Annotated in this window: 118 protein-coding genes, 2 tRNA genes, 1 pseudogene and 1 riboswitch (1 of these 122 only partly in view); of the genes and pseudogenes, 51 read left to right on the top strand and 70 right to left on the bottom strand. The window is 63.1% G+C overall.

All coding sequences use genetic code 11. The features are described 5' to 3' along the window. Window positions 1–134: the 5' portion of a LysR family transcriptional regulator gene (locus NKH50_RS19880; protein WP_352649318.1), read on the bottom strand. It extends 724 nt beyond the left edge of the window; 134 of the gene's 858 nt are visible here — the first part of the coding sequence; the start codon lies at window positions 132–134; its stop codon lies off the left edge, out of view. 223 nt (window positions 135–357) lie between these two features. Between NKH50_RS19880 and NKH50_RS19885 the strand changes: the two genes are divergently transcribed. Beyond that, a complete protein-coding gene (locus NKH50_RS19885) occupies window positions 358–1,308 on the top strand; it encodes a DMT family transporter (protein WP_352737919.1) in 951 nt (316 codons plus the stop codon). 19 nt (window positions 1,309–1,327) lie between these two features. Here NKH50_RS19885 and NKH50_RS19890 read toward each other — a convergent pair whose 3' ends face one another. From NKH50_RS19890 to NKH50_RS19900, 3 genes are all read right to left on the bottom strand, one after another. Then, entirely contained in the window at window positions 1,328–1,699 is a 372-nt protein-coding gene (locus NKH50_RS19890; protein ID WP_352505095.1) for a response regulator, read from the bottom strand. 197 nt (window positions 1,700–1,896) lie between these two features. Then, complete coding sequence (gene hpt, locus NKH50_RS19895; protein ID WP_254816654.1) at window positions 1,897–2,439, bottom strand: hypoxanthine phosphoribosyltransferase; 543 nt, start codon at window positions 2,437–2,439, stop codon at window positions 1,897–1,899. Between the two features lie 184 nt (window positions 2,440–2,623). Then, window positions 2,624–2,956, bottom strand: coding sequence for a hypothetical protein (locus NKH50_RS19900; protein WP_352880605.1), 333 nt, complete (start codon window positions 2,954–2,956; stop codon window positions 2,624–2,626). Window positions 2,957–3,150: 194 nt separating this feature from the next. Between NKH50_RS19900 and ftsE the strand changes: the two genes are divergently transcribed. The 3 genes from ftsE to NKH50_RS19915 all read left to right on the top strand — a co-directional run bounded on the left by ftsE (window position 3,151) and on the right by NKH50_RS19915 (window position 5,636). Next, window positions 3,151–3,810: a cell division ATP-binding protein FtsE gene (gene ftsE, locus NKH50_RS19905; RefSeq protein WP_023677923.1), complete on the top strand. Its 660-nt coding sequence runs from the start codon at window positions 3,151–3,153 to the stop codon at window positions 3,808–3,810. Then, window positions 3,803–4,786 carry a cell division protein FtsX gene (locus tag NKH50_RS19910; protein WP_352505094.1) on the top strand — a complete coding sequence of 328 codons (984 nt, stop codon included), beginning with the start codon at window positions 3,803–3,805 and terminating at the stop codon, window positions 4,784–4,786. Before ftsE ends, NKH50_RS19910 begins: the two co-directional genes overlap by 8 nt. 88 nt (window positions 4,787–4,874) lie before the next feature. Continuing rightward, window positions 4,875–5,636: a YdcF family protein gene (locus NKH50_RS19915; protein ID WP_352704391.1), complete on the top strand. Its 762-nt coding sequence runs from the start codon at window positions 4,875–4,877 to the stop codon at window positions 5,634–5,636. Between the two features lie 30 nt (window positions 5,637–5,666). Here NKH50_RS19915 and NKH50_RS19920 read toward each other — a convergent pair whose 3' ends face one another. Beyond that, a complete protein-coding gene (locus tag NKH50_RS19920) occupies window positions 5,667–6,287 on the bottom strand; it encodes a pyridoxamine 5'-phosphate oxidase family protein (protein ID WP_352880607.1) in 621 nt (206 codons plus the stop codon). A 132-nt stretch (window positions 6,288–6,419) separates the two neighbouring features. Between NKH50_RS19920 and NKH50_RS19925 the strand changes: the two genes are divergently transcribed. Beyond that, the gene (locus tag NKH50_RS19925) at window positions 6,420–7,322 is read left to right on the top strand and encodes a LysR family transcriptional regulator (RefSeq protein ID WP_352880609.1); all 903 of its coding nucleotides are present in this window, start codon (window positions 6,420–6,422) and stop codon (window positions 7,320–7,322) included. Between the two features lie 108 nt (window positions 7,323–7,430). Then, window positions 7,431–8,231 carry a lysophospholipid acyltransferase family protein gene (locus tag NKH50_RS19930; protein WP_352880611.1) on the top strand — a complete coding sequence of 267 codons (801 nt, stop codon included), beginning with the start codon at window positions 7,431–7,433 and terminating at the stop codon, window positions 8,229–8,231. 28 nt (window positions 8,232–8,259) lie between these two features. Here the strand turns inward: NKH50_RS19930 and NKH50_RS19935 are convergent, their stop codons facing one another. Continuing rightward, the gene (locus NKH50_RS19935; RefSeq protein WP_352880613.1) at window positions 8,260–8,880 is read right to left on the bottom strand and encodes a LysE family translocator; all 621 of its coding nucleotides are present in this window, start codon (window positions 8,878–8,880) and stop codon (window positions 8,260–8,262) included. 78 nt (window positions 8,881–8,958) lie between these two features. After that, window positions 8,959–9,906: an aldo/keto reductase gene (locus NKH50_RS19940; protein ID WP_352649312.1), complete on the bottom strand. Its 948-nt coding sequence runs from the start codon at window positions 9,904–9,906 to the stop codon at window positions 8,959–8,961. Window positions 9,907–10,237: 331 nt separating this feature from the next. On the opposite strand from NKH50_RS19940, the gene NKH50_RS19945 reads away from it, so the two are divergent. Next, window positions 10,238–11,218: a zinc-binding dehydrogenase gene (locus NKH50_RS19945; RefSeq protein ID WP_352880616.1), complete on the top strand. Its 981-nt coding sequence runs from the start codon at window positions 10,238–10,240 to the stop codon at window positions 11,216–11,218. Between the two features lie 44 nt (window positions 11,219–11,262). Here NKH50_RS19945 and NKH50_RS19950 read toward each other — a convergent pair whose 3' ends face one another. Then, window positions 11,263–11,796 carry a gamma-glutamylcyclotransferase gene (locus NKH50_RS19950; RefSeq protein WP_352880767.1) on the bottom strand — a complete coding sequence of 178 codons (534 nt, stop codon included), beginning with the start codon at window positions 11,794–11,796 and terminating at the stop codon, window positions 11,263–11,265. A gap of 114 nt (window positions 11,797–11,910) precedes the next feature. Between NKH50_RS19950 and NKH50_RS19955 the strand changes: the two genes are divergently transcribed. Further along, on the top strand, window positions 11,911–12,912 hold the full coding sequence (locus tag NKH50_RS19955; protein WP_352880618.1) for a DUF2125 domain-containing protein: 1,002 nt from the start codon (window positions 11,911–11,913) through the stop codon (window positions 12,910–12,912). A 31-nt stretch (window positions 12,913–12,943) separates the two neighbouring features. Here the strand turns inward: NKH50_RS19955 and NKH50_RS19960 are convergent, their stop codons facing one another. Together NKH50_RS19960 and hisC are read right to left on the bottom strand one after the other, a co-directional pair. After that, entirely contained in the window at window positions 12,944–13,879 is a 936-nt protein-coding gene (locus NKH50_RS19960; RefSeq protein WP_352687385.1) for a prephenate/arogenate dehydrogenase family protein, read from the bottom strand. 6 nt (window positions 13,880–13,885) lie between these two features. Further along, window positions 13,886–14,995 (bottom strand): histidinol-phosphate transaminase, encoded by a 1,110-nt coding sequence (gene hisC, locus NKH50_RS19965; RefSeq protein ID WP_352880620.1) that lies wholly within the window; start codon window positions 14,993–14,995, stop codon window positions 13,886–13,888. A 138-nt stretch (window positions 14,996–15,133) separates the two neighbouring features. Beyond that, a riboswitch (SAM riboswitch) is annotated at window positions 15,134–15,211 on the top strand. Between the two features lie 95 nt (window positions 15,212–15,306). Here hisC and metX point away from each other — a divergent pair. Together metX and metW are read left to right on the top strand one after the other, a co-directional pair. After that, window positions 15,307–16,476: a homoserine O-acetyltransferase MetX gene (gene metX, locus NKH50_RS19970; protein ID WP_254816640.1), complete on the top strand. Its 1,170-nt coding sequence runs from the start codon at window positions 15,307–15,309 to the stop codon at window positions 16,474–16,476. A 58-nt stretch (window positions 16,477–16,534) separates the two neighbouring features. Then, window positions 16,535–17,149, top strand: coding sequence for a methionine biosynthesis protein MetW (gene metW / locus NKH50_RS19975; protein ID WP_352687412.1), 615 nt, complete (start codon window positions 16,535–16,537; stop codon window positions 17,147–17,149). 25 nt (window positions 17,150–17,174) lie between these two features. On the opposite strand, the gene NKH50_RS19980 is transcribed toward metW, so the two are convergent. Beyond that, entirely contained in the window at window positions 17,175–17,495 is a 321-nt protein-coding gene (locus NKH50_RS19980) for a DUF1330 domain-containing protein (RefSeq protein WP_352687381.1), read from the bottom strand. Window positions 17,496–17,767: 272 nt separating this feature from the next. Between NKH50_RS19980 and NKH50_RS19985 the strand changes: the two genes are divergently transcribed. Next, window positions 17,768–18,514, top strand: coding sequence for an SDR family NAD(P)-dependent oxidoreductase (locus tag NKH50_RS19985; RefSeq protein ID WP_352880623.1), 747 nt, complete (start codon window positions 17,768–17,770; stop codon window positions 18,512–18,514). A gap of 42 nt (window positions 18,515–18,556) precedes the next feature. Continuing rightward, window positions 18,557–19,582: an RNA polymerase subunit sigma-70 gene (locus NKH50_RS19990; protein ID WP_352880625.1), complete on the top strand. Its 1,026-nt coding sequence runs from the start codon at window positions 18,557–18,559 to the stop codon at window positions 19,580–19,582. An 18-nt stretch (window positions 19,583–19,600) separates the two neighbouring features. Here the strand turns inward: NKH50_RS19990 and NKH50_RS19995 are convergent, their stop codons facing one another. The 3 genes from NKH50_RS19995 to NKH50_RS20005 form a co-directional block, all read right to left on the bottom strand. After that, entirely contained in the window at window positions 19,601–20,407 is an 807-nt protein-coding gene (locus NKH50_RS19995) for a DUF1194 domain-containing protein (protein ID WP_352880769.1), read from the bottom strand. Between the two features lie 76 nt (window positions 20,408–20,483). Beyond that, window positions 20,484–22,316 (bottom strand): ABC transporter ATP-binding protein/permease, encoded by a 1,833-nt coding sequence (locus NKH50_RS20000; RefSeq protein WP_352687374.1) that lies wholly within the window; start codon window positions 22,314–22,316, stop codon window positions 20,484–20,486. Between the two features lie 135 nt (window positions 22,317–22,451). Continuing rightward, window positions 22,452–23,234, bottom strand: a complete 783-nt coding sequence (locus NKH50_RS20005; protein WP_352687372.1) for a class I SAM-dependent methyltransferase — start codon at window positions 23,232–23,234, stop codon at window positions 22,452–22,454. A gap of 98 nt (window positions 23,235–23,332) precedes the next feature. Here NKH50_RS20005 and gloB point away from each other — a divergent pair, with 98 nt between their 5' ends. Together gloB and NKH50_RS20015 are read left to right on the top strand one after the other, a co-directional pair. Further along, window positions 23,333–24,100: a hydroxyacylglutathione hydrolase gene (gloB, locus tag NKH50_RS20010; protein ID WP_352880628.1), complete on the top strand. Its 768-nt coding sequence runs from the start codon at window positions 23,333–23,335 to the stop codon at window positions 24,098–24,100. A 21-nt stretch (window positions 24,101–24,121) separates the two neighbouring features. Then, window positions 24,122–24,550: a cupin domain-containing protein gene (locus tag NKH50_RS20015; RefSeq protein WP_352880630.1), complete on the top strand. Its 429-nt coding sequence runs from the start codon at window positions 24,122–24,124 to the stop codon at window positions 24,548–24,550. Window positions 24,551–24,554: 4 nt separating this feature from the next. Here the strand turns inward: NKH50_RS20015 and NKH50_RS20020 are convergent, their stop codons facing one another. The 3 genes from NKH50_RS20020 to NKH50_RS20030 are packed head-to-tail and all read right to left on the bottom strand — an operon-like array spanning window position 24,555 to window position 26,962. After that, entirely contained in the window at window positions 24,555–25,223 is a 669-nt protein-coding gene (locus tag NKH50_RS20020; RefSeq protein WP_352880632.1) for a lysoplasmalogenase family protein, read from the bottom strand. Beyond that, window positions 25,223–26,128: an aromatic amino acid exporter YddG gene (gene yddG, locus NKH50_RS20025; RefSeq protein ID WP_352880634.1), complete on the bottom strand. Its 906-nt coding sequence runs from the start codon at window positions 26,126–26,128 to the stop codon at window positions 25,223–25,225. Before yddG ends, NKH50_RS20020 begins: the two co-directional genes overlap by 1 nt. 42 nt (window positions 26,129–26,170) lie before the next feature. Then, window positions 26,171–26,962, bottom strand: a complete 792-nt coding sequence (locus tag NKH50_RS20030; RefSeq protein ID WP_352649297.1) for a DUF3108 domain-containing protein — start codon at window positions 26,960–26,962, stop codon at window positions 26,171–26,173. 610 nt (window positions 26,963–27,572) lie between these two features. Between NKH50_RS20030 and rpmB the strand changes: the two genes are divergently transcribed. The 3 genes from rpmB (at window position 27,573) to NKH50_RS20045 (ending at window position 29,393) form a co-directional block, all read left to right on the top strand. Beyond that, the gene (gene rpmB, locus NKH50_RS20035; RefSeq protein WP_006328411.1) at window positions 27,573–27,869 is read left to right on the top strand and encodes a 50S ribosomal protein L28; all 297 of its coding nucleotides are present in this window, start codon (window positions 27,573–27,575) and stop codon (window positions 27,867–27,869) included. An 82-nt stretch (window positions 27,870–27,951) separates the two neighbouring features. Further along, entirely contained in the window at window positions 27,952–28,632 is a 681-nt protein-coding gene (locus tag NKH50_RS20040; protein ID WP_254816630.1) for a queuosine precursor transporter, read from the top strand. Window positions 28,633–28,718: 86 nt separating this feature from the next. Continuing rightward, window positions 28,719–29,393 carry a spermidine synthase gene (locus NKH50_RS20045; protein WP_352880637.1) on the top strand — a complete coding sequence of 225 codons (675 nt, stop codon included), beginning with the start codon at window positions 28,719–28,721 and terminating at the stop codon, window positions 29,391–29,393. A gap of 56 nt (window positions 29,394–29,449) precedes the next feature. Here NKH50_RS20045 and NKH50_RS20050 read toward each other — a convergent pair whose 3' ends face one another. The 6 genes from NKH50_RS20050 to NKH50_RS20075 form a co-directional block, all read right to left on the bottom strand. Beyond that, window positions 29,450–29,935 carry an SRPBCC family protein gene (locus NKH50_RS20050; RefSeq protein WP_352687358.1) on the bottom strand — a complete coding sequence of 162 codons (486 nt, stop codon included), beginning with the start codon at window positions 29,933–29,935 and terminating at the stop codon, window positions 29,450–29,452. Next, complete coding sequence (locus tag NKH50_RS20055) at window positions 29,932–30,300, bottom strand: ArsR/SmtB family transcription factor (RefSeq protein WP_352687410.1); 369 nt, start codon at window positions 30,298–30,300, stop codon at window positions 29,932–29,934. The genes NKH50_RS20050 and NKH50_RS20055 overlap by 4 nt, the downstream gene beginning before the upstream one ends. 201 nt (window positions 30,301–30,501) lie before the next feature. Then, window positions 30,502–31,527 carry an esterase-like activity of phytase family protein gene (locus NKH50_RS20060; protein WP_352880639.1) on the bottom strand — a complete coding sequence of 342 codons (1,026 nt, stop codon included), beginning with the start codon at window positions 31,525–31,527 and terminating at the stop codon, window positions 30,502–30,504. Further along, a complete protein-coding gene (cobT, locus tag NKH50_RS20065; protein WP_352880641.1) occupies window positions 31,524–33,422 on the bottom strand; it encodes a cobaltochelatase subunit CobT in 1,899 nt (632 codons plus the stop codon). Before cobT ends, NKH50_RS20060 begins: the two co-directional genes overlap by 4 nt. Window positions 33,423–33,433: 11 nt before the next feature. Next, entirely contained in the window at window positions 33,434–34,420 is a 987-nt protein-coding gene (cobS, locus tag NKH50_RS20070; RefSeq protein ID WP_352505069.1) for a cobaltochelatase subunit CobS, read from the bottom strand. 122 nt (window positions 34,421–34,542) lie between these two features. Beyond that, complete coding sequence (locus tag NKH50_RS20075) at window positions 34,543–35,172, bottom strand: J domain-containing protein (protein WP_254816626.1); 630 nt, start codon at window positions 35,170–35,172, stop codon at window positions 34,543–34,545. 133 nt (window positions 35,173–35,305) lie between these two features. Between NKH50_RS20075 and NKH50_RS20080 the strand changes: the two genes are divergently transcribed. Next, window positions 35,306–35,608 carry a BolA family protein gene (locus tag NKH50_RS20080; protein ID WP_352880644.1) on the top strand — a complete coding sequence of 101 codons (303 nt, stop codon included), beginning with the start codon at window positions 35,306–35,308 and terminating at the stop codon, window positions 35,606–35,608. Between the two features lie 3 nt (window positions 35,609–35,611). On the opposite strand, the gene NKH50_RS20085 is transcribed toward NKH50_RS20080, so the two are convergent. The 4 genes from NKH50_RS20085 to NKH50_RS20100 are packed head-to-tail and all read right to left on the bottom strand — an operon-like array spanning window position 35,612 to window position 39,093. Next, window positions 35,612–36,418: an alpha/beta hydrolase gene (locus tag NKH50_RS20085; RefSeq protein WP_352880646.1), complete on the bottom strand. Its 807-nt coding sequence runs from the start codon at window positions 36,416–36,418 to the stop codon at window positions 35,612–35,614. 40 nt (window positions 36,419–36,458) lie between these two features. Next, window positions 36,459–37,355, bottom strand: coding sequence for an HlyC/CorC family transporter (locus NKH50_RS20090; protein WP_352880648.1), 897 nt, complete (start codon window positions 37,353–37,355; stop codon window positions 36,459–36,461). Then, on the bottom strand, window positions 37,352–38,494 hold the full coding sequence (aroB, locus tag NKH50_RS20095) for a 3-dehydroquinate synthase (protein ID WP_352880650.1): 1,143 nt from the start codon (window positions 38,492–38,494) through the stop codon (window positions 37,352–37,354). The genes NKH50_RS20090 and aroB overlap by 4 nt, the downstream gene beginning before the upstream one ends. Next, complete coding sequence (locus NKH50_RS20100) at window positions 38,491–39,093, bottom strand: shikimate kinase (protein ID WP_352880652.1); 603 nt, start codon at window positions 39,091–39,093, stop codon at window positions 38,491–38,493. The genes aroB and NKH50_RS20100 overlap by 4 nt, the downstream gene beginning before the upstream one ends. A gap of 161 nt (window positions 39,094–39,254) precedes the next feature. On the opposite strand from NKH50_RS20100, the gene NKH50_RS20105 reads away from it, so the two are divergent. The 5 genes from NKH50_RS20105 (at window position 39,255) to NKH50_RS20125 (ending at window position 43,182) form a co-directional block, all read left to right on the top strand. Next, window positions 39,255–39,404 (top strand): histidine kinase, encoded by a 150-nt coding sequence (locus NKH50_RS20105; protein WP_352880654.1) that lies wholly within the window; start codon window positions 39,255–39,257, stop codon window positions 39,402–39,404. Beyond that, on the top strand, window positions 39,401–40,318 hold the full coding sequence (locus NKH50_RS20110) for a site-specific tyrosine recombinase XerD (protein WP_352880656.1): 918 nt from the start codon (window positions 39,401–39,403) through the stop codon (window positions 40,316–40,318). The genes NKH50_RS20105 and NKH50_RS20110 overlap by 4 nt, the downstream gene beginning before the upstream one ends. Before the next feature lie 99 nt (window positions 40,319–40,417). Then, the gene (locus tag NKH50_RS20115; RefSeq protein WP_352880658.1) at window positions 40,418–41,368 is read left to right on the top strand and encodes an acetyl-CoA carboxylase carboxyltransferase subunit alpha; all 951 of its coding nucleotides are present in this window, start codon (window positions 40,418–40,420) and stop codon (window positions 41,366–41,368) included. Window positions 41,369–41,578: 210 nt separating this feature from the next. After that, window positions 41,579–42,907: a L,D-transpeptidase family protein gene (locus NKH50_RS20120; RefSeq protein ID WP_352880771.1), complete on the top strand. Its 1,329-nt coding sequence runs from the start codon at window positions 41,579–41,581 to the stop codon at window positions 42,905–42,907. A 5-nt stretch (window positions 42,908–42,912) separates the two neighbouring features. Beyond that, complete coding sequence (locus tag NKH50_RS20125) at window positions 42,913–43,182, top strand: sulfurtransferase TusA family protein (protein WP_352737949.1); 270 nt, start codon at window positions 42,913–42,915, stop codon at window positions 43,180–43,182. A 37-nt stretch (window positions 43,183–43,219) separates the two neighbouring features. Here NKH50_RS20125 and NKH50_RS20130 read toward each other — a convergent pair whose 3' ends face one another. Beyond that, window positions 43,220–44,374, bottom strand: a complete 1,155-nt coding sequence (locus NKH50_RS20130) for a CobW family GTP-binding protein (protein ID WP_352880660.1) — start codon at window positions 44,372–44,374, stop codon at window positions 43,220–43,222. Window positions 44,375–44,378: 4 nt separating this feature from the next. Then, entirely contained in the window at window positions 44,379–45,557 is a 1,179-nt protein-coding gene (locus tag NKH50_RS20135; RefSeq protein ID WP_352880773.1) for a D-alanyl-D-alanine carboxypeptidase family protein, read from the bottom strand. A 270-nt stretch (window positions 45,558–45,827) separates the two neighbouring features. Between NKH50_RS20135 and NKH50_RS20140 the strand changes: the two genes are divergently transcribed. Further along, window positions 45,828–46,991, top strand: coding sequence for a M20 aminoacylase family protein (locus NKH50_RS20140; protein ID WP_352880662.1), 1,164 nt, complete (start codon window positions 45,828–45,830; stop codon window positions 46,989–46,991). Window positions 46,992–47,006: 15 nt separating this feature from the next. Here the strand turns inward: NKH50_RS20140 and NKH50_RS20145 are convergent, their stop codons facing one another. The 3 genes from NKH50_RS20145 to NKH50_RS20155 all read right to left on the bottom strand — a co-directional run bounded on the left by NKH50_RS20145 (window position 47,007) and on the right by NKH50_RS20155 (window position 48,408). Further along, a complete protein-coding gene (locus tag NKH50_RS20145) occupies window positions 47,007–47,297 on the bottom strand; it encodes a hypothetical protein (protein WP_352468681.1) in 291 nt (96 codons plus the stop codon). 135 nt (window positions 47,298–47,432) lie between these two features. Next, window positions 47,433–47,954, bottom strand: a complete 522-nt coding sequence (locus NKH50_RS20150) for a hypothetical protein (protein WP_352880665.1) — start codon at window positions 47,952–47,954, stop codon at window positions 47,433–47,435. A 127-nt stretch (window positions 47,955–48,081) separates the two neighbouring features. Then, window positions 48,082–48,408: a DUF1330 domain-containing protein gene (locus NKH50_RS20155; RefSeq protein ID WP_023677873.1), complete on the bottom strand. Its 327-nt coding sequence runs from the start codon at window positions 48,406–48,408 to the stop codon at window positions 48,082–48,084. Between the two features lie 173 nt (window positions 48,409–48,581). On the opposite strand from NKH50_RS20155, the gene NKH50_RS20160 reads away from it, so the two are divergent. Then, window positions 48,582–49,274, top strand: a complete 693-nt coding sequence (locus tag NKH50_RS20160; protein ID WP_254816613.1) for a winged helix-turn-helix transcriptional regulator — start codon at window positions 48,582–48,584, stop codon at window positions 49,272–49,274. A 47-nt stretch (window positions 49,275–49,321) separates the two neighbouring features. Next, window positions 49,322–49,398 (top strand) — tRNA-Arg (locus tag NKH50_RS20165). Window positions 49,399–49,714: 316 nt separating this feature from the next. Here NKH50_RS20165 and NKH50_RS20170 read toward each other — a convergent pair. Next, window positions 49,715–50,137 (bottom strand): RidA family protein, encoded by a 423-nt coding sequence (locus NKH50_RS20170; RefSeq protein WP_254816612.1) that lies wholly within the window; start codon window positions 50,135–50,137, stop codon window positions 49,715–49,717. Between the two features lie 119 nt (window positions 50,138–50,256). Then, entirely contained in the window at window positions 50,257–51,105 is an 849-nt protein-coding gene (locus tag NKH50_RS20175; RefSeq protein WP_352880667.1) for an SDR family oxidoreductase, read from the bottom strand. Between the two features lie 97 nt (window positions 51,106–51,202). On the opposite strand from NKH50_RS20175, the gene NKH50_RS20180 reads away from it, so the two are divergent. After that, the gene (locus tag NKH50_RS20180; protein WP_352880669.1) at window positions 51,203–52,105 is read left to right on the top strand and encodes a LysR family transcriptional regulator; all 903 of its coding nucleotides are present in this window, start codon (window positions 51,203–51,205) and stop codon (window positions 52,103–52,105) included. Window positions 52,106–52,298: 193 nt separating this feature from the next. On the opposite strand, the gene NKH50_RS20185 is transcribed toward NKH50_RS20180, so the two are convergent. Then, window positions 52,299–52,682 (bottom strand): VOC family protein, encoded by a 384-nt coding sequence (locus tag NKH50_RS20185; RefSeq protein WP_352880671.1) that lies wholly within the window; start codon window positions 52,680–52,682, stop codon window positions 52,299–52,301. A gap of 221 nt (window positions 52,683–52,903) precedes the next feature. Between NKH50_RS20185 and NKH50_RS20190 the strand changes: the two genes are divergently transcribed. The 3 genes from NKH50_RS20190 to NKH50_RS20200 all read left to right on the top strand — a co-directional run bounded on the left by NKH50_RS20190 (window position 52,904) and on the right by NKH50_RS20200 (window position 58,372). After that, complete coding sequence (locus tag NKH50_RS20190) at window positions 52,904–55,180, top strand: hybrid sensor histidine kinase/response regulator (protein ID WP_352687345.1); 2,277 nt, start codon at window positions 52,904–52,906, stop codon at window positions 55,178–55,180. Window positions 55,181–55,586: 406 nt separating this feature from the next. Beyond that, entirely contained in the window at window positions 55,587–57,332 is a 1,746-nt protein-coding gene (locus NKH50_RS20195; RefSeq protein ID WP_352880673.1) for an adenylate/guanylate cyclase domain-containing protein, read from the top strand. Between the two features lie 458 nt (window positions 57,333–57,790). Continuing rightward, the gene (locus tag NKH50_RS20200; protein WP_352751182.1) at window positions 57,791–58,372 is read left to right on the top strand and encodes a dienelactone hydrolase family protein; all 582 of its coding nucleotides are present in this window, start codon (window positions 57,791–57,793) and stop codon (window positions 58,370–58,372) included. 325 nt (window positions 58,373–58,697) lie between these two features. On the opposite strand, the gene NKH50_RS20205 is transcribed toward NKH50_RS20200, so the two are convergent. Beyond that, a complete protein-coding gene (locus NKH50_RS20205) occupies window positions 58,698–59,633 on the bottom strand; it encodes an alpha/beta fold hydrolase (RefSeq protein ID WP_352704354.1) in 936 nt (311 codons plus the stop codon). 205 nt (window positions 59,634–59,838) lie between these two features. Between NKH50_RS20205 and NKH50_RS20210 the strand changes: the two genes are divergently transcribed. Further along, the gene (locus NKH50_RS20210; RefSeq protein ID WP_352751183.1) at window positions 59,839–60,822 is read left to right on the top strand and encodes a hypothetical protein; all 984 of its coding nucleotides are present in this window, start codon (window positions 59,839–59,841) and stop codon (window positions 60,820–60,822) included. A 1-nt stretch (window position 60,823) separates the two neighbouring features. After that, window positions 60,824–62,299, top strand: a complete 1,476-nt coding sequence (locus NKH50_RS20215) for an FAD-dependent oxidoreductase (protein WP_352704350.1) — start codon at window positions 60,824–60,826, stop codon at window positions 62,297–62,299. Window positions 62,300–62,323: 24 nt separating this feature from the next. On the opposite strand, the gene NKH50_RS20220 is transcribed toward NKH50_RS20215, so the two are convergent. Next, the gene (locus NKH50_RS20220) at window positions 62,324–62,794 is read right to left on the bottom strand and encodes a YbhB/YbcL family Raf kinase inhibitor-like protein (RefSeq protein WP_352505044.1); all 471 of its coding nucleotides are present in this window, start codon (window positions 62,792–62,794) and stop codon (window positions 62,324–62,326) included. Window positions 62,795–62,843: 49 nt separating this feature from the next. After that, a complete protein-coding gene (locus NKH50_RS20225; protein ID WP_352704348.1) occupies window positions 62,844–63,281 on the bottom strand; it encodes a DUF2267 domain-containing protein in 438 nt (145 codons plus the stop codon). Between the two features lie 240 nt (window positions 63,282–63,521). On the opposite strand from NKH50_RS20225, the gene NKH50_RS20230 reads away from it, so the two are divergent. From NKH50_RS20230 to NKH50_RS20240, 3 genes are all read left to right on the top strand, one after another. Then, window positions 63,522–64,130, top strand: coding sequence for a phosphoribosyltransferase (locus tag NKH50_RS20230; RefSeq protein WP_352880677.1), 609 nt, complete (start codon window positions 63,522–63,524; stop codon window positions 64,128–64,130). A 137-nt stretch (window positions 64,131–64,267) separates the two neighbouring features. Then, window positions 64,268–64,945, top strand: coding sequence for a dienelactone hydrolase family protein (locus NKH50_RS20235; RefSeq protein WP_352737978.1), 678 nt, complete (start codon window positions 64,268–64,270; stop codon window positions 64,943–64,945). 122 nt (window positions 64,946–65,067) lie between these two features. Further along, window positions 65,068–65,568: a DUF6496 domain-containing protein gene (locus NKH50_RS20240; protein WP_352737980.1), complete on the top strand. Its 501-nt coding sequence runs from the start codon at window positions 65,068–65,070 to the stop codon at window positions 65,566–65,568. A 73-nt stretch (window positions 65,569–65,641) separates the two neighbouring features. Here the strand turns inward: NKH50_RS20240 and NKH50_RS20245 are convergent. The 3 genes and pseudogenes from NKH50_RS20245 to betI form a co-directional block, all read right to left on the bottom strand. Further along, a pseudogene (locus NKH50_RS20245) lies at window positions 65,642–65,817 on the bottom strand (aspartate aminotransferase family protein); the annotation flags it as partial. 27 nt (window positions 65,818–65,844) lie between these two features. Then, window positions 65,845–67,146 (bottom strand): flavin monoamine oxidase family protein, encoded by a 1,302-nt coding sequence (locus NKH50_RS20250; protein ID WP_352737982.1) that lies wholly within the window; start codon window positions 67,144–67,146, stop codon window positions 65,845–65,847. 77 nt (window positions 67,147–67,223) lie between these two features. Beyond that, window positions 67,224–67,919: a transcriptional regulator BetI gene (gene betI / locus NKH50_RS20255; RefSeq protein WP_352737995.1), complete on the bottom strand. Its 696-nt coding sequence runs from the start codon at window positions 67,917–67,919 to the stop codon at window positions 67,224–67,226. A gap of 352 nt (window positions 67,920–68,271) precedes the next feature. Here betI and NKH50_RS20260 point away from each other — a divergent pair, with 352 nt between their 5' ends. Further along, window positions 68,272–68,532 carry a hypothetical protein gene (locus tag NKH50_RS20260; protein WP_352737984.1) on the top strand — a complete coding sequence of 87 codons (261 nt, stop codon included), beginning with the start codon at window positions 68,272–68,274 and terminating at the stop codon, window positions 68,530–68,532. 42 nt (window positions 68,533–68,574) lie between these two features. On the opposite strand, the gene NKH50_RS20265 is transcribed toward NKH50_RS20260, so the two are convergent. The 4 genes from NKH50_RS20265 to NKH50_RS20280 form a co-directional block, all read right to left on the bottom strand. Beyond that, window positions 68,575–69,633 (bottom strand): dipeptidase, encoded by a 1,059-nt coding sequence (locus NKH50_RS20265; protein ID WP_352737986.1) that lies wholly within the window; start codon window positions 69,631–69,633, stop codon window positions 68,575–68,577. A gap of 185 nt (window positions 69,634–69,818) precedes the next feature. After that, window positions 69,819–70,118 carry a GNAT family N-acetyltransferase gene (locus tag NKH50_RS20270; protein ID WP_352476216.1) on the bottom strand — a complete coding sequence of 100 codons (300 nt, stop codon included), beginning with the start codon at window positions 70,116–70,118 and terminating at the stop codon, window positions 69,819–69,821. Further along, the gene (locus NKH50_RS20275; RefSeq protein WP_352777830.1) at window positions 70,111–70,746 is read right to left on the bottom strand and encodes an alpha/beta hydrolase; all 636 of its coding nucleotides are present in this window, start codon (window positions 70,744–70,746) and stop codon (window positions 70,111–70,113) included. The genes NKH50_RS20270 and NKH50_RS20275 overlap by 8 nt, the downstream gene beginning before the upstream one ends. Before the next feature lie 10 nt (window positions 70,747–70,756). After that, on the bottom strand, window positions 70,757–71,689 hold the full coding sequence (locus NKH50_RS20280; protein ID WP_352880681.1) for a VOC family protein: 933 nt from the start codon (window positions 71,687–71,689) through the stop codon (window positions 70,757–70,759). Between the two features lie 209 nt (window positions 71,690–71,898). On the opposite strand from NKH50_RS20280, the gene NKH50_RS20285 reads away from it, so the two are divergent. Next, complete coding sequence (locus tag NKH50_RS20285; RefSeq protein ID WP_352880683.1) at window positions 71,899–73,476, top strand: alkaline phosphatase family protein; 1,578 nt, start codon at window positions 71,899–71,901, stop codon at window positions 73,474–73,476. Between the two features lie 51 nt (window positions 73,477–73,527). Here the strand turns inward: NKH50_RS20285 and NKH50_RS20290 are convergent, their stop codons facing one another. After that, window positions 73,528–74,886 carry a PRC-barrel domain-containing protein gene (locus NKH50_RS20290; RefSeq protein ID WP_352880685.1) on the bottom strand — a complete coding sequence of 453 codons (1,359 nt, stop codon included), beginning with the start codon at window positions 74,884–74,886 and terminating at the stop codon, window positions 73,528–73,530. A 254-nt stretch (window positions 74,887–75,140) separates the two neighbouring features. On the opposite strand from NKH50_RS20290, the gene NKH50_RS20295 reads away from it, so the two are divergent. Next, a complete protein-coding gene (locus NKH50_RS20295; protein ID WP_352880687.1) occupies window positions 75,141–76,061 on the top strand; it encodes a diacylglycerol/lipid kinase family protein in 921 nt (306 codons plus the stop codon). Window positions 76,062–76,120: 59 nt separating this feature from the next. On the opposite strand, the gene NKH50_RS20300 is transcribed toward NKH50_RS20295, so the two are convergent. Then, a complete protein-coding gene (locus NKH50_RS20300) occupies window positions 76,121–76,294 on the bottom strand; it encodes a hypothetical protein (RefSeq protein WP_352880689.1) in 174 nt (57 codons plus the stop codon). Between the two features lie 143 nt (window positions 76,295–76,437). Between NKH50_RS20300 and NKH50_RS20305 the strand changes: the two genes are divergently transcribed. Next, a complete protein-coding gene (locus tag NKH50_RS20305; protein WP_352505032.1) occupies window positions 76,438–77,964 on the top strand; it encodes a sensor histidine kinase in 1,527 nt (508 codons plus the stop codon). 56 nt (window positions 77,965–78,020) lie between these two features. Here the strand turns inward: NKH50_RS20305 and NKH50_RS20310 are convergent, their stop codons facing one another. Both NKH50_RS20310 and NKH50_RS20315 read right to left on the bottom strand, forming a co-directional pair. Continuing rightward, the gene (locus NKH50_RS20310) at window positions 78,021–78,500 is read right to left on the bottom strand and encodes a hypothetical protein (protein WP_352880691.1); all 480 of its coding nucleotides are present in this window, start codon (window positions 78,498–78,500) and stop codon (window positions 78,021–78,023) included. Between the two features lie 10 nt (window positions 78,501–78,510). Beyond that, window positions 78,511–78,837 carry an ElaB/YgaM/YqjD family protein gene (locus NKH50_RS20315; RefSeq protein WP_352880693.1) on the bottom strand — a complete coding sequence of 109 codons (327 nt, stop codon included), beginning with the start codon at window positions 78,835–78,837 and terminating at the stop codon, window positions 78,511–78,513. A gap of 283 nt (window positions 78,838–79,120) precedes the next feature. Here NKH50_RS20315 and NKH50_RS20320 point away from each other — a divergent pair, with 283 nt between their 5' ends. After that, the gene (locus NKH50_RS20320; protein WP_502896068.1) at window positions 79,121–79,441 is read left to right on the top strand and encodes a response regulator; all 321 of its coding nucleotides are present in this window, start codon (window positions 79,121–79,123) and stop codon (window positions 79,439–79,441) included. Between the two features lie 29 nt (window positions 79,442–79,470). On the opposite strand, the gene NKH50_RS20325 is transcribed toward NKH50_RS20320, so the two are convergent. After that, the gene (locus NKH50_RS20325; protein WP_023678544.1) at window positions 79,471–80,022 is read right to left on the bottom strand and encodes a sigma-70 family RNA polymerase sigma factor; all 552 of its coding nucleotides are present in this window, start codon (window positions 80,020–80,022) and stop codon (window positions 79,471–79,473) included. A gap of 3 nt (window positions 80,023–80,025) precedes the next feature. Next, complete coding sequence (locus NKH50_RS20330; protein WP_023678543.1) at window positions 80,026–80,229, bottom strand: NepR family anti-sigma factor; 204 nt, start codon at window positions 80,227–80,229, stop codon at window positions 80,026–80,028. A gap of 214 nt (window positions 80,230–80,443) precedes the next feature. On the opposite strand from NKH50_RS20330, the gene NKH50_RS20335 reads away from it, so the two are divergent. Continuing rightward, a complete protein-coding gene (locus tag NKH50_RS20335; RefSeq protein WP_352476204.1) occupies window positions 80,444–81,238 on the top strand; it encodes a response regulator in 795 nt (264 codons plus the stop codon). A 238-nt stretch (window positions 81,239–81,476) separates the two neighbouring features. After that, entirely contained in the window at window positions 81,477–81,641 is a 165-nt protein-coding gene (locus NKH50_RS20340; protein ID WP_023678541.1) for a DUF1328 domain-containing protein, read from the top strand. Here NKH50_RS20340 and NKH50_RS20345 read toward each other — a convergent pair. Next, window positions 81,628–81,927, bottom strand: a complete 300-nt coding sequence (locus NKH50_RS20345; RefSeq protein ID WP_352880778.1) for a hypothetical protein — start codon at window positions 81,925–81,927, stop codon at window positions 81,628–81,630. The two genes, NKH50_RS20340 and NKH50_RS20345, sit on opposite strands and share 14 nt — an antisense overlap. On the opposite strand from NKH50_RS20345, the gene NKH50_RS20350 reads away from it, so the two are divergent. From NKH50_RS20350 to NKH50_RS20360, 3 genes are all read left to right on the top strand, one after another. Then, window positions 81,832–82,857 carry a sensor histidine kinase gene (locus NKH50_RS20350; protein ID WP_352880696.1) on the top strand — a complete coding sequence of 342 codons (1,026 nt, stop codon included), beginning with the start codon at window positions 81,832–81,834 and terminating at the stop codon, window positions 82,855–82,857. The two genes, NKH50_RS20345 and NKH50_RS20350, sit on opposite strands and share 96 nt — an antisense overlap. Window positions 82,858–82,987: 130 nt before the next feature. Next, window positions 82,988–83,158, top strand: a complete 171-nt coding sequence (locus NKH50_RS20355) for a hypothetical protein (protein WP_352476202.1) — start codon at window positions 82,988–82,990, stop codon at window positions 83,156–83,158. Window positions 83,159–83,504: 346 nt separating this feature from the next. Next, window positions 83,505–83,750 carry a YMGG-like glycine zipper-containing protein gene (locus tag NKH50_RS20360; protein WP_006328050.1) on the top strand — a complete coding sequence of 82 codons (246 nt, stop codon included), beginning with the start codon at window positions 83,505–83,507 and terminating at the stop codon, window positions 83,748–83,750. Between the two features lie 99 nt (window positions 83,751–83,849). Here NKH50_RS20360 and NKH50_RS20365 read toward each other — a convergent pair whose 3' ends face one another. The 4 genes from NKH50_RS20365 to xylF all read right to left on the bottom strand — a co-directional run bounded on the left by NKH50_RS20365 (window position 83,850) and on the right by xylF (window position 88,967). After that, a complete protein-coding gene (locus tag NKH50_RS20365; RefSeq protein WP_352880698.1) occupies window positions 83,850–85,472 on the bottom strand; it encodes a CHASE domain-containing protein in 1,623 nt (540 codons plus the stop codon). Between the two features lie 129 nt (window positions 85,473–85,601). Next, entirely contained in the window at window positions 85,602–86,402 is an 801-nt protein-coding gene (locus NKH50_RS20370) for an ATP-binding cassette domain-containing protein (RefSeq protein WP_254816576.1), read from the bottom strand. Between the two features lie 15 nt (window positions 86,403–86,417). Further along, window positions 86,418–87,782, bottom strand: a complete 1,365-nt coding sequence (locus NKH50_RS20375) for a sugar ABC transporter permease (RefSeq protein WP_352476199.1) — start codon at window positions 87,780–87,782, stop codon at window positions 86,418–86,420. 144 nt (window positions 87,783–87,926) lie between these two features. Then, window positions 87,927–88,967 carry a D-xylose ABC transporter substrate-binding protein gene (gene xylF / locus NKH50_RS20380; RefSeq protein WP_352880700.1) on the bottom strand — a complete coding sequence of 347 codons (1,041 nt, stop codon included), beginning with the start codon at window positions 88,965–88,967 and terminating at the stop codon, window positions 87,927–87,929. Between the two features lie 284 nt (window positions 88,968–89,251). Here xylF and NKH50_RS20385 point away from each other — a divergent pair, with 284 nt between their 5' ends. Next, entirely contained in the window at window positions 89,252–90,496 is a 1,245-nt protein-coding gene (locus NKH50_RS20385; protein ID WP_352704329.1) for an ROK family protein, read from the top strand. Window positions 90,497–90,505: 9 nt separating this feature from the next. On the opposite strand, the gene phoB is transcribed toward NKH50_RS20385, so the two are convergent. From phoB to pstS, 6 genes are read right to left on the bottom strand one after another with little or no spacing between them, the layout of a single operon-like run. Beyond that, entirely contained in the window at window positions 90,506–91,195 is a 690-nt protein-coding gene (phoB, locus tag NKH50_RS20390; protein WP_031212149.1) for a phosphate regulon transcriptional regulator PhoB, read from the bottom strand. Window positions 91,196–91,211: 16 nt separating this feature from the next. Then, window positions 91,212–91,919, bottom strand: a complete 708-nt coding sequence (phoU, locus tag NKH50_RS20395) for a phosphate signaling complex protein PhoU (protein ID WP_254816572.1) — start codon at window positions 91,917–91,919, stop codon at window positions 91,212–91,214. Between the two features lie 32 nt (window positions 91,920–91,951). Then, on the bottom strand, window positions 91,952–92,755 hold the full coding sequence (gene pstB / locus NKH50_RS20400) for a phosphate ABC transporter ATP-binding protein PstB (protein ID WP_254816571.1): 804 nt from the start codon (window positions 92,753–92,755) through the stop codon (window positions 91,952–91,954). Next, window positions 92,752–93,603 carry a phosphate ABC transporter permease PstA gene (pstA, locus tag NKH50_RS20405; RefSeq protein WP_023720929.1) on the bottom strand — a complete coding sequence of 284 codons (852 nt, stop codon included), beginning with the start codon at window positions 93,601–93,603 and terminating at the stop codon, window positions 92,752–92,754. The genes pstB and pstA overlap by 4 nt, the downstream gene beginning before the upstream one ends. Window positions 93,604–93,606: 3 nt before the next feature. Continuing rightward, entirely contained in the window at window positions 93,607–94,596 is a 990-nt protein-coding gene (gene pstC, locus NKH50_RS20410) for a phosphate ABC transporter permease subunit PstC (protein ID WP_254816570.1), read from the bottom strand. A 59-nt stretch (window positions 94,597–94,655) separates the two neighbouring features. Continuing rightward, window positions 94,656–95,714, bottom strand: coding sequence for a phosphate ABC transporter substrate-binding protein PstS (pstS, locus tag NKH50_RS20415; protein WP_352505022.1), 1,059 nt, complete (start codon window positions 95,712–95,714; stop codon window positions 94,656–94,658). A 653-nt stretch (window positions 95,715–96,367) separates the two neighbouring features. Here pstS and NKH50_RS20420 point away from each other — a divergent pair. Continuing rightward, window positions 96,368–96,721, top strand: a complete 354-nt coding sequence (locus tag NKH50_RS20420; protein ID WP_254816568.1) for a hypothetical protein — start codon at window positions 96,368–96,370, stop codon at window positions 96,719–96,721. Between the two features lie 84 nt (window positions 96,722–96,805). Here the strand turns inward: NKH50_RS20420 and NKH50_RS20425 are convergent, their stop codons facing one another. Continuing rightward, entirely contained in the window at window positions 96,806–97,777 is a 972-nt protein-coding gene (locus NKH50_RS20425; protein WP_352880704.1) for a DUF2865 domain-containing protein, read from the bottom strand. Window positions 97,778–98,103: 326 nt separating this feature from the next. On the opposite strand from NKH50_RS20425, the gene NKH50_RS20430 reads away from it, so the two are divergent. Further along, on the top strand, window positions 98,104–98,319 hold the full coding sequence (locus tag NKH50_RS20430; protein WP_254816566.1) for a hypothetical protein: 216 nt from the start codon (window positions 98,104–98,106) through the stop codon (window positions 98,317–98,319). Window positions 98,320–98,353: 34 nt separating this feature from the next. Here the strand turns inward: NKH50_RS20430 and tolA are convergent, their stop codons facing one another. The 4 genes from tolA to NKH50_RS20450 form a co-directional block, all read right to left on the bottom strand. Further along, window positions 98,354–98,740, bottom strand: a complete 387-nt coding sequence (gene tolA, locus NKH50_RS20435; RefSeq protein WP_352704433.1) for a cell envelope integrity protein TolA — start codon at window positions 98,738–98,740, stop codon at window positions 98,354–98,356. 377 nt (window positions 98,741–99,117) lie between these two features. Continuing rightward, entirely contained in the window at window positions 99,118–99,981 is an 864-nt protein-coding gene (locus NKH50_RS20440; RefSeq protein ID WP_352687310.1) for a glutathione S-transferase family protein, read from the bottom strand. Between the two features lie 27 nt (window positions 99,982–100,008). Further along, a complete protein-coding gene (locus NKH50_RS20445) occupies window positions 100,009–100,590 on the bottom strand; it encodes a VOC family protein (protein ID WP_352687308.1) in 582 nt (193 codons plus the stop codon). 417 nt (window positions 100,591–101,007) lie between these two features. Beyond that, window positions 101,008–101,448, bottom strand: a complete 441-nt coding sequence (locus tag NKH50_RS20450) for an SRPBCC family protein (RefSeq protein ID WP_352687306.1) — start codon at window positions 101,446–101,448, stop codon at window positions 101,008–101,010. Between the two features lie 114 nt (window positions 101,449–101,562). Here NKH50_RS20450 and NKH50_RS20455 point away from each other — a divergent pair, with 114 nt between their 5' ends. Beyond that, window positions 101,563–102,630 (top strand): adenylate/guanylate cyclase domain-containing protein, encoded by a 1,068-nt coding sequence (locus tag NKH50_RS20455; protein ID WP_352704325.1) that lies wholly within the window; start codon window positions 101,563–101,565, stop codon window positions 102,628–102,630. Between the two features lie 512 nt (window positions 102,631–103,142). On the opposite strand, the gene NKH50_RS20460 is transcribed toward NKH50_RS20455, so the two are convergent. From NKH50_RS20460 to NKH50_RS20470, 3 genes are all read right to left on the bottom strand, one after another. Continuing rightward, a tRNA-Glu gene (locus NKH50_RS20460) sits at window positions 103,143–103,217 on the bottom strand. A gap of 90 nt (window positions 103,218–103,307) precedes the next feature. Continuing rightward, on the bottom strand, window positions 103,308–103,715 hold the full coding sequence (locus NKH50_RS20465; RefSeq protein WP_352704323.1) for a VOC family protein: 408 nt from the start codon (window positions 103,713–103,715) through the stop codon (window positions 103,308–103,310). Next, window positions 103,712–104,095, bottom strand: a complete 384-nt coding sequence (locus tag NKH50_RS20470; protein WP_352634139.1) for a fimbrial protein — start codon at window positions 104,093–104,095, stop codon at window positions 103,712–103,714. Before NKH50_RS20470 ends, NKH50_RS20465 begins: the two co-directional genes overlap by 4 nt. Before the next feature lie 26 nt (window positions 104,096–104,121). Between NKH50_RS20470 and NKH50_RS20475 the strand changes: the two genes are divergently transcribed. After that, window positions 104,122–105,162 carry an RluA family pseudouridine synthase gene (locus tag NKH50_RS20475; RefSeq protein WP_352634141.1) on the top strand — a complete coding sequence of 347 codons (1,041 nt, stop codon included), beginning with the start codon at window positions 104,122–104,124 and terminating at the stop codon, window positions 105,160–105,162. Window positions 105,163–105,349: 187 nt separating this feature from the next. Beyond that, a complete protein-coding gene (rpoH, locus tag NKH50_RS20480) occupies window positions 105,350–106,261 on the top strand; it encodes an RNA polymerase sigma factor RpoH (protein ID WP_023678514.1) in 912 nt (303 codons plus the stop codon). Window positions 106,262–106,658: the final 397 nt, after the last annotated feature.

Raw genomic sequence — 106,658 nt, forward strand, 5'->3', positions numbered from 1 at the left:
CCTTCAAGCTTCTTCATCTGCATCGAGACCGCCGACTGGGTGCGCCCGGCCCGCTCCGCCGCCTTGGTGAAATTACCACTGTCGGCGACCGCCACGAAGGTTCGCAACAGGTCGCTGTCGAGATTGGGTCGCATGTGCCCGCCATAAGAAAATCTGATTGCTGGCATCATTCCAATTCGTTTGCAACATGTCAAACGGCGGACAATAGTTCGCCTTACCCATTGGATATGCGGCCGCGAAATCGGCCGCGGACCAATCAAAAGTCCTCACTCGTACCCGCTGCCCGAAATGGCGGCGGGTTCTTTTTACCCGGATGCAGGCCTGTGTTCGGCCGCGCACGCGGGGACAGGAGCGCCTATGCAGAATCGGCTTGTGCTCGGCATCCTCAGCCTCTGTCTCGGCGTACTGGTCTTTTCGCTGCAGGACCCGCTGGTCAAGGCGGTGTCGAGCCACTATCCGGTCACCGAGGTGATGGCGATCCGCTCGATCGTCGCCCTGCCGATCCTGGTTTTCCTCGTCCACGCCGATGTCGGATTGCAGGCAATCCTGTCGAAGCGGTTCGGCATGCTGACGATGCGCGCCTTCATCCAGTTCACCTCCTACACGGCCTACTATCTGGCAATCGCCGCCCTGCCGCTGGCTGACGCGGTGGCGCTCTATTTCATGGCGCCGCTGTTCATCATGGCGCTGGCCGGCCCCTATCTCGGCGAACGCGTGTCCTGGCAGGCGCTCGCCACCGTCCTGGTCGGCATGCTCGGCGTGCTGGTGATGGTGCGCCCAGGCGCCGGCTTGTTCGACTGGGCGGCGCTGCTGTCGCTAGGTTCGGCTCTGCTCTACGGTTTCTCGCAGCTGATGGCGCGCAAGATCGGCGACACCGAATCCTCGACCGTCATGGCGTTCTATCAGAACGGCGCCTATCTGGTCGGCGCGGCCTTGGTAGCGGCATTGTTTTGGCTGGCAGGCATTGACCACGCCGTGCATCCGAGCCTCGAGTTCCTCGTCCGGCCATGGGCCTGGCCGGCGACGCCGGATCTCCTCAAGATGGGGGCATGCGGCTTCGTTGCCTCGGCCGGAATGATCCTGTTGTCGCAGGCCTACCGGCTGGCGCCCGCCAACAGCGTCGCCACCTTCGAATACACCGGTATCATCTGGTCGCCGCTATGGGGTTTTCTGTTCTTTGCCGAAATGCCGCGACCAGCGACGGCGGCCGGCGCAGCCCTCATCATCGGCGCCGGGCTTTTTGCGCTCAATGCCGGCCGGCGCCGGAGCGGCGAGCCAGCCATTGCGGCGACCTGCGACCCTGCCTGAAGGCGGTCGACCTTGGGCTTTAGGCGAAGCAGGCGAGCGCCTGTTCGACGCGGGCGCGGATTTCAGCCAGCGCGAACGGTTTTTGCACGACGTCGAGAATAATGCCGTCCAATTCCTCGGCGCGCTCGCGTTGGTCGGCATAGCCGGTCATCAGAACGATCTTCACCGCCGGGAACAGCGCCGCTGCCGCCTTGGCCATCTCGATGCCGTCCATCTCCGGCATGCGGATGTCGGACAGCACAAGGTCGTAGCCCCCCTGCGCCGCCCCGATCAGAGAAAGACCGTGCGCGCCATCGGCGGCAACAGTGACATTATGCCCGGCGCGTTCGAGCGCACGGGCGGCGAGGCTGCGGACGGATTCATCGTCCTCGACGATCAGGAGCTTTGCCATGGGCAGGATATTTGGCGAGGAAAAGTTGATGTTTCCTGAAGGCGCTGAGGGTCGATGAGGCCTTTTCAGAATTCGCTCTGGCGAGTCAGATGGCGTGGTTTTCGAGAACCGGAGCGGAGCGGACTGTCGACTCCGAGAGCACCGGAAGCGCTCAAAACTGCGTCAGGTGGCCGCCGGAGTAGAATTATCAAAAGACCTCAAGCGTCGCCCTTGACGATGCCGACGAACGGCAATTCGCGAAACGCGTGGGCGACGTCCATGCCATAACCGACGACGAAATAATCGGGGCAGTCGAAGCCGACATAGTCGGCGTTGAGCGTGGTCTGGCGGCGCATGCGCTTGTCGAGCAGCACGGCGATGGCACAGCTCCTCGCGCCGCGCGACAGCATGAGGTCGCGGGTGAAACTCAGCGTTTTGCCGGATTCCAGAATGTCGTCGATGAGAAGCACGTCGCGGCCGGCGACCTCGTTGTCGATGTCGCGCAGCACCCTCACCTCACCGCTGGTCGTGCCGGCGCCATAGCTGGAGATGAAGATGAACTCGACCTCCGGCGACAGGCCGACATCGTGCATGGCACGGATAAGATCGGCGGCGAAGATGAATGATCCTTTCAGCACCGAGATTACCAGAAGGTCGTGGTAGTCGTGCCCGGCGATCTCCTTGGCAAGTTCCAGGTTCCGCCGCGCAATGGCGGACGCTGAAAACAGGACTTCGATGTCCTTGCCGCGCACGACTGGCATTGGCTGCCCTTCCAGAAATGATCGCCTTGTAGGCGAAGCCGACCGAAACGGTCTTCAACCCCGTTTCTAGGCATGTCGAGCCGGCTGGCAAGGCCAATCTTTCGCAGGACGCCCGCGAACGGTCGGATGCCCCAGCGCGTCGCGAATCGTTTACTTGGTGACCCGTTGATTTTCCGGCGCCGTTCTAACGAATCAGCGCATGGCCGCCCGACATCCAGAAGGCGGCAAAGGCGGCACCGACGCCGACAATCCAGAAGATCGGCCCACCGTGCACCCACAACGGCCGTTCGACGGCGGTTTCGGGCTTGCGCAACATGTCCATGCCTTCGATGGAAGGCGTGGAAATCATGCGGGCAGGCGGCGGCGCAAAGTCTGGACGTGTAAAATGGCGGGGCAGCACCTCATAGTCGGCATCGATGACGTCGGCGGTCACGTCATGCATGATGCGTTCCGGCCCGGCGGCCGGATCGGTCATGATTTCGCCGGAAACCGGGCGCGCGGTTCGATCCTCAGCCATCATGGCCTGACACTACAGCACCTGTTCGCTGTTCGTTTCTTTTGGGTAAACGGAAATGGTTAACGCTTCCCCACCGGAACCCCTGGGACTCGCTCGAAAAGCCGCCAAATTAACCGTCGGTTAACCATGCCGGCCGATGGTCTTACCACAGAAAGGGCTGGCATCTTGCCGCCAAGAATTTCAGGTCGTCGAAAGTGATCCGCTTCGAAAATGTCGGCCTCCGCTATGGCATGGGTCCGGAGATTCTCCGCGACATCTCCTTGCACATTCCGGAGCGCTCCTTTCAGTTCCTGAGCGGACCTTCAGGCGCCGGCAAGACGACGTTGCTGCGGCTTTTGTTCATGTCGCTGAAGCCGACGCGCGGCCTGATCACCATTTTCGGCAAGGACCGTTCGCGCATCTCGCGCACCGAATTGCCGCATCTGAGACGGCGCATCGGCGTGGTGTTCCAGGATTTTCGTCTGCTCGACCATATGACCACCTATGAGAACGTGGCCTTGCCGCTACGCGTACGCGGCCGCGAGGAAGCGACCTACCGCACCGACGTCACCGAGCTGCTGAAATGGGTCGGCCTCGGCGAGCGCATGCATGTGCTGCCGCCGGTGCTGTCTGGCGGCGAGAAGCAGCGCGCCGCCATCGCCCGCGCGTTGATCGAGCAGCCCGAGATCCTGCTCGCCGACGAGCCGACCGGCAATGTCGACCCGCCGCTGGCGCGACGCTTGCTGCGATTGTTCATCGAGCTCAACCGGCTGGGGACCGCCGTGGTGATCGCCACACACGACCTCGGCCTGATGGAACAGGTCGACGCACGGCGAATGATCCTGGCCGGCGGAAGGCTGGACATCTATGACTGAGCTCTCCGTCGAACATTTCGAGGGTCAGGACGCCGCGGCGGCAAAGCCCCGCGTCCAGCGCAAGATGGCGCCGATCGTGCCGGCGCAGAACATCGCCGGCCGGGCGCTGGTGCTGGTCATCGCCATCATGACGTTTCTGTCCTGCCTGACGTTTGGCGCAGTCACGCTGGTGCGTGACACCGCCTCCGTCTGGGAGAACCAGATCTCGCGCGAAGCGACCATCCAGATCAAGCCGGTCGATGGCCTCGACATGGAGGCCGCACTTGCGCTTGCCTCGCAGATCGCCGGCGAGTTCCCTGGCGTGAAAAGCGCCAGGATCGTCGATCGCGAAGCAACGGCCCGACTGCTCGAGCCTTGGCTGGGCTCGGGCCTGAACATCGATGAGCTGCCGGTGCCGCGCCTGATCATCATCACCATTGACGAGAACAGTCCGCCCGATTTCGCCGCACTGCGTGCGGCAATCACGCCGAAGCTGCCGAGCGCCTCGCTCGACGATCATCGCACCTGGGTGGACCGGCTGGTTGCTATGGCCCGCACCACGGTAACGATCGGTATCGCAGTGCTGGCGCTGATGCTGTCTGCGACGGTGCTGACCGTTGTATTCGCGACGCGCGGCGCCATGGCCGGCAACGGCCACATCATCGAGGTGCTGCATTTCGTCGGCGCCGAGGCGCGCTTCATCGCGCGCGAATTCCGCCGGCATTTTCTGGTCACCGGCATGAAGGGCGCCGCGGCAGGCGGCGCCGCGGCGATCCTCGTCTTCATCGTCTTCTCCTGGTGGTCGTCACGCAATATGGCGACACCGCAGGCCGACCAGGCGACCGCCCTGTTCGGCAATTTCGCCATCGGCTCGGCGGGTTATCTCGGGGTCGCTGTCATGGTGCTGGTGATCGGCGCGCTGACGGCGGCAACCTCCCATTTCACCGTGGTTACCTATCTCAGCGACATCGATATTCGCCAGCCGGACGCCGGCTAAAGGAAAGATCGATCACGGATGAAAACGCCTCGTCACGAAAATTGCATTTTTTTCCTACCAAAGGCCGTATTTCGGGATTAACCATTTCATGATGGACGTTCGGGACTCGACCGATACCGCTGGGTGCATGCCAGTGCTGGTTGCGCGTCCGCATGAATTCGCCGGGCCTGATGAATTTGCCAAGCCGGATCAATCCGCCAAACATGGGCGGCTGCTGGCAGCCCGCTCCTTGCGCCTCTCGGCTCTCCTTCTGCTCGCCCTTGTGGCGTTGTTTGTCGCCGGCTTCGGCTGGTTCGCCAATACCGTCAGCCGTCTGACGACGCCCGCCAATCCGGCAAGGGCCGACGCTATCATCGTGCTGACCGGCGGCCAGTCGCGACTCGACGCTGCTATGGGCCTGCTTGCGTCAGGCAAGGGCGAGCGGCTGCTGATCAGCGGCGTCCATCCTTCCGCCAGCCGCCGCCAGCTTCAAGCCGCGACCGGTGGCGACAAGAGGCTGTTTTCATGCTGCGTCGACATCGACCGCGCTGCGCTCGACACGATCGGCAATGCCGAGGAAAGCGCCAAATGGGTCGAGGACCATGCCTACGGCACCGTCATTCTCGTCACCAACAATTATCACATGCCGCGCAGCCTGCTGGAAATGGGCCGGCTGCTGCACGGCGCAAGGCTCGAGCCCTATCCGGTGGTCAACACCAACCTCGAGAATGGCGGCTGGCTGACCAAGCCGGAAGCGCTGCGTGTGCTGTTCACCGAATATAACAAATACCTGCTGGCGCTGGCGCGCGGCATCATGCCGGTGAAGCAAACCGAGAGCGTCGCGCTGGCCGACGCCGCAGGCGGAAGCTGAACGGCACCGGCACTTTTTATTCCCTAGCTCTTATTCCCTGGCTGCTGCATCCGATCGCAAGCGTGCGATCTCCTGTTCGAGCCGTTCGATGCGCTTGTCGCGTTCGCCCAGCGCCGCCGCCACGTCGGCCGCTTCGAAACGCTGCGGGATGTGCTGCGAGCAATTTGAATCCCAAGCCGAAACCGTAAACAGGATGACCTGCTCGGGTCGCGCCTTATAGTCTTGCGGCATCAGCTTTGCCGTCAGCTCGGCATCGCCCTCGACGACTTGCGCTTTGCCCCAGATCTTGATGCGCTGCCGGTGCGCATAATCGATCAGAAACAGGAAAGCCTGTGGGTTCTCGCTGAGGTTGCCCTGGGTGATGAACTGCCTGTTGCCGGAAAAATCGGCAAAGCCGATCGTCCGTTCGTCGAGCACCTTGAGGAAACCGGCAGGCCCGCCGCGATGCTGGATGTAAGGCTGCCCGTCCGCATTGGCGGTCGACAGAAAGACGCTGGTCTGCGCCTCGATGAAGGCGGCGAGATCGGGCGTGATTGCCGCCTGCCAGCCGCCACGCTCCTCGATACGGGCATAGGCCTGGCGCGAGCCCTTGCGGGCCTGGATCGCCTTCACCGTCAGGGTGAATGCGACATCGCTGGTGTGAGCGTTCATGAATATCTCCTTAGGCGCCGAGTGCGCTGCATTGTTCGCTTACGAGAATAGGGCCTTCCGTCTTCGAGATGCAGATGCCATATCTGCAACCTATCCTTCCGTTTTTCGGAAGGGCAAATTTTCGGTAGAGCTATGGATCGCCTCCAGTCCATGTCGCTTTTCGTTGCCGCGGCGGAGACAGGCAGCCTCTCGGCTGCCGGGCGTCGCTTCGGCATTCCGCTGACGACGGTCAGCCGCAAGGTTTCGGACCTGGAAAAGCACCTGAAGACACGGCTGTTGAACCGCTCGGCGCGGCAGCTGTCGCTGACCGATGCAGGCCACACCTATCTCGCCGCCTGTCGTCGCATTCTCGATGAGATCGGCGAGGCCGAGCGAATGGCCGCCGGCGAATACAGCGCCCCGACCGGCGAACTGATCGTCACTGCGCCGATCGTCTTCGGCCGCCTGCATGTGCTGCCGGTCGTCACCGGCTTCCTCTCCGTCTATCCCGAGGTAAGTGTGCGGCTGACACTCGCCGACCGGATAACCCAGCTGATCGAAGAGCACATCGACCTCGCCATCCGCATCGGCGAGCTTGCCGATTCGAGCCTGATCGCCACCCGCCTGGGTTCAATCCGTCGCGTCGTTTGCGCGAGCCCGGCCTATCTCGCCGAGCACGGCACACCGAAAACGCCGCAAGAACTTGCAGGACACAGTGCAATCACCTTCGAAGGGCTCACCGCCGCCAGTTGGAGCTTCGCCACCGGCAAGGCTGAATTCAGCGTGCCGGTCCGCTCCAGGTTACGGGTCAACACGGCTGAGGCAGCAATCGATGCGGCGATTGCCGGCGTCGGCGTGACGAGGCTGCTTTCCTACCAGATCGCCCCCGCCGTCCGGTCGGGTACGCTGCGCCCGGTGTTGCAGGAGTTTGAGCCGGACCCATGGCCGGTGAGCCTCGTCCATGCCGGCCAGGGGCTTCTGCCGGTGAAGCTGCGTGCATTCCTCGACTTCGCCGCCCCGCGCTTGAAGGAGCGGCTGGCACAGTCGACGTGGTAAATTCAGAGCAAAGGAGCGGACACCGGCTCATTGCCGGCCACTGCACCGTTTCCTTTTTGCCGGCGCTTGGTGTAACCAACGCACACCTCCTCACCGGGCACTTGCTGTATGCTCTATTTCCGCTCGCTGGCGTTCAATCTCGCCTTCTACCTCAACTTGATCGTCCAGATGATCCTCTGGACTCCGTATTATTTCCTGTCGCCGCGCCATCGCGCCTGGTTTGTGCCTAAATTCTGGTCGCGCACCAGCATGTGGCTCTACGATAAGGTCGCCGGCACCAGAAGTGAGATCACCGGCCTGGAAAACCTGCCTGAAGGCTCCTTCATCCTGGCGCCGAAGCACCAGTCCTTCTGGGACACGATCGCTTTCCTGCCGTATCTCGACGATCCCGTTTACATATTGAAGCGGGAGCTGACCTGGATCCCGTTCTTCGGTTGGTACATCTTGAAGATGCGGATGATTCCGGTCGATCGCGGCAGCCGCTCGAAGGCATTGAAGATGGTTATCGCCGCGACCAAACAGGAATTGGCGCGCAATCCGCGCCAGCTCATCATCTATCCCGAGGGCACGCGCCGTGCGCCGGGCGACGAACCGGTCTACAAATACGGCATCGTCGAACTTTATGCGCAACTTGGCATTCCAGTGGTGCCCGTCGCTCACGTCGCCGGCCTCTATTGGCCGCGCCGCAAATTCCTGCGCTATCCCGGTACGATCAAGGCGCGCTTCCTGCCGCCGATCCCGCCGGGCCTCGGCAAGGAAGAATTTATGCACCGGCTGATCGCCGAGACGGAAGCAGCCTGCGACCAGCTCCTCGTCGAGGCGTCGCAGACGCCGAACCCGCCGCCGATGCCGCCGACGGCGGTGAAAAGGCTTGGTGAGCTGGACGCGAAACGTGAATTGAAAGGCTGAGACACCCCGCCGCGAACGCCAGAAGGGCTCACGGCAAGGCAGCCAGGCCGGCTGTTGCAATCAGCGTCACGGCAAACACCAGATTGATGATCCGCGACGCCAGCGGTTTGCGAAGCAAACGTGCAAAAGCCGCGCCGGCGAGAAGCCACAAGAGATGAATGGCAACGATCATCAAGGCGAGGACCGCCAGCTTGGCTGAAATAGCAAGACCGCCGGCGCCGGAAGACGCGCCAGCAAACACGGGGGCAATCGCCACATAGGCTTTCGGATTGGCAACGGCCAGAAGGAACCCGCCAAGGAAAGTGGGAAGCGCTGCCCTACCGACGCGTGCCGCCAGGGGCGGCGCCGTCGCTATCTTGAACGCCAAATAGAGGATGTAGGCTGCCGAGGCGACCGCCAACAGCGCTGCGAGCTTCGGCAGCGCGGTGAGAACGGCCATGATGCCCGTCGCCACCACCAAAAGCACGAGGACCGTGCCGACAACGATTCCCGAGGCATAACGGAGCGAATCGCGCAGGCCGAACGCGGCGCCGATCGCGGTGACACTTATCGTCGCCGGCCCCGGGCTGCCCATAACGATGGCCGATGCCAGCACAAGCGCCAGCAATTGCTGCCATAGCTGCTGATCGAGAAGACCCTGTCCGGCCATGCGACGTCCCTGCATCCTGTGACGATGCAGGGACGGTAGGGCAAGGCAGCGGCGCCGGTCTTGAACGATCGTGCGCGGCTATGCGCTGCCCTTGTCGAGCTCGGCGATATCGTCCGGGCTGAGCTGCAACGACGCGGCCCGCACCAGGCTGTCGAGCTGGTCGAGCGTCGTCGCGCTGGCGATCGGAGCGGTGACGCCGGGCCGCGCCATCACCCAGGCCAGCGCCACTTCTGCCGGCTTGGCCGAATGTCTGGCCGACACGGCATCGAGCGCTGAGAGGATGCGCATGCCGCGCGTGTTGAGATAGCCTTTCACACCGCCACCGCGCGGGCTTTTGCCGAGGTCGGACTCGCTGCGGTACTTGCCGCTCAAAAATCCCTTGGCGAGGCTGAAATAGGTGATGACGCCGATGTCCTCGGCCACGCACAGATCGCGCAGCGGACCATCGAAGGACGAGCGGTCGTAGAGGTTGTACTCCGGCTGCAGCACCTCGTAGCGCGGCAGGCCGCGCAGGCTTGCCACGTCGAGTGCGGCGCGTAACTGGGCGGCGTCGAGGTTGGAAGCGCCGGCATAACGGATTTTGCCCTTGTCGAGCAGTTTCTGGTAAGCGCCGAGCGTTTCCTCATACGGCGTCGCCGGGTCGGGCCAATGCGACAGATAGAGATCGACGCTGTCGACCTGCAGCCTCTTCAGCGAAGCATCGATGGCCTTTTCGATATAGGCGGCCGAAAGGTCCCTCTTGCCCTGTCCCATATCCGAGCCGACCTTGGTGATGACGACGACCTTGTCGCGGTTGCCGCGGCTCTTCATCCATCTGCCGATGATGGCTTCGGATTCGCCGCCCTGGTGGCCGGCAATCCAGCGCGAATAGGAATCCGCCGTGTCGATGGCGTTGAAACCGGCCTCAATGAAGGCATCGAGCAGGTCGAACGAGGTTTTCTCATCGGCGGTCCAGCCAAACACGTTGCCGCCCAGAACCAATGGCGCGATGGATAGGTCGGTGCGACCGAGACGACGTTTCTGCAAAACTGATCTCCATGGTGATTCATGCTGGGGCGGATGGGAGCCGCCGACCGGGCTAACCTATGTCGCGCCGTGGCAACGTCAAACGTATAGCCTCTTTGCCAACCCGCCGGCGCTTCACAAAGCCGCGACCCGCCGCGCCGTGTCCGGCTCAAGGCGCTGGTTCCCGGAATCCAAACCAGCAGCCTCTGAAGAAACGATCTGGCAAATTTGGCACATAGATTGTCAAATCTGCCAATTCTGACTTTTGCCAGCCGACCGTAGGTTCCGCCGCGCCAACGCTGTCGGCCGGGCCCAGACTGTTGGCATGGGATCATTTGTTATGGAGAACGGCATGAAAGCAATCGTATTTGACGCCATCGGTTCGCCGCGCGACGTGCTCTACATGGACGACCTGCCGATTCCGCGCATCGGCGACGGCGAGGTGCTGGTCAGGATGGTCTCGGCTTCGATCAATCCGGGCGACTTCCTGTTTATCCAGGACCTCTATCCCGAACCGAAGAAGCCGCATTTTCCCCGGCAGATCGCGGGAAACCACGGTGCCGGCATCGTCGAAGCCGTTGGCGCGAATGTCTTGCTGGAACCGGGCACGCTTGTCGCGTTCAGCTATTATGGCAGCTGGGCCGAGTACGCGGCCATTCCCGCCGAATGGCTGATCCCGTTGCCTGCGGACTATCCGGTCGAACGCGCCGGGCAGATGGTGAACCCCATTACCGCGTGGGATCTGCTGACGGATTCCCGTGTCCGGCCCGGGCAGTGGCTGGCTGTCACGGCCGGCTATTCGTCGATTTCAACAATGGTGATGCAGTTCGCCCAACGACGCGGCATCAACGTCATCGCGCTGGTGCGGCGCTCGCACCAGAGCTTCGACCTGAAGACGCTTGGCGCCTCTGTCATTCTTGACCTTTCGGACTTGAAGGCAAGTATCCGGGAAGCGGTGATGGATATCAACGGCGGCGCCGGATTGAACGGGATTATCGACAATGTCGGCGGACCTGTCAGCGGCGAATTGATCCGCACCCTGGCGCTCGGCGGGCAGATGGTGATCAATGGCGGAATGAGTGCCGAGCGCTTCGAACTGCACAATTTCGATGTGTTGCTGAGCGGCGTCGAAATCAGGGCAAATATCTATCGCTACTTCTTTTCGCCGCCTGCCGAAGCCGACCGGCCTGTCCTACGCGAGATCATCGACATCTTTGGCCAGCCGGGCTTCCACGTTCCTGTCGGCGGTCTCCACGCGCTGACCGAGTTCAAGCTTGCGGTGGCAAACAGCCTGGATCGCGCCGACCTTGGTAAACAGATTTTCAGGATGTAGCCCGCGTCACGGCACCGAAAACATCATGATAACGATAAAAGGCGCTACGTCGCGATCCGTCTCGTCACGTCTTCCAGCCAATGATCGCTTATACCCAGTGCTTCGAGGTGCTCCAGCGTGCTGAGCACGTAATCCTCATTCCTCCCCGACTGGCCGACGGCGCCGCGAACGACGGCCGCCGCCTCGGCCGGGTCGAGCGCACCGGCATATTGCTCGTGGCTGCGGTCCACGACATAGGCGATGGCTTCGACCGTCCCGCTCCCATCCGTTTCACTTTTGTCGAGGCGAACGCTGAGCACACGTTCGAGATAGACGTTGGTGACCAGCTCGCGTTCGCGCAGATAGGTGATGACCTCGTTGCGCAGCTCGCCTGGGACCCGGAACGCCAGCCCGATGCAGGAGCCGCCGCGGTCGAGTCCGAGCACCAGGCCCGGCCGTTCGCGCGTGCCGCGATGCACGAAAGAATAGACGCAGAGCGAACGGCGGTAGCCATGCAGGCGGGCACGCCGCGTCTCGACATGCGCAAATCCCGGCCGCCAGATCAGTGAGCCGTAGCCAAAAACCCAAAAATCGCCCATATCGCCAAGCCTGATTGTAACGAACCACTCCACCGGTGGTGTTTCAGTCCGTCTACCTGTTGTTGCCGCAAGCGACAGCCCGCCCGTGCCACCCGCGTTAACGAAAGCCGCAGCATGACGTCAAGTGACGAGCGCCAGCCGCCCAGCCAGCGTCGCCGCCTGTTGTGGCTTGCCGCTTTCATTCTCGCGCTGTTCGGCATCTACAGCGCGGGCTGGTTCTACCTGGCGGATCTGGTCGAGAGCGCCGCCGACAAGGCGGTCGCCGATCTCGATGACAAGGACATCAAGGCCGCCTGTGCCAACCTCGCGGTCAGCGGCTATCCTTTCAGCTTCACCCTTTCCTGCGACAGTCTGGCTTACGAGGATGACAGCCGCAACGTCGCGGCATCGACAGGCAAGATCAACGCTGCCACCCAGATCACGCAGCTTCTGTCGCCTGCCGCCGAGCTCAGGGGGCCGCTCAGGACCTCCGTTCCCGGCATGACCCCGCTCTGGATCGACTGGGATGATCTGCGGGCCGACATGAAGCTGTCCTGGCCGCTGCCGAGACGCCTCTCGCTGCAGGCAGAAGGCCTGTCCGGCCAGACCGATCCCGCAGACGATACCGATCCCGTCTCGCTGTTCAGCGCCGGAACTGCCAGCGGGCAATTGCGCCCAAACGGCCCGGACATCGACTATGCCGGCAATTTCACCGATCTCGAAATCGACGCGGCGGCCATCGACGGGCGCGTCTTGCCGCCGCTCGATGGCAGCGGCGATGTGACGCTGAAGAACGGCGTGATGCTGATCATGGCAAACCCGAAGAGCCTGCGCGGCCTCGCGGCCGAAATCCACGAGCTCGATCTGTCGTCCGGAACTGCGCGCATCACCGTTTCCGGACCGCTGTCGGTCGATGACGGCGGTCTCATAAATGCCGATCTGACGATCAAGCTCAATGATCCAAAGGCCGTGGCGGCGATCCTTGCCACCGCCATCCCCGAGCAGAAGAAAGAGATCCAAACCGGCTTTGCCGGACTGGCGCTGCTCGGCAACCAGCCGTCGATGCCGCTGAAGATCGTCAGGGGCAAGGCCTCGCTCGGCTTCATCCCGCTCGGCAAGATCAAGCCGCTTGACTAGGCGGTCGGGACTGCGATCGGCCTGCCGCGGCTTATCCCTTCGGCGGGTGTTCGACTGCCTGGCGACCGAAATCCGGTACGTCGATGTCCTGGCCGGCCTCGATGATCGAGCGGCGGACGGCGCGGGTGCGGGTGAACAGGTCGAACAGCTTTTCGCCGTCGCCCCAGCGGATCGCCCGCTGCAGCGAGGACAGATCTTCCGAGAATCGCGCCAGCATTTCGAGGATGGCGTCCTTGTTGTGCAGGCAGACGTCACGCCACATGGTCGGGTCGGACGCCGCGAGACGGGTGAAGTCGCGAAAGCCGGAAGCCGAGTATTTGATGACCTCGGACTTGGTCACCGACTCCAGATCGTCGGCGGTACCGACGATGTTATAGGCGATGATGTGCGGCAGGTGCGAAACGATGGCCAGCGTCATGTCGTGATGCTGCGGGTCCATCGTGTCGATGTTGGAGCCGCAGCGGCGCCAGAATTCCGAGAGCCTTTCCAGTGCCGCGGGATCGGTGCCGGGCAGCGGCGTGAAGATGCACCAGCGGTTCTCGAACAGTTCGGCAAAACCGGCATCTGGTCCCGACTTTTCGGTGCCGGCCAAAGGATGGCCGGGAATGAAGTGCACGCCATCAGGCACATGCGGCTGCATCTGCGCGATCACCGATGCCTTGGTCGAGCCGACATCGGTAAGGATGGCGCCCTTCTTCAGCGTCGGCGCGATTTCCGCGGCGACGGTACCCGAAGAGCCGACCGGCACCGAAACGACGACCAGATCGGCATCGCGAACCGCCTCTTTCGCATCCGTCGTGTAGGTGTCGCCGAGGGCGAGTAGGCTCGCCCGCGCCAGCGTCGCTTCGCTGCGCGTCGAAATCGCGACTTGGCCGGCGAGCCCCTCACGGCGGATGACGCGGGCCAGCGACGAGCCGATCAGGCCGATGCCGACCAGCGCGATCTTTTCGAACATCGGTGAGGTCATGGTGTTCTAGCTTTTCAGGAATGTCGCGAGTGCGGCGGCAACGCCGCGGTTGGCCTCTTCGGTGCCGATGCTCATGCGCAGCGCGTTCGGAAAACCGTAGCCGGAAACGCGCCGCAATATGTAGCCGCGCGCACTGAGGTAGTCGTCGGCGGCCGCCGCCGAATGCTTTTTGTCCTCGGGAAAGTGGATAAGGATGAAATTGCCGACGCTCGGTGTCACCCGCAGCCCAAGCCCGCTTAGTTGCTCGGTCAGCCATGCCAGCCAGGTCTCGTTATGCGCCACGCTGCGCTCGATATGGACGCGGTCGCGGATCGCTGCGATGCCGGCCTCGATTGCCGTCGCATTGACGTTGAAGGGTCCCCGCACGCGGTTGATCGCGTCGATGACGTGCATTGGCGCATACATCCAGCCGATCCGCGCCCCGCCCAGGCCCAATTTGGAGAAAGTGCGGGTCATGACCACGTTTTCCGCGCTGCCCACCAACTCGACGCCGGCTTCATAATCGTTGCGCCGGACATATTCGGCGTAAGCTGCATCCAGCACCAGAAGCACGTTTCGCGGCAGGCCGGCATGCAGGCGGCGCACCTCCTGGAACGGCACGTAGGTGCCGGTTGGATTGTTGGGATTGGCAAGGAAGATGATCCTGGTACGCGGCGTCACCGCGGCAAGAATTGCATCGACATCGGCGCGTTCATCGGTCTCCTTGACCGTTACCGGGACGGCACCGGCCGATTGTATGTAGATCTTGTAGACCATGAAGCCGTGTTCGGTGATGATCGCTTCGTCGCCGGGTGCGAGGTAGGTCTGCGCCAGCAGGCCCAGAATCTCGTCGGAGCCGTTGGAACAGACGATGTTCGCCGGGTTGAGCCCGTGCACCTCGGCGATCGCTTCCCTCAGGCGCCTGGCGCTGCCGTCGGGATAGACCGCGAGCTTGTCTGCGACCGCGCGCGCGGCCTCTATCGCCTTTGGCGAAGGGCCGAGCGGGTTCTCATTCGACGACAATTTATGGACCTTGGCGACACCTTCAGGCGCCGTGCTCTTGCCGGGCACATAGGCTTCGATATCCATGATGCCGGCGCGGGGCCTTGGACGTGTCTGATCCGGTATCTGGCTCATTCCATGAAATCCGTCGAGAGTGCCTCCGTCCGGAGGCCGCAGCGGAAATACAAGCCGTGGCCCGGAATGTCGAGGGGCGGCAATTCGGGATCAAGAACTTGCCGTTGACGAAGCCATGCGTCGGTCCTAGAAGAGCAGCAACAGTTCCGTGGTGATTTGGCCGGTCGGCTTGCAGCCACGTTAAACAACTTGCTAAAGGGCCGTTTGCATCTTGTAACCGGCTTTGCGAAGGCATGGCCGGTTTTTTGTTGCCCTGGCTGGTTGTTGCCCGGACCGGCGGTGGACAACTGAAGGCCGGGCAAGGAGATGTGATGGTCGCTTTGCGCGCGCGAAAAACCAACAACGAGGCCGACCAGCCGTCGAGCCCGGTGTTGCGTTTCGGCGCCGACAAGCCGCTCAAGCTCGACGCCGGCACGCTGCTGTCGCCGTTCCAGATCGCCTACCAGACCTATGGCACGCTCAACGACGAGCGCTCCAACGCCATCCTCGTCTGCCATGCGCTGACCGGCGACCAGCATGTCGCCAACACCAATCCCGTGACCGGCAAGCCGGGCTGGTGGGAAGTGCTGATCGGCCCCGGCAAGATCATCGACACCGATCGTTTCTTCGTCATCTCGTCCAACGTCATCGGCGGCTGTCTCGGCTCCACCGGCCCCGCCTCGACCAATCCCGCCACCGCCAAACCCTACGGGCTCGACCTGCCGATCATCACCATCCGCGACATGGTGCGCGCGCAGCTGATGCTGGTCGAGCATTTCGGTATCGAACAGCTGTTCAGCGTGCTGGGCGGCTCGATGGGCGGCATGCAGGTGCTGCAATGGGCCTCGAGCTATCCCGAGCGCGTCTTCTCGGCGCTGCCGATCGCCACCGGCGCCCGCCATTCTTCGCAGAACATCGCTTTCCACGAGGTCGGCAGGCAGGCAGTGATGGCCGACCCGGACTGGCATGGCGGCAAATACTTCGAGCACGGCAAGCGGCCGGAAAAGGGGCTGGCGGTGGCGCGCATGGCCGCTCACATCACCTATCTGTCGGAAGCAGCGCTGCACCGCAAGTTCGGCCGCAACCTTCAGGATCGCGAAGCCCTGACCTTCGGCTTCGATGCCGACTTCCAGATCGAGAGCTACCTGCGCCATCAGGGCATGACCTTCGTCGATCGCTTCGATGCCAACTCCTATCTCTACATGACCCGGGCGATGGACTATTTCGATCTCGCCGCCGACCATGGCGGCCGGTTGGCCGATGCCTTCGCCGGCACCAAGACGCGCTTCTGCCTGGTTTCGTTCACCAGCGATTGGCTGTTCCCGACCGAGGAAAGCCGCTCGGTCGTGCACGCGCTGAACGCGGCCGGCGCCTCGGTCTCGTTCGTCGAGATCGAGACCGACCGCGGCCACGACGCCTTCCTGCTCGACGAACCGGAACTGTTCGCCGCCATCAAAGGCTTCATCGCCTCGGCGGCGCGGGCGAGAGGGCTCGGCGCATGACCCCGAAAAGTTCCGGATTGTTCGGATCAGGACCATGCGCCAGGCAAGTGACGAGCCCATGAGCGTCAACCGCGCCCAGCGCGTCGACCTCGAGGTCATCGCCGATCTCATCCCGCCGCAGTCGCGGGTGCTGGACGTCGGTTCCGGCGACGGCCTGCTGCTCGAATTGCTGCAGGCGACCAAGAAGGTCGACGGTCGCGGGCTGGAACTGTCGCAGCGCGGCGTCAACGAATGCGTGGCGCGCGGCCTGTCGGTCATCCAGGGCGATGCCGATAAGGATCTCCAATTCTATCCCGATAAGGGCTTCGACTTCGTCGTTTTGTCGCAGACCTTGCAGGCGACCCGCAATCCGAAATTGGTGCTCGACGAACTGCTCAGGATCGGCAACCGCGCTATCGTCTCATTCCCAAATTTTGGTCACTGGCGGGTGCGCTTTTCGCTACTGTTCAACGGCCGCATGCCGGTGACCAAGGACCTGCCCTATTCCTGGTATGACACCCCCAACATCCATTTCTGCACCATTCGCGATTTCGTCAATCTGTGCGACGAGCTTGGCGCGACGGTGGAAAAGGCGACCGCGCTCGACGCCAATGGCCAGCGGATCGGCTTCTCGATGCCGTGGTGGTTCTGGAATTTTTTCGGCCAGCAGGCGGTGTTTCTGCTGAAACGATAAGAGCCAATCGTCGCGGATCGTCCCCTTATTCGAGAACGTCGGTGGCCTTGTGCGGGTGCTGGACGCCATCGACCAGGACCACGTCGGACTGAGAATTCTCGGTGCGCAGCGGCAAGATCTCCTGATAGGCGGGCGAGCGGTACCATGCACGCACCTGCTGCATGTCTGGAAATTCGATCATGACGAGGTGGCCCGGCCAGGTGTTTTCAACGACTTCCACCTCGCTGCCATGCACGATGAAGCGCCCGCCAAACGGCTCCAGCGTGGCATCGATCTTGTGCAGGTACTCGACGATCTGCGGCCCCGGCGTGACCTGGCGCATATGCGCGACGGCGTAGGCGGTCATGGCTGTACTCCCTGGTGGTCGAAGCCGGACAACCGGCTTGATGGGAGCAGTTTGCCGAGACCTTGCACGCTGGTCGATTACCCCCGAGGTAATGACACTGAATACAAAACCGACGCGCCTCTGCCGTTGCTGCTCCGAACAGGGCCGTGCGCGAGCCCTGCTGTCACCTGAAAAATATTTCCGCCTGGCGCCGATGATTTCCGCACGCCTGCGCTGTCCTTATCGATGAGCGCGCCTGGATGGTCCGGCGGCCGGGAACAGAGAGGTGATCCATGGGATCGTTGCAAGGTCAGAATGTTGTAGTCGTAGGAGGCAGCCGTGGGGTCGGCCGCTCCATCGCGGAGGCCGCCCTCAAGGAGAGAGCGACGGTGCTGGCCGTCGCCCGCGGGAAACAAGCCCTGGCGCAATTTGCCTGGGAGGTCTCGGGCGTGACGACGCTCGCCGTCGATGCGACGGTGGACTCCGCCCCCGACAAGGTCTTCGCCGCGCTTGAGCCGGACGTGCTGGTGATCTGCGCAGGCGCGCTGGCGCCTTCCGCGCCGCTGCACGAACAGAACTGGAAGGCGTTCTCGGCAAATTGGGACACGGACGTCAAGGCGTCGTTCCTGTTTTGCCGGGCCGCTCTGCGGCGTCCGCTCAAGCCGGGGACCCGGATCGTTCTGATCTCCAGCGGCGCGGCCTTGACCGGCGGACCACCGAACGCCGGCGGCTATGCCGGCGCAAAACGCATGCAGATGTTCCTGGCCGGTCATAGCCAGAAGGAGGCCGACCGGCTTGGCCTCGGCCTGCGCTTCATGGCGCTCGCGCCGATGCGCATCATGCCGGAAACCGGCGTGGGCAAGGCCGGCGTCGACAGCATAGCGGCCTATATGGGCATCCAGCCGGCGGACTTCATCGCCGCCATGACCGACACGCAAACCCCGGCCGACGTCGGACGGGCGGTGGTCGCGCTCGCCACCGGCCAGCCGCAAGGCAGTTCCTTCATGGTCAGCGGTAGCGGGCTTGCACCGGCCGCCTGAGGCGCGCGTAATGCAACGCTCACTCGTAACCGCACAAGCCACATGACAGACGCTCAACCACCTCTGGAACCAGCACGCCAGCCGATCCTCGATCGGCTGGCCTTCGAGAAGGTCACGGCCGCGCATCGCCGCGAGCTCAAGCTGCATTGCTATCGCATGATGGGTTCGCTGCACGAGGCCGACGACCTCGTCCAGGACACGTTGCTTCGCGCCTGGCGTGCCAGGTCGGAGTTCGACGGGCGAGGTTCGGTTCGCGGTTGGCTCTACATGATCGCGACCAACGCTTGCCTCAACGCCATCAAGGCGAGGTCGAGGGCGCATCGCATTCTCCGGGAACCCGGACGGCCGCCCTCGCACGGGGCGGCCATAGGCGGGCCCGTAGCCGACATCGCCTGGCTGGAGCCCTACCCCGACGCCGAGCTTCCAGACATTGCCGGCAGCGAGTCAGGTCCGGAAGCCCGTTACGAGAGCCGCGAGGCCGTCCAGCTCGCCTTCGTCGCAGCGATCCAGGATCTGCCACCCAGGCAGCGCGCCGCGCTGCTGCTTGCCGACGTCCTGGGATGGTCGGCCGTCGAGACGGCGCGTTTGCTGGGCGGATCGACGGCTTCGATCAACAGCGCGTTGCAGCGCGCCCGCGCAACGCTGGCGGCGCGCTATCCCCAGGGACGGCCGACCAGCCGATCACGGCCCAGCCCCGAAGAAGGCCTGCTGCTCGAACGCTACATGCAGGCCTGGCAGGCCGCCAATCTCGACAGCTTGATCGAGCTGCTGCGTGAGGACGCCATCTATACAATGCCGCCTTGGCGCGAATGGTATCAAGGCCGCGAAGCGATCCGCGGTTTCCTCGAGACCGTCTGGCCGAGGTTTGGCGGCTTCCGCACGCTGGCCACTCGGGCCAATGCCCAGCCGGCGGTCGGGGTTTATTCCCGCAGCCACGATGGCCCTGAATGGCGGGCCCATTCCCTGCATGTGTTCGACGCCGCCGAGGGCGGGATCGCTTCCTTGACGATCTTCATAGGGCCGCTCGGGCCATCTCTGTTCCCGGCCTTCGGCCTGCCACCAGCCTAACCTACCCCTGGGCCAGCCTTATCGGTCGAGTTCCGGGAAGTATGGGTCCGAGAAAAACCGCCGGTCGCGCTCGCCTTGCAGGCAGTCGATCGGTGCGTCGATGCCGATCGTCCTCGGATCCACCTTGGGATACTCGATGCCGCTGACCTCGAGGATCAGTTTGCGGCGAGTGGCGGTGGCGAATTCGGAAGCAGCATAGATCGGCAGCACGAACGAGCCCGGCCCGCCGGTGACGCATTCGACATAATACCGGTCGAGATGGCTGAAGGTGGGTGACGGGCTGATCAGCATCGGCAGCCCGTTGATGACGATGCCCTTCGCCAGCGCCGCATCGCGTGCCGCCGTGACCGGCAAGCCGGTGTTGTTTGGGCCGTCGCCCGAGACGTCGATGACGCGGCGTTTGCCGGTGAAGGCCGTGCCGTTGAAAAGCTCGACGCCGAAAGCCACTGCGCCGGAAATCGAGGTGCCGCGAAAGCTTCTGAACGGGCGGGCCGCGATCTTGTCGGCGAAAGCGTTGGCGCTCTCCTTGCTGTCGATGACCTGCCAGGCAATGACCGCATCGTCGCGGATGGTGCCGGCCCATTCGAAATAGGCGATGGCGATGCGGCCGGAGGTGCCGGCACGCACGGCGTTGATGAAGTCGGGATGGCGCAGCGCCGCGACATAGCCGGCGCGCTGCAGGGCAAACTCCCTTTCATCCATCGACTGCGAGATGTCGACGGCCAGCACCAGCTCGACATCGACGGCAAGTGCATTGGCCGGCGCGGCCACGGGTGCCGCCGGGGCGCAGGCAAGGCAGGCGAGCAGGGCGAAAGCGTCAAGCATGGCCGATCGGAACGTTCCCATCTGAAACGATCGCGACAGTTTTTCGCCGCGATCGCGGCGAAATAAAGCTTGGTTTCTATTTCTTTCGGCCAGCCGAGGCGATGGCCGGGGGCGGTTCGATGGCCCCTGCCCTGATACGGGCCGGCTTGAGGGCCGGTTGGCCGGCATCCTTGACGATGGTCAACGCCCGCCGGAAGAAGCGGCCATTGTGCTGGCCGCGGCCGATATTGAGGATCGCGGCGTCGGGAATGCGCTTCTCCAGCATCGACAGCACTTGCCTCAGCGTCGGGCCGTCGAACGCGTCCAGCGCCTCGTCGATAATCACCCATTTCGGCCGTCGCAAGGCGAGCCTGGCAAAGGCCAGCAGACGCTGCTCGTCGTCGCTGAGCTCACGCTCCCAGCGCGCCGACCGATCGAGCGAGGACGACAGGCGCTGCAGCCCGACATCGGCCAGCACCTCCGAGATCTCGGCATCGGCCGCCTCCGCCGCGCCGTCTGCATGGTTGAGCACCTCGCGCAGCCTGCCGAGCGGGAAATAGGGGGTGCGCGGAACAAAGATCGGCGCTTCTCCGGCCGGCATGCCGATCCGTCCGCTGCCCCACGGCCACAGACCGGCAATGGCCCGGAAGAACAGCGTCTTGCCGGCGCCCGGATCTCCGGTGATCATGACCCGGTCGCCGGCGCGGATTTCGACATGCGGCTCGGCAAGCTTGGTGCATCCCTCGGGCGAGGCGATCTCGAGTTTCTCGAAGGTCAGGCTGCCGTCCGGGTTTTCGCCGAACGAAATGCGCCTTTCCGTATCGTGCAGCGCGTCGGTGTCGCCAAGCGCGATGCGGAAGTCGGCGACCCGCATCAGCGTGGCGCGCCAATCGGCGATGCCGCCGATATTGTTGATGAACCAGCGCAGCGAGGAATGAACCTGGTTGAAAGCGCCGACTGCCATCATCAAGCCGCCAAAGCTGATATCGCCGGCGAAATAGACCGGTGAGGCGACCAGGATCGGCGCAACGACTGTGATCCAGCCGTAGGTGTCGGTAACCCAGGAAAGATTGATCTGGGCGCTGTAGATGCGCCGCATGGCGCCCAGCACCATGCCGAGATCGAATTCGAGCCGGCGTCTGGCATCGGCCTCGCCATGCGCCAGCGCGATGGCATCGACATTCTCGTTGACGCGAACCACCGAAGAGCGCAGCTCCGCTTCACGCGTATAGCGATCGTTGTTGAAGCGGATCAGCGGCCGCCCGACCAACCAGCTCAACCAGGAGGCGGTGCCGGCATAAAGGATCGCCGCCCAGACCATGTAACCGGGTATGGCCAGCGAATGGCTGCCTATGTGGAAGACGAAGCCGGAAGACAGCGACCACAAGACGCCGACGAATGAGGCAAGCAGGATGCAGGACTGCAGCAGGCCGATGCCGAGGCCGGTGGAAAGATCCGAGAGATGCGCGACATCCTGCTGCAGGCGCTGGTCGGGATTGACGCCGATGGCGCCGGCATGGGCCAGCCGGAAGGCGCGCGCCGGCCGCATCCACTCGCCGATCAGATCGAGCGTCAGCGCCTCGCGCAGCTTCAGGCGGATCATCTGGTCGAGCCAGGTCTGGCCCACGTTAAACAGAAGCAGCCCGCCGGCTATTGCCGCAAAGACCAGAAGCTGATGCAGGAAGGCCTGCATGTCGCGCCGCGCCAGCGCGTCGAAGAACGGTTGGTTCCAGCGGTTGAGCAGAACCTGCCCGACGGAGGTTGCGACAATGACGGCGACGATGCCGATTGCGGCCCAAAACAATTGTTTTCGCACTGGCGAGGTGGTCAGCGCTATCTTGATTGTTGCCAGCTGCTCACGCAGGCTGCTGGCTTCGATCGACGCGGCAAGCTTCTGGGCGCTGGCCTCGACATCCGGATGATCAGCCATGAGTGAATCCTTGCATTCGGAAGCGGTGCTGAAGCCCGGTCATAGAAATCGCCGGTCATAGAACCGATTGCGTATGCCTTCAATCGGGCAGCGAACCCGTCCGCGACAGATAGGTGAGAAAAAGCCTGCGTCGGATCACGAACGCGTCATCTTGGCGGCGCCGGACGTTTGGCCCGCGACAGTCCGGCCAAGCGTCGGCGCGCCATGCGGCGAGAGAACCGGCACGAAGACGCGGCGGGACGCGCGCTGGGCAACCGGCACGCCTTGGTAAAGCCGCTTCTGCGCCTCGACGACGATAACGCCCGAAAAGATCGGCCAGAAGCGCCGGCCGGCGCGTTCCAGCACATTGTGGAACTGCATCATGAAACGTCGCGGCGACGGCGGGAAGAACAGCGCATCGGACCATGCCGCCGGCGTGAAATTCGCTTCGCGCAGCAATTCGGTGAGCTGGCCGCGCGAGAACGGCCGGCCATTGCCGAAAGGCGTATGCTCGAAGCGCGCCCAGACGCCGCGCCGGTTGGGCACAACGATGACGACACGGCCGGCAGGCGACAGCACCCGCCAGATCTCGTTCAGCGTCTCGCGCGGGTTCTCGACATGTTCGAGCGAATGGACGAGCAGCATGCGGTCGATGCAGGAATCGACCAGCGGCAGTTCCTCGTCGAACACCAGCGCGGTCGCCGTCGGCCCCGTCGCCGGCCAGACCACCGCGCCCTGTGTTGCCGGCATGAAGGCAAAGACACGCTCGGCATCGCTGCCGAAGCGTTCCAGCCACGGCAAGGTATAGCCGAGACCGACCAGCCGCTCGTTGGGCACTACGGCCCATATCGAGGACAGCGCCATGGTGATCGAGCGTTCGGCCAGGCGGCCGAGCGTGGTCGAATAAAAAGAACGGAGATCGACAATGTCTGAATGCATGCGCGGAACGGTAGCTTCGAAGCAGTCCAAGTTCAACAAAGGCAGATGACATCGGCTGGCAGGCGCCCTATGTCTGCGGCAATAAAGGGAGAGATGCGATGCCGGTCGAGATCGAACAATTCATGTGCCGCAGCGACAATTTCGGCGTGCTGGTGCACGACCCGAAAAGCGGCCAGACGGCGCTCATCGATGCGCCCGAGGAGGCGCCCATCCTGGCGGCCATCAAGCGCACCGGCTGGACCCCGACGATGATCCTGACCACCCACCACCATCTCGACCATGTCGAGGCCAATCTGGCGCTGAAGGAGCGTTTCAAGCTGCGCATTGTCGGTCCGGAAGCCGAAAAGGCGAAGATTCCCGGCATCGACGAAACTGTCGAACAGGGCTCGGTCGTCCACCTCGGCGACGAGCGGATCGAGGTCATCGCCACACCCGGCCATACCGCGGGCCATGTCACCTACCATCTGCCGGCGTCGAAAGAGGCATTCGCCGCCGACACGCTGTTTGCGCTCGGCTGCGGGCGGCTGCTCGAATGCAAGCCGCCGGTGATGTACGAATCCCTGAAGAAGCTCGCGGCGCTGCCGGCCGACACGGTCGTCTATTGCGGCCATGAATATACGCTGGCCAACGCCCGTTTCGCGCTGACCGTCGACCCGACCAATTCGGCGCTGAAAGAGCGCGCCGCCAAGGTCGAGGCGTTGCGCGCCGACGGCAAGCCGACGCTGCCGACGACGATCGGCGAGGAACTGTCGACCAATCCGTTCCTGCGCTGGCACGATCCGGCGATCCGCAGACATCTCGGCCTGGAGAAGGCCTCCGACGCCGAAGTGTTCGCCGAGATCCGCAAGCGCAAGAACAATTTCTGAGCGGCGCCAGGAGCTAGGGTCATGACCAGTTCCGCCGAAATCATCGCTCTGCTCGGCCTGAAGCCGCATCCGGAAGGCGGCTGGTATGCCGAGACCTTTCGCGACGGCTCGGCAGGTACGCGCGGCCATTCGACGGCGATCTATTTCCTCCTCGAGAAGGACCAATTGTCGGCTTGGCACCGGGTCAAGGACGCGGCCGAGGTCTGGCATTTCTATGACGGTGCGCCGCTGGCGCTGTCGATACATCGAGAAGGCGGTCCCGTCATCGAGGAGATCCTCGGTACCGGGCTCGCTGCAGGCGAGCGGCCGCAGATCGTCGTGCCGGCAGGCTGGTGGCAATCGGCACGCAGCCTCGGCGAATGGACCCTGGTCGGCTGCACCGTGGCGCCGGGTTTCGATTTCGCAGCCTTCGAACTTGCCGAACCAGGCTGGCTGCCGGGAACGCCATAGGCACCTAGCCCAGCAGGAAACCCAGCGTGATCGCCAGCTGGCCGACGTAATACAGCGCCCATACCGCATGGCGCACCCAAATGCGATGCGGCGAGATGGCAGGCAGCAGGAACTTTTCCGCGGCGTGCAGCCCGTCGGACAGCATGAGCAGGACGATGCCGCCAATGACCCCGACGCTGTTCAGGGTGAGCGCCGCAATGCCCATGGCAAGCAGTGCCCCGGCATGCACGCCGATCGGCAAACGCAAGGCAGGGCCGACGCGGCGCCGAAGCGCGAAAACCATCGCCAGCACCAACACGGCCATCGCCAGCACGATCGCTGCTCGCCACGGCTCGGCCAAAAGCAGCCCGAGGCCGCCGCCGGCACGCAGGAACAGCACGACGTAAAGCACATGCGCGGCAAGAAAACTGGTTGCGCCGCCAAGAAATGCCTTCTCGCCGTCGCGCGACAGGAGGGCGTCGCCCACGGCGCTGACGCCGAGTGCGGCGACGAGCAGCCATGGACCGCCCTGCTGCACGACCAGCACCGCAAGCATCGCCACCGCCAATGTCCTTGCCGCCGACCGCGAAAGGCGCGGCGGCATGCCGAGGCTGAACGCGTAAATCACCGCCGCCGCCAGCGAAAATACCAGCGTCGCATTGGCATTGGCATCGATGCCGCCGGGAAACGGCATCAAGCGTTTGCCTCGCTCGTAGCCCTCTTGCGCAGGAACAGTGATTTCGCCGCCAGTGCCGCGCCGCCGGTGATCAGCACGCAGGCGGCGAGGATGCGCCATGACGGCTCGGCGAAGCCGGCGGCGATCAGCACGAGGGTGGACAGCAGCGGCGCGGCATAGCTCGCCGCCCCCAGCACCTGGATGTTGCCGCGCTTGACGCCGATGTCCCAGGCATAGAACGCCGCCCCCACCGGCATCAGACCGAGGCCGAGCACGGCCAGCCACTGGCCGGCGCCGGCGGGCAGCACCGTCTGTTCAAGCAATAGGTGGCAGACCAGCGAAAGGGCCGCGGTGGCGGCGCAGAACCAGGTGACGATCGAGGTCGGCACCGACGGGAAGCGCCGCGACAACAGCGAATAGGACGACCACAGCACCGCGCAGACGCCGGCCATGGCGTAGCCGAAGGCATAACGCGCGTCGAAGGCAAGCCCGCCGCCCTTGGTGACGATCAGGATCGTGCCGGCAAGGCCGAGCAGCGCGCCGGCGACGTGGTTCCAGGCCAGCCGCTCGCCCGGCATCAGCGCCGACCCCAGCACGATCAGCAGCGGCCACAGATAGGCGATCAGGCTGGCCTCGACGGCCGGCGCATTGCGGAGCGCAGTGAAGTAGAAGAAGTGGTAGCCGAACAGGCCGGCAATGCCGATCACCCAGACTTTGCGTGGTATTTCGACCTGGCGCGGTATCTTCGCGGCGCCATCGGCTGCCGGCATCAACAGCCGGGCAACCAGCCCGACGCAAGTGCCGATCGTAAAGGTGATTGCCGAAAGCAGGAACGGCGGCACGGCGCCCGAAGCATCCGTAAGCAGCGCCAGCAGCGCCCACATGGCGACCGCGGAGAAGCCGATCAGTGTTGCGCGCGCCATAGCCGTCGCCCCCTGCCCATCGTTGGCGGCGCACCATCACGCCTATTCGTTTGCTTCGAACCGCTCCGCGCTGATCGTCAACGGGCCGATTTGCGTGCTGACCGTGGCGCGGATCGGCGCATATACGCCGCTTTGGCCGACTGGTGCAAACGTCACCATGATGCGGCTGCGTTTCTTCAGGTAATTCAGCGCCTTGCGGTTCTTGCGGTAACCGGCCACCGGCTCGAAGCCCAGCCTGCAAGTGACCGTATCGCCCTTGTAGCCGGCCACCGAGATCGACCCTTTGGACTCGTAGGTCAGTTTGAGATCGGCACGCATTTCGCCGTCATAGAGCTTCACCGTGCGCCCGCAGACCTGGTCGAGGCTGTCGGCATGGATGACGGTCGCGGCCATCGGATCGAGGACCGATACGAGATCGCTGCCGGCCAGCGGTATCCAGTTGTTGGGATTGCGCTTCTTCGGCTCAGGCACGACCTTGGTCGAGGTGACGACGCCGTTGGCAAACCGGATGTCGATCATCGATGCCTTCTTGCCGGACGTGTAGTCGGCGTGGAACGCTTGCGGCTGCAACCGCTTGCCCGAAATCTTGCCCTTCGACGAGATCGTACCTCGCGTATCGTCGAACAAAGTGGCGAGGCCGGCAGCGGAGACGCTGCCCTCGATCGAATAGGTGTCGCCCTCGTAGTGGCTGGAGAATTTCGCTTTGGCCACGGAAAGGCCGAGGAACGATACCGAATACTCGCCCGTGAAGGATTGCGGCTCAGCGGCCGAAACCGTCGTCGACAGCGCGACGGCCATCAGCACGACCAGGGCATGGAGGAAAGAACGAGGCATGGCGGGTCCTTGGTTGTCGACCGGACGGGCGGCTCCGGTCTGGCATGTCCCTGTGCGACCGCTTATAGGCTGAATTCCGGCCTTAATGTGAAAGGCGGCGTCGGCGGGGGTCGGCGGGGAACGCTGGGGAGGGTCCAGGGCCAGAAAAAAACCCGCCTCGGCGGGCGGGTCGTCGGTGCGAATCAGCACCATACCTAGATTAGTGGCATAGCTGCCGGCACAAAGCAAGAACAAAATGCGGCCATCGACGAATTTGCGGATCTGCCTCGGCCCGGATGAGGGAAAGGGTTGCGGCTTCACTCCGGCTTGGGCTCCTCGCCCCACGAAAGTGGGGAGAGCGCAACCATCATGCGGTGGGCGAGGAACCCAGGTCTTGAGACAACTGCGGGACAGCAACATCTCCTCCAGAAGAGGGCGATCAGCAGCTTCACTGACGACGCCTACTCCGAAAGTGCGATTCCCCATGCCCGAAGCAACCCCCAAGCTTGACGCCTCGGCGAAATGCAACTATGGAACGCCAACTTTTTCCATGAGGCCGCCTGACCGAAACCGCGCGCCACCCGGCGCGGGTCGAATGTTTGGCCAGGACCGAGAACCGAAGGTTAGTATCATGTCCCGCACCTGCGAACTCACTGCCAAGGCAGTCATGTCCGGCAACAATGTGAGCCACGCCAACAACAAGACCAAGCGTCGCTTCCTGCCCAATCTCGTCAATGTGACGCTGATCTCGGAAGCGCTGAACCAGAATGTGCGCCTGCGCATTTCGGCCAACGCGCTGCGTTCGGTCGAGCATCGCGGCGGTCTCGATGCCTTCCTGGCCAAGGCCGATGCCAAGGAATTGTCGCAGCGCGCCCGCCTGTTGAAGAAGCAGATCGCCAAGAAGCTCGCCGAACAGCCGGCCGCCTGAGTTTTTCGGCGGCAGCCGCCTTCCAGGGCGTGACCCGGGTTCCGGATCGCGTTCCGCTGGTTCCATTACCCAGGATAAAAAAATGATCTTCCTCTCGCGGTACCTGCCCTTCGTGGCGGCCATGGCGCTCGTCGTCGTGGCCTCGAACATCCTTGTGCAGTTCCCGATGCAGGGTGCTATCGGCGGGTTGTCGTTGGCCGACATCCTGACCTGGGGCGCCTTCACCTATCCGTTCTCATTCCTGGTCACCGATCTCGCCAATCGCCGTTATGGACCGGCGGTGGCGCGCAGGATCGTCTTTATCGGCTTCATGACAGCGGTGATCTGCTCGATCGTCATCCCGCCGCTGCTGTTTCGCCACGGCCTGATCGAATTCGAGACCGCCGCCGACCGGCTGGTGCGCATTGCCGCGGCCTCGGGCGCCGCCTTCCTCACCGCGCAGTTGCTCGACGTCACCGTGTTCAACCGGTTGCGCCGGCAGAGTTGGTGGCGCGCGCCGATTGTCGGCACGCTGGTCGGCTCTGTCTTCGACACGGTGGTGTTTTTCACCGTCGCCTTTGCGGCGGCTTTCGCCTTCGCCGGACCGAACGACGGCTTTGCGTTGGAAACCGCGCCGCTCATGGGCGTGTTGCCGGTCGAGACGATGCGCTGGGTATCCTGGGCGCTCGGCGATCTCAGCGTTAAACTGGTCATAGCGGTGGTGGCGCTGATCCCCTACCGGCTGCTTGCCGCCCGCTGGAGCCAGCCGGCACTGGCGGCCTAGACCATGACCCCGAACCGAAGGTCCGCGTTAGCGGAAAGTGGGAACCGGTTTTCGGACAAGATCATGGTCGAACAAAGGGGCAGTCTTTGATCCCCTGGCTCCAACTGGACTCGGCAAAAACGCCTGACGGCGGACAGCAACTTCGCCTGAAACGGCGCGGCGACGAATTCTCGATCATGCTTGGTGCGAACGAGCTGATGAACAGCCGGCTCAGCGGTTCCGAAGAGGCGCTTGCGAAACTGTCCTGTCAAAGGATTGCCGGCCGCCGGAACCCAAGCATCCTGATCGGCGGCCTCGGCATGGGCTTTACCTTGCGTGCGGCGCTGGCCGAGCTTGGCGACGACGCCCAGGTCACCGTTGCCGAACTGGTGCCGGCAGTCGTGATTTGGGCTCGGGGCCCGATGGCCGAGCTGTTCGGCGGCTGGCTTGACGACCCGCGCGTCAGCATTCGTGAGGCCGATGTCGGTCAGCTCATCCGATCGCAAGCCTCGGCCTGGGACGCGATCCTGCTCGACGTCGACAACGGCCCCGAGGGCATCGTCTACAAGGCCAACGATGCGCTCTACAGCGCAGCCGGCCTGATCAGCGCGAGAGCAGCTCTCAAGCCCGGCGGTGTGCTGGCGGTCTGGTCGCAGGGCCCTGACGCAGGTTTCACCCGAAGGCTCAAGCAGGGCGGCTTCACGGTCGAGGAGGTCAAGGTGCGGGCTCACGGCAAGCGCGGCGCCCGGCACATCGTCTGGCTCGCGACCAAGGGGCAATAGGCCACCTCGCAATCCGGGCGGGCCTTGTGGTCGCCGCCCGCCACGCCGACGAACCTCTACTTCGCCTTCTGAAGCTCGGCGGCGAGCGCCTGCAGCAGCCCGCGTGTGCCCTCCTCGCGCCCTTGCGCTGAATCGACGCCATCGAAGAACGCACCCTGTTCGGTATAGGTCAGGCGGGTGCCCTCGCCGGAAGGTGCAAGCTCGACCGTGGTGAGCGACGCCGACAGCGGCTGCGCCCCGACCGCCATCCGGTATGAAAATACGATGCGCCGGTCAGGGACGATGTCCTGGAACTGCGCATCGAGCCTGATCTCCGGGCCGCCCTGGTAGCTGAACCGCGAAACCTCGCCACCGCCGACACGGAAATCGAAGGTGAATTCGGCGATGGTGAACCCGTCGCCTTCGACGCGCCAGCGCCGCACCGTCGCCTTGTCGGCAAAGGCGAAGAAGACGCTCTCGGGCGATTGCGGATAGGTCCGCTCGATCGTGAAGGTCGAATGGATGACGGAGTGCTCGTCGTTAACCGGGGCAATCTGGTTCATTTCTTGTCGTCCTTTTCCTGCTCGTGGAGTGTTGCTTTCGGTTGGTCAGTCTCCGCCAGGATCTGGCCGAGACGGTCGAGCTGGCGTTCGGCGGGCGTACGGCGCGCGGCGATCCAGTCGGCGAGCGGGGCTAGCCCGCCGGGCTCGATCCGGCAGGTGCGCACGCGTCCGACCTTCTCGCTGCGGATCAGCCCGCACGCTTCCAGCGCCTGGAGGTGCTGGAGCACGGCGGCGAAGGTCATGCCGAACGGCTCCGCCAACTGGCTGACGGTGGCCGGCCCGCGGCTCAGCCTTTCCAGGATTGCCCGGCGCGTCGGCTCGGCAAGAGCCCGCAGGATGCTGTCGATCTCGGAATACTTAAGCATGGACTTGAGTATTTCGCCGATGACACCAACTGTCAAGTCACGACTAAAGTATTTTTGCAAATGGTGAGAGCCGGCTGGAAAACCCGCGACGCGGGTCATTGCCAGAGAAAATCGCCAGGCGAAATTGCAAGGGAAATTGCCTGCGCTGCAAAACGGCGCGGAAACGCCAGCGATGCTGTCAGCCAGCAGGCCGGTCGCGCGTCAATCCTCGTGCAGCACAAATTCCAGGTAAAGATTGCGCTGCAGGATCGAGTGGTTGTCATCGGACATCAGCGACACGATCAGCGCGCCATCGTCGCGGGTCCAGACGTCGAGCGCTTCCATGTTGTCGATCTGGTAGCCCATGTCGGCTTCGAGCAGCACCGGCCCGTCGGCGACGGCGCCCTTCTCGACGCCTTCGCCATAGATGCGCCGCAGCCGCATCTTGACGCCGCCGGCCATCGAAAAACTGCGCTCCAGAAGCAACAGGTCGCCGTCCGGCAGGAAGGCGCCGTCGGTGATGTCGAAATCGCCATTGCGCTTGACGGTGAAGACGCCCTTGTGCGGCCCTTCGATGATCGCGGCAAAGATGTTGCCGGCCTTGTCGAGGCTCTTTTCCGACACCACGACCAGTCCGCCCGCGTGCTGCCCGTTGGGACTGGCGCGGGTGACGGTCTCAAAGCCGCGATTGCGGCGAAGTTCCCAGGCTGGGATCAGGAAGTCCAATTGCCTGAACGGCACCTTCATGCCGTCCGGATCGATCTTGAACTCTGCGATACGGTGATCGCCCTCGAAACCGACCGTGGCAATACCGTCCTTGACCGCGAGGCCTTCGGCATCGACCGCCCATTTCTCGTCGATCGGCTGGCCGGCCGCATCGACCATCTGCTGCATGCGAAAATTCTGGATGCCGGAAGGCCGCTTCTCGGCATCGTGGACGAGGGTGCCGAAGAACCAGAAGCCGGTGTCGGCAACGCCGATGAAATCGCTGCCGGGCTTGAGGAACCGAAGCGCCGACAGCGCGCCGAAATCGCGCGTCGACGAGGTCATTTCGAGCCCGCCGACGAATTCGAGCGGCCCGAACTGTTTGTCCGGCCGGCCGATATGGAATTCGCTGATCGGCCGTGCCGAGATTTCGGCCGGCTCGACCGAGGCCAGGCCGGCAGCGATAGCCGGCGCCAAACTGATGCCTAACAACGCACTGGCGGCCAAAAGCTTCTGCCAAAAGCCGCCGCGGGAAAAAATCATCCGGCGCGCCGCATGCCGCCGCGCCGCGTGTCCCGCACGGTTTCCTCGGCGAACAGCGAGGCCAGCTGCTCGGTCATGGCGCCGGCCAGTTCTTCGGCATCGACGATGGTGACGGCGCGGCGATAGTAGCGGGTGACGTCGTGGCCGATGCCGATGGCCAAAAGCTCGACAGGCGAGCGCGTCTCGATGAGCTCGATGATGGCGCGCAGATGCCGCTCGAGATAATTGCCCGGATTGACCGACAGCGTCGAATCGTCGACCGGCGCCCCGTCCGAGATCATCATCAGGATCTTGCGCTGCTCCGGCCGCGCGATCAGCCGGTTGTGCGCCCACAGCAGCGCCTCGCCGTCGATGTTTTCCTTGAGCAGGCCCTCGCGCATCATCAGCCCGAGATTGGGGCGCGCCCGCCGCCACGGGTGGTCGGCGGATTTGTAGATGATGTGGCGCAGATCGTTGAGCCGGCCGGGGTTCGGCGGTTTGCCTTCCTTCAGCCATTTCTCGCGCGCCTGCCCGCCCTTCCAGGCGCGGGTGGTGAAGCCGAGGATTTCGACCGAGACGCCGCAGCGTTCCAGCGTGCGCGCCAGGATGTCGGCGCAGGTCGCGGCGACCGTGATCGGCCGGCCGCGCATCGAACCCGAATTGTCGAGCACCAGCGACACCACCGTGTCGCGGAATTTGGTATCGCGCTCCTGCTTGAAGGACAGAGGCTGCATCGGGTCGATGACGACGCGCACCAGCCGTGCCGGATCGAGATAGCCTTCTTCGAGGTCGAAATCCCAGGAGCGGTTCTGCTGCGCCATCAGGCGGCGCTGCAGCCGGTTGGCCAGCCGCCCGACGACGCCCGAAAGGTTGGCGAGCTGCTTGTCGAGGAAGGCGCGCAGCCGGTCGAGCTCCTCCTCCTCACACAGTTCCTCCGCACCTACGGTCTCGTCGAAGGCGGTGGTGAAGACCTTGTAGTCGATCTCTTTCGGCAGATTGGTGAAGGGATTGTCGTTGCGGCGCGCCTCGCCGGGCGTCTCTGCATCGGCATCGTCGTCGTCGGAGAGATCCTCGGCGGTGGCGTCGGAGGCTTCGGTCTCGGCCGATTGCTCGTCGTCGGACGATGCTTCGGTATCCTCTGACTGCGACTGCTCGGAGCCGGAATCGTCTTCGCCGCCCTCCTCGCTCTGCTCCTCGCCTTGCGGCTGGTTTTCGTCGTTGTCCTCGGAGTCTTCCGTCTCCTGGTCGTCGCCAAGCTCCTCCGCCATTTCCATGGAGGCGAGCATCTCGCGCACGACGCGGGCGAACGCCTGCTGGTCGTCGAGCTTTGCCGATAGCCCGTCGAGATCGGCACTGGCTTTTTCCTCGACCCAAGGGCGCCAGAGATCGACCAGCCGTTCGCCGCTCTTCGGCACAGTGCGGCCGGTCAGCTTTTCGCGCACCATCAGCGCCAGCGCCTCCTCGATCGGCGCGTCGGCCTTGTCCTTGACGTCGGCGAGGTTGGCCCTGGCGTATTTGTCCTCGAGCATCGAGCCGATATTGTCGGCAACGCCCTGCATGGCGCGGCTGCCGATCGCCTCCACCCGGGCCTGCTCGACCGCGTCGTAGATGGCGCGGGCCTGTTTGCCTTCCGGCGCCAGCCTGGTGTGGATGCGCGTATCATGGCAGGCGCGCTTCAGCGCCATGGAATCGCCGAGCCCGCGGGTAATGGCGATATCCGCCTTCGATGCCTTCTTCGGCAGTTCGGGCAGCCGGGCGCGACTGCCGGCCAGCGCCGGCCGGTCCTTGGCGAAACCGACCTCGAGATCCTTGTCGCCGGCGATGGCGCGCATGCAGACGGTAACCGCGCGCTTGAAGCTGTCGGCCTCAGCGCCGGTCTTGGATTTGTTTCGTGTGTTGTCGCCCGGACCCGCCATCGAGACTCTGCTTAGCCCAGCACCACATTCGCCGCCGATTCCGGCAAATCTTCGCCGAAGGCGCGCTGGTAGAACTCGGCGACCAGCGAGCGTTCGAGCTCGTCGCATTTGTTGAGGAAGGTCAGCCGGAACGCCATGCCGATATTGCCGAAGATTTCGGCATTCTCGGCCCAGGTGATAACCGTGCGCGGGCTCATAACCGTCGACAAATCGCCGTTGATGAAGGCCGAGCGCGTCATGTCGGCGACACGAACCATCTTGTTGACGATCTCCTTGCCCTTGCCGTCGCGATAATGCTTGGCCTTGGCCAGCACGATGTTCACTTCATTGTCGTGCGGCAAATAGTTCAGCGTAGTGACGATCGACCAGCGGTCCATCTGCGCCTGGTTGATCTGCTGGGTGCCGTGGTAGAGGCCTGTGGTGTCGCCGAGCCCGACCGTATTCGCGGTCGAAAACAGCCGGAAGGCCGGATGCGGGCGGATAACCCGGCTCTGGTCGAGCAGCGTCAGCCGGCCCGACGATTCCAGCACGCGCTGGATGACGAACATCACGTCCGGGCGGCCGGCATCGTACTCGTCGAAGCACAGCGCGACATTGTGCTGATAGGCCCAGGGCAGGATGCCGTCGCGGAATTCGGTGATCTGCAGCCCTTCCTTGACGACGATGGCATCCTTGCCGACGAGATCGATACGGCTGACATGGCTGTCGAGGTTGACACGCACGCAAGGCCAGTTGAGGCGGGCGGCGACCTGCTCGATATGCGTCGACTTGCCGGTCCCGTGATAGCCCGACACCATGACCCGACGGTTGTAGGCAAAGCCGGCGAGGATCGCCATCGTCGTGTTCTTGTCGAACAGGTAGTCCGGATCGATGTCGGGCACATGCTCGCTCGTCACCGAATAGGCCGGCACCACCATCTTGGAGTCGAAGCCGAATGTCTCCTTCACCGACACCGTAGTGTCGGGCAGGTTGGCGATGTCGCGATCGACCTTGTTCATCTCTATCACGTCTCCACAAGCGAAACGCCGCGTTTCGCTGGTAATCGATTTTGTTCGGGGGCGGTCTTAGAGCCTTTTCCAACCCTATGAAAGTTGGAAAGCGACACGAACCGTAAGGTCGCTCAGCACAAACCTGCCTGCTTGAGCACGCGATACGCCTGGAGCACATCGCGGAACCGGTCTTCCGAACCTCTGTCGCCGCCATTCGCATCCGGATGGTGGCGTTTCACAAGTTCCTTATAGCGCGCCTTGATATCCTTGCCACTTGCCTTTGTATCAAGGCCAAGCGTTTCCAGTGCCTTGGCCTCAAGCGGCTTGGCCTTGCGCTCGCGTGCTTCGCGCGGGTCCTTCGGGCCTTTGAACAGGTCGAAGGGATCGCGCATGCGATTGTAGTAGCCGGCACGGCCGGAACGCGCCTGGGCGAAGTCGGGCGAGGAGCGTGTCGAGGCGCCGTTGACGCCCATTTTCCAGGTCGGCCGGTGGCCGGTCATGGCTTCCTTCTGGAAGCGCGCGATCTCGGTGTCGGGAACGCCCGAGAAATAATTGAAGCCCTTGTTGTACTCGCGCACATGGTCGAAGCAGAACTGGAAATACTCGCCTTCCTTCATCCGCCCGACCGGGGCGCGGTGGGTACCGGCCTCCTTGCAGCCATCCCATTGGCAGATCGGCGAACGCGACTTCAGCTCCGCGTCCTTCTCCGGGCGGATGCGAATCTTCTCGAAATATTTTGGGTACGGCTTCATCTCACCCATTTATGGGCCGTTCGCGGATGCGAAACAAGAATTGACATTTTCGCGATGATCGCCCTAACCGCTGAATCGCGGCATAAAACCGGCGAATGGCGAATTTTGTGCGATGACATAGATGTGGTGAAGGGAAGCGACGATGTCCATACAGGCAACGATGGAAGATAAGCTGAAAAAGGCGTTTTCGCCGGAACGGCTGGACGTCATCAACGAAAGCCATCTCCATGCCGGTCATCATCACGTGGATTCCGGCCATCACGCTGCCTTCGACGGCGCCGGCGAGACGCATTTCCGCGTCCGCATCGTCGCGCCAGCCTTTGCCGGCATGAGCCGCGTCGCGCGTCACCGCGCAGTCAACGATCTGCTGGCCGAGGAGTTGAAATCCGGCGTCCACGCCCTGGCGATCGAGCCGGTGGCGCCCGGTGAAAAGACCCGCTGGTAAATTTCAGCCGAGGCTCGCCCTCAGGAAAGCCATCACCGCTGTGGTCAATGCATCGCCTTCGGTGCCGAAGTCGCGATTGATCGACATGTGCGAATAGGCGCTGCCGTCGAACAGCGTGACCCTGGTTCCGGTGGCGCGCAGACGCCCGGCGAAGGCCTGCGCGTCCGCCGCGCGGGCTTTCGCCCGTGAATGGGCGATGAAGGTCGGCGGGTGCTTGCGGCCTTCCACATAGGTGACAGGCGACAGCGCGCGCCACTGCGCGGGATCGGGAAAGGCGCGGGCATAGACCCCTGCCATGCCGCCGCTCCTGGCCAATGCCTCCAGGTCGTAAGCCCTGGTGTCGTCGAGGATCAGCGCCGCGACCCCGGGCAGGCCGCGGCGCAGGCCGGTCAATGCGACGAGATGGCAGCCGGCCGAATGGCCCATCGCGACGATCCGGTCCGGATCGCCGCCATGTCTGGCGATGTTGGCGCGGACGTGGCGATAGGCCAGTTCGACATCCGCCGCCTGGGTGGCGACGTCGGCCTCGGGCAGCATCCGGTAGTCGATCGAGACGAAGCAGAAGCCATTGTCGAGCAGGAATTGCGGCTTGGCATTGACGTTGCCGCGACTGCCGACCCGCCAGGCGCCGCCATGGACGAAGAAGACGACCGGCAGGCCGCTTGCGCCGTCGCGGGAATAGATGTCGAGCTTGGCCGGCCCATAGTCGAAGGTTTCGGGCGACGGCGAACGCAGCCGCAATGCCACCGCCTGCCCCGGCAACAGCGTCGCCATCGACACCAGAAGCAGGCTTCGCCGATCGATTGTCATAGACTCCTGACCGCCCACAGGTGCCGCAAGATGCGCGCTGTCATTCGCCAAGCATTACCGGCTTGATCCTCAGCCGCGCGATTCGGTTCTTGTCGCGCTTCATGACGACGAAGCGCTTGCCGTGAAACGTAAAGGCCTGCTTTTCGTCCGGGATCGACTGCGCCTCGTGGATGACAAGGCCGGCAATGGTGGTGGCTTCCTCGTCCGGCAGGTTCCAGTCGAGCGCCCGGTTAAGGTCGCGGATCGGCACCGTGCCGTCGACGACGACGGAGCCGTCGGCCTCCTGCTTGACGCCCTGGATGTCGATGTCGTGCTCGTCGGCGATCTCGCCGACGATCTCCTCGATGATGTCCTCCAGCGTCACCAGCCCTTCGACCTCGCCATATTCGTCGACGACGATGGCGAAATGCGCCTTGCGGCGCAGGAAGGCGTTGAGCTGCTCCTGCAGCGTCGTGGTGTCGGGCACGAACCACGGTTTAGACGCGATCTTCATCACGTCGATCCGGGAGAAATCGTTGCCGACCTCGTTCAGCGCGCGCAGCAGATCCTTCGCGTGCAGCACGCCGACAATGTTGTCGAGCGAACCCTTCCACAACGGCATGCGGGTGTGCGGGCTCTGCAGGATCTCGCGAACCACCGCTTCGGGCGGGTCATCGGCATTGACCGAGCGCATATTCGTGCGGTGGACCATGACGTCCGACACTTCGAGCTCCTCGAGGTCGAACAGGCCGCCGATGCGGGCGCGGTCCTCGCGCACCACCTGGCCGTCGCGGCGGAAATCGTCGACGGCGCCGCGCAGTTCCTCGCGCGCCGAGCGCTGCGGCTCGATGCGCTGCAGCTCATAGCCGAAGGCGGCGAGCAGGTGCCGGCGCAGGACGAAGCCCAGCAGGCCGAGGCCGGCGAGCACTGCAGCCGCGATCCAGCCGGCCTGACTCATCCCGGGCGGCTTTCGTGCCGACCCGGATGGTTCTCCCTGAGGAACGCCAGTACTTCCGAGGCCGGCACATCCCTGGCGATGAAGGCCTGTCCGACGCCGCGCGTCAGGATGAAGGTCAGCGCGCCGCGCGACACCTTCTTGTCCTGGGTGATGAAGGAGAACAGCTGCTCGGCGTCGGGCAATTCGCCCGGAATGTCGGCCATGCGCCAGGGCAGGCCGACGGCGCGAAGATGCGCCTCGACGCGCGCCGCATCGTCGGGGCTCGCCAAATTGAGCCTTGAGGAAAAGCGGTGCGCCAGCGCCATGCCGATGGCGACGCCTTCGCCATGCACGAGCCGTGCGCCGTCATAGCCGGTCGCCGCCTCCAGTGCATGGCCGAAGGTGTGGCCGAGATTGAGCAGGGCGCGGTCGCCGGTCTCGAACTCGTCGCGGGCAACGACGTCGGCCTTGGCACGACAGGCCTCGGCGATGGCGGCAGCCCGCTCCGGCCCGCCGGCAAACACTTGGCGCCAGTTTTCTTCCAGCCAGGCGAAGAACTCCGGCCGGTCGATCAGCCCGTATTTGGCCAGTTCGGCATAGCCGGCGCGAAACTCGCGGATCGGCAGCGTGTCGAGCACTTCGGTATCGGCCAGCACCAGCTTGGGCTGGTGGAACACCCCGACAAGGTTCTTGCCGCGCTTGCTGTTGATGCCGGTCTTGCCGCCGACGGAGGAATCGACCTGCGCCAGCAGCGAGGTCGGAACCTGCACGAAATTCGTGCCGCGCCGCGCGATGCCGGCGGCAAAGCCGGCCAGGTCGCCGATGACGCCGCCGCCGAGCGCGATGACGACGTCGCCGCGCTCCAGCTTGGCGGCCAGCACGCCGTCGACCACTTCTTCGAGATGCGCAAAGCTCTTGGTCCTTTCGCCTGGCGGCAGCGTGATGACGGCATGTTGGATGCCACCGCTTGCCAGGCCGGCCGCAAGCGTTGCGAGATGCGCGCTAGCGACGTTTTCGTCGGTGACGACCGCCGCCCTTGTGCCCGGCAGACGGCGCGAGATCTCGGCGCCGGCACGTGACAGCAGGCCGGGGCCGATCAAAATGTCGTAGGCACGCTCGCCAAGCCCGACTTCGACAGAGACCATTGCATCAGCGCTCACGACCGCACCTCGTCAATATCGGCAACGCCGAGATGGCCGCGCAGCGCGTCCACCACTTCGGCGGCAATGATCTCCTTGCGGTCGTCGCGGGTCGGCACGATGACGTCGGCCGCGGCGTAAATCGGGTAGCGCTCCGCCATCAGCCGTTCCAGCACGGCGCGCGGATCGGCGCTTTTCAGCAGCGGCCGGTTCTGCTTCTTGGAAACGCGCTCCATCAACAGATCGATTTCTGCCTTCAGCCAAACCGAAACGCCATGGCTGGCGATCGCCTCGCGCGTCTGCGCGTTCATGAAGGCGCCGCCGCCAGTCGACAGCACCTGCGGCCCGTGCTCCAGCACACGCAGGATGACGCGCTGCTCCAGTGCCCGGAACTCCGCCTCGCCATAGCGCTCGAACAGGTCCGGGACGCTCATGCGCGAAACAGTTTCGATCTCCTGATCGCTGTCGATGAAGGGCAGCGCCAGCATCGCCGCCACCTTGCGGCCGATGGCCGTCTTGCCGGCGCCCATCAGCCCGACAAAGACGATGGAACGGCCGCCCAGCCGGCCGAGCAGCGCGGCATAGCTCTCGCCCGGAGGATTTGCTGGTAGCGCGTTCATGCTTCTAGAGCCTCTTTGCCGGCGTATCGACATCAAAAGCCTGTTTGCGTCAAGCGTGACGCACCCAGAACCGGATATGGCTTCTCCCTTGAATTGCCCGGATTGGCGTCTCATAAGGGCACAGGGTTGGAAATGCAGAATAAGACGACGGGCGAAAATTAATGCCAACACTGTTTCGCTTTGTCGTGACGCTCGCGATTCTGGCCGGCATTGTCTATGGCGCGATGTTCGCCTTGGTCATGTTCGTCGAGCCGAGAAAGGCGGAAATGAGCGTGCGTATCCCTCCGGAAAAGCTCGATCCGAAAAAATGAACAGCGCCGCCCGCATCGAAGCCTTCCTGGAAATGATGAGCGCCGAGCGCGGCGCCGCCGAAAACACGCTTTCGTCCTATCGCCGCGACCTCGAGGACGCGTCCGCCGGGATCGCCGGCGGACTTGCCGGTGCCACCAGCGCCGACATCCGTGCCTATCTCGACGACATCGCGGCGCGCGGCTTTGCCGCCACCTCGCAGGCGCGCAAATTGTCGGCGATCCGGCAGTTCTTCAAGTTCCTCTATACCGAGGGCCTGCGCGGCGACGATCCGACCGGCACGCTGGACAGCCCGAAGAAGGGCCGGGCGCTGCCGAAGACGATGAGCGAAGCCGATACCGGCCGGCTGCTCGACCGCGCCGCGCAGGAGGCGAAGGACCCCTCCATGCATAACGGCGACACGCTCGCGGCGCTGCGCCTTCACGCACTGGTCGAGGTGCTCTACGCCACCGGCTTGCGCGTTTCGGAGCTGGTCGGCCTTCCTGTGACGGTGGCGCAGCGCGACGACCGCTTCTTCATGGTGCGCGGCAAGGGCAACAAGGAGCGCATGGTGCCGCTGTCGGCCAAGGCGCGCACGGCGATGCGGACCTGGCTTGCCGCACGGGCGGCGGTGCCGGCTCTTGCCGACAGCCCGTTCCTGTTTCCGGCCGCCGCCGACAGCGGCTATCTCTCGAGACAGGTCTTTGCCCGCGAGCTGAAAGCGCTTGCCGCGCGGGCCGGCATTGCCGCGGCGAAGATATCGCCGCATGTGCTGCGGCATGCTTTCGCCAGCCATCTGCTGCAGAACGGCGCCGATCTCAGGGCCGTGCAGCAGCTGCTTGGCCACGCCGATATTTCAACGACGCAGATCTACACGCATGTGCTGGAGGAGCGGCTGATGCGTCTGGTCAACGATCATCATCCGCTTGCCGAGTAGGCGTCATGTCGCTATGTGAGAACGACGTTCCACCGCGCCCAGCCTGCATTTTCAGGCTTGCGTCAGTCATTGCCTTCCGACTTGCCGGTCCGCCCAATAATGTACAATTACCTCGATTTCGAAAAGCCTGTACAGGATCTCGAAGGCAAGATCCTCGAGCTGAAGAAGCTTGCCGAGAACGGCGAGGCGGTCGATGTCGGCGATGAGATCGCCCGTCTCGAGAAGCGCTCGCGCGATGCGCTGCGCGACGCCTACAAGGCGCTGACGCCGTGGCAGAAGGTGCAGGTGGCGCGCCATCCGGACAGGCCGCACTGCATCGACTACATCAAGGGCCTGCTTACCGATTTCACGCCGCTCGCCGGCGACCGCAACTTCGGCGAGGACCAGGCGATCGTCGGCGGCTTCGCCCGCTTCCGTGGCGAGCCGGTGGCGATCATCGGCCAGGAGAAGGGTTCCGACACGGCAAGCCGGCTGAAGCATAATTTCGGCTCGGTGCGGCCGGAGGGCTACCGCAAGGCGGTGCGGCTGATGGAACTCGCCGACCGCTTCCGGATCCCGCTGCTGACGCTGGTCGACACGGCCGGCGCCTATCCCGGCGTCAACGCCGAAGAGCGCGGCCAGGCGGAAGCCATCGCCCGCTCGACTTCGGTCTGCCTTGGCCTGAAGGTGCCGTCGATCTCGGTGGTGATCGGCGAAGGCGGCTCGGGCGGCGCCATAGCGATTGCCACCGCCAACCGCGTCTACATGCTCGAACACGCCATCTATTCGGTGATCTCGCCGGAAGGCGCCGCCTCGATCCTGTGGCGCGACACCACGCGATCCAGGGATGCCGCGACCAACATGAAAATCACGGCGCAGGACCTGCTGGAGCTGAAGATCATCGACGCCATCATTGCCGAGCCGCTCGGCGGCGCCCATCGCGCCCCTGAAACGGTGATCGCCGCCACCGGCGACCTCATCGCCAGGACGATGAAGGAATTCTCCGGCGCCAACACCGACTTCCGCGAGCATCGCCGCGAGAAATACCTGGCGATGGGCCGCAATCTGTAACCAACCCAGTCACGCGGCCTGAAATGTGGCGGCGTGAACCAGTTTCGCCACAAAAATGCCGCTGCATTCGGCTCAGTGGGCTTGCCGTAAGGGGACGCGCCGCATGCTTGCGGTAAGGAATTTTCAAGGTTAACGGGCTTAGAGTCCGTCAGTGGTCGGTTTAGCAGCTGCGGCATCCGCGGCGCAGAAATGAAGACGATAGCCCTATCCATGTTTGCCAAGCTTGCCCGCACCGGAGTTCTAATCGCTGCGATCGGCGTCGCCGGCTGCAATGACGCTTCGATGAAGGATTTTGCGCCGCAAGCCAACAAGCCGCTGCCGGACAAGATCCTGGCCGAAATGAAAGCCAAGGGCATGGTCCGCACCTCCTCGGTGATGGCCCGCATCTTCAAGGAAGAAGGCAAGCTCGAAATCTGGAAGGCCAAGACCAACGGCCGCTACGACCTAGTCGCCAGCTACGACATCTGCAAATGGTCGGGCAAGCTCGGCCCGAAATTCACCGAAGGCGACCGCCAGGCGCCGGAAGGCTTTTACACGGTCCGCCCGGCACAGATGAACCCGCGGTCGAATTACCACCTGTCCTTCAACATCGGCTACCCGAACGCCTATGACCGCGCCAATGGCCGCACCGGTTCCAACCTGATGGTCCACGGCGCCTGCTCGTCGTCTGGCTGCTATTCGATGACCGACGCGCAGATCGAGCAGATCTACGCTTTCGGACGCGACGCCTTCCAGGGCGGCCAGACCGAGTTCCAGATCCAGGCTTTTCCGTTCCGCATGACTGCAGCCAATATGGCGCGCTATCGCAACGACCCGAACTACGAATTCTGGAAGATGCTGAAGGTTGGCTACGACAATTTCGAGGTCACCAAGGTGCCGCCGAAAGTCGACGTCTGCGAGAAGCGTTACGTCTTCAACCAGGTCGCGGCCGACGGCTCGACCTTCAATCCGACCGGCCCCTGCCCGCCGACCACCCAGCCCGATTCGCTGAAAAGCGCCATCAACGCCTATCAGAGCACCTATGAGGCGGCCTTCAACGGCGCCATAAAGGCCAGCGTGCCGGCGCCCAAGCCGACCATCGCCGGGATCAAGGAAGCCAGCATCGTTTCCGACTGGTCGAAACGGCGTGCGCGCGGCGAACGCGTGCCGATCGAGCCGCCCTCGCTCAACCCGGACGGCACGGTGACCGAAACAGCGCGCATGGGCCGCGTCGATTCGCCGGCGGGCCGCAAGATGGCGGCGCTCGACGCCGAAAAGGCTGCCAAGCAGAAGGCCGAGGAACAGCGGCTTGCCGCGATAGAAGCGGCGAAGGCAGCGAAAGCGGCAGCCAAGGCGCAAGCCCTGGCCGAGAAGGAAGCCGCCAAGGCGCAGGCATTGGCCGAAAAGGATGCTGCCAAGGCGGCGGCCGAAGCGCCTGTCGCGACCGCAACCGTCGCGCCATCCGTGGAGGCCGTTCCGGTCGCGGAAACGCAGGCTGCGGACGCCGAAAGCACGGCGACACGGCTGAAGAAGAAGCTGCTCGGCATGTTTGGCGGCTGAACTTCATGCTTGAACAGGAAGATGGGGGCCAAGAAGACAGGCCCTCAACCAGCCCCGCCGCCGTCTACGACCTCAAAGGCTTGAACTGTCCGTTGCCCGTGCTCAAGGCAAAAAAGCGCCTGGCTGCAATGCAGCCGGGCAGCCGCTTATGGCTCGAAACCACCGACCCGCTCGCCGTCATCGACATTCCCGCCTTCTGCGCCGAGAGCGGCCATCGGCTGGTCGAGACAACGGCGATGGCAGGCGGCCACCGCTTCCTGGTCGAGCGCGGCTGAGCGCGTGATCTCCCCCTCGAGGGGGAGATCAGCCGCTTCACCGCCCGGCGATGGCCAGCGGATTGCTCTCCAGTGCCGCCCGGTCCGGCGTGTCGATCGACGGCTGGTTGGTGAAGGCGGCGAACAGCCGGCGGACATAGTCTTCCGGCATGTCGAGCGTGATCAGCACCAGCCTGGTGCCGCGCTGGCTGTCCGGCCAGGCCGGCAGTTGCACCGGCGGATGCAGGATCTTCTGCACGCCATGGATAACCAGCGGCCGCGACGGGTCTTCTGCAAGCTCGATGACGCCCTTCATCCGCAACAGGCGCTCGCCATGCGCCGAGCGCAGCAGATCGAGGAACATCTCGATTGCCGAAAACGGCACCGGCCCGTCGTGAACCAACGAATGCGAACGCACGCGGGAATCGTGCCTATGGCCATGACCATGACCATGGTGATGGTGATCGCCACCGTCATGCCCGTCGTCATGATGCCCGTCGTCATCATGCCCGCTGTGGTCATGCCGGCTATGGTCATGGTCGTCGCCGGCTTCTTCGCCCAGCCAACGCTGCACATCGACCGATTTGGTGGCCGGATTGTAGAGGCCGCAATCGAACAGAGTCGCGGCGCTTGCCTGACTCGCGTCGAGCACCACGGCGCCCGGGTTGAGCTGCCTGAGCCGCGCCCGCAACGCCTCGACATCGCCTGCATCCGTGGCCAGGTCGGCCTTGCTGAGCACGATACGGTCGGCGACCGCCACCTGCTTCACCGCCTCGACATGGGCATCGAGCGCCGCATTGCCGTTGACGGCGTCGACCAGGGTGATGACGCCGTCGAGCCGGAAGGCCTGGACCAGGGCCGGATGCGCCATGATCGACTGCAGCACGGGGGCGGGATCGGCGAGCCCGGTGGTCTCGACGACGACGCGGGCAAGCCGGTCGATGCGGCCGGTCTGCAGCCGGTCGACGAGATCGGCCAGCGTATCGACCAGCTCGCCGCGCACCGTACAGCAGAGGCAGCCATCGGAGAGCTGGATGATGCCGTCGGAGGCCTGCTCGACCAGGAGATGGTCGATCGCCACCTCGCCGAACTCGTTGATGATGACGGCGGTGTCGGCGAGCGCGGGATCCCGCAGCAGCCGGTTGAGCAGCGTCGTCTTGCCCGCACCAAGAAAGCCGGTGAGCACCGAAACGGGGATCGGGAAGCCGGCCATCAGGCTAGTTCAACGCCTTGGCCGGCTGCTGGACCTGCGCGGCGGTGGCGGATCCGGCCACAACAGGCTCGGCGCCGGACGGCGGCGCCCGGTCCGGCCGCCATGTCGGCAGCGGCACGTCGGCATATTCCTGCCCGGAGGCGTCGAGCATCGCCTTCGGCGTCGGTCCCGTGGCGCCCCCGAGGCCGACAGCGATCAGCGTCGGCACATGGTCGAGCTTTTCCTGATAGGGCGACTTCGGCACGTCCTTGCCCTTGTCGCCGACGGCGGGTGCTGCTTCCGACTGCTCCTCGGCCGGCTTCTTCTTGCAGATTTCGTCATTCATATCGTTGGCCGACATCGTGTCGCCATAGGCGGGCAGCGCCGCGACCGTCAGCCAGCTCGGCGCCGGCGTTGCAAAGCCCTGGTCGAGCAGTTTTGCCGCCGTTTCGGCGCGGGTAATGGCTGACCGTTCGCCGAGCACCACGGCGACCAGGGTGCGGCCGTTGCGGGTCGCCGAGCCGATCATGTTGAAGCCGGACGAGCAGACGAAACCCGTCTTCATGCCGTCGGCGCCCGGATAGCGGCCGATCAGGAGGTTGTAGTTGGAGATCGCCTTCTTGCCGACGGCAAGGCCTTCGATCGAGAACCAGGGGGCATATTGCGGAAATTCCTTACGGATCGCCATCACCAGCAAAGCGAGATCGCGTGCTGTCGTATATTGGTCCGGCGAATAGAGCCCGTTCGGATTGACGAAGTGCGACCCGCTCATGCCGAGCCGTTGCGCTTCGGCGTTCATGCGTTCGGCAAAGGCGGCCTGCGAACCGCCGATATTCTCGCCGACCGCCATGGCGATATCGTTGGCCGATTTGACCAGCATCATCTTCAGCGCGTTGTCGAGCCGCATCACCGAGCCCGGCTTGAAGCCCATCTTGCTCGGCGGCTCGCCCGCCGAATGTTTCGTTACCTTGATCGGCGAATCGAGCTGGACCTCGCCCGCGGCAATCGCCCGAAACGCCACATAGGCGGTCATCAGCTTGGTCAGCGATGCCGGGTACCAGCGCCTGAACGCCTCCTGGTGCTGCAGGATCTTGCCGCTGTTCAGGTCGAACAGGATGGTCGGATTGGCCAAGGCAGGCCCGGCCAGCGCCGGAAGCACCACCGCGCCCGCCACCAACAGTTTGAGGAAATGCCTGTAGCGCATCATGAAAACCGAAATAGCCTCTTGCCGCAGTCGCACCTGGCTCCGTAAGATTTCGTTACACGATCGCCAGGATAATGGTCCGGCTCTCTGTTCCCGGACCACAGTCGCGGTGCTATTTACTCTATGTGACGTCAACATGGCAAAGTGCTGCCGATCACAATGTGGAAGCAGCAGCACAATGCAAAGCAGCGTGCATGATTGCAAGGCAGCAGGCACAATTGCAAAGCAGCAGGCCAAGACCGCCTGCTCCAACAGCGAAATGGAACCATCATGCCGATCCTGAACCGAGCCGCCGAAATGCAGGACGAGGTGGCCGGCTGGCGCCGCTATTTGCACCAGACGCCGGAGCTGAATTTCGACGTCTTCAAGACCGCCGCCTTTGTCACCGAGAAGCTGAAGGCGTTCGGCTGCGACGACATCGTGACGGGTTTGGGCAAGACCGGCGTCGTCGGCATCATCCGCGGCCGTCACGGCGAAGGCTCGACCATCGGCCTGCGCGCCGACATGGATGCCCTGCCGCTCAACGAGATCACCGGCAAATCCTATGCCTCGACGGTCCCCGGCAAGATGCACGCCTGCGGCCATGACGGCCACACCGCGATGCTGTTGGGCGCCGCCAAATACCTCGCCGAAACGCGCAATTTCGCCGGCTCGGTCGCGGTCATCTTCCAGCCGGCCGAAGAGGGCGGCGGCGGCGGCAACGAGATGGTCAAGGACGGCATGATGGAGCGCTTCGGCATCTCCAAGGTGTTCGGCATGCACAACATGCCGGGCCTGCCGGTCGGCCAGTTCGCCATCAGGCCGGGCCCGATCATGGCGGCGACCGCCGAATTCACCATCACGGTCAAGGGCCGGGGCGGTCACGCGGCGATGCCGCACGGCACCATCGATCCGATCGTCATCACCAGCCAGCTCGTCGGCGCATTGCAGACGATCGCCTCGCGCAGCACCGATCCGGTCGAGGCGGTGGTCGTCTCGGTGACGAAATTCCATGCCGGCGACGCCTACAACGTCATTCCCGAGAGCGCCGAGATCGCCGGCACGGTACGCACGCTGAAGAAGGAGATCGCCAAGAAGGCCGAAGAACGCATCCGCGCGCTTTGCCAAGGCCTGGGCGCTGCCTTCGGCGCGACAATCGAGGTCGATTACAACGCCAACTACCCCGTCACCTTCAACCATCCCGAAGAGACGGTCTTTGCCAGCGACATCGCGGCCGACGTCGCCGGCGACAGTCATGTTCACCGCGCCATCCAGCCGGTGATGGGCGGCGAGGATTTCTCCTACATGCTGGAAGCCCGGCCGGGCGCCTTCATCTTCATCGGCAATGGCGATACCGCCGGCCTGCACAACCCGGCCTATGACTTCAACGACGAGGTCATCCCGCACGGCATGAGCTATTGGGTGAAGCTGGCGGAAACGGCGCTGGCGGCGTAGCCGTTCGGCATTGGCTTACGGCCCGCTCTTCGGATCCTCGACCTCCAGCGCTTCCATGACCGGCGCCAGCTCGTTGTCGTCGGCGGGTTGCGGTTCTTCGCCTGTCCTCGCCTTCTTCAGGGCTGCCTCGATCGCCTCCTGGATATTGCCGAGTTCGTCTTCGCGAACCTCGTGGCCATAGCCGGCAGCGTCGGCATCCTGCTCGAATTGCTGCGCCAGGACGGCGACGCTCACTTCGCTCTCGGCCGGTAGATTGCCGACATTCTCCTGCAGCCAGGTTTCAAAGAACTCTTTGGTGGCGCTCATGCGGTCTCTCCTTCGGGACACTAAAGCGCGCTGGCATCCCGAAAGTTCCGCTATCTGAGCCGTCTTTGCGCCCGTTGCTGGCTGTCCCGCAATTCAGAGCGGCCAGGCGGCGATGGCGCCGCCTGGCTCGGCTGCTTACTGGCTGGCAGCAGTCGGTTCGCACGACACGTTCGGGTTCATATCGGCGAACGCGCCGGTCGGGTTGCCCTTCCAGGCCCAGACATGCAGCTCGTAGAAAGGTCCGAGGCCATAGCGGTTGGGCGCGCTGTTGAAATTGAACAGATGTCCATCGAGCGAGGCCGGGCCTTTCGAGGTGATGTATTCGACCGCGATCAGTTTTAGCGTGCCGTCGGCCATCGGCTCGTACATGACGGCTTCAGGCTTGGCGACATCGACCGCGTCGTCCTTGAGGTAGCCGGGATTGACGTAGTGGATGCCCATGGCGCCGCCGGTGATGCCGCTGGCGCAAGGAATGGGCGCATAGCCCTCGGCGGTCGCCGCCGCCACATTCTCGAAGCGGCTGTTGGCGGCGCGCACCTTGTCGGCCAGCGGATTGGGACCGGACGTGGGCGCTGCCTGATGCGCCTGCGCCAACGCAGTGCAGGCCGACAGCAGCGCCGCGGCAGCGAGGAACTTGGTGCGAAAGTTGATTGTCATAGTCGTTCCATTCTTCTTGAATAGCACAGCCCGGCCGGCCGCCGGAAGTAGGGAGGTCCGGCAGGTGGGCGCTGTGGCTGTTGTTGCTGGGAGATCCCCGCCCCGATGCGACGAATGCAGGGGGAGATCATCCCTTCGGCAAATACGGGATGGTTCCGGCCAGATCGGAATTGTCGATCAGCTGGAAACGGCTGTCGCTGCCGCCCTGACGGGCCGAAACGAAGGGTGCGTAGGCAGGATCGTCGGTAAAGGCGCGCGCCGCGGCCTCGGTCGGGAACGCCATCAAGGCAATCAGCGTGGTGTCGAGCGGCTTGCCTTCGAGCGTCTTCACATTGCCGCTGCGCGACAGATATCTGCCGCCGTGCTTGTGGACGAGGTCGTGCACCGACGCGGCATAGGCCGGCATCCACTTTGGGTCCCTCACCTTGATGTCTGCGATAACGTAAGCGGTCATGGGTCATGTCTCCTGGTCGTGCACAGGGGTATCCCGTGCAGCGGCCAAGGGGTCGCATGGCAGGGCCGGCGCCAGCCAGTCCGCCATCTGTACTGGGCCGGTACAGTTTCTGTACTCGCCGCGTTGCCGGGAAAGGCCTATGGTTCCGGCGGAGTTTGAGGGAAGGCAACATCGTGACCCAGTCCGGATACAAACAGTTCTGCCCGTTATCGATGGCCGCGGAGGTGCTGTGCACCCGCTGGACCATGGTTCTGCTTCGCGAATTGGTGGCGGGCTCGACCCGTTTCAACGATCTGCGCCGCGGCGTCCCCAAAATGTCGCCGACCCTTCTGTCGCAACGCCTCAAGGAACTCGAGCTGGCCGGGATCGTCGAGCGCAAGGAGGTACGCGGCGAGAAAGGCATCTTCGAATACCGGATGACCGAGGCAGGCAGGGATCTGCGTTCCGTCGTCGAGGCGATGGGTTTTTGGGGGCAGAAATGGGTCGAGTCGCGGCTGTCGCTGAAGAACCTCGATCCGTCGCTGCTGATGTGGGACATGCGGCGCAATCTCAACGCGTCGCCGCTGCCCGACGGGCGCACGGTGATACAATTTCTGTATCAGGAGCTCCCCGCCTCCAAACGGTCGTGGTGGCTGATCGTCGAGAAGCACGGCGAGGTCGACCTCTGCTGGTACGATCCGGGCTTCGATGTCGATCTCTACGTCTCGACCGACCTGCACACCATGACCGAAATCTGGATGGGATTGATCACCGTCGAGAAGGCCGGGGCGAAAGTCGTTCTGACGGGCGACCAGGATATCGCGCGCAAAATGCAGACCTGGCTCGGCCTGAGTCCGTTCGCGGTGGAGCCGAAGCGAGCGGCCTAACTGCCCCTTGGCGAAACGTCCCGAAGCGGTTATGTGTCGGGCCGCGTGGTCCCGTAGCTCAGTAGGATAGAGCGGCAGATTCCTAATCTGTAGGTCACAGGTTCGATTCCTGTCGGGATCACCAAAGTTTTCAATAACTTAGCGAATTGGTGCCGTACTTTTTTGCCAATTAGTACGGCACCTCGTCTATGGCACGAGCGGCGAGGGTTATTGGACCTCTGAGGAAGTTGATTGGATTGTCTACTGTTCGCACGAAGGGACGATCACGCTTGGCGGGTCAATAACAGCAATCGCCCCATCAAAACTCCCTTGCGGCTGATTGGAGTTAACGTCCGCTCCGGGTTGGGAGTTGAATGGCAGCTATCCTTGAACCAGCCCCTTTGACCGGACGGTCTGAAATCGGCCCAAATCGCCGATGCAGAAAATTGCAGGGTAAACGATCATCGCTTGTCCGCTGGCTGACCGCTTGTCGTCAAAGGGATGCGGGCGATGACCTTGATCTCGAAATCGAAACCCGCGAGCCAATTGACGCCCACTGCCGTCCAGTTCGGATAGGGAGGTGCGCCGATTTCTTCCGCGCGGACAGCCAGCACCGTTTCGATCTGTTCGTCCGGGTTGGTGTGGAAGGTGGTGACGTCGACAACGTCATCGAAGCTACACCCGGCGGCGGCCAAGACCTCACGCATATTGGCGAAGGCCCGCCGAACCTGATCCTCGAATACGGGCTCAGGCGAGCCGTCCTCACGGCTCCCGACCTGACCCGACACGAAGAGAAGATCGCCAGAGCGAATGGCCGCGGAATATCGATGAATATCGTATAACGCGTGGCGTTTGGCCGGGAAAATGGCGTCACGTGCAGGCATCTCGTGTTCCCTTCTGTCTTAATAACGGCGCCGGGCCGGAGCCGGGGGCATCTATCGGAATCAACGGGCGGAGCTGCATGCCGGTGCCATGCGGCTCTGGATCGGCGGGAAAGGTTGGGTCACAGCCGCGCCAGCTCCTCGACGGTGAAATCCGCCGCAACCGCGATGTCCTTCTGCCGGTCGAGCTCCTCGATGCGCCCGCCGAGTGCCTTGCGGATGCCGGCATAGGCCTCGGCACCAAGCACCAGCCGTTTCGGGAGCGGACCATCCTGATCCGCAAGCCGGATCATTGCGTCCGTCATGCGGTCGGGGTCGCCCTTGATCGCCCATGAGACACCCAGCGCCTCGCGGATCTGACCGGCGGGTGTTCCCTCATAGGCCGCGAGCGGCTTGGTCCGCGCGAGGTTGCCGCCGAACCCGGTCCGCGCCGGCCCAGGTTCCACAAGGCTGAATTCGATGCCGAAGGGAGCAGCCTCCTGCGCCACGGACTCGACGAATCCCTCGATACCCCACTTGGTCGCGTGATAGAGGCTGAAAGCCGGATAGGCGATCTGGCCTCCCTCGCTCGATACCTGTAAAATCCGGCCGCCACCCTGGCTGCGCAGATGCGGCACCGCCGCCCGGATGAGTGCGATCGAGCCGATGAGATTGGTGTCGATGATGTCCCGGACCTGCACATCGCCAGCCTCTTCAGCCGCGCCGAGGAGGCCATAGCCAGCATTGCTGACGACGAGGTCGATCCGAGCGGATGCCGCGAAGGCGCGGTCGACCGCGGCGCGGACCGAGCTCTGGTCCTTGAGGTCCATTGCGACGATGCGGAGCCGTTCGGGGTAACTTGCACGCAGGTCGGGAAGTGCGTCCTCGCTGCGGCTGGCACCGACGACGCGGTCTCCCCTGATCAGGGCCTTCTCCGCCAGCAGCCGGCCTAGACCGGAAGACACACCCGTTATGAGCCAGGTCTTTTCCATTTCTCATTTCTCCAATTGATCCAGGCAGGAGATAGGGCAGTCGCATTGCGCGCATTAGCCGTTGAAATCGGCATGGGATAATGCAAAATCCCCATCAATGCCCCGCCCGTCGCTCAACGATCTCACCGCCTTCGTCGCCGTTGCCACACACCGCGGCTTCCGCCGCGCAGCGGACGAGGTCGGCACGGCACCTTCCACATTGAGCCATGCGATGCGTGCGCTCGAGGAACACATGGGCGTGCGACTTCTGAACCGCACCACACGCAGCGTCTCGCCGACAGAAGCCGGGTTCCGGTTGCTCGACCGTCTTCAGCCGGCGCTCGCCTCGCTGGACGAGGCGCTCGACAGCGTCGCGGGGTTCCGGGGCAATGTCGCGGGCACGGTCCGCATCAACGCACCGCGATTGGTGGCCGGGCTTCTCGTTCGCCGGGTCCTTCCGCAGATGGCGGAGCGCCATCCGGACGTGACCGTGGACATCGTCGTCGAGGGGCGGCTCATCGATATCGTGTCCAGCGGGTTCGATGCCGGCGTACGCCTCATCACATCAATTCCCAAAGACATGATCGCCGTGCCGTTTGCACGCGCGTTGACGTTCATCTGTATCGCGTCGCCCGCCTATCTCGATCGCTTCGGGGAGCCGGGAACGCCCGAGGAATTGCAACGCCACCATTGCATCGGCCACCGTATGCCCAGCGGCAAGCTCTATCGATGGGAGTTCGAACGCGCAGGCCAGGAACTGGTGATCGGGGCAAACGGCCCCATCGTCCTTGATGACGAGGAACTGATGGTCGAAACCGCAATAGAGGGTCTGGGCATCGCCTATGTGGCGGATTGGGCCGCCGAAGCGGCGTTGTCCGATGGCCGGCTACGCAAGGTCCTGACCGCGTGGACGCCAGCACCGGAAGAAGTTGCGGTCTACTACCCCGGACATCGAGCCGTACCGCCCGCACTGCGAGCTTTTCTCGATGTTGTAAAGGACCTGCCGAAGAAAGAACCCTAACCAGATCAACGAAGCCGACGCCCTGGTGCGGAACGGCCGCTCTGCGGACAAAGCTACCCTCGCCACCGGTTCCTTGGCCATGCGCGTCTGAAGTTAGTCCGTGTGTCTGAGCTGGGCTGTGTGGGCGCCTACCCACTGCGTTAGACATGGCGCAGGACAAGGACGCCTTTGACGCTAACTCCTTGGCCGATAATCAGGCGGTGACTGGCTGCATCAGTTCGAAGATGTTGCCCCAAGGATCGGAGAAGAACGCGATGCGGCTGCTGATCGCCGGAACATCGAATGGCTCATGCACGATTTTCACGCTACGGCGCTTCAACTCGGCAACGGCCTTATCGACGTCGTCCAGGCGAAGACAAAGGTGATGCCACCCCGACAGGCCGAGGCTGGCGCCAAGATCCGCGTATACGGGGCGCTCGGCAGCGCCGGGGCCTGCCAGAAGTTCAAGGCGGAAGCCGTCATCCACTGCCGGCGAAAGAAAGACGAAGGTCATATCGTCGCCAGAAGGTACGGTATCCACGACGCTGAAATCCAGCTTTCCGGTGTACCACGAGATCGCGGCATCGCGGTCAGGCACTCGGAGCAAAGAAGGGTCGCATCAGGTCATAGCGCGAACCGCAGGTTTCGAAACGCGCCATGAGGGCCAGCAAATGGCGCTCCTTGTCCTGCTGGTGCAAGCGTTTCCCCACCCCGCACCGTACTGCGGTCGGATTCAGGCATCTTGCCGGAACTCACGATAATCGTCATCCTTGCCGGCCCGACGGCCAGCGTACCGACCGGTCGTCACGGAGCCCGCCCTTGCAAGAAGACGACGACGGAAACGCATTCCAACAGGCGATCCTCGCTTCGGTGGTTCGCTCATCGCTCGACTGCGTGATCGTCACGGACGAAGCCGGATTGGTTGTGGAATTCAACGCGGCGGCCGAGGCGACCTTCGGCTATTCGCGCGCTGAAGCGGTCGGCAGACAGATCTCGGAGCTCATCGTCCCGCCGCATCTGCGCAAGGCGCACGCAAACGGGCTTGCCGCCTATCTTGCGGGTGGCGCCCCGCGGTTGCTCGGGCGTCGCACAGAGCAGACTGCCATGCGAGCGAACGGCACCGAGTTTCCGGTGGAACTCACGATCACCGAAGCCCGGAGCGGCAAACGTCGTTTCTTCACGGCGAGCTTGCGCGACCTGTCGCAGCGCCACGCTGCCGACGCAGCTCTGCGTGCCAGCGAAGCCCGCTTGGCGGCATTCATGAAGCATGCTCCCGTAGGCATGTACCTGAAGGATACCGACGGACGCTATCTGGTCGCCAATCCGGAAATGGGAAAGGTCTTCGGCCGGCCAGCCGAGAGCGCGATCGGACTAAGCGCGGCCGACATTTTCGGGCCGCAGGAGGCCGCGATGATCGCGGAAAACGATCGCCGCGTGCTGGAATCGGGACAGGCGATTGCAATCGAGGAATTTCTAAGCAACGCGGTCGATTATGCCTGGAGCCTTGTCGTTCGCTTTCCCGTGCTGTGGGCCGATCAGCAACAGGCGCGCATCGGCGGCTTCGATATCGACATCACCGAGCAGAAGCGCGCGGCCGAGCGCCTGCAGCAAAGCGAGCGGCGCTTCCGAGACCTCACTCACCACCATCCGGTTCCGGTCGTGTTCATAGACTCGCGAACGAGGCACCTGATTACCGCAAATCCCGCCTTCCGCGAGATCATGGGTATAGGCCCGCGTGACGAGGACCGCTTCCGCCAGCACCGCTGGTTCGCCACACGGGAAGACTATCGGCGCATCAGGGCCCTGTCACGTCAGCAGCCGCGCGCCGACGGCGTGGAGGCTCAACTTCGGCGGCTGGACGGCTCCGTGTTTCCCGTGTCGCTGAGTTGGCGCCACATCGAGATGGACGACCGACCGGTGATCGTCGGCAGCATTCTTGATCTCACCGCAACCAAGGCGGCTGAAGCCGAACTGGCGCGGTCGCGCGAGGCATTGGCGCAGAGTGAGCGGCTCAACGCACTTGGTTCGCTGCTTGCCGGCGTTTCGCACGAACTCAACAACCCCTTGGCGGTCGTCGTCGCGCAGGCCCAGTTGCTGGAAGAATTTCTAGCCGGAACCGCCCATGCACAGCGGGCCGGCAAGATCAGACTCGCCGCCGAGCGCTGCGCGCGCATCGTGAAGACTTTCCTGGCAATGGCGCGACAACGCCAGCCGGAGCGCCGCAGTACCGACGTCAACGATCTGATCCGCGCAGTTCTTGACATCGCCGGCTACGGTTTGCGCACGGCAGGCATCGAGGTGCAATGCCGGCTCGCCGAGGGCCTGCCGCCTTTGGAAGTCGACCCTGACCAGATGCATCAGGTGTTCTACAACCTGATCGTCAACGCGCAACACGCCCTGCAGGAGATACCGGCACCGCGGCGGATCGAGATCGAAACGTCGCTTGAAGGCAATGACCTCCAGATCGTGATCGCCGACAATGGCCCCGGTGTGCCCGCCGAGATCCGGAACCGCATTTTCGATCCGTTTTTTACCACCAAGGCTCAGGGCGCGGGCACCGGGATCGGGCTCGCTTTCTCGCTCGGCGTGGTGCAGTCGCACAATGGGCGGCTGACCCTGCTTGACCGTGCGGACGGCGCGCATTTCCGGTTGCTGTTGCCGGTGGAGGCCTGCACTTCGTCAGATTCAGTCGAAGGTGTTGCGGCTCACTCGGTCGCGGACATCGGCTGTACCGCCCTTGTGGTCGATGACGAACGGGAGGTTGGAGAAACGGTGGCAGAACTACTAGAGGCTGAAGGTTTTGCCGTCAGGATCGTCGAGGACGGTGCCGGCGCCAAGGCAGCGCTGATGAGTGCTGTTTTCGATGTGATCTTTTGCGATCTGCGGATGCCGAACATCGACGGCCCCGCCTTGTTCGACTGGGCCTGTCAGGCAACCCCGGGCATAGCGGAGCGATTCGTTTTCGTTACCGGCGACACGCTCGGCGGCGCTGCGGCGCGCTTCCTTGAACGGGCCGGTCGACCAGTTGTCGAGAAGCCATTTTCGCGCGATTCTATCCGCCGGGCACTAAGCTCGTTGGCAGACGTTCCGCGCTAGCCAACGACCTCAGCACCTCTAAGCGCGAACGTCTGGTGATGCCTGATGCGCGTTCGTAGGCATCTCGCTGTTACATCGCGGTGACAAAAGCACCGCCACGGTGGCGTCAACCGGTTACCAAGGGCAGTAAATATCTCCGGCCTTCTGGGAGGAGTGGCGTGTCAGCGTCCCCAGAGGCTGCGTGGGCGTATCGCCGGTTGGCTGTTAGCGCGGCGACTGGATCGCTCCACGCCTCGCAAGCGCGATAGCGAAATCTCGTGAAGGCAAAGTCGAGCTGCGTTTTCCGTTCTGTATCGGCGACCGGCGGCGACTGAGAGAGACGGATACCATGCACATGGGGCGTCTGGAAGGTGCCAGGACATGGACGCGGGGCGGCCCGCGCGCAGGCGCTTGGTCGAGCGGTGCAATGACCACGCAGCGCCACCTCGCAGCGATCATGGTTTGCGACGTGGTCGGCTATTCGCGCCTGACGGAGCGCGACGAGCGCGGCACGCTCGAGCGGCTGAAGATCTACCGCAAGGACCTGCTCGAGCCGCTGGTCTCTGAGCACCGGGGTCGGATCGTCAAGCTCACCGGCGACGGCATGCTGTGTGAGTTCGCGAGCGTCGTCAACGCGGTGGCGTCGGCGATGGCGATCCAGCAGGCCCTGGCAGAACACGAGGCGGAGATGCCCGAGGAAGAGCGGATTCGCTTTCGCATCGGCGTCAATCTCGGCGACGTGGTCTGCGAGGAGGACGGCGACCTCTACGGCGACGGGGTCAATATCGCAGCCCGCCTCGACGGCATCGCCGACCCCGGCACCGTGGTCGTCTCAGGCACCGCCTACGACCACCTTCAGGGCAAGCTCGACTGCAGCTTCACGCCGCTCGGCAATCTGCGCCTCAAGAACATCGAGCGGCCTGTGCGCGCCTACCGCGTCGAGACCGACGCCGGCGCCTCGGTGACTGCATCGCCTCCGCTGCCCGCGAAACCCTCGATCGCGGTTCTGCCTTTTACCAACATGAGCGGCGATCCTGACCAGGAATACTTCGCCGACGGCCTGGTGGAGGACATCATCACGGGATTGAGCCGGGTGAACTCCTTCTTCGTGATCGCCCGCAACTCGTCCTTCACCTACAAGGGCCGGGCGGTGGACCTGCGCCAGGTCGGACGCGAGCTGGGCGTCCGCTACGTGCTCGAAGGCAGCATCCGCAGAGCAGGATCGCGGGTGCGCATCAGTGGGCAGTTGGTGGACGCGATCAGCGGACACCATGTCTGGGCCGACCGCTTCGAGGGCGACGTGAGCGACATCTTCGACCTGCAGGACAAGGTGACCGAGAGCGTCGTCGGCGCTGTCGAACCGAGCATCCGGCTGCAGGAGATCAAGCAGGCGCGCATGAAGCCGACCGACTACATCGGTGCCTACGACCTCTACCTTCGTGCGCTGCCGCGCTTCTACAGCATGACGCGCGAAGGCTTCGCCGACGTGCGCCGGCTCACCAACGAGGCGCTCAGCATCGACCCAGACTTCACCCTGGCGAAGGCACTCGGTGCCTATATCCGCAGCCTGTCGGTGAGTCAGTGCTGGCACGAGCCCGACGATATCCGCGTCGCCGTGCGCATGGCCCGCGAGGTGCTGGCGGACGCGCGAGACGACCCGACAAGCTTGCGTTTCGCCGCGCAGGTGATCGCCTACAGCGCCAAGGATTACGAGACGGCGCTGGACACGATCGAACGGTCCCTGCTCCTCAACCCCAATTCGGCGCAGGGCCATACGGGCAGCGGCTGGGTGAACGCCCATTCCGGCCACCCCCTCGTTGCGATCGAGCACTTCCACAGGGCGATGCGGCTGAGTCCGGTCGACCCCGAGAAGGGCATCGCGCTCTCCGGCATCGGGATGAGCTACCTGATGCTCGAACGCTACGAGGAAGCGCTGGCTTGGGGAGAACGAGCGCTGCGCGAGATGCCGAATTACGGCTCCTCGCACCGGGTGGTGATCATGGCGCTGGTCAAACTCAACCGGCTGGACGAAGCGCAGGCGGCGGCGCGGCGGCTGATGGAGGCGTTCCCGACCTACACGCTCGGCCTGCAGAGGCAGATCAACCCGTGGCGGGACAAGGTGTTCGCCGAGCACTACGTCGAAGCGTTGGGTATTGCCGGCGTGCCGGAGTGATCGTCGCGGTTGCAAAGATGCCCTCTCCTGCGCGTCACGTCCGGCCAGGCGACGCGCCTCTTGATCCCGCGTCGCTTCAAGAAGGATAGTTCTCTGGCCGGCTTGTCGAGGACCGAGCGTGTAGAGCAGCTGTGAACAGCTGGCGAGCTCTAGTGGCACTTTCGTAGGATGGCGTTTCGTAGTGACCCCAAAATTGACCTTGGCGGAAATTCGAACCAAGACTACCGCCGCGGTGCGTCCGTCTGGCGGACGCAGGTAACGCCGGAAGCATTTTCGTCGCCGCCTATCTGTTGGTGTAGATCGGCCCTCGCGTCGTCACGCCGGGAAAAGACGATGCGCCGAGGCTTGTCATCATTTGGATCATCATTTGGAAGTATTTGGAAGTTCTTCGATGCACAGCGAAATCGCTTGCAGTTCTGCGAAGCGATTCGCAATCCACGTCCCACCTGGAGGCTCCCATGGCCGAGGTCCTGCTGTTCCACCACGCACAAGGGTTGACTCGCGGCGTGCGCGCGTTCGCTGACGACCTGCGGGCAGCCGGGCACACCGTGCATACGCCGGACCTGTTCGACGGACGCACATTCCAGAGTATTGACGAGGGTCTCGCCTACATCGGTGAGATCGGGTTCGACGACATGCGGGAGCGCGGCGTCGGCGTCGCCGGCGAACTGACGCCCGAGCTCGTTTACGCCGGATTCTCGTTCGGGGTACTGCCGGCGCAGAAGCTCACACAGACACGACCCGGTGCCTGCGGAACCCTGCTCTTCCACTCCTGTCTGCCGATTAGCGGCGAGTGGGCGTTCGGACCCTGGCCGGACGGCGTCCCGGTCCAGATCCACGGTATGGATAACGACCCGATATTCATCGGCGAGGGCGACATCGACGCCGCTCGCGAGATCGTGGAGAAGGTCGAGGACGCGGAGCTGTTCCTCTATCCCGGCGACCAGCACTACTTCGCCGACAGCTCGCTCCCGTCGTACGACGCTGCTGCCAGCGCACTGCTCACGCGCCGGGTGCTCGAGTTCCTGGACCGTGTCTGACCATGTCGGCGAGAGCCTTATTGAGGAGTATTGGCAGTTCTCGTCAAATCTCCATAGGGTCGAATTCGCGATCACCACCCGCGCGTTCGTTCCCTGGAGGGCTTCCGGACGCCGGCCCCGGCGCACGGCACCTCCCACGGCGGGCCGGCATCTCCTCCACAAGATCTGCCAAGGCATTTCCTCGAACAAGTGGCTACTTTGGGGTCTCGGTGCTGGTTGCCGTGAATGTCAGCTACAGGCAGCGTAATATGCTGATGAAGGTACAAATTCCTAATCTGTAGGTCACAGGTTCAATCCCTGTCGGGATCACCACGTTTTCAACAGGTTACCAGACGGTTGCATCGGTGCTCGGCTGTGAACGCGCGAGGAAGTCGCGCACCAACGCAAGCGCCTCATCGAAATGGGTTTCCAATAGCCAGTGGCCGGCGCCATCGAGGAGATGGAGCTCTGCTTGCGGCAAGTCGCGCTTGTAGGCGCGGGCCGATGCGGCCGGCATATAGCCATCCTCAGGACCCCAGACGATCAGTGTCGGTGGTTGCCGTTCGCGCAGATAAGCCTGGTATTTCGGGAACCAGTTGAGGTTCGCCTCCAGCTTCTCCATCAGGCCGACCGCGAGCCGCCGACGGGGCGGCGTGTCCATCAGAGGCCAATGGAGTTTCCACAGATCCGGTGGCACGCGCTCGGCCACGGCCTCGCCAACCTCACCGATGAACTCGTGCCGGAAGCCCTCCTCGCTCACCGCTTCTTCCAGCGGGCGATGCTTGTCGGGCGTCTTGTCGTTCCAATACGCCTTGATGGCTGCGTATTTCGGGCCGAGCACGTCTTCGTAGATGTCGCCGTTCTGGATGATAAGCGCGGCAATGCGCTCCGGATAGGCGATGGCGTGGCGCAATCCGATCTGCGAGCCGTAATCGTGCAGCCAGAGCGCATAGTGGGACAGGCCGAGCGTGTCCGCGAAAGCCGCCAAAAACCCGGCATAGGTCTCGAAATCGTAGCCGAATGCAGCCATGTCGGGCGTAGCGCTATAGCCGAAGCCAGGAAAGTCCGGGGCGAACGTATGCCAGCGATCAGCCAGTCCGGGCATCAGCCTTCGAAACTGATAGGAGGAACAGGGATAGCCGTGCGGCAGCAGAAGCACGGGAGCGTCGGCCGGCCCTTCCTCGCGAAAGAAGACAGTAATTCCGTCAACTCTGATTTGGCGGTGTCGCAACTTTGCCTCCTCGATTGAAAGGCTCCGAAAATGACTGGTAACCTCCCGCATCCCGTTGTGAGCGCCTGGACCCGAAACTCATGATCAGGTCGAGGGTTCCCGGTCGCGGCCGGTGGAAGCGACCAAGGAACCCCGCCGCCGATCAGATCGTTTGGCGATATCAGGCCAGATCAACCTGAGGCAGATATTCCGCATGCTCGCAATCGCATGGAGCCGAACATCGGCAAAGTCTGCCGTGGATACGGGGCTTGGCGCAATGCTGCGTGACGTCGATTATGTCCTGCAAAAACTCGACTGGATGCGCGCCGAAGGCATCTGGCCCAACGGCTTGCGATATCTGTGGACCGATGCATTCGGGGTCGTGCTCTACGTCTCGCTTTATACGGAACTTGGCGAAGAGCGCTGGCTGGACGAGGCCGAGCGGCTGGTGGTGGATGTCGAGCGTGTGCTCGGCCGCCGGCGCGGATTGAGGATCGGCGAAGCGGCCGATCGCGACGGCCAGTATTTCCACTATCTGGCGATGTGGCTGTTTGCCCTGGCGCGTCTCGGCGATCTGAAGGCGGAATACCGCGAACGCGGCATTGCGCTGGCGCGGGACATTCACCCGGCGTTTGTGGTCCCCGGCCGCGGCGTGATCTGGAAGATGCAGGAGGATTTGAGCGGTCCTTACCCCGGCTACGGCCTCGGCAGCATGGATGCCTATGACGGCTACGTCTCTTATCGCATGCTCGACGAAGAGGAACTGGCGCCCGAGATCGCGCAGATGCGTGACCTGATGGAGCGCGATTGGCGCACACTCGACGTCGACCAGGACCTCGGCCTCGGCATGATGCTGTGGCTCGCCCATTTCTTTCCCGACGAGCCGTGGGCCGAGGCCCAGACGAGGCGTTCGCTGCGAACCCTGGAAACGATGTGGGTCGACCCGCCCGGTTATTTCAGCCGCGCGCCATGGCTGCGCGATACCAAGTTCGCCTTCACCAATTACGGCGTATCGCTCGGCCTGCAAGCCGCCGGCATCTGGCCGGGGCGTGTCGATAGGCTGAATGCCTTCTTCGAGGACTGGCGCTCCGGCGACGAATACGACCGCGAGGCGATCACCTGGGTGATGGCCTGCACCTCGCGCCTTCCCGGTGCTTTTCTGACCCGGGGTGGCGGGACAATGACTGAAAGAAGCAACCAAGCTCGGGAACGTTCCCCTGCCGGCGCGGTTGTCGATGGAAGACGCAAGGAGCGCGGTTGAAATGGCCATTCTCTTGGGAAAACCGGGAAGCTGTTGGGTAGCGGCAGCCAGATCCACGAACTATCCCCAGCTCGAAGGTTCGATCCGTGCGGACGCCGTTGTCGTGGGTGCTGGAATTGTCGGGCTGACGACGGCGCTTCGCCTTTGCGAGGCAGGCCGGTCGGTGGTCGTCGTTGAAGGCCTGCGCACGGGCGGACAGGTGACCGGCCGCTCGACGGCCAAGATCACCACGCAGCATGCACTGATCTATCGTCATCTCATCGACACTGTCGGCCGGGAGTTGGCGCAGGTCTACGCCGATGCGAATTCCGCCGGCGCCCGACAGATCCGCGATTGGGTTCGCGAGTACGCCATCGCCTGCGATCTCGAGAGCAAGGACGCCTACACCTACACCTGCGATGAAAGCCGGCGCGCGGAGGTCGCGGCCGAGGCGGAGGCCGCGCGCCAGGTCGGGCTGGAGGCCGAGATCCTCGACCACGCGCCGCTGCCTTTCGAAACGGCCGCCGCGCTACGGTTTTCTGACCAGGCGCAGTTCAATCCGGCGATGTATCTGGTTGGCCTGGCGGAAGCGGTGACGGCCCGTGGCGGTCGGATCTTCGAAAACAGCCGCGCCACCTCGATCGACGAGGCAAGCCGCTGGCGCATCGTCACCGATGGCGGCGCCGTTGATGCCGGGCATGTCGTCGTCGCCACCAACATGACGGTGAAGAGCCCCATCGGCATGGCGAACCGGACGCAGCCGCGCTGCCACACCGCCATGGCCTTTCGGATCGACGATCCCTTTACTGTCGACGGCATGTTCATCGGCATCGACGACCCGACGCATTCCATCCGCACGGGCCATGATGCCGAAGGGCCGCTGCTGGTCACGCTCGGCCCCAAGTTCAACACCGGCTGGGACGGCGACGTGGCCAAACGGTTTGTCGAACTGGAAAAATGGGCAAGAAAGAACCTTTCGGTCGGCGACGTCGCGTGGCGCTGGTGCAATGAGGATTATGATACGGCAGACAGAATTCCATATGCCGGCGAGCCCGATCCCACCAAGGCAGCCGGCTTCTACATTGCCACCGGCTTCAACGCCTGGGGCATCACCAACGGGACGGCCGTGGGCGCGATGATCGCCGACCTGATCTGCGGCCGCCCGAGCCCATGGCAAAAACTCTACGATCCGGCCCGGCCCTATCCTGAGGACTTCCACAAGAACGGCCGCAGTCAATCGATCGTCTCGAGCACCCACGACATTGCGCGTGGTATGGGGGGCGTGATCGTCAGGGGAGAGGAAAAGATTGCGGCGTGGAGAGACACCGAAGGCGCACTACAGGCGGTTTCGGCGACTTGCACCCATAAGGGCTGCACCGTAACCTGGAACACTGCGGACCACACCTGGGATTGTCCCTGCCACGGCTCGATCTTCGCGGCCGATGGTTCGGTCATCCACGGCCCTGCCCGAAAACCGCTTGCCCAGATTACGTTGTGAAGGCGGCGACCGACGTCGCCCGCGTCACGCCGGCCGTTCGTAGGTTCCGACCAACTCCGTCTCCTCCAATGCGTGTTTCTGGGCTTGCTTCCAGACCTGATGCACGCCCGCCTGTCCCGGTACGCTGAGGCTCGGCACATCAAGCGCGGCCAGCCGGAAATGGTAATGATGGACGCCATGCCCTACGGGCGGCTGCGGGCCATCGTAATAGGCATTGCCGAAATCGTTGGTGCCCTGCCTGAGTGCCGACGGACCGGGCTTGCCGTCTGCTGCCTCGGCGAGTTCGCCGGCATCGGGCGGGATGTTGAATACCGCCCAATGCCCGAAAGTCCCGCTTGGCGCATCGGGATCCAACACGACAAGAACAAGGCTCTTGGCACCATCCGGAACGCCGGACCACTTCAGTGGCGGCGAGACGTTCTGGCCGTCACGCGTATACCTTTCGGGAATTTTTCCGCCTGCCGGGAACGCCGGGCTGATAAGGGTGAGTGGCATTGCTGTTTCCCCAAGAAGATTGCGACCAAGAAACCCGCGCCGGCGCCGTTCACGCCGCTTGCTGAGCTTCGGCGACGCGTCTGATCTCTCCTGGCAGGGATTCCCAGACCTTGTGCATCTGTCCTTCTCCGACATGATGGGCAAGCACCTTGGACACGGCCCTGAATGCATCCTTGGAATCGACCGGACGGGTGAATTCAAGCTCCGCCTTGATCTTGGCCAGAAACTCGTCGAGCGACCGCACCTTCTCGGGAGCCTTGGAAGGTTGAAATTGGTCATAGAAGGCGCCACGCACCAGAATCGGCAGCTGCGAGCCGAGGTGGGCTGCAAGATCCGGCTGCATACGGTCGCGCAGGGCGTGTAGCACCGCTCCGAGAACGTGCCAGGCGACCTGCCGATCCGGTCCAATCTCGTCCATGATCTCGTCGAGCCAGATGTTCGTGGTCTGCAGTGTCTTGTCGAATACGTCGAGTCCAGTGGCGTTCATCGAATCCTCCTTCCGTTCAAATCCGATTACGGCGGATGTGACCAAACAGTCCTACCTGCCGGTTGTTCCCCGATGCGCATTCCGGGGTTTTTCGGACCGCCTTTCCCGGCCGGCGTGCGGAACATCCTCATGGGCGGACGAGTTTTATTTGCTGTCGCCGATCAGCCATCCCACGGGATGTAGCCGCAGGTTGGTGAAAGCACATCCACCGGGAAAACAGATGCACGCGGATTGAAGGTCATGGCCGTCATATTTTCAGATCGCCGCGAGGCCGGGCGGCAACTCGCCGGGGAGCTCGTTCGCTTTGCCGGCCGCGACGACGTGATCGTATTGGCGCTGCCCCGAGGCGGCGTGCCGGTCGGCTACGAGGTCGCGCAGGCACTCAAGGCACCGCTCGACGTCTTCGTCGTGCGCAAGCTCGGCGTCCCCGGCCACGAGGAACTGGCCATGGGGGCGATCGCGCCCTCCGGCGTACGTGTCCTGAACGACGAAATCGTCAGCGGTCTCGCGATCCCGCCATATGTCATCGACGCGGTCGCTGCAAAGGAGGAAAAAGAGCTTCTGCGCCGCGAGCACCTCTATAGGGCCGGGCGACCCCCACCGCAGTTGAATGGACGGACCATTATCCTCGTGGATGACGGGCTTGCGACCGGATCGACCATGCGGGCCGGAATCAAGGCGCTGCGAAAAAACCACGCCGCCCGTATCGTCGCGGCCGTTCCCGTCGGTAGCCCCGACACTTGCGACGCGATGCGGGCGGACGCCGACGAGGTCGTTTGCGCGACGACACCAGAGCCGTTGCTCGGTGTCGGGCGCTGGTACGTGGATTTCTCGCAGACGAGCGATTAAGAGGTCCGCGCGCTGCTCGCCAGGTCCGTGCCCAAGCCTGCAGCTTCCGACAAGCCTGCCGCTTCCGAAGAGGAGTTGGCTGGGCACGCGGGCGCGGGTCCGGCGCGCGGCACCAGATCGCCATAGCGGAGGTGGATATGGACCGGCATAGCGAGCACGTCGTTCATGTTCCCGCGGGGCCTGTCACGCTCGAGGGCAATCTTTCGTTGCCCCCGGATGCTCCTGGCCTCGTGCTCTTCGCCCATGGCAGCGGCAGCAGCCGCCACAGCCCGCGCAACCGCTACGTGGCCGCAAGGCTGAACGAGGCGAACCTCGCCACCTTCCTCGTCGACCTGTTGACGGCCGAAGAGGAGCGGATCGACCAGGTCACGGCCGAGTTGCGCTTCAATATCGGACTGCTCGCCGATCGGCTGGTTGGCGTCACGGATTGGCTCGGCGCCTCGCCGGACACGTCGGGGTTGCGTCTTGGCTATTTCGGCGCGAGCACGGGCGCCGGTGCCGCCCTCGTGGCGGCGGCCGAGCGGCCCGACCAGGCCGCGGCCGTGGTTTCGCGTGGTGGCCGGCCCGATCTCGCAGCGCTCGCCCTGCCGCGCGTCCGGGCGCCGACCTTGCTCGTCGTCGGAGGCGCGGACACGCAAGTGATCGCACTCAACCGCTCGGCGCTGGTGGCGCTCCGCGGCGAGAAGGAGCTCGCCATCGTCCCTGGCGCGACACATCTGTTCGAGGAGCCCGGCGCCCTGGACGAAGTCGCGGATCTCGCTACTCAATGGTTCTTGCGCCATCTGATTTCGGACGGATCGGCGTCGACGTCCTGACAGCCGGGGCTTGGATCACCAGTCCCGGGATCATTTGCGTCCTCAACGCGTTATGATCCTCATAAGACCGCGCGCAGCGGCAACCCGAAAGGCTGTCGCAACCCGTATGTGGGAGAAAGACAATGCCGGACAAGAAAACCATCGAGAAGGCCCGAAAGGACAAGCGCGAGGGCAAATCGCCGAGCACCCAGGCCGGCGAGTTCGTGCACGAGGAGATCGATAAAATCCGCCGCGGCGAGCACGGCGCGCGGTCGACCCAGCAGGCTATCGCCATCGGGCTTTCCGAGGCGAGGCGCGCAGGCGTAGACCTGCCCCCGCCCAAAAAGGCCAAGGTGAAGGAGAGCACGCGCAAGAGCGCCGAATACGCCTATGAGGCCGGCCAGGGCGAACGCACGCCGAAACGCCGCCCGCGGGTCTCGAAGGCCGTTTCCAAGGTGCTCGAGCACGAGCCGAAGAGCACGGCGTCGCACGAGGCGCTCTCGCAGCAGGCCAAGCGTGCGGCCTCGCGCCGGACGGCTGAGGAGCGCTCGGCCGCCGCGAAGAAGGCCGCCGAGACGAAAGGCGCCAGCGGAAGGAAGGCGGCGGCGCAGAAGGCCGCCAGAACGCGGGCACAGCACGCATAGTTCAGGACGGCAGTTCGCCTCCTGGAAACCCGATATGGCCCAAACGACCGGCGAGATCGCCAGTCATAAACGCTTATCCCCGCCACACCCCTTCCCGGCGCAGATCGTCCATCGTGCGCGAAATACCTTGGCGCAGGATCGACACCATGTCGTCGATCTGCTCGCGCGTGATGATCAGCGCCGGGACATGACGCACATATTGATCAGCGGCCTGACCAGCAGGCCGAGCTCGCGGCAATGCGTGTCGATCCCGCTCCGCAGCTTGATCCGCCTCGCTTATGGCCCCGAGGCTCTGCTGTCGATGGCCGACTGAATAATTTTTCGGGCAGCAATGCGGCCGGCGACGATGGCGCCCTCGACATAGCCCGGAAATGACGGCGACAGCTCCGACGAGGCAAAATGGACCAGCGGAGCGCCCGCACGGATAATGCGTTCGGCATCAGTTGCCGTCGCATCGACGATCAGATCGCTGTAACCGCCGCCGCTCCAGCGATCCCCGGTCCAGTCGCGATAACTGAGATCGATAATGCCGGCCGCCTCGATACCGAGCGCCTCTTCCAGCTTTGACGTCACCTTTGCGCGTAACGCCGCGTCGTCCATATCCCGCCAGCGCTGCGCCAGCGGCCCGCCGATGAAGACGACAAGTGCTGCATGATCCTCGTCCCTGCTGGCATCGCAGGCAAAAAGCCCGTGCGGGTCGCGCCACATCACCATGCCGCTCAAGCCCCTGTCGCGCCAGAAAGCCTTGGGGTAGCGCACCAGCATCTTGATCACCGCGCCGCTTTGCCAGACGCTGAGGGCCCTCTTCAGCACAGCCGGCAGCGGCGGCACGAAATCCACTCTCGAGGCCATCATCGGCGGTACGGCGACCAGTACCGCTCGTGCCTCGATCGCGCCGGCAGGCGAAACGACGCGAACCCCTCCCGGGCCGTGCTCAATGGCCTCGACAGCTGTACTCAGCCGCAGTCGATCGCCGAGATCCCGCGCAAGATCATCCGCCAGCGAATGCATGGTTTCGCCCACGAAATACTGCAGCTCCGACACCTCGTTGGTGATGCGGCGATCATTGTCGATCAAGTACCACAGCGGCAGCCTTTCCATTGCCAGGCACCACAGGCCCTCGATCATCGACCGAAAGGCGGCCTTCGCATCGTCGGGATCGGCCTGGCGATCGAGCCATGCCGCGACCGTCAAGCCGGCAATGGTCGGGTCTGTCGGTGCGATCGCGTTCATCCGCTCGCGCATTCGCATCGCGGTGCCGTAAGTGCGCACGGCTTGCGCCTCGCTCATTCGCGGCTGCGTGACGAATTCGCCTGCGACATGGGTCTCGACCAATGTCTTGCCGCGCGCTCGCACCAACGCCATTAGTTCCGGCATGTCTTCGCACAGGAACTGTCCGCCGCTGTCGATCCGCTCGCCGAGCCCGTTCTGCACGGCTTCGGCGCGGCCGCCGACACGGTCGCGGGCCTCGAGCAGCACGACATCGATGCCGGCGTGGTCCAATTCATGCGCGGCCGACAGGCCGGTGAAGCCGGCGCCGACGATCGCCACATCGGCTCGTTCGATCTTGAACTTCATTAGCCGGCCTTGATCTTCTCGAATGTCAGGGGCCGGATCATTGTCTTCATTGCTGGTCCCACCCTCTTTTTGATGGTTCACGCCGGCCTGGCACCGCGGGCTGCGGAGTTCGGATAGTGCTTGGGGAATGCCGCAGACAGGAACTCGTTCGCGGCCTGCAGCGCCGTCTCGCGTGTGGCGTCCTCGGTGCCCATCATCAAATGCAGCCACAGACCATCCAGCATGGCGCTGAGCGCCAGCGCCATGACTTGCGGCTCATAGGCATAGAAGCCGCTCTGCTTGAGCGCCGCGCAAAGATCGATGAAGATGTTCTGGTAGACGGCATCGCGTGCGCTGCTCAGCGCCTGATATTTCGGTCGCGATTTGGCCTCGCCCCAGAAGGCACACCAGGCAGCCAGCTTCCGCTTGTTGCAGATCGAGCGGTCGAAATCGGCCGCCACCAATGCCTGCAGCTGGCGGGCGGGATCATCGCCGGCACTTTGCAAGGCGCTGCGCCAATGCGCCGAATACTCGTCATGCATGTACCGCAAAGTGGCGACGAGCAGCTTCTCCTTGCTCTCGAAATGGAAATTGACGATGCCGCGCGACAGGCCGGCGCCGTCGGCGACGTCGGCCATAGTCGTTTCCGAATAGCCGCGCTTGGCCAATGAATCGATAGTCGCTTCGATCAGTTGAACCTGCCTTGTCTGCTTCGACGCTTTGCGGCCGCGCTTATCGGAATCGCTTTTTCGCGCCGGTTCGAGGAGGGCTTCGCGCGCCTCTGTTGTCTTCATCGGGTAACGGTCTCCAGCATCGCCGGCTAGCCGACCGGCTTCGGCCGCGAAGATCAGTGGGACGGTGTTTGGCACTGTCAAGCACCTTCTGCATGGCTGCCCATATTCGAATGTTCTCGTCGAGACTGCACCCTTATAGAAAACGACGTCGAAGGCGCCATCGGCGAAAGGCAGCGATCCCGGCACGCGGACCAGATCAGCGCCGCCGAGTCCGCCTGCAGCGGATCTTGAGTCGAGATCTACGCCAGGCGCGAGCTGCAATATCAAAAGCTGCTGAAGCGTGCCAAACTGGTGCCGCGGCTGGTCATCAAGCTCGGCCGCCGCACTGCCAATCGCCTGCGGATTTCTGAATATGGCCGACGACATCGACAGTCACGAAATCGACGCCGAAGCCGCCGAACAGTGGCAGCTGGTCAACACGCCGCTCGGCGAAAAATGGTCGGGCCGCACCCGCTATGCCGCGGCCATGTTCTTCTACAAGCGCGGCGAGATGAGCGCTGAAACGCTGGAGGTCTACCGCATTTGTGCGAGGCTGGATTCGACCGATCCGCTGCCGATCATCCGCGACCGCGGCATTGGCCAGGACTGGCTTAAACGCATGAGGTTCGAATAGTCCGCCTCCAAACTGTGTTCCGGACAAGCCGGCATCACCCGCTTAGCCGATGGTCTTTTCCAAGATGCCGAGCCAGTTGCGATAGGCGATCTTCTCGATCAGCGCGCGCCCGAAGCCGCGCGCCGCGAAAGCGTCGAGCAATCTTGGCAGGCCGGCAACGTCGCCTATCACGGCCGGGATCATGGCGCCGTCGAAATCCGAGCCCAGGCCGACGCCGTCTTCGCCCAGCGCCTGCAGCAGCGAATCGACATGGCGCACCATGATGTCGAGGCTGGTGTCGGCGTTCATCCTGCCGTCCTCACGCAGGAACCCGGTGGCGAAATTCAGCCCGACCATGCCGCCGGACTCGCGGATCGCGCCGAGCTGCCATTCGGTGAGGTTGCGCGAATGGCCGCAGATCGCGTGCACGTTTGAATGGGTCGCGACCAGCGGTGCGTCACTGATCTCGACGACGTCGCGGAAACCTTTTTCGTTGAGATGCGAAAGATCGATCATGATCTTCAGCTGGTTGCAGGCTTTCACCAGCGCCTTGCCGGCATCGGTCAGCCCCGGCCCTGTGTCGGGCGACGAGGGGAAGCGGAACGGCACGCCGTGGCCGAAGGCGTTGGGACGGCTCCAGACGATGCCGAGCGAGCGCAGGCCGGCTGCGTGGAGAACGTCGAGCAGGGTGAGCTCAGGGTCGATCGCCTCGACCCCTTCGATATGAAACACCGCCGCAATCGAGCCTTGCGCCATCGCCTTCCTCACATCGCCGGCGCTGCGGCAGACGGTAAGCGCCGAAGCCCGCTCCAGCCTGAACAGGATCGAGGCCATCGCTACGGTAGAGTTGAGCGCATCGGCGCGCGGAACCTCGGGCGGCAAGGGCTCGCTGTCGCTCGGCGCCAGCGGCACCGTACCGCGTTTGGATTTCTCGGCAGGCGGCGGGAAGATCGCGAACATGCCGCCGGCAAATCCGCCTTTCTTCGCGCGCGGCAGGTCGATATGGCCACCCGGCGTCCCCTCGACGAACAGCTTTTCGACGTCCGCATCCTTCGACTGGTAGAGCCTGAGCAGCGTGTCGTTGTGGCCGTCGAAGACGGGAACGAGATCGGATTCGGTCATGGGGGCCATTCGGTTGAAGTGGTCGGTCCGCAGAAGGCGAGCCGGTTGTTGCCAATACTTAGGCAAGACGGGCGCTCTGCGCAAATCCCGCATGTTTGCCTTGTGTTTGTACGCCGCCAGTGGTTGAAGGGGCACGCGGTAAAGCCGCGCACCCTTTCTCCTGTCATTCACCGAGGGGCTGCCTCTTACCGCTTCAGCACGTCCGCCCATTCCGGATGGCGGCGGAACTGAGCATTGGCGAACGGGCAAAGCGGGATGATCGTCTTGCCCGCCGCACGCGCATCCTCGACGGCACGGGTGACCAGGCGAAGTCCCGCGCCCTGGCCGCGAAACGCATCCGGCACTTCTGTATGGTCGATGATGATCTGGTGCTCGCCGATCTTGGTGAAGGTCATCTCCGCCTCGGCGCCGCCCGGCCCACGCAACAAGTAGCGGCCCTTCGAGCCGCGGTCCTCCAGTTCAATCTCCGGCAATAGGTCAGACATGGCTTGCGGTCCTTTCATCCGACGCCACGGCGAACAGCTGCCGCGCCGCCTCGATCTCGCCCGGCCGCACCTCATGGCCGCCGTCATGCCACTCGACTGTGACATCGGCGCCATCGGCGCGCAAATAGGCTTCGAGCCGCGCCGTCAAATTAGGCGGACAGATCGGGTCTCGCCTGCCGGCGGTGACCAGGATGCGGCTGCCGCCAAGGCTGCCCTTGACCTCCGGCGCGAACGGGATCAGCGGATGCATCAGCACCGTTGCGTCGAACAGCGACGGCTCGGCAAACAGCACCGAGGCCAGGATGTTGGCGCCGTTGGAATAACCGAGGCCTAGCACCGAAGATGGCTTTGCCGCCTCGACATGCGCCTTGACGAAGCCGGCCATCTTGTCCGTCGCTCGCGTGAGGTCGCCCATGTCGTAAACGCCCTCGCCGGTACGACGAAAAAAGCGTGCGGCGCCTTGTTCCGAGACATCGCCCCGCGGGGCAACGATCGTTGCTTGCGGCGCAAGATCGCGCCCAAGCGACAGAAGCTGATCCTCGTCGCCGCCAGTGCCATGGAAGACGAAGAGCAACGGTCCGCCCGGCGAACCGGGCAGCACCTTGTGAATATACGAATCCTTGCTCATAACCTTGCCCTCAGTCTTCCAGTTTCTGCAGATGCTGCTCGAGATAGGGCCGCAAATGCTGGTGTTGCGACGGCAGTTTCAGCGCCTCGCCGAGATGGGCGGTATCCTCGTCGCGGTCGAAGCCCGGCTCGTTGGTGGCGACTTCGAACAGCACGCCGCCCGGTGTGCGGAAGTAGATCGCCCAGAAATAATCGCGGTCGATCACTGGCGTCACCTGATAACCTGTATCGAGCAGCGCCTTGCGCACTTCGAGTTGCTTGGCGCGGTTCTCGACGGCGAAAGCGACATGGTGGACCGAGCCGGCGCCGAGATTGGCGAAGCCGGCCCCTGGCAGCGATTCGATATCGACCACATCGGCGCCGTTGCCGTTCTTCACCGCCAGCCGCCTGACGTTGCCGGATTTGTCGACCTCCTCATAACCCATGAATTTCAGCAGCTCTTCGGTGGCGCCGCCATCTTTCAGCCTGAGCGACACCGAGTGGAAGCCGCGGATCGCCTCGTCGGTGGGGATGCCACCCTTGGCCCATGGCGCACGGCTGTCCGCTCTGTCCTCGACCAGCGCAAACCCGTCGCCGTCGGGACCGGCGAACGCAAGGCGCTTCTCCCCGAACGTCTCCTCGCGGGACAGCCCGGTGACACCTTGCTCGGCAAACCGTTTCTCCCAATAGCCGAGCGTGCCCTCGGGCACCGAATAAGCGGTGGTGCCGACTTCGCCGACTCCATGGCGGCCTTTGCCGATGTTCGGGAACGGAAAGTAGGTCATCACCGAGCCGGGCGTGCCGACCTCGTCGCCGTAATAGAGGTGGTAGACGTCAGGTGCGTCGAAATTGACGGTTTTTTTGACCCGCCGCAGGCCGAGCGTCCCGGTGAAGAATTCATTGTTCTGGCGCGCATCGCTGGCCATAGAGGTGACGTGATGCAGGCCCTTGACGTGGTCGAGCATGTCTGTTGCTCCTTTCCTTGTGTCGGTGCGGCCCTTGCCGCTGTCCACGCGAATATGAGCATCCGCCTCCTGACCGCAAAGGCGGCAAACACAGAATAGACTGTGCTGTTAAAGTGAACGACGAAGCAGGTTTTGTTCACCATTCGGCGAACTGGACCGGCTTGCATACTCGCCGAAATTGCGCTCCATGAGCGACGCATGTAGCCAGCATGAGGATACAGCGGTTGAGTGGAAAACGCCCCAACATTCTCCTGATCACCTGCGACCAATGGCGCGGCGGCTGTCTGTCAGCTGCTGGGCACAAGGTGGTAAGGACGCCGAATGCCGACGCGCTGGCTGCCGGGGGCGTTTTGTTCCGGAAGCACTATGGCGGCGCCGCACCTTGCTCGCCGGCGCGCGCCTGCCTCTACACCGGCCTCTATCAGATGAACAATCGTGTCTGCCGCAACGGCACACCGCTCGACGCCCGCCACGGCAACATAGCGCTCTGGGCGCGCGCCCTCGGCTACGATCCGACGCTGTTCGGTTATACCGACACCGCGCGCGACCCGCGCACGCTGGCGCCTGGCGACCCGCAGCTGAAGAGTTATGAAGGCGTGCTGCCGGGCTTTACCGTGCGCCAGCTTCTGCCCGAGCACCAGAGGCCCTGGCTGTCATGGCTCAAGGCGCGCGGCGTCGATGCCGGCGCCGGCTCCCCCGACATCCACCGCCCGGCGGGCGAAATCCTGGAAAACGACGGCGAGATCAGCAACGCCCCGCCAGCCTTTTCGAAGGACGAGACGCCGTCGGCCTTCCTGGCTGGCGAATTCATCCGCTGGCTCGGCGAGCAGGAGCACGATGCGCCGTGGTTCGCGCACCTTTCCTTCATCAGCCCCCATCCGCCCTTCATCGTGCCGGCGCCTTACAACACCATGTACGATCCGGCCGTCGGCCCAGCTTTTGACCGCGCCGAAAGCTGGCAGGCCGAAGCAGCAAGCCACCCCTATCTCGCCTATGAATTAGACCGGCAGGAACGGTCGAAATTCCGCCCCGGCTCGGAGGGTAAGGTGCGCGACTGGAGCGACGATAGTTTTCGGCGCATCCGGGCGCTCTATCACGGCATGATCTCGGAGGTCGACGCGCAGCTTGGCCGTGTCTGGCAAGCGGTCAAGGCGGCCGATGCATGGGACGACACCGTCATCGTGCTGACCTCGGACCACGCCGAGATGATGGGCGATCATTTCATGCTGGGCAAGGGCGGCTTCTTCGACTGCAGCTTCCATATTCCGCTGATCATTCGCGATCCGCGCCGCCGCAAGGCTGCCGGCAGCAGCGTCGACCGCTTCACCGAGGCGGCCGATTTGGCACCGACCTTGCTCGAGCTCACCAGCGGCGAAGTGCTGCCGCATCTCGACGGCCGCTCGCTGGCGCCTTTCCTAGACGCAACGGAGCCGGACGATTGGCGCGATGCGGCACATTGGGAGTTCGATTTCCGCTCGATCGCCGATGGTGATGCAGAACGCTATTTCGGTATCGGTCCGCGTCAGTGCAATCTCGCCGTCATCCGCACGCAAAAGTTCAAATATGTGAATTTCGGGGGCGGCCTGCCGCCCTTGCTCTTCGACCTGGAAAAAGATGCCGGCGAGCTGGCCAACGTCGCTGACGACCCAGCCTATCTACCGGTGCGGTTGGAACTTGCCGAAAGGCTGCTTGCCTGGCGGGCCGAGCATCTCGACCAATCTCTGGCGCTCGCCGAATTGACGGACAATGGCGTTGCCGGCCATGTCGCCGGCTTTCCCTCGATATAAACAAAGCCCGCGCCGTTGCCGGCGCGGGCTTCTCTGTCGACCTGTGTGCTGCTAGCGCATGATCATGCGCTGTTTGTCGCGGTTTTGCGCATAGCTGGCCTTGTCATAGGGGGCCTGCGCTTCGAGCTGCTCCTTGGTGAAGTTCGTGTAGAGATAGCGCTTGCCGTTCTTGTCGGTCATGAATTTCAGGTTGTCCATGCCGACCGCCACCTCCTTCTCGCCGACACCGAGGAACCCGCCAACATCGATAATGACTGCATCGACCTTTTTATCGGCGCCCAGCACGATATCGCCGATCTCGCCGACGTTGACATCGTTGGCGCCGTAAACGGTCGTTCCAACCAGATCCTCGGCCCGGATCTGGCCGATCGGCATTTCAGTCAACGTCGACTTGTCGATCGACCCGGTCTTGGTCTGGTCGGCCGTTGCGGGCGCTGGGGCGTTTTGAGCCGTCTTGCCGGCCTGGTCGGCGTTATTGGTCGTCGCAGTGTTGTTGGCCGACGCGGTGTTGCTGGCCATCACGGTAGGCGTGACGGTAGCAGGCGCATTGGCATCGTTCGAAGCAGTGGATGCTGGCGCCGGATCATAGGCCTTGCGGTTGAAGTCCGGCTGCGCCTGCAGCTCTTCCTTGGTGGTTTGCGCGACCAGCCAGCGATCGCCGTTCCTCTCGGCCCACTGCGCCTTGTCGAAATCATAGGCGACGTTCTTTTCGCCGATGCCGAGGAAGCCGCCGACGCCGATGATCAGTGATTGCGCTTTGGCTTCCTTGTTGATGACGATGTCGTTTACGTCGCCGATGTTTTGGGCGTCGTCGCCGGTGCCGTTATAGACGGTCTCGCCGATGATATTGGTGGCGAGATTGCCTTCGGCGCGCTTCACTGGCTCAGCCGGCGCGGCAGGCGCTGGCGTTGTATTCTGCGCGCTGGTCGAAGCCGAAGGGGCGGCGGGTGCCGCATTATCGGCCGAAGCTGGCGGCGGAGGCGGATCGTAAGGCTTCCGGTCGAAATCCGGCTGAGCCGTCAACTCATCTTTCGTCGTCTGAGCTATCAGCCAGCGGTCGCCGTTCTTTTCTGCCCATTGCATCTTGCCGTAGTCGAAGGCGACATTCTTGGTTCCGATGCCCAGGAATCCGCCGACGCCGATGACGACGGATTTTACCTCGCCGCGCTCGTCGAAGACGATGTCGCTGACGTTGCCGATATTCTGGGCATCGGCGCCGGTGCCGTTATAGACGGATTCGCCGATGATGTTGGTAGCAAGGCTGCCCTCGGCCCGTTGCACCGGAGCGGCTGGAGCGGGGTTCTCTACTGCGGGTGGTTGCGCCGGCGCCGGGGTCGTCGCCGACTGCGCAAAGGCACCCGTCGCAATCAATGTTGCGACTGCTGTCGTGGTTAAAAGGGTGCGGATCATCTTAGTGTCTCCTCGTCGGTGATTTCGTGCACGCCCTGCCCGCTTGGCGTCACTGCGGGCGCAGCGTCTTCTGCATGTTCACAACGTTGTGACCACACTGTTGTTCCGAAAAAAGCCGTGGTGCACCCGGTACGATGTCAATGGTTCTCGGATTCACTGCGCTGGTCGAAAGGAACATTTTCTCGGCCGCGCCGTTCCACTCCCGGCTGGGACCCCGTCCCGGCCGGATAGGTGCTGGAAAAAATGGAACGGCCATGCGGTTTGCAGCGGTGCTGAACAAGGACGGCGGCACCCTGCGCACCATCGATGTTGAGGCCTTCGCCAGTCGGATGCGCAGCACGCTTGAGACTGCCGGCCACTCGATCGATATCGAAATCGTTGCCGGCAAGGATATCGTCGCCACACTGGACGGCGTAGCTTCCAGGCGCGGCATCGACGCCGTGCTGGCCGGCGGCGGCGACGGCACCATTTCGGCCGCGGCAGCCCGTTTGATGAATGGGGAGAAGGCACTGGCAATTCTGCCGGCTGGCACAATGAACCTTTTTGCGCGCGGCCTCGGTATTCCGCAGACCCTCGATGCGGCGCTGAAATCGTTTGCCGACGGCGAGGTGATGGCGATTGACATTGCAACAGCCAACGGCCGGCCTTTCGTGCATCAATTCTCGATCGGCATGCATGCCAGGATGGTGCAACTGCGCCAGAAGATGGAATTCGGCTCGCGGCTGGGGAAGATGCGTGCCTCGGTGCGAGCCGCTTGGGCAACGATCAACAACCCGCCGGCGATGAACGTAACGCTGACGATCGGCGAGGCCGAGATCAAAACCCGGATCACCGGTATCGGCATCACCAACAATCTGTTTGGCGAGGGCCACCTGCCCTATGCCGATGATCCGGCAGGCGGCGTGCTGGGCATCTATGTCACCGTGGCACGGCGGCGCGGCGAATTGATCAGGTTCCTCTTTGACGTCGCCCGTGGGAAATGGCGCGGCAACGAGCATGTCGAAATCCATCAGGCAAACCGCGCCGTTTTGAAAATCCATTCGACGAACAGGAAAGTTCAGGCCGTCATGGACGGTGAACTGGTAAAGCTCGATCGCGAGACGACCGTCGAAATCCATCCGCGCGCGTTGAATGTTCTCGTCCCGGCGCGCGCCGCCGAGGCAAAGGTTGCCTGACGTGGGGTACCGTGATGTGGGGTTGTGTGATGCGAGCTGGCACGAGCGATGGGGAGAACCTAGCCGCTGGGCGTGTTGCTCTGTTCGGTCTTCGGCGTCTCGATCATCCAGCCGTAGATTTCGGCGACGCCCCAGGCGATAAAAGCCAGCAACAGCGCGGCGATCAGGATACGAAGGACATGCTGACCCCGCCGCCCTTGACGGGCTTTGTTTTCAGGAATGGTTTTTGGCATTGTCTGGCTCCATATTTGGCGCCGGCAGGCGTAACTGGCGGGGCGTTGGCTGGTAACGGTCCCCCGCAGCGAAAGTTCCGGCTCTGCAAGGCGGCAAACGGGCCGGTTGGCCTGATCAATCAGAGCCGGCCACTGGGGGCATAGTGGACGACAATAGCCAGAACACGCCGGGCCTGCCGGCCGATATTCGCCGTGTGGTGGGCGCCGCGGACCGTCTTGCCGTGCTGCACGGCCTCGACGCGCTGGACAGGGCTGCCGACCCTGATTTCGATCGCATCGGCGGTCTTGCCGCTTCGGCGATGCAAACGCCTGTCGCACTGATCACGCTGCTCGACGCCGAGCGGCAGTGGTTCAAGTCCTGTATCGGCCTCGACCAGACCGAAACCGCAACCGAGACATCGTTCTGTGCCTATGCCATCGCAGCCGGTAACGTGCCGATGGTGGTGGCCGACGCGGCGGCCGATCCGCGGTTCAAAGCCAATCCGCTGGTCACCGGCGAGCATCATATCCGCTTTTACGCAGGCGTGCCGATCATGATCGACGGCGCGCTGATCGGCACGCTTTGCGTGCTCGACCGGAAGCCGCACGCACATCCCTCCTCTGTCCAGCTCGACCAGTTGTCGGCGCTGGCTGGACTCGCCGCCAGCCTGTTCACGCTGAAGGATGCAACCCGCAGCGCGGCGATCGCCAAGGCCGCGTTGGTTCGAGAGGAAAAGCGGCGCGCTATCGCGCTCGACGCGGCTTCGCTTGCCAGCTGGGCATGGGATATCCGCAGCGACATGATCGACTGCGACGTCCTTTTGCCCGAATTGTTCAACCTGCCGAAGTCGAACAGGCTGAGGGCGCGCGACATCCTGACCGCCATCGACCCGCGCGACGTTCACCAGACCGAAACACGCTTTCGCGACGCGCTGACCGGCAGCGATGACTATTTTGGCGAATACCGTGTCAGAGGCCTCGATCCGCCACGATGGGTCGCAACGCGCGGCCGCGTCATAGAGCGCGACGGCGAGGGCAAGCCGACGCTGATCTTCGGCGTCAATTACGACATCACTGAACGCAAGCTAGGCGACGAACGCCAACGGCTGTTGCTGCGCGAGCTCAATCATCGCGTCAAGAACACGTTGGCAACTGTACAGGCGCTGGCCACGCAGACCGTTCGCCATGCCCGCCAGCCAAGCGAATTCCTCGGCGCCTTCAGCGCCAGGCTGCAGGCACTGGGCGTTGCGCACAGCCTGCTGTCGGACCGCGAGTGGCGCGGCATCGGCATCCGCGAGCTGGTGCAGATCGAGGTAAAGCCGTTCCAAGCCGCCGGACAATCGCGGATGGCGATCTCCGGCGCCGACGTCTTGCTGTCACCCGACCAGGCAGTCGGACTCGGGCTGATCCTGCATGAACTGGCAAGCAACGCACTGCAATACGGGTCGCTCTCGGTTTCTTCCGGAAAGGTCGATCTCGATTGGAAGGTACAAGGCAGGAAGGGTGCGCGGCGTCTGTTGCTGGCCTGGCGCGAAAGCGGCGGACCGCGGGTTGCGCCGCCCGAACGCCATGGCTTCGGCTCGATCCTGATCCGCCGCAGCCTGGCCAAGGTCATTTCCAGCGAGGTGACCCATGAATTCCGGCCGGATGGCGTTGTCGCCGAAATATCGATTCCGCTCGAAGATTTGTGACGCCGGCATTTTGCGACCGGCGCCAGAATCGTTTGCCCCGAACTATCCCCTCCGAACTATTCGCGTTTGCCGGTATCCGGATCATCCGAGCCGCGCTTCACGTTCTCGCGGTAGATGGCGTAGGCAGCGAGTGCTATCGCCGGGCCGAGAATGGCGCCCAACCCGCCCTTCGCCAGGCCACCTTTGCCCTTGAGCAGCGCCGGCAGCACGGCGAGTGCCGCAGTGATGCCGATAGCCTTCATGTCGGCGTTGCGTCGCTTCGCCCGGCGCCTGGCGCGCGAGCCGGCCGACATGCGGTAGGCGAGCAGGATGAGACCGGCGATTGCCAGAAAGCCGATCCCGAAGCTCAGGCAAGCTGCCATCGGCCCATAGCGGGCCGCCGCCCAGATATAGGCCGCCCCGACGAGGAAGCCGAGGCCGCACAGCGCCGCCAGCGCTGCGACCGAATAGACAATCGCAGCGACGCGCACGCGTTGCACCGCCGCAATGGTTTCGCCCGAGGCAAGGCCCGAGATCAGCGATGCAAGCATTCCCATGCGTGCAGAATTAGCGGCGCGCGAGAAGCGCGAAGAGGAATCCGACGCCTGCGGCGATCGCCAGCGAAGTCACCGGTTTTTCGCGCATATGCGCTATCATCTGCGCCTCGATGTCCCTGGCGTTGGTGCGCAAGCTATCGAAAGCTGCCTCGCCTTGGGTTCGCAACTGCTCGACGCCTTCGGCGGCGGCTCGCCGCGCTGCCCCGTAGCCATGTTCGCCAGTTTTGGCCAACAGCTTGGTAAGTTGATCGATGTCGGCCTTCAATTGTGCGATGTCGGCCTCAATATCGGAATTCGTGCGGGCTTCGTTCCCGGCCTTACCTGCGGCAGTCGCCATTGCTTCACTCTCCATGATTTTGCTCGGTCGAAACGCCCGACAGACCCCAAGGTTCCGGCGCGAACCTCTTCTAACCCTATCTCCGGCAGCGCGCGTTGCAAATGCCTTGCATGGGCCGAGGCCGACGCATCCGCGCCGGCACGTCTTTTTTAAATGACAGCATGCCAAATAACGATCATGACTTCCCTCGTTTCACGATACGCATTTAAGGAGATATTGCGGCGTGCGCGCATCACTTGACGGTTTGCGGATTCTTATCCTGGAAGATGAGTTCCTGATTGCCATGGATATCGAGCAGCTTTGCCGCGACTACGGCGCGCTCAATGTGGTCATCGCCCGTGATCTGACTGAGATCGAACAGCAAGACGTTGCCGCGCAGTTCGATGTCGCCATCGTCGACCTCATGCTGAGCGGCGTTTCGACGCTCCAATTTGCTTCGCGGCTGCGTGAAGCGGGCATCCCGTTCGTCTTCGCCTCGGGCTATTCGGATACCGATGAGATCAAGAAATCCTTTCCCGGCGTCAGGCTGGTCACCAAGCCCTATTCGGGAGACGATCTCCTCGAGGCAGTGGCGGCGGCCTGCAGGCGAACGCCTCTCCGCTGAGGCGCGGAGCGGTTCGAACACGCCGCGCCTCACGCAGCCGTCGACCCGGTTACCTGAGCCGAAATTGCGTCCGGGCCATACTCGTCTTCACCGGAGATCTTCAGGATTTCCTGCAGCCGTGTGCGGGCGCGGCTGACGCGGCTCTTGATCGTTCCGACGGCGCAGCCGCAGATCTCGGCCGCTTCCTCGTAGGAGAAGCCGGACGCGCCGATGAGGATAATGGCTTCGCGCTGGTCTTCTGGCAGCAATTCGAGCGCGCCGCGAAAGTCCTCGAGGTCAAGCTGGCCGTGCTGGGCCGGGTGAACGGCAAGCCTGGCCGTCATGACGCCATCGCTGTCCTGCACCTCGCGGCCGCGCTTGCGCATCTGCGAATAGAATTCGTTGCGCAAGATCGTGAACAGCCATGCCTTCAGATTGGTGCCGGGCTGGAAGCTTTCATGCTTGTCCCAGGCCTTGACCAATGTTTCCTGCACCAGGTCGTCGGCCTTGTCGGCGTTTTGCGTCAGCGACACGGCAAAAGCCCGCAGGCTCGGGATCGAGCCGAGCAAGTCGGTCTTGAAGCCCTGGGAGACGGCCGCCATGCCTCAGTCCTTCTTTTGTACAGGTTCGGCCTTTTCCAACTGGCTGAGCAGTTGGGCGAAGCGATCCGGCACATTGTCGGAGACCAGCTCGTCGTAGTATTGTTTGAGTTTGCGGCCGATTTCCGAGTTCGGCCCAAGCGGGTCGCGGGAAGCAGCCCGGCGCCCGTTGCCAACGCCACCCATGGTAGCTTTCGTCATGTTCTTCATTCGCCCTTTTGTCCCAGCCTTAAGCCGCCCTTCAACACATAACGCAAGGCAAGCGGCAGCCTCGTCTGGTTGCCCAACCCGCCGTTAAACGCCAGCCCATATACTTAGTTCCGCATGATCGGAACTTTTTCGCAGAACCTGCGTTTTCACCCTTGGGCCCTGCGAACCGTTTTAGCTGTAACATGCATCACGTCATATGAGGGAGACGTCCAATATGAGCCTATCAGCAACCATCGCTCCGCACCTGCCGTTCCTGCGTCGCTTCTCGCGCGCTGTATCCGGATCGCAGGAGAGCGGCGACGCGCTGGTCGCCGCAATGCTCGAGGCCATCATTGCCGATGTCGACATCTTTCCGAACGCATCGAACGACCGCATCGCGCTCTACAAGGTCTTTGCCAAGCTCTTCACCTCAGTGGCCATTCGCGTTCCGCAGGAGCATGCCCAGTCGGCATGGGAACAGCGTGCCGCGGCCAATCTGAATGCAATTGCGCCTCGTCCCCGCCAAGCCTTTCTGCTGGTCGCGGTTGAAGGCTTCAGCGAAGACGAGGCGGCGGAGATTCTCGACGTCGACGAACAGGAATTCTCCGAACTTCTCGCGCAGGCGAGCAACGAGATCTCCCGCCAGGTGGCAACCGATGTGCTGATCATCGAGGATGAGCCGCTGATCGCCATGGATATCGAGGAAATGGTCGAAAGCCTCGGCCACCGCGTCGTCGGAACGGCGCGCACCCACGCCGAGGCGGTGGCGATGTTCGGCAAGACGCGGCCAAAGATGGTGCTTGCCGATATTCAGCTTGCCGACGGCAGTTCGGGCATCGCGGCCGTCAATGAGATCCTGTCGTCCACCTCGGTGCCGGTGATCTTCATCACCGCCTTTCCCGAGCGCCTGCTCACCGGCGAGCGGCCGGAACCGGCTTTCCTCGTCACCAAGCCGTTCAACCCGGATATGGTCAAGGCTCTTATCAGCCAGGCCCTGTTCTTTGACCGGCACGCGAAAGCCGCGGCATGAACAGCGGGCGGCCGAGTTGCCGCCGCCAGGGTGTGGGATAGCCACTCTTCTTGGACCCGATGGGGCGTGACGCCGGCTTAACATACGCAGCCAACTGCTGCCGAACCTGACGAGGACCTTTTCGCACACATCGCAGCAATTCGGGCCGTAACGATTTTCAGCATCGTCTTTTTCGGGAAATGGTGGAACAAACGGAGGCGAATCACGTTTTCACCGCAGCATTGGAAGGAGATGGATCATGCTTTACTGGGCGCTCGTATTTCTAGTCGTGGCGATCATCGCCGGTGCGCTTGGTTTCGGCGGCATCGCTGGCACTTCGGCCGGCATAGCGCAGATATTGTTCTTCATCTTTCTCGCCTTCCTGATCATATCGCTAATTGCCGGCCTGATCAGACGGGCGTGAATGCCAGCGGCCATTCAAGCGAACACTGGAAGCCGCACCCCTCAAACGGTTTCCAGCCACCGCCGGGCAGTGTCCTCCAACGGGATGCCGCTCGGCGGACCGCTTTTAGGGCTTGATCCGCAGCTCCTCCTTTTGGAACCCATTTTTCCGTGAGCCGTTCAGCCTGACGTGGGTTGAGCAAAATTGACCGATGCGTTCCAGAGTCGGAAAAATGAAAGACCGCGGCCGGAGTGATGAGATCATCGCTTTGCATCCCGGAATGCAGCTTGGCCGGGCCCTTCTCCATGCACTGCACAATACCGGGATTTCCGTTCTATACCAGGATCGCGAGATGAAAACTGTGTGGGCGCGCAACATGCGCGCACCATGGACTTCCGATGCCTCCGACAACAACGGCATCTTGCCACCGGCGCAGGCAGAGCGTATCGGCGCCGCCAAGCACGACGTCATCGTCTCCGGCAATCCTCAACATCTCGAACTCAGCGTGCCGGCCGATGATGGCGCCCGCTGGTTTCAGGTGTGGATCGACGCCGACCGCAGCGACACCGGCGCGGTGCAGGGCGTCGTGACCACCATGGTCGAAACAACCGAGCAGAAACGCCGGGAGCAGACGCTGAAGGCGCTGCTGCGTGAAGTCAGTCATCGCTCCAAGAACCTTTTGGCCATCATCCAGAGCATCGCCACCCAGACAGGCCGTTATTCCGGCAGCATTGACGATTTCCTGACGCGTTTCCGGGGCCGATTGCAGTCGCTGGCCTCCTCGCAGGACCTGGTCACGTCATCCAACTGGCGGGGCGCAGCGCTGCGCGAGCTGGTTTCCGGTCAGGTCGGCAGGTACGGCGCGGACCCCGTACACAGCCTGCGTTTCCGCGGCGCAAATCCATATCTCAACCCCAATGCCGCCTTGCACATCGGCTTGGCCATGCATGAGCTCGCCCTCAATTCGGTCAGCTATGGCGCGCTGTCGCGCAGCGACGGTTTCGTCGAGGTGACGGCGGATCTGACGGCAGCTTCCGCTGGCGAGCCTGCGCTGTCGCTGACATGGGCAGAAGCGATCGGAGCCAATGACAATCAGCGTAGCGAGAAGCGTTTTGGCAGCGTCGCGCTTGAACGCGTCGTACCCACATCGTTGAACGGAACGGCGACACTTGAGATCACCGGGAACCGCCTCGAATACCGCCTTGTCGTTCCTCACGGCAATTTCGAGACGGATTGAACGAGCGGCCGCCGCCGCGAGAAGGCTTCTGCGCATCGCCAACTTTAACCGACTGTTCACCATAAAGTCCGATCCTGTCCCACGTGTCGATCCATCGATTGAGTTTGGCACAAAATGAAAGGAATGGGCCTTGACGGCTGCCGACTTGAACAGACTGGAACAGGCCGCTCGTGTCTCGATGGGCGGTTTTCAGGATCCCGAAGCGTCCGCAGCGCCCGCGCCTCGTGCTTCGCCCCTCCGCTTCGCCGCCGTCGCGCTTATGGCCGCGATCGTCCTGACCGCAGCGTCCCAGTTGATCTGATCGAGTTCGCCTCTGCTTGATCGCTTTGAAACCACTGCCCGAGTACTCGGCCGTGCCCGTTCGCGGTCACCGACCTGCAGGGCCAGGCCCAACATCTCGTCGCCAGATGCCTTGCCGTCGATCCGGAGCTCGAGGGACGACTGTGACAGGATCGTCTGGAACGTGCGTCCCAGCGGCACGCTCGATGCGTCCTTGGAGATTTCCGGGTTCGTGGTAGCATCGAACGGCGCACGCCCCGAAAAAGACTATCTTAATCAACAATGAAATCGTGCGGGCAAAGGCCGTACTTTCATGCTAAATGGCGGCTGGAGCTTATTAAAGTGAGGACAAAAGTGAGGATGACTTCATGCGGAAGATGATTATTGCCATGGTTGCCGTGGTTGCGGTCAGCGGCTGCACCACCACGGAAGAGAACGTGGGTATCGGCACTGTGGGCGGCGCGCTCATTGGTGGCGCTGTCGGCGGCGGCAAGGGCGCTTTGATCGGCGCCGGCGCTGGTGCGATTGGCGGTCTGCTGGTTCGCCGTCTGCAAAATGGCTACTGCCAATACAGAGATCGTCACGGCCGGATTTACACAGCTCGCTGCAACTAGTTTCGAGCTCCAGGCGAACAGCAAACGCGGAGGCAGGCCACCTGTCTCCGCGTTTGCCCTTTCAAAGCGCTGTTGCGACGCAGCCCACAAGATGGCGTTTCAGGCCGGCAGCGGAACCTTGATTTCCACGTTCAAGCCATCTTCGCGAAAATCGCGCCTGATTGTGCCACGCAATTCACGTGTGATGTTGAGATCGATCAGTCTGGTGCCAAAACCGCTCTTTGCCGGTGTCGCGGGCTTCTTCTGACCGGCCTCGCGCCAGTTGAGAGCCAATGTCCGGGCGCCGCTACCTCCTTCGAGCGACCAGTCGACCTTCAGCGCACCGACTGAATTGCCGGCTTCGCCATGTTTCAGCGCGTTAGTCGCCAGTTCGTGAAAGACGAGGCCGAGTGCCTGCGTCGTCTTTTCATCGAGAAGAACCTGCGGTCCCGACAGCAGCCCTTCAGGAAGCTCACTGCCGAACACCTGGCCTAGCTCGATGCGCAGCAGGTCGCCGAGATCGGCTTTCTGCCAGCGTGAGCGCGTCAGCATGTCCTGGGAAGCCGCCATCGCCTGCAGCCGGGCCGAGAAAGAAGCCGAGAATTCCTGGACGTCGGTGGTGTGCGATGCTGTCTGGCGCGCGATTGCCAGCACCCGCGTGATCGAGTTCTTGATGCGATGCTTCATCTCCTGCAGCATCAGGTCTTTTTCCAGCAGGCTCTTTTCGGTCGTTTCGTGAAGCAGCGAGACCGCCTCATAGGCCCGCTCCTGATAGCGGGCCACCAGCGCGATGGCGCCCGCAAGCAGCAGTCCGAACAATCCGAGCATCACCGGGATGGCGCGCGAGGAAGGTTGCGAGAAAGCACTTGTCGGCCTGAACAGGACGACCCACGGCCGGCCGGCGACGGTGATCTTGCGGGTGACCAGCAGCCTGTCGCCGAGGCTCGAAACAGGCGGCGTTTCCGATTGGAACAGCAGGTTGTCGCTGTCCACCGTGCCGTCATAGATCTCGGTGTTAACCGGCAGCAATGGTGCCCGACTGAGCGCAGCCTGGAACAGGTCACGGGCGCGGAAGGCCGCATAAAGGAGGCCGGCAGTCGAGGATCTCGTCGCGTTCACGGCGTCCGGCGCGGTTTCGACATTGAGCCGGACGAAGACGAGGAACCCGGTAAAGGTCTGCGCGGCACCCGTATCCTTGCCGAGCTGCACGAGCCCGCTGGCGTGCTGCTGGTCGTCGGCCATCGCCTTTTCGATCGCCTCGCGCCGCGCCGGCCCGGTGAACATGTCGTAGCCGATGCTGGATTTGTTGGACGGATCCAGCGGTTCGAACAGCACGATGGGCGTACGCCACGGTAAGTTCGTGTCGGGGTAGATCGGGTGGCTTGCGCCGTGATCGTGCAGGATGTCGCGCTCGACCGCCGCCTCGTTGCCAGTTTTCGCCAGGCGGAGGAAACCGATGCCGCGCAGACCGGCGAAATTATTGTCGATGTCGAGCGCGTTGAAGAAAGCCTTGAACTCGCCTTGCGAGATACCGCCATTGCGCGCGTCGAACAGCGCTCGCGTTGCGCGCAGCAGCGACAGGTCCAGGTCGATGCGGCTTTCGATCCGGTTAAGCGCGTCGTCCGCCGTCGCCTCGAATTTAATGCGGGCCGCCTCCTGGGTGGCAAAATAGGCAAAGCCCGCCATCGTCAGGCTGATCAGCGCGACGGCGATAAAAGCGACGGTCGGAAACAGCTTCTTCAATTGCAGATACGTCCCGTGGACGGTTCGGCATCTTTATGGGCAAGTCCCGACGCCAACACAATGCCCAGGCCAAAGCATGGTGACGACTGGCACATTTTGGCGGCTTGTGATTAGCCGGCTAATTCTCGTTCATGCGGCGATCTTCAGCGCGCCCGGCCCCGGAATGGCGCCGGGTGGGCACTTGCCGAGGATGATCATACCGAGCACTTCGTCCTGGGTGACGTCGGTTGTGCGCGCCGTGCCGACAACCCGACCGTTCTTCATGACGCAGACACGGTCGGCAAGCTCGAACACGTCGTGAATATCATGGCTGATCAGGAAGATGCCGATGCCGTCGGCCTTGAGCTGCTTGACCAGTTCGCCGACCTGCGCCGTCTCTTGCGGCCCAAGTGCCGCCGTCGGCTCGTCCATGATCAGGATGCGAGCATTGAACAGGATGGCGCGGGCGATCGCCACCGACTGCCGCTGGCCGCCCGACAGCTTTACCACCGGCTCCTTGAAGCGTTGGAAACGCGGATTGAGCCTGCCCATCACCTTGCGCGCCTCGGCCTCCATGGCGACGTCGTCGAGCGTACCCCAGCCGGTCATCAGCTCGCGGCCGAGAAAAAGGTTGGCGGCCGCATCGACATTGTCGGCCAGCGCAAGCGTCTGATAGATCGTCTCGATGCCGTACTTCTTGGCGTCGCGGGGGTTGGAGATCGAAGCCTCCTCGCCGTTGACGAAAATCTGGCCCGCATCGCGCTTATAGGCGCCGGACAGGATTTTTATCAACGTCGATTTGCCGGCACCGTTGTGGCCGAGCAAAGCCATCACCTCGCCCGGGAAAAGATCGACCGAGGCATCGTCGACGGCGCGAATGCCGCCGAAGGCGATCGAGATGTTGCGCATGTCGATCAGCGGCGTGCCCGTGGGAGCGGTCTTGTCGGCCATGATCGTTCCTCCTCCCTAAACGCGTTTGCGATAGACGGTATCGAGCCAGACCGCGAGCACCAGCACGGCGCCGACGACGATGCTCTGCAGCGGTGAATCGATGCCGAGCAGCACCATGCCGGATTGCAGCGACTGCATCAAAAGTGCGCCGAGCATGGCGCCGAGCACCGTGCCGGAGCCGCCTGCAAGTGACGTGCCGCCGATGACCGCGGCGGCGATGACCAGCAGTTCGTCTAGCGTGCCCAGCGCATTGGTCGACGAGTTCTGCCTGGCTGACGAGATCGCCGCGGCGATCGTCGCCAGCACGCCCATGATCATGAACACCTTCATGGTCACCCAACGCGTGTTGATACCGGCAAGGTTGGCGGCTTCCGGATTGCCGCCGATGGCGAAGACATAGCGGCCGAAACGGGTACGCTTGGTGATGAAGGTCATGATCAGCCCGACGGCCACAGCCATCAGCACGGGTATGGCGATGCCATGGGCGATGAACAGCCCGCCTTCGGGAACTGTTATATTGTTGGCCGCCGCGTATCTGTTCACGATGCCGACCGGCCAAGGATAGGAATTGGCGAGCCATATGGCGCCCATGATGACAGCGCAGGTGAGGACACCGAGGAACGTCTCGGCCCAGATCGGGCGCAACGGAAAGCGGAACCGCTTGCGCTGCACCCGTCCGTTGAGCAGCATGAACACAACCGCCAGGCACGCGATAATTCCGACGATCCAGCTCCATCGCGCGCCGATCGAACCCGCCGGCCCACCGCCCATCAGCTGGAACGTGGCATCAAGCGGCGCAATCGTCTGACCGCTGGCGACCCACCATGCGGCACCCCGCCAGACCAGAAGGCCGCCCAGCGTCACGATGAAGGCCGGCACCTCGAGATAAGCGATGATATATCCCTGGAACGCTCCGATAAGAAGACCGAGCGCCAGGCCAATGGCCAGCGCCAGGATCCAGATCCAGGGGTTGCCGAGTTGCAGACCGATCATTCGCACCAAGAAATGCACCTGCGCAAAGCCCATGACCACGCCGATCAGGCCTTCGGCGGAACCGACCGACAGGTCGATATTGCGCATGACGATAACCAGCACCATTCCGGCGGCCATTATGGCCACGGCGGAAGTCTGCACCGAGAGGTTCCAGAGATTGCGTGGCGTCAGGAAGGTCCGGCTGTCGAAGTCGAACGGATTGACGCCGAGCCGTACGCTGGAAACGACATGCAGCCCGATCCAGATGACCAACAGCGCGCCGACCATGCCGAGCATGCGGGTGTCGATCTCGGTTGCCTTGAGAAACCGGGCAACGATGCCGAGCTCGGATTCCCGCGCCCGGTCCGCCGTGCTGTCGACCGGCGTGTTGGAAGTCGTGTCGGTCATCATGTTTCTCCCGCCGGGTTGCCGTCTGCCGCGGATGCCGGAAGCAGCCTAGAAATTATCCGCCGGAAGCGGAAAAACAATTCTTTTTGAAAAAAACGCCGCGGCATTACAGCCGCGGCGTTCTCTACGCTTGGAAACGACGGATCAGTTGCAGACCGCAACAGTGCCAGCCGCCACGCCGGCGCAGACCTCTTCTTTCTTGATCCAGCCGGCGTCGATGACGACGTTGAGGTTATCCTTGGTGATGGCGACCGGAGTCAGGAACAGCGACTTGACCGTGTTGCCGCCGGGCGTGGTGAAATCCTTCACGCCGGCAATGTCGGTCATCTGCTTGCCGTCGGCAAGCTGCGAGGCGATCTCGGCGGCGTTCTTGCCGAGCTCGCGCGCGTCCTTCCACACCGACACGGTCTGTGTGCCAAGCGCGATGCGGTTCAGCGCGGCGTGGTCGCCGTCCTGGCCCGAGACCGGAACCGATCCGGCCAACCCTTGTGCTGTCAGCGCGGCGACGACGCCACCGGCGGTGCCGTCATTGGCCGCGACCACGGCATCGACCTTGTTGTCGTTGGCGGTCAGGAACTGTTCCATGTTCTTCTGAGCGTTGGCCGGCAGCCAGCCGTCCGTATAGGCCTCGCCGACATTCTTGATCTTGCCGCTGTCGATGGCCTCCTTCAGCACCTCCATCGAACCGGCAAACAGGAAATCGGCATTCGGATCGGAACCCGAACCCTTGATGAAGACGTAGTTGCCTTCCGGCTTCACCTTGAAGACTTCGCGGGCCTGCATGCGGCCGACCTCCTTGTTGTCGAAGGTCAGATAGAACACGTCCTTGTTCTCGATCAGCCGGTCATAGCCGACGACCGGGATGCCTTCGTCCAGTGCCTTCTGCACGGCCGGCCCGATGGCCGAGGCATCCTGTGCGAGGATGATCAGCGCATTGGCACCCTGCGAGATCAGGCTCTCGACGTCGGTGAGTTGCTTGCCGGGGTTGGACTGTGCGTCGGCGGAAATATACTTGTCGCCGGCGGCCTCGATGGCCGCCTTCATTGCGGCCTCGTCGGTCTTCCAGCGCTCTTCCTGGAAGTTCGACCAGGAAACGCCGATGAGCTTGTCTTTCGCCTGCGCCACCGACGCCAGCGCCAGCGTCATGGCGACACCCGCCAGAATGGCGGCCGTGAATTTCTTCATCATATCCTCCCTGCGCCGCGTACGGCGTGACCAATTGCTCAACGACCAGCTTAGAAGCTCTAATTTTTTCGAGCCTCGAAAAAATACTGGCCCGATCTCCGGCTGCTGTCAACATCGATTCTGATGGATTTTGATGACTGTGCGAGTTTTTTCGAGCGTCGGAATAAACGATGACAGCGCCACCTGCATCTGACACTATTTGCCGCATCCGACACTATTTGTCGGACATTACCGACGGCTTCCGGTTCATGAGCGGCCGCGGCAACCGGGAGGAAAGCAAAACGATGTCGGTCGGAATCCGCCATGACGATTTGCGCCGGCGCAACCGGGCGATGGTGATCTCGGCGGTGCGCCGGGCCGGCCAGCCATCGCGTACGGAGATCGCAGCCACCACCGGCCTCAGTCATTCAACCATATCGGCGATCTCCTCCGACCTGATACGGGAAGGCATCCTCGCCGAGAGCAAGGCAAGTGAGCCCGTTTCGTTGAAACGCGGTCGTCCACAGGTCGGCCTCGCCCTCAACCCGGAAGCGGCGGCGGTGCTGACTGTGGTGTTGTCGCTGAATTTCCTGTCGGCCGCCATTATCGACTATGCGGGACAGGTGGTCGCCGAGGAACAGCGCCGGCTGGACACGCTGACCATGCCGCGCGACGAGCTGATCCGCGAATGCATGGCCATCGTCCGGCGCCGGCTTGAGGACCCAGACCTTGACGTCCGCAGTGTCGCCCGCATCGCCCTGGCGATTCAGGGCATTACCGACTCCCCTGCACGCGCCATGCTGTGGTCGCCGATCACGCCGCAGACCGACATCGCCTTTGCCGACATGCTGGAGGACGAATTCGGCATCCCGGCCACGGTGGAGAACGACTGCAATATGATGGCGGTGGCTTTGCGCTGGCGCAATCCGGATCGCTATCGCGACGACTTCATCGCCATCCTGCTTTCGCATGGCATCGGTATGGGGCTTGTGCTGAAGGGCGAACTGTTCACCGGGACGCATTCCTCGGGCGGCGAATTTGGCCACATGATCCATCGTCCGGGCGGAGCGCTCTGCCGTTGCGGGCGGCGCGGCTGCATCGAAGCCTATGCCGGCAACTATGCCATCTGGCGCAACGCCAGGCAGATGAGCGAAGACAGCGAACCGGTCGCCGACGTCGGCGACGCCGACATGCGCGCGCTGGCCGCCCGCGCGCGCGAGAAGGATGGGCCGGAACGCGAGGCCTACCGCAAGGCCGGCGAAGCGCTGGGTTTCGGTCTCGGCTCGCTGTTCGCGCTGATCGATCCGGCACCGGTCGCGATGGTCGGCGCCAGTGCCGCCGCCTTCGATCTGATCGAGCCGGCCTTGCGCAAGGCCATCGCCCAGACCGCCGGCGGCCAGCACTCGGGCTCGATCTCCTTCGATACCGAGCCGAACGAATTGCCGCTGATCCGCGAAGGCTGCGCGATGCGGGCGTTAAGCTTCGTCGACCAGGAGATTTTCGCGCCGGGCGCGCAAATGAGGCCCGGCGTCAGAAAGAACGTCGCCTGACCAGGCGGGTCAATCTTCCCTGATCGCATAGCCGGCACCGCGGATGGTGCGGATGACATCCGGCATGCGGCCGTTATTGACGGCTTTGCGCAGCCGCCCGACATGCACGTCGACGGTGCGTTCGTCGATATAGATCGTCTCGCCCCAGACATTATCGAGCAACTGGCTACGCGAGAAGACGCGGCCCGGATGCCGCATCATGAACTCGAGCAACCGGAATTCGGTCGGCCCGAGCCGGATCTCGCTCTTCTTGCGATAGACCCTGTGCGATTCGCGATCGAGCACGATGTCGCCGACCTTCAGCACGCTGGACAGCACTTCCGGCTTGGCGCGCCGCAGCAGCGCCTTGACCCTGGCCATGAATTCCGGTGTCGAAAACGGTTTGACAAGATAGTCGTCGGCGCCGGTCGAAAGACCGCGCACCCGGTCGCTCTCCTCGCCGCGCGCGGTCAGCATGATGATCGGCAGCCGCTCGGTTTCGGGGCGCACGCGCAACCGGCGGCAGAGCTCGATGCCGGAAACCGCCGGTATCATCCAGTCGAGCACCAGAAGGTCGGGCACATTCTCCTGCAAACGGATCTCGGCTTCGTCGCCGCGTGTCACCACCTCGACCTGGTAGCCTTCGGATTCGAGATTGTAGCGGAGCAGCACGCCCAACGGCTCCTCGTCCTCCACCACCATTATGCGTGGTGCGATCATCGGCTGGGCACCCCCATCATGTCACCGGCGCGGACATTGTCGTTTCGTCCTGCTTCGGACGGTTGACCGGCAATTGCTCGCCGGTCAGCACATAATACGCATTTTCGGCGATGTTGGTGACATGGTCGCCGATCCGCTCCAGATTCTTGGCGCAGAACAGCAGATGCGTGCAAGCGGTGATGTTGCGCGGATCCTCCATCATGTAGGTCAACAGCTCGCGGAACACCGACGTGTATTTGACGTCGATGCGCTCGTCGGCGGCACGCAGCTTGGCCAACGCGGCCGCATCGCCTGCAGCATACTCCTCGATGACGCCCTGCACCTGGATGAGCACCAGCTGCGCCATCGCATCGATGGAATGCGATAGGTCGCGCGGCGTGACGCTGAGGCCGACCGCGCTCACACGCTTGGCGATATTCTTGGCAAGGTCGCCGATGCGTTCGAGGTCGCCCGCCATGCGGATCGCTCCGACGACATGGCGCAGATCGTGAGCCATTGGCTGGCGCTTGGCGATCAGGGTGATGGCGCGGTCGTCCAGTTCGCGTTGACGCGCGTCCATGATGGCGTCGTCAGAGACGACGCGTTGCGCCAGCACGTTGTCGGAATTCAACAGGGCCTTGGTCGCCCCGCCGACCATCGAACCGGCGAGGTCGGCCATGTCGCGGATCAGCTTGCTGATCTGCTCGAGATCCTCGTCGAAAGAAGCGACTGTGTGTTCGCCCATGGTCCTGTCCTCATATGCATGATCGGAACGGCTCAGCCGAAGCGGCCAGTGATGTAGTCCTGCGTGCGCTTCTCGCGGGGCGACGTGAATATCTTCTCGGTCCGGTCGAACTCGACCAGTTCACCCAGATACATGAAGGCGGTCTGGCGCGACACGCGCGCCGCTTGCTGCATGTTGTGGGTGACGATGACGATCGTGTAGTCGGCTTGCAGCTCGTCGATCAGTTCCTCGATCTTGGCCGTCGACAGCGGGTCGAGGGCCGAAGCCGGTTCGTCGAGCAGAATGACTTCCGGCTTCACTGCCACGGTGCGGGCAATGCAGAGCCGCTGCTGCTGGCCGCCGGACAGGCTCAAGCCGCTGGCGTTTAGCTTGTCCTTGACCTCGCTCCACAGCGCGGCCCGCTTCAACGCTTGCTCGACGCGGCCGTCCATCTCGGACTTGCCGAGATTCTCGTAGAGCCTGACGCCGAAGGCTATGTTCTCGTAGATCGACATCGGGAACGGCGTCGGCTTCTGGAATACCATGCCGATCTTTGTCCTGAGGAGGTTGAGATCCTGCGACCGGTCGAGAATGTTCTTGCCGTCGAGCAGCACCTGGCCCTCGGCGGTCTGTTTCGGGTAGAGCTCGTAGATGCGGTTGAAGACGCGCAGCAGCGTCGATTTCCCGCAACCCGAAGGGCCGATGAAGGCCGTGACGCTGCGCTCGGGCAGCGACAGGCTGATGTCCTTCAGCGCCTTGCTCTGGCCGTAGTAGAAGTTGAGGTTCTTGACCTCGATCTTCGTCTTCTCGGTGACCGTTTCGGTCATCGTCATGTCCGGAGACAACATCTGTGTCATCTGTCCTCTCTGCGTCCGGTAAGGCTGCGGGCGAGGATGCTCAAGCCCAGAACCGTCAGGGTGATTATGAGTGCGCCGGTCCACGCCAGTTGCTGCCATTCCTCGTAAGGGCTGAGAGCGAACTGGAAGATGGTCACCGGCAGGCTGGCCATCGGCGCGTTGATATTGCTGCTCCAGAACTGGTTGTTGAGCGCGGTGAAGAGCAGCGGCGCCGTCTCGCCGGAAATGCGTGCTATCGCCAGCAATATGCCGGTGACGATGCCGGACAATGCGGCGCGGTAGGCGACCGAACGGATCACCACCCAGCGCGGCGCGCCGATCGCGGCACCGGCTTCACGCAACGCGTTCGGCACCAGGTTGAGCATGTCTTCAGTGGTGCGCACGACCACCGGAATGACCAGGATGGCAAGCGCCACGGCGCCGGCAATGGCCGAGAAATGTCCCATTGGCCGCACCATCAATTCATAGACGAACAAGCCGATGATGATCGACGGCGCCGACAACAGGATGTCGTTGATGAAGCGGACGACGGTGGTGATGCGCGAAAAGCGTCCATACTCGGCCATGTAGGTTCCCGCCAGCACGCCGATCGGCGTGCCGACGACAACGGCGATGATCGTCATCAGCAGGCTGCCCGCGATGGCATTGAGCAGGCCGCCGGCCTCGCCCGGTGGTGGCGTCATCTCGGTGAAGACCGCGAACGAAAGCCCGGCTGTGCCCTTATAGACCAACGCACCGAGGATGAGCGCCAGCCAGGCAAGCCCGATGCCGGCGGCGACGACGCAAAGCGCCATCATCACCGAATTCCTGGCTTTGCGGCGGCTGTGGAGCGATGAGGATGTCGACATCGGTCAGGCTCCCGTACGGGCGTCGATCCGCATCAGCATATAGCGGGCGGCGGCAAGGATCAGGAAGGTGATGACGAACAGGATCAGGCCGAGCGCGACCAGCGAGGAGGTGTAGAGGTCGCCGTCGGCCTCGGTAAATTCATTGGCGATGGTCGCCGAAATCGTCGTGCCCGGTGCGAACAGGGAGGCACTGATGCGATGCGCGTTGCCGATGACGAAAGTCACCGCCATGGTTTCGCCGAGTGCCCGGCCGAGGCCAAGCATGACGCCGCCCATGATGCCGATGCGGGTATAGGGAATGACCACGCGCCGGGTCACTTCCCAGGTCGTGCAACCGATGCCGTAGGCCGATTCCTTCAGCACCGCCGGCACCGTATCGAAGACATCCTTGGTGATCGAGGTGATGAAGGGCAACACCATTATGGCGAGGATCAGCGCCGAGGTCAGAAGGCCGATGCCGTAAGGAGGGCCGGCGAAAAGGCTGGATAGTCCCGGCACGCCGTGGAAGATGTTGATGATGAAGGGCTGTATCGTCGTCTGCAGGAATGGCGCGAACACGAACAGGCCCCAGATACCATAGATGATCGAGGGAATGCCGGCCAATAGCTCGACCGCTATGCCGATCGGGCGCCTGAGCGGGCGCGGGCAGAGCTCGGTGAGAAAGATCGCAATGCCGATGCCGATCGGAACCGCGATCAGGATGGCGATGGCCGCCGTTACCAGGGTGCCGTAGATCGGCGCCAGTGCGCCAAATTTTTCCGTGACCGGATTCCAGCTCTCAGTCGTCAGGAAAGAAAAGCCGAAGGACGACAGCGCCTGCCATGAGCCGGCAAACAGCGAGATCGCGACACCGCCGAGGATGACCAGCACAAGGATTGCGGAAGCGCGGGTGAGTCCGCGAAATATGGCATCTGTGAGCGCGAAGCGCCGCACCGTAGCGTCCCTGGCCCGGGCTGCTGCAGATGATGGCATGGCATCGGAAGCGATGGTCATTGGGTCCTCGCGATTAAAGGCAACAGGGAGGGCGCCGTCGACGCCCTCCCTGGAGGAGATTACATAGCCGAGTAGAGCGGCTTGCCATCGTCGCCGACGACTTCCTTGGCCCACATGGCCTTGACGCTCTCAACCACCTTGTCGGGCATCGGAACGTAGTCCAGCTCGCCGGCCATCTCGTCGCCCTTGTCATACGCCCAGGCGAAGAATTTGAGCGCTTCGCCGGTGGTCGCGGCGTCGTCCGGCTTCTTATACAGGAGGATCCACGTCGCCGCCGTCATCGGCCAGGACTCGGCGCCCGGCTCATTGGCGAGGATCACCCCATAGCCCGGCTGCGAGCTCCAGTCGGCATTGGCCGCTGCCGCCGAGAACGCGGCTGCGGTGGGCTCGACCTTCTTGCCGTCCTTGTTGATCATGTCGGTGTGGGTGAGCTTGTTCTGCTTGGCGTAGGCGTATTCGACATAACCGATCGCGCCGCCGGTCTGGGAGACGTTGTTGGCAACGCCCTCATTGCCTTTGGCGCCGATGCCGACCGGCCATTCCACGGCCTTGTCGACGCCAACCTTTTCTTTCCAGTCCGCGCTGACGTCGCCGAGGTAATAGGTGAAGTTGAACGTCGTGCCCGAACCATCGGAACGGTGAACGACCGCGATCGCTTGCGAAGGCAGCTTGACGTCGGGATTGAGCTTCTTGATCGCCTCGTCATCCCAGCTCGTGATCTTGCCGAGGAAGATGTCGGCCAGCGTCGGGCCGTCGAGAACCAACTCGCCCGGCTTGATGCCTTCGAGATTGACGACCGGAACGATGCCGCCCATCACCATCGGGAACTGAGCCAGTCCGGACGCTTCAAGCTCGTCGCCCTTGAGCGGCGCATCCGAAGCGCCGAAGGTAACGGTCTTGGCCTTGATCTGCTTGATACCGCCGCCGGAACCGATCGACTGGTAGTTGAGGCCAACGCCGGTGTCTTTCTTGTAGGTGTCGGCCCACTTCGCATAGATCGGGTAGGGGAAGGTGGCGCCGGCGCCGGAGATGTCCGCGGCGAGCGCGGCGGACAGAGTGAGGGTGGTCGTCGCCGCCATTGCAATCGCAACGGCCGCCGAGCGGATGAAATGTCTCATGTGGCCTGCTCCTGTTCGGAATATGGTCTCTCGGCGCCATTCCTCCGGCGCCCGCTGAGGCCAATAGCCCCCGATTATTACAGTCGCATGACAGTTTCATGTCGCTCCGGTAACGTCGTCCAGCCGGGTTAAGAAGGAGCGGCCGCGGGCTTTGTCGGCATGGGCCGCGGTTTGCCGCTGGAATCAGCAGCTTGCGTGATTTCCGGCCGGCATCGTCGGCTCGGCGATCGCAGCCACCGGCTTTAAAAGAAAAAAACCGGACGGGAGCGCGTTGCATGCAGCCAGAACGTGTCATGGCCGCGCCATCGCCGAAACAGGTCCGTTGGGGTAAATCTGACCCTGTTTCTTGCCGGCGGTCGCTGCTCCCGCCCGTAACTGGAGGAGCGGAACTTCGAACATCCCATTGTCGCCACTGAGCGCGGCTTTGGTATGGTGCGATCGCACCATGGCCTTACGCTGGAAGCGTTGACGAATCGCAAGTTTCTAACTCGCGCTGGATCCCCATTCGCGCCCGACTCGGCGCTCGATCTTCGAGCAAGGCCTTCGACGGGAAGCGCGACGACTTCTACTTCACGGTATCTACTCCCTTCGCCCTATTCCGCCGGTTGTCGGTTAGGCCGAAGCGGCGTTATAAGCTTGCAGGGGTATTGCTGATGTCTCGACGGATTCTGCCTGTCTTCCTGTGCCTGGCGCTGCCTCTGGGAAGCGGCTGCGCTCGCAGCTATGACGGCACCGTGATCATTCCCAAGCCGCTCGATGTTCGCCGGTTCTGGGACCGTCCTTCGCCGCAGGCGCAAGCCGAACAGTCGCAACTGGAGACCGACGTCTTTCCAGTGGCGCCGCAAACGACGAAAAGGCCGGCGATGCGCAGGAATGCAGCTTCCGTTGCAGCGCCACGGAGGAGGGCCACCAACAACCCACCCGTGCTGTCGCCGGAGCCGACGAAGGCGCTAACTTGCAGGAACGTCAGCGAGCCCGGCAAACGTGCCCGCATGGTCTGCGAATAACCAGCCGACGTCGGTCGACGGCCCTACGCCTCGAAGCGGCTATCCGGTCAAAAGTTCGCCGTCTCGGAACATCGCCCGCCTAGGTCAGTTCGCCGGGAAAAAGGCCGGCCCGACCACTCTCACCGGCCGCGCGCCGATCGCCCTTTCGATCGACTGATGCTGGGCAGCGCCTTGCACCTCGGCAACCGGCGTTTTTGCCTCTGCAGGAACGGCACCGGCGGTTTCGATCCCGGATTCAGGAATTTCCGCGACGATGCCAAAATCCGGCTTTGCCGTCGGCAAAGGAATGATGGCGTTGGTCATGTTGGCCGGTGTCACGGTTCGTGCCCTGAGTTCGGCGACGCGCCGATAATAGCGCTTGACGTCGCAGGCCTTGAAGTTCGCGTCGTCGCGGTACCGGAACGCGGCAGGTAGCTCCACATAGGGTTTTCCCGACTGGAGCGCGACCATCTCTTCAGTCTCGCGAGTGGCGTCGCTCAGCGTGTAGAGGTCGACGCCGGCATCGTCGCAGATATAGCGGCACTGATCGACCGTTTCCTTCAGATCGTCGCTCTTGGCGAACTGCGATCTTGGCGCGGGGAAGAAATATCCGTCCGACAAGCGAACGCAAAACAGCATCCGATTGCCGCCCATTGTTGCGCCTGCGAATTGGGGTTTGGGTGCTGTGCGCTGCTGCGCCGGCTGTTTCTTGGCAGCGGGGGCGGCGCAGCCCAGCGCGACAAACCTGGCCTTCAATCCGGACGTGTCCCTGCCCGAATTCGACAGTCTGGCGATCTGGCGTTGCACCTCCGCCTTGCTGGCGACCAGGTCGGCGCAGGGGTTGAAGAAGAAGCCGGCCGTTTTTGCCGTGCATCGGCGTTGTCTCTCCAGCTTTTGAAGCGCGGCGAGTTGCCGGCGCAGTCGGGCAAGCTCGGGGCTGGTCCCGCCGCTGCGCCCCGCCGAAAACAATTGGCTCCTGATAGCACCGCAGCTATCCGCGTAGGAGAAGGATGTCCCGAGCGCAATGGCTATTGCCGACACCAGCATCAGAATCGTGAGGAACCAGAAGCGTGTCATTGGAACGACCATTGTCCTTGTTGCACCGAGAACAGGATTTCTTTGTCGACTATGGATAAGTGCTGGCTAAATCAGTTATACCTAATTGAAGTAGACCACAACACCATCGGAGACTTCAGTTCTAGTGTAGTAAATCCACTCGCGTGAATTCAATATTACATTTTTATTTCAAGATTGAGACGAACCGGCAGCAACGACGCCCGCCACGGCGAAATTTGAAGCGCGCGGCTGGTTCCGCACCGCGATCAATCCGGCGTTGCCGGCCGGCCGTTGCTGAAACCTTAGCCCCAGGTTCGGCGTTGAGCGGCCAAAGGAGGAGACCGAAGATGTCGATCCACTTCACTGTCGCGGGGCTGACCAGGAATCTGTTCCATTCACTTGGGCTGGACCATGAACGCGCACCAAGGCCACTCGATCACGAGCAGAGGCTTTTGCTGGAGTGCTATCTCGCCGGCCAGATTCCGGAATCGGCCTGGAGCGACTATGTCTTCGAGATGCCGGAACTGGCGCGACATGTCGAGGCCAGACGAAGCCGCCACTAGATCCCGAAAAGTGGAATCCGGTTTTTGGAAAAGATCAAGGCGAAGCCTTCACTCGCGGTGCAGCCTGTTCTTGTTTGGGCGAGTTGAATTGCAGAGTGAACACCTTGCCCGGGATGCCTTGAGCCAGCGCCGGTGAAAAGCTCAACGGCAGGCAATGGTCCACGGCCGCGACCGCCGCGTCGACAAAAGCTTGGCGCGCCTTCTCCTCGCCGGCGACGCGGATGGCGGTCGGCTTGGGCCGGCCGATCAGCGTGCCATCGCGCCTGAAGCTGAAGCTCAGGGTGACGGTGGAATTCCCGGCATTCGCCGGAGGGGTCCAGCACGCCTGGATGGCAGCCCCGACCTCGGGCATGGTGTTGAGCGTCGCTGCATTCGATTGACCGGTTGCGCCCACCAGCATGGCGCCTGCAATCACGATCATTCCAGCAATGCTTTTCATGGCAGGGCCTCTGTCCTTGAACCGCCCTCGAGGACGGGACGAACTTCGATGGTAGGGCCGACGGCGGCGATGACAAGATGGCGGCGACGCGTTTCATCAGCCATGCAGGCGTCGTGAAACGCCGTCTGGCGCAACTTCGGCAGGGGCTGAAATAAGCAAAAGGCCGGCGCGCAGCCGACCTTTGCTTCCCATCCGCGCCAGTACATCCGTGGTCGCGGGCTGGAGGTGGATTCAGTAGAAAGGGTTTAGGTTAACGAAACCTTAAGCTCCCCACATCGTGCAAACAGGGGAGATTAAAAAAATCCCCAATTCATTACCGGCTCCTGCAGACGTGCGGACGACCGCTATTGGCATGTGCCTCAGGCGTTGGCCTGCGACCTCACATAGGCGATATAGCCGCGCACGTCGCCGGCCGGCTCGGCATAGGCCTTGCCGAGCTTCTTCTCGATCGCCGCCATATAGTCTTTTGCCCATTGGGGCAACGCATAGTCGATGACGGCGAGGAACTCGAGCGTCGCCGCCAGACGGATGTCGGCGATCGACGGGTCCTTGCCGCCGATGAACGGCTTGCCGTTCCTGAAGAAGGAGTGAAACACCTCCAGCGGCTCGGCTATCGCTTCTATAGCGGCCTTCTGGGCTTCCGACTTCTTGTCGGGATGAGCGTCGCTGTGCCCGACCTCGCCGGCATATTGCGGGAAATTCAGTGCAGGATAGGTGGCGCGCGCCACATAGGGGTAGAGCGTCCCGATCAGGTAGAACATGGCACTGTCGATCATTGCCCGCTTGGCCGGCGCCTTGGGATATAGTTTCTCCAGGCCGTGCTTGTTGGCGAGGTACTGCATGATGGCGCAGCTTTCCCACAAGACACCTCTCGGCAGGCCCTTGTCCTCGATCATCGGCGTCAAATGGGCCGGGTTTCGCGCCATGTATTCGGGCGAGCGCGTGAGGCCCCATACGTCGGTCTCGGAATGGTCGAGCCCGGCGGCGCGTGCAAACACCCGAACGCTCATATTGTTGACGCTCGGCTTCAGCATGCTGAGCGTGAGCGCCGGCTTTTTCGCCGGTTTCGCCTTGGCCTTCGCGGTCTTTTTGGTGGAGACTTTCGTCGCCGGCTTTGCCACTTTCGCCGCTGACTTGGCGGCGGCTTTGGCCGCCGGCTTCGCTCCTGGCCTGGCTGCCTTGGCCGCGGGCTTCTTTGCACTCATGGTTGCTGTCTTTGCCATTATATCCTCCCTTTGTTCGGCGTGCCGTCAGTACGGATTTTTCGGTGCGCGATCCTCCGACAAGGTCGTGCGCGAACGCTCGACCAGCGCCTGGATCGCATCGGCAAGGTGCACTTCGGCGATGTTGTAGTCGCCGCGCGCGACACGCAGCTTGTGCGCCTGCATCAGCACGTCGGCATGGCTGAAGCCGGCCGGCGGCTCGAAGCGGTAGGAGGCGAGCTCGATCAGCAGGCCGAGCGGATCCTCGAAATAGATCGAGTCCATGAAGCCGCGATCCTTGACGCCACTGTGCTTGATGCCGCGCTCGTCGAGCCGGGCGACCGCCTGCAGGAAGGTGACGCGCGACACCGCAAACGCGATGTGATGCACGCAGCCCGTATCGGTCGGCGTGCGCCGTTTCTCCGGCGTGCGGCTCTCGTCGGTGAAGACGGTGATCAGCCGGCCATCGCCCGGATCGAAATAGAGATGGCTTTCGGTGGCTTTGTCGAGGTTGGGCTGCTCGAAGATGAAAGGCATGCCGAGCACGCCCTCCCAGAAATCGATCGAGGTCTGACGCCCGGCGCCGACCAGCGTGATGTGATGAACGCCTTGTGACTGCAGCTTCTGCATCTGACTCCTCCCGGCCACGCCGTCTTGCCGCCGAACGGAAGTTCGGATGCCCAGTCGCGCTTGGATCGGCGCCCGGCATGTGACCGCGCCCGGCCTCGCGCGCCTGCGCTCCGCATTCCGCATCCTGCAGGAGTTCGGCCGGAGCTTTGATGAACGGATGCTAATTCAATCCGAGGCGTTGCGCCAGAAGCGCTGAGTTTTAAGAACTCCACGCAGGCGCCAAGAGCAGCACCGGGATCGCGGACGCCTTCGCCGAGCTCGCTGAAACGATCCGTCGCCGGCAGCTGTAATGGTGCGGCGGCCCGCAGGTCGCTGGGTTTCCCGAGCGGCCGGTTTGGCGACTGCAGGTCAAAGGGGCCTCGTTGACGCATGCCGCGCCTGGTTCGGATTACGGGCATCCGCGGCCCTTAGATGAAATCACATATTCTTCATCGGCACGTCGGGGCCGACATGTCCCCCATCGGCAGTGATCTTCAGCCTTGAGAGGTAGTGCTCCCATCCCCTTCGGTGGCTGTCACGCTCCTTTGCGTTCGGCAGTCCGCTGTGCGTGAAGCGGATCAGTGTCCCCGCATCCCTCGCGATCAGGTCGATCTCGACATGACTGGAGCCGGGCGGCACGGTCTCGTTGTCTTCCCAGCCAAAACTGTAGGCAAGACGGTGGACCGGGATCACCTCGGTGAACTCACCGCGCGCCATATGGCGACCACCGACATTGACGAGGAACAGACCGCCCGGCGTTGCATCCAAATTCGCTTCGGTCCCGATCCATCGCACGATCTGGTCCGGATCCGTCAAAAGCGCGAACACGGTCGCTTGTGGCGCGGCGACCTCAATCTCTGTGTAAACCGATTCCGCCATAGCTCACTCCAGGTCACATCCGCATCGAATACCGTGCTATTTAAGCGAATATGGGGAGTTGCAAGAAGATGTTCGAGGCGTAAGCATAAGCCGGTGCCGAGTGACCTTCTACCGATGCTTCTCGCAAAGTCGCTTTCATTCCTTCTGGACGACGCCGCGCATATTGGCGACGGTGGGCGACTTCTATTGCAGCTCTCAACGCATTTGATGGAAGACGGCTTGCCGATCATCGCCGGCGCGCTGGCGCAGGATGCTCCCGACCCAATCATTTCACGCCGTATCTGGCTCTGGCGAGCGCCTGGGGGTGAAGTGGTCGAGGCTTTGGGAATAGGCGCCGACCGTCAGAATGCCGATCCCCGGCTCGTGCTGCGGGAGTGGCTTGGCACGACGCGGGCGATCATGTTCGACGAGCGAGCGGGCGGTGTCGCACCGACTTTGGTGTGGGCCTTCGATCATACTCCGGATGAGGCGCAGTCAGAGCTGCTGCGGCAAATCTCCCGGTTTGCTGCGGCTCCGATGACCGCACTCGCAGAACGGTCCGCGAAACGCGCATTGCTCGAAGCATATTTGGGAAAGCGCAGTGCAGCACATGTGCTCAACGGTCATTCGCGTCGAGTAAAGGGAGAGACGATACGGGCTGCGCTTCTGTGCGCGGACCTTCGAGGTTTCACCGATCTATCCGAGGTTCATGATGCAGACGAGATCGTATTGGTACTTGATGCCTGGTTCGATTGCGTCGCCGGCGCGGTGCACGCATTTGGTGGTGAGGTTCTCAAGTTTATAGGTGATGGCGTCCTCGCGATTTTCCCGATTGGCGAGCGCGATGCAAATGCCGCATGTGACGCTGCGATACGCGCCGTGAAGGCCACGCGCGCCGGGATAGATCATCTCAACCAAACTCGGCGCCGCAATGGCGGCCCCGAGCTCGGATATGGCATTGGCCTGCATGTCGGCGAGATACTCTGGGGGAATATCGGCACTGCCGGCAGGTTGGACTTCACCGCGATCGGCAAGGCTGTAAATCTTGTCAGCCGCATCGAAGGGCTGTGCAAGCCGTTGGGACGGACGGTGCTCGCGTCGACAGTGTTCGAGGCAGAAACTACCGAGCCGATGATCGCCATGGGCAGTCATCCGCTCGGAGGAATAGCAGGCGCGCAAACACTTTTCGGCTTGCCGGAATAGATCGAATGGTTGAGCGCGCCGTGGATGTGTCGTTCGCAGCACATCTTGGTATCGTGCGAAACCATGAGAGAAGTTCGAACGGCAAAGAAACTACGATACTGCAACTGGAGTATGGCGCGTTTAGAGCCCAGCCATGCGCGTCGCGCGCAGCTTCGCTGGCCGGTGCTAAGGGCCGAGTATTCCCGGCATCCACCCTTCAAGGGAGAGGCGCCTTCGCCGAGCTCGCCAAAACGATCCGCCGCCGGCCGCTGTAGCTCAGGTCGGCTCCAGGCAGTGCCGACCAGCGTGATGGACGCCTGGCGATTGTAGTTTCTATATCTGGCTCCTCCCCGCGTGGCATCGACTGCCCTGTTCAGCGCGACGTTCTGCGCGCCGCTAATTCTGTGCCGCAAGACCCATGATGCAATACTAATGCAATCGGCTCCGCTGCGTCAGAAGCGGCAATGAGCCAAATCCGCCGCGACCTAAGGCGATGGATCGGATTGATGGTTTGCCGAGAGCTTGGAGAGACTTGGTACGCCCAAGGGGAATCGAACCCCTGTTCCCGCCGTGAGAGGGCGGTGTCCTGACCGCTAGACGATGGGCGCGTTCAAGAACCGGCGATATAGGCTGACGGCTGGGAAAAAGCAACTAGGCTCAGGGCCACTGCTCGCACAGACGAAAAATCCGCTGCAAGCCTATCGTTTTGGCTCGATCAGGTCCCAGAGATTTCCATAAAGGTCGGCGAAGACCGCGACCGTGCCATAAGCCTCATGGCGTGGCGCTTCGCGGAACTCGACGCCTTTTTCGAGCATCAGCGCATGGTCGCGGGCAAAATCGTCGGTTTCGAGGAACAAAAAGACCCGCCCGCCGGTCTGGTTGCCGACGGCGTGCCTTTGCGCATCGCCGGATGCTTCGGCGAGAAGCAGCCGCGCGCCCTGCCCTTTGCGCGGCGTGATCGTGACCCAGCGTTTGCCGCCGCCGAGATCGACATCTTCGGTGAGGACAAAACCCAGTTGGTCGACATACCACGAGATCGCCTCGTCATAATTTGCGACGACAAGCGCGACCGTGGCAATGCTGCGGTGTTCGGCAAAACCGGTCATTTGTTCCTGATCGAAAAACGCCCGACGATGCGGCGCTCGGTGATGTCATAGACGAAGATGGCGCGGCTGCCGTCGGGCAGCTCGGCGTCGATCGACAGGTGATTGCCGGAGAGCGATTGGCTGATCACCCTGGCGCCGACCGGCAGCACGATGTCGCCGTTGACCGTTTCGCCGATCGGCACCTGGATGTCGCTGCTTAGCGGAGGGGCGGTAGGCGGCGCGTTGCGCGCTTTGTAGACAAGTGCTGCGATCACCACCATAAGGGCGAGGAACAGCAGGCCGAGATTGATGGCGACGAAGCGGACGAGCTTCCTCCGCACCTTTTCGACCTCGGGGTCGAGCGGCTTTTCCTCGTCTTCGTCGGCAAGCGGCCGGGCCATGGCAGCAGATTCCGGAACTGTTTTCGATGAGCGCTCATAACGAAGAGGTCAGACAATTAATAGGGGCCGGACCGATCGTCCTGGAGGCGGGCGCTGATGCGGCCGGCCAGCGGCTCGACCAATGGCTGGCGGCCAGGCTCGGCCCCGACATGTCGCGCAGCCGGGTACAGATGCTGATAAAGCAGGGCGCCGTCAGGATCGGCGGCAGGCAGGTCGACGAAACGAAGCGCAAGATGGCACAAGGTGACAGCGTGTCGGTCGACATGCCGGAGCCGGAACCGGCGGAGCCGCAAGGCGAAGATATTGCGCTGGACGTCCTCTACGAGGACAGCGAGCTGATCGTCATCAACAAGCCGGCCGGGCTGGTCGTGCATCCCGGCGCCGGCAACTGGACCGGCACGCTGGTCAACGCGCTGATCCATCATTGCGGTGATAGCCTGTCGGGCATCGGCGGGGTGAGACGGCCGGGCATCGTCCACCGCCTCGACAAGGAGACCAGTGGCGTCATGGTCGTCGCCAAGACCGATCGCGCCCACAAGGCGTTGTCGGAGGCCTTTGCCGACCACGGCCTGACCGGCGATCTCGAGCGCGCGTATCTGGCGTTGGTCTGGGGCATACCGGCAAGGCCGACCGGGACGGTCGACGCGCCGCTCGGCCGCGCCGCCGACCGGGTACGCCGCGCCGTGGTGCCGCAAGGCCGCGACGATGCCCGCCACGCCGTCACGCATTTCACCGTTGTCGAGCGCTTTGGCGAGCAGCAGCAGGAATTCGCCACGGCGAGCCTGGTCGAATGCCGGCTGGAAACCGGTCGCACTCACCAGATACGCGTCCACATGGCCCATATCGGCCATCCGGTGATTGGCGACCCCGAATACGGCCAGGCTTTCCGCACCAAGGCCAATCGGTTGCCCGAGCCGCTAAGAAGCAAGGTAAAAGCGTTTCCGCGACAAGCTTTGCACGCCCGCCTCCTTGCATTTCGGCATCCGGATACCCATCTAACGATGAGGTTCGAAGCACCGATACCGTGGGACATGGAGGAACTTGTCGACGGCTTCCGCAAGCTCTGAACCAACCACCTGAAAACCTGACCGGCGCTGTTCACTTCAACGTGACACACTGTTTCGTGTTGAACAAATGCCTGTCTTTCTGGTTTTGTTCCTATATATGTCGGTTGGCGCGAATGTGCCTTTGGCATTCGCGCCACATGCCCGCCGCGTTTCGGGGGCATCACTCCAATAGAGAGGGGGCGCTATCATGGCCCAGTCATTACCCAGTATCGTTTCCGGCGAAGGCGGTCTCAGCCGCTACCTGGAAGAAATCCGCCGCTTTCCGATGCTTCAGCCGCAGGAAGAGTACATGCTCGCCAAGCGCTATGCCGAGCATGAGGACACCACGGCTGCGCACAAGCTCGTCACCAGCCACCTTCGGCTCGTCGCCAAGATCGCCATGGGCTATCGCGGCTATGGCCTGCCGATCGGTGAGGTGATCTCGGAAGGCAATGTCGGCCTGATGCAGGCCGTCAAGAAATTCGAACCGGAGCGCGGTTTCCGTCTCGCCACCTATGCGATGTGGTGGATCAAGGCCTCTATCCAGGAATACATCCTGCGCTCGTGGAGCCTGGTCAAGATGGGCACCACCGCCAACCAGAAGCGCCTGTTCTTCAACCTGCGCAAGGTGAAGGGCAAGATCCAGGCGCTCGACGAAGGCGATTTGAAGCCCGACCAGATCACCGAGATTGCCACCCGGCTGAACGTCTCGGAAGCGGAAGTCGTGTCGATGAACCGCCGTCTGTCGGGCGACGCCTCGCTCAATGCGCCCATCCGGGCCAGTGAAGGCGAGTCCGGCGAATGGCAGGACTGGCTGGTCGACGACCACGAAAGCCAGGAAGAGATGCTGATCGAGCAGGACGAGCTGGAAAACCGGCGCGGCATGCTGTCGGGCGCTCTTGCCGTGCTCAACGACCGCGAACGCCGCATCTTCGAGGCGCGCCGCCTCGCCGATGAGCCGTTGACGCTTGAAGAGCTGTCGGCCGAGTTCGATATCAGCCGCGAGCGCGTGCGCCAGATCGAGGTGCGCGCCTTCGAGAAGGTGCAGGACGCGGTCAAGGCCGCGGCCAAGCGCCAGACGCAGGCGCTGCGCACCATCGAGGCGCAGCCGGCGGCGTAAGACCTTCCGGTAGAAACAAATAACGGCGGCGTCAGGTAACTGGCGCCGCCGTTTTTTCTAAAGCGCGTCGCGTTCGGCCGGCCTTGTGCGACGCGCTTTAGATTCTTGTTTTTATGCATGTCGTTATCGCAAAACCGCTGCACACTTTTGCGCGACATGCATTAGCGGGTTGCCGGTTCCGCGGCGCCTTCGCGGATGTCCGATCCGCCGCCATAACTGCTCAGTAGCCTTGCCATGGCGTCTCCAGACGATCGCATCGATAGCGGCATTACCGCAATTTTCCCCAAGCCCTGAAAACCGCAAGACTGCAAGCTGTGGCGGCAATGTTGCGGCGCCGACCGCGGCATTCCACAACCCGGCGCTCGCGGCAGGCGGCGCGACAACGAGCCGCCGGGGC

This window comes from Mesorhizobium sp. M1027 (assembly GCF_040318745.1).
Classification (GTDB): Bacteria; Pseudomonadota; Alphaproteobacteria; order Rhizobiales; family Rhizobiaceae; genus Mesorhizobium.

What these genes read in the sequence shown, in the direction of transcription:
- NKH50_RS19885 (WP_352737919.1), top strand. Translation starts at nt 358, where the DNA reads ATGCAGAATCGGCTTGTGCTCGGCATCCTCAGCCTCTGTCTCGGCGTA.
- NKH50_RS19890 (WP_352505095.1), bottom strand. Translation starts at nt 1,699, where the DNA reads ATGGCAAAGCTCCTGATCGTCGAGGACGATGAATCCGTCCGCAGCCTC.
- hpt (WP_254816654.1), bottom strand. Translation starts at nt 2,439, where the DNA reads ATGCCAGTCGTGCGCGGCAAGGACATCGAAGTCCTGTTTTCAGCGTCC.
- NKH50_RS19900 (WP_352880605.1), bottom strand. Translation starts at nt 2,956, where the DNA reads ATGGCTGAGGATCGAACCGCGCGCCCGGTTTCCGGCGAAATCATGACC.
- NKH50_RS19910 (WP_352505094.1), top strand. Translation starts at nt 3,803, where the DNA reads ATGACTGAGCTCTCCGTCGAACATTTCGAGGGTCAGGACGCCGCGGCG.
- NKH50_RS19915 (WP_352704391.1), top strand. Translation starts at nt 4,875, where the DNA reads ATGATGGACGTTCGGGACTCGACCGATACCGCTGGGTGCATGCCAGTG.
- NKH50_RS19920 (WP_352880607.1), bottom strand. Translation starts at nt 6,287, where the DNA reads ATGAACGCTCACACCAGCGATGTCGCATTCACCCTGACGGTGAAGGCG.
- NKH50_RS19925 (WP_352880609.1), top strand. Translation starts at nt 6,420, where the DNA reads ATGGATCGCCTCCAGTCCATGTCGCTTTTCGTTGCCGCGGCGGAGACA.
- NKH50_RS19930 (WP_352880611.1), top strand. Translation starts at nt 7,431, where the DNA reads ATGCTCTATTTCCGCTCGCTGGCGTTCAATCTCGCCTTCTACCTCAAC.
- NKH50_RS19935 (WP_352880613.1), bottom strand. Translation starts at nt 8,880, where the DNA reads ATGGCCGGACAGGGTCTTCTCGATCAGCAGCTATGGCAGCAATTGCTG.
- NKH50_RS19945 (WP_352880616.1), top strand. Translation starts at nt 10,238, where the DNA reads ATGAAAGCAATCGTATTTGACGCCATCGGTTCGCCGCGCGACGTGCTC.
- NKH50_RS19950 (WP_352880767.1), bottom strand. Translation starts at nt 11,796, where the DNA reads ATGGGCGATTTTTGGGTTTTTGGCTACGGCTCACTGATCTGGCGGCCG.
- NKH50_RS19955 (WP_352880618.1), top strand. Translation starts at nt 11,911, where the DNA reads ATGACGTCAAGTGACGAGCGCCAGCCGCCCAGCCAGCGTCGCCGCCTG.
- NKH50_RS19960 (WP_352687385.1), bottom strand. Translation starts at nt 13,879, where the DNA reads ATGACCTCACCGATGTTCGAAAAGATCGCGCTGGTCGGCATCGGCCTG.
- hisC (WP_352880620.1), bottom strand. Translation starts at nt 14,995, where the DNA reads ATGAGCCAGATACCGGATCAGACACGTCCAAGGCCCCGCGCCGGCATC.
- metX (WP_254816640.1), top strand. Translation starts at nt 15,307, where the DNA reads ATGGTCGCTTTGCGCGCGCGAAAAACCAACAACGAGGCCGACCAGCCG.
- metW (WP_352687412.1), top strand. Translation starts at nt 16,535, where the DNA reads ATGAGCGTCAACCGCGCCCAGCGCGTCGACCTCGAGGTCATCGCCGAT.
- NKH50_RS19980 (WP_352687381.1), bottom strand. Translation starts at nt 17,495, where the DNA reads ATGACCGCCTACGCCGTCGCGCATATGCGCCAGGTCACGCCGGGGCCG.
- NKH50_RS19985 (WP_352880623.1), top strand. Translation starts at nt 17,768, where the DNA reads ATGGGATCGTTGCAAGGTCAGAATGTTGTAGTCGTAGGAGGCAGCCGT.
- NKH50_RS19990 (WP_352880625.1), top strand. Translation starts at nt 18,557, where the DNA reads ATGACAGACGCTCAACCACCTCTGGAACCAGCACGCCAGCCGATCCTC.
- NKH50_RS19995 (WP_352880769.1), bottom strand. Translation starts at nt 20,407, where the DNA reads ATGCTTGACGCTTTCGCCCTGCTCGCCTGCCTTGCCTGCGCCCCGGCG.
- NKH50_RS20000 (WP_352687374.1), bottom strand. Translation starts at nt 22,316, where the DNA reads ATGGCTGATCATCCGGATGTCGAGGCCAGCGCCCAGAAGCTTGCCGCG.
- NKH50_RS20005 (WP_352687372.1), bottom strand. Translation starts at nt 23,234, where the DNA reads ATGCATTCAGACATTGTCGATCTCCGTTCTTTTTATTCGACCACGCTC.
- gloB (WP_352880628.1), top strand. Translation starts at nt 23,333, where the DNA reads ATGCCGGTCGAGATCGAACAATTCATGTGCCGCAGCGACAATTTCGGC.
- NKH50_RS20015 (WP_352880630.1), top strand. Translation starts at nt 24,122, where the DNA reads ATGACCAGTTCCGCCGAAATCATCGCTCTGCTCGGCCTGAAGCCGCAT.
- NKH50_RS20020 (WP_352880632.1), bottom strand. Translation starts at nt 25,223, where the DNA reads ATGCCGTTTCCCGGCGGCATCGATGCCAATGCCAATGCGACGCTGGTA.
- yddG (WP_352880634.1), bottom strand. Translation starts at nt 26,128, where the DNA reads ATGGCGCGCGCAACACTGATCGGCTTCTCCGCGGTCGCCATGTGGGCG.
- NKH50_RS20030 (WP_352649297.1), bottom strand. Translation starts at nt 26,962, where the DNA reads ATGCCTCGTTCTTTCCTCCATGCCCTGGTCGTGCTGATGGCCGTCGCG.
- rpmB (WP_006328411.1), top strand. Translation starts at nt 27,573, where the DNA reads ATGTCCCGCACCTGCGAACTCACTGCCAAGGCAGTCATGTCCGGCAAC.
- NKH50_RS20040 (WP_254816630.1), top strand. Translation starts at nt 27,952, where the DNA reads ATGATCTTCCTCTCGCGGTACCTGCCCTTCGTGGCGGCCATGGCGCTC.
- NKH50_RS20050 (WP_352687358.1), bottom strand. Translation starts at nt 29,935, where the DNA reads ATGAACCAGATTGCCCCGGTTAACGACGAGCACTCCGTCATCCATTCG.
- NKH50_RS20055 (WP_352687410.1), bottom strand. Translation starts at nt 30,300, where the DNA reads ATGCTTAAGTATTCCGAGATCGACAGCATCCTGCGGGCTCTTGCCGAG.
- NKH50_RS20060 (WP_352880639.1), bottom strand. Translation starts at nt 31,527, where the DNA reads ATGATTTTTTCCCGCGGCGGCTTTTGGCAGAAGCTTTTGGCCGCCAGT.
- cobT (WP_352880641.1), bottom strand. Translation starts at nt 33,422, where the DNA reads ATGGCGGGTCCGGGCGACAACACACGAAACAAATCCAAGACCGGCGCT.
- cobS (WP_352505069.1), bottom strand. Translation starts at nt 34,420, where the DNA reads ATGAACAAGGTCGATCGCGACATCGCCAACCTGCCCGACACTACGGTG.
- NKH50_RS20075 (WP_254816626.1), bottom strand. Translation starts at nt 35,172, where the DNA reads ATGGGTGAGATGAAGCCGTACCCAAAATATTTCGAGAAGATTCGCATC.
- NKH50_RS20080 (WP_352880644.1), top strand. Translation starts at nt 35,306, where the DNA reads ATGTCCATACAGGCAACGATGGAAGATAAGCTGAAAAAGGCGTTTTCG.
- NKH50_RS20085 (WP_352880646.1), bottom strand. Translation starts at nt 36,418, where the DNA reads ATGACAATCGATCGGCGAAGCCTGCTTCTGGTGTCGATGGCGACGCTG.
- NKH50_RS20090 (WP_352880648.1), bottom strand. Translation starts at nt 37,355, where the DNA reads ATGAGTCAGGCCGGCTGGATCGCGGCTGCAGTGCTCGCCGGCCTCGGC.
- NKH50_RS20100 (WP_352880652.1), bottom strand. Translation starts at nt 39,093, where the DNA reads ATGAACGCGCTACCAGCAAATCCTCCGGGCGAGAGCTATGCCGCGCTG.
- NKH50_RS20105 (WP_352880654.1), top strand. Translation starts at nt 39,255, where the DNA reads ATGCCAACACTGTTTCGCTTTGTCGTGACGCTCGCGATTCTGGCCGGC.
- NKH50_RS20110 (WP_352880656.1), top strand. Translation starts at nt 39,401, where the DNA reads ATGAACAGCGCCGCCCGCATCGAAGCCTTCCTGGAAATGATGAGCGCC.
- NKH50_RS20115 (WP_352880658.1), top strand. Translation starts at nt 40,418, where the DNA reads ATGTACAATTACCTCGATTTCGAAAAGCCTGTACAGGATCTCGAAGGC.
- NKH50_RS20120 (WP_352880771.1), top strand. Translation starts at nt 41,579, where the DNA reads ATGTTTGCCAAGCTTGCCCGCACCGGAGTTCTAATCGCTGCGATCGGC.
- NKH50_RS20125 (WP_352737949.1), top strand. Translation starts at nt 42,913, where the DNA reads ATGCTTGAACAGGAAGATGGGGGCCAAGAAGACAGGCCCTCAACCAGC.
- NKH50_RS20130 (WP_352880660.1), bottom strand. Translation starts at nt 44,374, where the DNA reads ATGGCCGGCTTCCCGATCCCCGTTTCGGTGCTCACCGGCTTTCTTGGT.
- NKH50_RS20135 (WP_352880773.1), bottom strand. Translation starts at nt 45,557, where the DNA reads ATGCGCTACAGGCATTTCCTCAAACTGTTGGTGGCGGGCGCGGTGGTG.
- NKH50_RS20140 (WP_352880662.1), top strand. Translation starts at nt 45,828, where the DNA reads ATGCCGATCCTGAACCGAGCCGCCGAAATGCAGGACGAGGTGGCCGGC.
- NKH50_RS20145 (WP_352468681.1), bottom strand. Translation starts at nt 47,297, where the DNA reads ATGAGCGCCACCAAAGAGTTCTTTGAAACCTGGCTGCAGGAGAATGTC.
- NKH50_RS20150 (WP_352880665.1), bottom strand. Translation starts at nt 47,954, where the DNA reads ATGACAATCAACTTTCGCACCAAGTTCCTCGCTGCCGCGGCGCTGCTG.
- NKH50_RS20155 (WP_023677873.1), bottom strand. Translation starts at nt 48,408, where the DNA reads ATGACCGCTTACGTTATCGCAGACATCAAGGTGAGGGACCCAAAGTGG.
- NKH50_RS20170 (WP_254816612.1), bottom strand. Translation starts at nt 50,137, where the DNA reads ATGCCTGCACGTGACGCCATTTTCCCGGCCAAACGCCACGCGTTATAC.
- NKH50_RS20175 (WP_352880667.1), bottom strand. Translation starts at nt 51,105, where the DNA reads ATGGAAAAGACCTGGCTCATAACGGGTGTGTCTTCCGGTCTAGGCCGG.
- NKH50_RS20180 (WP_352880669.1), top strand. Translation starts at nt 51,203, where the DNA reads ATGCCCCGCCCGTCGCTCAACGATCTCACCGCCTTCGTCGCCGTTGCC.
- NKH50_RS20195 (WP_352880673.1), top strand. Translation starts at nt 55,587, where the DNA reads ATGACCACGCAGCGCCACCTCGCAGCGATCATGGTTTGCGACGTGGTC.
- NKH50_RS20200 (WP_352751182.1), top strand. Translation starts at nt 57,791, where the DNA reads ATGGCCGAGGTCCTGCTGTTCCACCACGCACAAGGGTTGACTCGCGGC.
- NKH50_RS20205 (WP_352704354.1), bottom strand. Translation starts at nt 59,633, where the DNA reads ATGCGGGAGGTTACCAGTCATTTTCGGAGCCTTTCAATCGAGGAGGCA.
- NKH50_RS20210 (WP_352751183.1), top strand. Translation starts at nt 59,839, where the DNA reads ATGCTGCGTGACGTCGATTATGTCCTGCAAAAACTCGACTGGATGCGC.
- NKH50_RS20215 (WP_352704350.1), top strand. Translation starts at nt 60,824, where the DNA reads ATGGCCATTCTCTTGGGAAAACCGGGAAGCTGTTGGGTAGCGGCAGCC.
- NKH50_RS20220 (WP_352505044.1), bottom strand. Translation starts at nt 62,794, where the DNA reads ATGCCACTCACCCTTATCAGCCCGGCGTTCCCGGCAGGCGGAAAAATT.
- NKH50_RS20225 (WP_352704348.1), bottom strand. Translation starts at nt 63,281, where the DNA reads ATGAACGCCACTGGACTCGACGTATTCGACAAGACACTGCAGACCACG.
- NKH50_RS20230 (WP_352880677.1), top strand. Translation starts at nt 63,522, where the DNA reads ATGGCCGTCATATTTTCAGATCGCCGCGAGGCCGGGCGGCAACTCGCC.
- NKH50_RS20235 (WP_352737978.1), top strand. Translation starts at nt 64,268, where the DNA reads ATGGACCGGCATAGCGAGCACGTCGTTCATGTTCCCGCGGGGCCTGTC.
- NKH50_RS20240 (WP_352737980.1), top strand. Translation starts at nt 65,068, where the DNA reads ATGCCGGACAAGAAAACCATCGAGAAGGCCCGAAAGGACAAGCGCGAG.
- NKH50_RS20250 (WP_352737982.1), bottom strand. Translation starts at nt 67,146, where the DNA reads ATGAAGTTCAAGATCGAACGAGCCGATGTGGCGATCGTCGGCGCCGGC.
- betI (WP_352737995.1), bottom strand. Translation starts at nt 67,919, where the DNA reads ATGAAGACAACAGAGGCGCGCGAAGCCCTCCTCGAACCGGCGCGAAAA.
- NKH50_RS20260 (WP_352737984.1), top strand. Translation starts at nt 68,272, where the DNA reads ATGGCCGACGACATCGACAGTCACGAAATCGACGCCGAAGCCGCCGAA.
- NKH50_RS20265 (WP_352737986.1), bottom strand. Translation starts at nt 69,633, where the DNA reads ATGACCGAATCCGATCTCGTTCCCGTCTTCGACGGCCACAACGACACG.
- NKH50_RS20270 (WP_352476216.1), bottom strand. Translation starts at nt 70,118, where the DNA reads ATGTCTGACCTATTGCCGGAGATTGAACTGGAGGACCGCGGCTCGAAG.
- NKH50_RS20275 (WP_352777830.1), bottom strand. Translation starts at nt 70,746, where the DNA reads ATGAGCAAGGATTCGTATATTCACAAGGTGCTGCCCGGTTCGCCGGGC.
- NKH50_RS20280 (WP_352880681.1), bottom strand. Translation starts at nt 71,689, where the DNA reads ATGCTCGACCACGTCAAGGGCCTGCATCACGTCACCTCTATGGCCAGC.
- NKH50_RS20285 (WP_352880683.1), top strand. Translation starts at nt 71,899, where the DNA reads ATGAGGATACAGCGGTTGAGTGGAAAACGCCCCAACATTCTCCTGATC.
- NKH50_RS20290 (WP_352880685.1), bottom strand. Translation starts at nt 74,886, where the DNA reads ATGATCCGCACCCTTTTAACCACGACAGCAGTCGCAACATTGATTGCG.
- NKH50_RS20295 (WP_352880687.1), top strand. Translation starts at nt 75,141, where the DNA reads ATGCGGTTTGCAGCGGTGCTGAACAAGGACGGCGGCACCCTGCGCACC.
- NKH50_RS20300 (WP_352880689.1), bottom strand. Translation starts at nt 76,294, where the DNA reads ATGCCAAAAACCATTCCTGAAAACAAAGCCCGTCAAGGGCGGCGGGGT.
- NKH50_RS20310 (WP_352880691.1), bottom strand. Translation starts at nt 78,500, where the DNA reads ATGGGAATGCTTGCATCGCTGATCTCGGGCCTTGCCTCGGGCGAAACC.
- NKH50_RS20315 (WP_352880693.1), bottom strand. Translation starts at nt 78,837, where the DNA reads ATGGCGACTGCCGCAGGTAAGGCCGGGAACGAAGCCCGCACGAATTCC.
- NKH50_RS20320 (WP_502896068.1), top strand. Translation starts at nt 79,121, where the DNA reads ATGGATATCGAGCAGCTTTGCCGCGACTACGGCGCGCTCAATGTGGTC.
- NKH50_RS20325 (WP_023678544.1), bottom strand. Translation starts at nt 80,022, where the DNA reads ATGGCGGCCGTCTCCCAGGGCTTCAAGACCGACTTGCTCGGCTCGATC.
- NKH50_RS20330 (WP_023678543.1), bottom strand. Translation starts at nt 80,229, where the DNA reads ATGAAGAACATGACGAAAGCTACCATGGGTGGCGTTGGCAACGGGCGC.
- NKH50_RS20335 (WP_352476204.1), top strand. Translation starts at nt 80,444, where the DNA reads ATGAGCCTATCAGCAACCATCGCTCCGCACCTGCCGTTCCTGCGTCGC.
- NKH50_RS20340 (WP_023678541.1), top strand. Translation starts at nt 81,477, where the DNA reads ATGCTTTACTGGGCGCTCGTATTTCTAGTCGTGGCGATCATCGCCGGT.
- NKH50_RS20350 (WP_352880696.1), top strand. Translation starts at nt 81,832, where the DNA reads ATGCGTTCCAGAGTCGGAAAAATGAAAGACCGCGGCCGGAGTGATGAG.
- NKH50_RS20345 (WP_352880778.1), bottom strand. Translation starts at nt 81,927, where the DNA reads ATGGAGAAGGGCCCGGCCAAGCTGCATTCCGGGATGCAAAGCGATGAT.
- NKH50_RS20360 (WP_006328050.1), top strand. Translation starts at nt 83,505, where the DNA reads ATGCGGAAGATGATTATTGCCATGGTTGCCGTGGTTGCGGTCAGCGGC.
- NKH50_RS20370 (WP_254816576.1), bottom strand. Translation starts at nt 86,402, where the DNA reads ATGGCCGACAAGACCGCTCCCACGGGCACGCCGCTGATCGACATGCGC.
- NKH50_RS20375 (WP_352476199.1), bottom strand. Translation starts at nt 87,782, where the DNA reads ATGACCGACACGACTTCCAACACGCCGGTCGACAGCACGGCGGACCGG.
- xylF (WP_352880700.1), bottom strand. Translation starts at nt 88,967, where the DNA reads ATGAAGAAATTCACGGCCGCCATTCTGGCGGGTGTCGCCATGACGCTG.
- NKH50_RS20385 (WP_352704329.1), top strand. Translation starts at nt 89,252, where the DNA reads ATGTCGGTCGGAATCCGCCATGACGATTTGCGCCGGCGCAACCGGGCG.
- phoB (WP_031212149.1), bottom strand. Translation starts at nt 91,195, where the DNA reads ATGATCGCACCACGCATAATGGTGGTGGAGGACGAGGAGCCGTTGGGC.
- phoU (WP_254816572.1), bottom strand. Translation starts at nt 91,919, where the DNA reads ATGGGCGAACACACAGTCGCTTCTTTCGACGAGGATCTCGAGCAGATC.
- pstB (WP_254816571.1), bottom strand. Translation starts at nt 92,755, where the DNA reads ATGACACAGATGTTGTCTCCGGACATGACGATGACCGAAACGGTCACC.
- pstA (WP_023720929.1), bottom strand. Translation starts at nt 93,603, where the DNA reads ATGTCGACATCCTCATCGCTCCACAGCCGCCGCAAAGCCAGGAATTCG.
- pstC (WP_254816570.1), bottom strand. Translation starts at nt 94,596, where the DNA reads ATGACCATCGCTTCCGATGCCATGCCATCATCTGCAGCAGCCCGGGCC.
- pstS (WP_352505022.1), bottom strand. Translation starts at nt 95,714, where the DNA reads ATGAGACATTTCATCCGCTCGGCGGCCGTTGCGATTGCAATGGCGGCG.
- NKH50_RS20420 (WP_254816568.1), top strand. Translation starts at nt 96,368, where the DNA reads ATGTCTCGACGGATTCTGCCTGTCTTCCTGTGCCTGGCGCTGCCTCTG.
- NKH50_RS20425 (WP_352880704.1), bottom strand. Translation starts at nt 97,777, where the DNA reads ATGACACGCTTCTGGTTCCTCACGATTCTGATGCTGGTGTCGGCAATA.
- NKH50_RS20430 (WP_254816566.1), top strand. Translation starts at nt 98,104, where the DNA reads ATGTCGATCCACTTCACTGTCGCGGGGCTGACCAGGAATCTGTTCCAT.
- tolA (WP_352704433.1), bottom strand. Translation starts at nt 98,740, where the DNA reads ATGATCGTGATTGCAGGCGCCATGCTGGTGGGCGCAACCGGTCAATCG.
- NKH50_RS20440 (WP_352687310.1), bottom strand. Translation starts at nt 99,981, where the DNA reads ATGGCAAAGACAGCAACCATGAGTGCAAAGAAGCCCGCGGCCAAGGCA.
- NKH50_RS20445 (WP_352687308.1), bottom strand. Translation starts at nt 100,590, where the DNA reads ATGCAGAAGCTGCAGTCACAAGGCGTTCATCACATCACGCTGGTCGGC.
- NKH50_RS20450 (WP_352687306.1), bottom strand. Translation starts at nt 101,448, where the DNA reads ATGGCGGAATCGGTTTACACAGAGATTGAGGTCGCCGCGCCACAAGCG.
- NKH50_RS20455 (WP_352704325.1), top strand. Translation starts at nt 101,563, where the DNA reads ATGCTTCTCGCAAAGTCGCTTTCATTCCTTCTGGACGACGCCGCGCAT.
- NKH50_RS20465 (WP_352704323.1), bottom strand. Translation starts at nt 103,715, where the DNA reads ATGACCGGTTTTGCCGAACACCGCAGCATTGCCACGGTCGCGCTTGTC.
- NKH50_RS20470 (WP_352634139.1), bottom strand. Translation starts at nt 104,095, where the DNA reads ATGGCCCGGCCGCTTGCCGACGAAGACGAGGAAAAGCCGCTCGACCCC.
- NKH50_RS20475 (WP_352634141.1), top strand. Translation starts at nt 104,122, where the DNA reads ATGAGCGCTCATAACGAAGAGGTCAGACAATTAATAGGGGCCGGACCG.
- rpoH (WP_023678514.1), top strand. Translation starts at nt 105,350, where the DNA reads ATGGCCCAGTCATTACCCAGTATCGTTTCCGGCGAAGGCGGTCTCAGC.